At 48.3% G+C, this 115,343-nt stretch carries 86 protein-coding genes, 2 tRNA genes and 1 pseudogene (1 of these 89 running past the window's edge); 50 read left to right on the forward strand and 39 right to left on the reverse strand.

Annotated features, from left to right (window positions below; translation table 11 throughout):
* The first annotated feature begins 57 nt into the window (after positions 1 to 57).
* Together N836_RS68900 and N836_RS78290 are read left to right on the forward strand one after the other, a co-directional pair.
* Positions 58 to 1,187 (forward strand): IS3 family transposase gene (locus tag N836_RS68900; protein WP_152532270.1). Its coding sequence is split into 2 segments (ribosomal slippage): positions 58 to 325 and positions 325 to 1,187, totalling 1,131 coding nucleotides; the frame shifts between segments, so codons are not numbered across the junction.
* Between the two features lie 82 nt (positions 1,188 to 1,269).
* Entirely contained in the window at positions 1,270 to 1,374 is a 105-nt protein-coding gene (locus N836_RS78290) for an Arm DNA-binding domain-containing protein (protein ID WP_152532298.1), read from the forward strand.
* Positions 1,375 to 1,596: 222 nt separating this feature from the next.
* Here N836_RS78290 and N836_RS0139640 read toward each other — a convergent pair.
* Positions 1,597 to 1,998: pseudogene (locus N836_RS0139640) on the reverse strand (transposase); the annotation flags it as partial.
* 313 nt (positions 1,999 to 2,311) lie between these two features.
* Here N836_RS0139640 and N836_RS68905 point away from each other — a divergent pair.
* The 4 genes from N836_RS68905 (at position 2,312) to N836_RS76170 (ending at position 8,912) form a co-directional block, all read left to right on the forward strand.
* The gene (locus N836_RS68905) at positions 2,312 to 5,542 is read left to right on the forward strand and encodes a glycoside hydrolase family 15 protein (protein ID WP_023076378.1); all 3,231 of its coding nucleotides are present in this window, start codon (positions 2,312 to 2,314) and stop codon (positions 5,540 to 5,542) included.
* A gap of 58 nt (positions 5,543 to 5,600) precedes the next feature.
* Positions 5,601 to 7,091 (forward strand): Asp-tRNA(Asn)/Glu-tRNA(Gln) amidotransferase subunit GatB, encoded by a 1,491-nt coding sequence (gene gatB / locus N836_RS68910; protein WP_023076379.1) that lies wholly within the window; start codon positions 5,601 to 5,603, stop codon positions 7,089 to 7,091.
* A 628-nt stretch (positions 7,092 to 7,719) separates the two neighbouring features.
* Positions 7,720 to 8,061 carry a hypothetical protein gene (locus N836_RS68915; protein ID WP_023076381.1) on the forward strand — a complete coding sequence of 114 codons (342 nt, stop codon included), beginning with the start codon at positions 7,720 to 7,722 and terminating at the stop codon, positions 8,059 to 8,061.
* Between the two features lie 647 nt (positions 8,062 to 8,708).
* Positions 8,709 to 8,912: a hypothetical protein gene (locus tag N836_RS76170; protein WP_071789099.1), complete on the forward strand. Its 204-nt coding sequence runs from the start codon at positions 8,709 to 8,711 to the stop codon at positions 8,910 to 8,912.
* Here the strand turns inward: N836_RS76170 and N836_RS68920 are convergent.
* The 3 genes from N836_RS68920 to N836_RS68930 all read right to left on the reverse strand — a co-directional run bounded on the left by N836_RS68920 (position 8,873) and on the right by N836_RS68930 (position 11,699).
* A complete protein-coding gene (locus N836_RS68920) occupies positions 8,873 to 9,325 on the reverse strand; it encodes a response regulator (RefSeq protein ID WP_023076382.1) in 453 nt (150 codons plus the stop codon). The two genes, N836_RS76170 and N836_RS68920, sit on opposite strands and share 40 nt — an antisense overlap.
* A 307-nt stretch (positions 9,326 to 9,632) precedes the next feature.
* Positions 9,633 to 10,805, reverse strand: coding sequence for an LL-diaminopimelate aminotransferase (locus N836_RS68925; RefSeq protein ID WP_023076383.1), 1,173 nt, complete (start codon positions 10,803 to 10,805; stop codon positions 9,633 to 9,635).
* 120 nt (positions 10,806 to 10,925) lie between these two features.
* Positions 10,926 to 11,699: a PspA/IM30 family protein gene (locus N836_RS68930; RefSeq protein ID WP_023076384.1), complete on the reverse strand. Its 774-nt coding sequence runs from the start codon at positions 11,697 to 11,699 to the stop codon at positions 10,926 to 10,928.
* Between the two features lie 435 nt (positions 11,700 to 12,134).
* On the opposite strand from N836_RS68930, the gene N836_RS68935 reads away from it, so the two are divergent.
* From N836_RS68935 to N836_RS68985, 11 genes are all read left to right on the forward strand, one after another.
* Positions 12,135 to 14,489: a sialidase family protein gene (locus tag N836_RS68935; protein WP_023076385.1), complete on the forward strand. Its 2,355-nt coding sequence runs from the start codon at positions 12,135 to 12,137 to the stop codon at positions 14,487 to 14,489.
* A gap of 23 nt (positions 14,490 to 14,512) precedes the next feature.
* On the forward strand, positions 14,513 to 15,013 hold the full coding sequence (locus N836_RS68940) for a cupin domain-containing protein (RefSeq protein ID WP_023076386.1): 501 nt from the start codon (positions 14,513 to 14,515) through the stop codon (positions 15,011 to 15,013).
* A gap of 410 nt (positions 15,014 to 15,423) precedes the next feature.
* Positions 15,424 to 17,649 carry an ATP-binding protein gene (locus tag N836_RS68945; RefSeq protein ID WP_023076387.1) on the forward strand — a complete coding sequence of 742 codons (2,226 nt, stop codon included), beginning with the start codon at positions 15,424 to 15,426 and terminating at the stop codon, positions 17,647 to 17,649.
* Positions 17,646 to 18,026, forward strand: a complete 381-nt coding sequence (locus N836_RS68950) for a response regulator (protein ID WP_031294408.1) — start codon at positions 17,646 to 17,648, stop codon at positions 18,024 to 18,026. The genes N836_RS68945 and N836_RS68950 overlap by 4 nt, the downstream gene beginning before the upstream one ends.
* 9 nt (positions 18,027 to 18,035) lie before the next feature.
* The gene (locus N836_RS68955) at positions 18,036 to 19,952 is read left to right on the forward strand and encodes a response regulator (RefSeq protein WP_023076389.1); all 1,917 of its coding nucleotides are present in this window, start codon (positions 18,036 to 18,038) and stop codon (positions 19,950 to 19,952) included.
* Positions 19,953 to 20,124: 172 nt separating this feature from the next.
* A complete protein-coding gene (locus N836_RS68960) occupies positions 20,125 to 20,880 on the forward strand; it encodes a phycocyanobilin:ferredoxin oxidoreductase (protein WP_023076390.1) in 756 nt (251 codons plus the stop codon).
* Between the two features lie 437 nt (positions 20,881 to 21,317).
* Positions 21,318 to 21,836 carry a phycocyanin subunit beta gene (locus N836_RS68965; protein WP_023076391.1) on the forward strand — a complete coding sequence of 173 codons (519 nt, stop codon included), beginning with the start codon at positions 21,318 to 21,320 and terminating at the stop codon, positions 21,834 to 21,836.
* Positions 21,837 to 21,893: 57 nt separating this feature from the next.
* Complete coding sequence (gene cpcA / locus N836_RS68970) at positions 21,894 to 22,382, forward strand: phycocyanin subunit alpha (RefSeq protein ID WP_023076392.1); 489 nt, start codon at positions 21,894 to 21,896, stop codon at positions 22,380 to 22,382.
* Positions 22,383 to 22,541: 159 nt separating this feature from the next.
* On the forward strand, positions 22,542 to 23,360 hold the full coding sequence (locus N836_RS68975) for a phycobilisome linker polypeptide (protein WP_023076393.1): 819 nt from the start codon (positions 22,542 to 22,544) through the stop codon (positions 23,358 to 23,360).
* An 83-nt stretch (positions 23,361 to 23,443) separates the two neighbouring features.
* Complete coding sequence (locus tag N836_RS68980; protein WP_023076394.1) at positions 23,444 to 24,316, forward strand: phycobilisome linker polypeptide; 873 nt, start codon at positions 23,444 to 23,446, stop codon at positions 24,314 to 24,316.
* Positions 24,317 to 24,368: 52 nt separating this feature from the next.
* A complete protein-coding gene (locus N836_RS68985; RefSeq protein WP_023076395.1) occupies positions 24,369 to 24,635 on the forward strand; it encodes a phycobilisome linker polypeptide in 267 nt (88 codons plus the stop codon).
* A gap of 122 nt (positions 24,636 to 24,757) precedes the next feature.
* Here N836_RS68985 and N836_RS0139645 read toward each other — a convergent pair whose 3' ends face one another.
* Positions 24,758 to 26,671 (reverse strand): DUF2330 domain-containing protein, encoded by a 1,914-nt coding sequence (locus N836_RS0139645; protein ID WP_023076396.1) that lies wholly within the window; start codon positions 26,669 to 26,671, stop codon positions 24,758 to 24,760.
* Positions 26,672 to 26,697: 26 nt separating this feature from the next.
* Positions 26,698 to 27,150, reverse strand: a complete 453-nt coding sequence (locus N836_RS0139650; RefSeq protein ID WP_023076397.1) for a hypothetical protein — start codon at positions 27,148 to 27,150, stop codon at positions 26,698 to 26,700.
* A 317-nt stretch (positions 27,151 to 27,467) separates the two neighbouring features.
* Between N836_RS0139650 and N836_RS73970 the strand changes: the two genes are divergently transcribed.
* The gene (locus N836_RS73970; RefSeq protein WP_023076398.1) at positions 27,468 to 28,709 is read left to right on the forward strand and encodes a peptidoglycan DD-metalloendopeptidase family protein; all 1,242 of its coding nucleotides are present in this window, start codon (positions 27,468 to 27,470) and stop codon (positions 28,707 to 28,709) included.
* 13 nt (positions 28,710 to 28,722) lie between these two features.
* Here N836_RS73970 and N836_RS0139655 read toward each other — a convergent pair whose 3' ends face one another.
* Positions 28,723 to 29,172: a hypothetical protein gene (locus N836_RS0139655; RefSeq protein ID WP_023076399.1), complete on the reverse strand. Its 450-nt coding sequence runs from the start codon at positions 29,170 to 29,172 to the stop codon at positions 28,723 to 28,725.
* A 502-nt stretch (positions 29,173 to 29,674) separates the two neighbouring features.
* On the opposite strand from N836_RS0139655, the gene N836_RS68995 reads away from it, so the two are divergent.
* Positions 29,675 to 29,854, forward strand: coding sequence for a hypothetical protein (locus N836_RS68995; protein ID WP_023076400.1), 180 nt, complete (start codon positions 29,675 to 29,677; stop codon positions 29,852 to 29,854).
* A 291-nt stretch (positions 29,855 to 30,145) separates the two neighbouring features.
* Here N836_RS68995 and N836_RS69000 read toward each other — a convergent pair whose 3' ends face one another.
* The gene (locus tag N836_RS69000; protein ID WP_023076401.1) at positions 30,146 to 31,531 is read right to left on the reverse strand and encodes an MATE family efflux transporter; all 1,386 of its coding nucleotides are present in this window, start codon (positions 31,529 to 31,531) and stop codon (positions 30,146 to 30,148) included.
* A gap of 98 nt (positions 31,532 to 31,629) precedes the next feature.
* Complete coding sequence (locus tag N836_RS69005; protein ID WP_031294418.1) at positions 31,630 to 32,340, reverse strand: SDR family oxidoreductase; 711 nt, start codon at positions 32,338 to 32,340, stop codon at positions 31,630 to 31,632.
* 132 nt (positions 32,341 to 32,472) lie between these two features.
* Between N836_RS69005 and N836_RS69010 the strand changes: the two genes are divergently transcribed.
* Positions 32,473 to 33,369 carry a LysR family transcriptional regulator gene (locus N836_RS69010; RefSeq protein ID WP_023076403.1) on the forward strand — a complete coding sequence of 299 codons (897 nt, stop codon included), beginning with the start codon at positions 32,473 to 32,475 and terminating at the stop codon, positions 33,367 to 33,369.
* A 26-nt stretch (positions 33,370 to 33,395) separates the two neighbouring features.
* Here the strand turns inward: N836_RS69010 and N836_RS69015 are convergent, their stop codons facing one another.
* The gene (locus N836_RS69015; RefSeq protein WP_023076404.1) at positions 33,396 to 34,043 is read right to left on the reverse strand and encodes a TetR/AcrR family transcriptional regulator; all 648 of its coding nucleotides are present in this window, start codon (positions 34,041 to 34,043) and stop codon (positions 33,396 to 33,398) included.
* 184 nt (positions 34,044 to 34,227) lie between these two features.
* Between N836_RS69015 and N836_RS69020 the strand changes: the two genes are divergently transcribed.
* Positions 34,228 to 35,880 (forward strand): phytoene desaturase family protein, encoded by a 1,653-nt coding sequence (locus N836_RS69020; RefSeq protein WP_023076405.1) that lies wholly within the window; start codon positions 34,228 to 34,230, stop codon positions 35,878 to 35,880.
* Positions 35,881 to 35,979: 99 nt separating this feature from the next.
* Here N836_RS69020 and N836_RS69025 read toward each other — a convergent pair whose 3' ends face one another.
* The 5 genes from N836_RS69025 to N836_RS69045 form a co-directional block, all read right to left on the reverse strand.
* On the reverse strand, positions 35,980 to 36,963 hold the full coding sequence (locus N836_RS69025; protein WP_023076406.1) for a sll0787 family AIR synthase-like protein: 984 nt from the start codon (positions 36,961 to 36,963) through the stop codon (positions 35,980 to 35,982).
* 16 nt (positions 36,964 to 36,979) lie between these two features.
* A complete protein-coding gene (locus N836_RS69030; RefSeq protein ID WP_023076407.1) occupies positions 36,980 to 37,492 on the reverse strand; it encodes an MSMEG_0567/Sll0786 family nitrogen starvation N-acetyltransferase in 513 nt (170 codons plus the stop codon).
* Positions 37,493 to 37,681: 189 nt separating this feature from the next.
* Entirely contained in the window at positions 37,682 to 38,764 is a 1,083-nt protein-coding gene (locus N836_RS69035; RefSeq protein WP_023076408.1) for an MSMEG_0568 family radical SAM protein, read from the reverse strand.
* 86 nt (positions 38,765 to 38,850) lie between these two features.
* Positions 38,851 to 39,855, reverse strand: coding sequence for a Nit6803 family nitrilase (locus tag N836_RS69040; protein ID WP_023076409.1), 1,005 nt, complete (start codon positions 39,853 to 39,855; stop codon positions 38,851 to 38,853).
* 114 nt (positions 39,856 to 39,969) lie between these two features.
* Positions 39,970 to 40,452: an MSMEG_0572/Sll0783 family nitrogen starvation response protein gene (locus tag N836_RS69045; protein WP_023076410.1), complete on the reverse strand. Its 483-nt coding sequence runs from the start codon at positions 40,450 to 40,452 to the stop codon at positions 39,970 to 39,972.
* 330 nt (positions 40,453 to 40,782) lie between these two features.
* On the opposite strand from N836_RS69045, the gene N836_RS69050 reads away from it, so the two are divergent.
* Positions 40,783 to 42,072 carry an MSMEG_0569 family flavin-dependent oxidoreductase gene (locus N836_RS69050; protein ID WP_023076411.1) on the forward strand — a complete coding sequence of 430 codons (1,290 nt, stop codon included), beginning with the start codon at positions 40,783 to 40,785 and terminating at the stop codon, positions 42,070 to 42,072.
* Positions 42,073 to 42,147: 75 nt separating this feature from the next.
* The gene (locus tag N836_RS69055; protein WP_023076412.1) at positions 42,148 to 42,741 is read left to right on the forward strand and encodes a TetR/AcrR family transcriptional regulator; all 594 of its coding nucleotides are present in this window, start codon (positions 42,148 to 42,150) and stop codon (positions 42,739 to 42,741) included.
* A 114-nt stretch (positions 42,742 to 42,855) separates the two neighbouring features.
* On the opposite strand, the gene N836_RS69060 is transcribed toward N836_RS69055, so the two are convergent.
* Positions 42,856 to 43,326 carry a nuclear transport factor 2 family protein gene (locus tag N836_RS69060; protein WP_023076413.1) on the reverse strand — a complete coding sequence of 157 codons (471 nt, stop codon included), beginning with the start codon at positions 43,324 to 43,326 and terminating at the stop codon, positions 42,856 to 42,858.
* Between the two features lie 222 nt (positions 43,327 to 43,548).
* Here N836_RS69060 and N836_RS69065 point away from each other — a divergent pair, with 222 nt between their 5' ends.
* The 3 genes from N836_RS69065 to N836_RS69075 all read left to right on the forward strand — a co-directional run bounded on the left by N836_RS69065 (position 43,549) and on the right by N836_RS69075 (position 47,407).
* Positions 43,549 to 44,091: an OsmC family protein gene (locus N836_RS69065; RefSeq protein ID WP_023076414.1), complete on the forward strand. Its 543-nt coding sequence runs from the start codon at positions 43,549 to 43,551 to the stop codon at positions 44,089 to 44,091.
* Positions 44,092 to 44,371: 280 nt separating this feature from the next.
* A complete protein-coding gene (locus N836_RS69070; RefSeq protein WP_023076415.1) occupies positions 44,372 to 45,541 on the forward strand; it encodes an acyl-CoA dehydrogenase family protein in 1,170 nt (389 codons plus the stop codon).
* A gap of 249 nt (positions 45,542 to 45,790) precedes the next feature.
* Positions 45,791 to 47,407, forward strand: a complete 1,617-nt coding sequence (locus tag N836_RS69075) for an ABC transporter substrate-binding protein (RefSeq protein ID WP_031294424.1) — start codon at positions 45,791 to 45,793, stop codon at positions 47,405 to 47,407.
* On the opposite strand, the gene N836_RS69080 is transcribed toward N836_RS69075, so the two are convergent.
* Positions 47,408 to 48,673 (reverse strand): PAS domain-containing sensor histidine kinase, encoded by a 1,266-nt coding sequence (locus N836_RS69080; protein ID WP_023076417.1) that lies wholly within the window; start codon positions 48,671 to 48,673, stop codon positions 47,408 to 47,410.
* Positions 48,674 to 48,895: 222 nt separating this feature from the next.
* Here N836_RS69080 and N836_RS69085 point away from each other — a divergent pair, with 222 nt between their 5' ends.
* The 5 genes from N836_RS69085 (at position 48,896) to cynS (ending at position 53,848) form a co-directional block, all read left to right on the forward strand.
* Entirely contained in the window at positions 48,896 to 49,681 is a 786-nt protein-coding gene (locus N836_RS69085; protein ID WP_031294425.1) for a response regulator transcription factor, read from the forward strand.
* A 249-nt stretch (positions 49,682 to 49,930) separates the two neighbouring features.
* Positions 49,931 to 51,571, forward strand: coding sequence for a CmpA/NrtA family ABC transporter substrate-binding protein (locus N836_RS69090; RefSeq protein WP_023076419.1), 1,641 nt, complete (start codon positions 49,931 to 49,933; stop codon positions 51,569 to 51,571).
* Between the two features lie 36 nt (positions 51,572 to 51,607).
* Complete coding sequence (ntrB, locus tag N836_RS69095; RefSeq protein WP_023076420.1) at positions 51,608 to 52,447, forward strand: nitrate ABC transporter permease; 840 nt, start codon at positions 51,608 to 51,610, stop codon at positions 52,445 to 52,447.
* Complete coding sequence (locus N836_RS69100; protein ID WP_023076421.1) at positions 52,444 to 53,343, forward strand: ABC transporter ATP-binding protein; 900 nt, start codon at positions 52,444 to 52,446, stop codon at positions 53,341 to 53,343. Before ntrB ends, N836_RS69100 begins: the two co-directional genes overlap by 4 nt.
* 61 nt (positions 53,344 to 53,404) lie before the next feature.
* Entirely contained in the window at positions 53,405 to 53,848 is a 444-nt protein-coding gene (gene cynS / locus N836_RS69105; RefSeq protein ID WP_023076422.1) for a cyanase, read from the forward strand.
* Between the two features lie 343 nt (positions 53,849 to 54,191).
* On the opposite strand, the gene N836_RS69110 is transcribed toward cynS, so the two are convergent.
* Positions 54,192 to 54,914, reverse strand: coding sequence for a rhomboid family intramembrane serine protease (locus N836_RS69110; RefSeq protein ID WP_023076423.1), 723 nt, complete (start codon positions 54,912 to 54,914; stop codon positions 54,192 to 54,194).
* A gap of 218 nt (positions 54,915 to 55,132) precedes the next feature.
* Entirely contained in the window at positions 55,133 to 55,543 is a 411-nt protein-coding gene (locus tag N836_RS69115) for a hypothetical protein (protein ID WP_152532293.1), read from the reverse strand.
* A gap of 193 nt (positions 55,544 to 55,736) precedes the next feature.
* On the opposite strand from N836_RS69115, the gene N836_RS69120 reads away from it, so the two are divergent.
* Complete coding sequence (locus N836_RS69120) at positions 55,737 to 56,420, forward strand: methyltransferase family protein (RefSeq protein WP_023076425.1); 684 nt, start codon at positions 55,737 to 55,739, stop codon at positions 56,418 to 56,420.
* Positions 56,421 to 56,433: 13 nt separating this feature from the next.
* Here the strand turns inward: N836_RS69120 and N836_RS69125 are convergent.
* Both N836_RS69125 and N836_RS69130 read right to left on the reverse strand, forming a co-directional pair.
* Positions 56,434 to 56,506, reverse strand: a tRNA-Val gene (locus N836_RS69125).
* 52 nt (positions 56,507 to 56,558) lie between these two features.
* Positions 56,559 to 56,631 (reverse strand) — tRNA-Val (locus tag N836_RS69130).
* A gap of 271 nt (positions 56,632 to 56,902) precedes the next feature.
* On the opposite strand from N836_RS69130, the gene mazG reads away from it, so the two are divergent.
* Positions 56,903 to 57,724, forward strand: coding sequence for a nucleoside triphosphate pyrophosphohydrolase (gene mazG / locus N836_RS69135; protein ID WP_031294429.1), 822 nt, complete (start codon positions 56,903 to 56,905; stop codon positions 57,722 to 57,724).
* A 156-nt stretch (positions 57,725 to 57,880) separates the two neighbouring features.
* Positions 57,881 to 59,197 (forward strand): glutamate-5-semialdehyde dehydrogenase, encoded by a 1,317-nt coding sequence (locus N836_RS69140; protein WP_023076427.1) that lies wholly within the window; start codon positions 57,881 to 57,883, stop codon positions 59,195 to 59,197.
* A 99-nt stretch (positions 59,198 to 59,296) separates the two neighbouring features.
* Here the strand turns inward: N836_RS69140 and N836_RS69145 are convergent, their stop codons facing one another.
* Positions 59,297 to 59,779, reverse strand: a complete 483-nt coding sequence (locus N836_RS69145; protein WP_023076428.1) for a hypothetical protein — start codon at positions 59,777 to 59,779, stop codon at positions 59,297 to 59,299.
* Positions 59,780 to 59,846: 67 nt separating this feature from the next.
* On the opposite strand from N836_RS69145, the gene N836_RS69150 reads away from it, so the two are divergent.
* Complete coding sequence (locus N836_RS69150; RefSeq protein WP_023076429.1) at positions 59,847 to 61,994, forward strand: NAD-binding protein; 2,148 nt, start codon at positions 59,847 to 59,849, stop codon at positions 61,992 to 61,994.
* Positions 61,995 to 62,044: 50 nt separating this feature from the next.
* Here N836_RS69150 and N836_RS69155 read toward each other — a convergent pair whose 3' ends face one another.
* The 5 genes from N836_RS69155 to N836_RS69165 all read right to left on the reverse strand — a co-directional run bounded on the left by N836_RS69155 (position 62,045) and on the right by N836_RS69165 (position 77,325).
* Positions 62,045 to 66,274 (reverse strand): TIR domain-containing protein, encoded by a 4,230-nt coding sequence (locus N836_RS69155; RefSeq protein WP_023076430.1) that lies wholly within the window; start codon positions 66,272 to 66,274, stop codon positions 62,045 to 62,047.
* A gap of 241 nt (positions 66,275 to 66,515) precedes the next feature.
* Positions 66,516 to 70,382 carry a CHAT domain-containing protein gene (locus tag N836_RS73975; protein WP_023076431.1) on the reverse strand — a complete coding sequence of 1,289 codons (3,867 nt, stop codon included), beginning with the start codon at positions 70,380 to 70,382 and terminating at the stop codon, positions 66,516 to 66,518.
* Positions 70,383 to 70,427: 45 nt separating this feature from the next.
* A complete protein-coding gene (locus N836_RS69160) occupies positions 70,428 to 71,513 on the reverse strand; it encodes a tetratricopeptide repeat protein (RefSeq protein WP_023076432.1) in 1,086 nt (361 codons plus the stop codon).
* A gap of 5 nt (positions 71,514 to 71,518) precedes the next feature.
* Complete coding sequence (locus tag N836_RS0139665) at positions 71,519 to 76,009, reverse strand: TIR domain-containing protein (RefSeq protein ID WP_023076433.1); 4,491 nt, start codon at positions 76,007 to 76,009, stop codon at positions 71,519 to 71,521.
* A 122-nt stretch (positions 76,010 to 76,131) separates the two neighbouring features.
* Entirely contained in the window at positions 76,132 to 77,325 is a 1,194-nt protein-coding gene (locus tag N836_RS69165) for a D-Ala-D-Ala carboxypeptidase family metallohydrolase (RefSeq protein WP_031294437.1), read from the reverse strand.
* A 405-nt stretch (positions 77,326 to 77,730) separates the two neighbouring features.
* On the opposite strand from N836_RS69165, the gene N836_RS69170 reads away from it, so the two are divergent.
* The 4 genes from N836_RS69170 (at position 77,731) to rpsU (ending at position 81,180) form a co-directional block, all read left to right on the forward strand.
* A complete protein-coding gene (locus tag N836_RS69170) occupies positions 77,731 to 79,260 on the forward strand; it encodes a DUF4231 domain-containing protein (RefSeq protein WP_023076435.1) in 1,530 nt (509 codons plus the stop codon).
* Between the two features lie 258 nt (positions 79,261 to 79,518).
* A complete protein-coding gene (locus tag N836_RS69175; RefSeq protein WP_023076436.1) occupies positions 79,519 to 80,310 on the forward strand; it encodes a hypothetical protein in 792 nt (263 codons plus the stop codon).
* A gap of 279 nt (positions 80,311 to 80,589) precedes the next feature.
* Positions 80,590 to 80,865: an RNA recognition motif domain-containing protein gene (locus N836_RS69180; protein WP_023076437.1), complete on the forward strand. Its 276-nt coding sequence runs from the start codon at positions 80,590 to 80,592 to the stop codon at positions 80,863 to 80,865.
* A 99-nt stretch (positions 80,866 to 80,964) separates the two neighbouring features.
* Positions 80,965 to 81,180: a 30S ribosomal protein S21 gene (rpsU, locus tag N836_RS69185; RefSeq protein ID WP_023076438.1), complete on the forward strand. Its 216-nt coding sequence runs from the start codon at positions 80,965 to 80,967 to the stop codon at positions 81,178 to 81,180.
* A 256-nt stretch (positions 81,181 to 81,436) separates the two neighbouring features.
* Here the strand turns inward: rpsU and carB are convergent, their stop codons facing one another.
* Together carB and N836_RS69195 are read right to left on the reverse strand one after the other, a co-directional pair.
* Positions 81,437 to 84,688 carry a carbamoyl-phosphate synthase large subunit gene (carB, locus tag N836_RS69190; RefSeq protein ID WP_023076439.1) on the reverse strand — a complete coding sequence of 1,084 codons (3,252 nt, stop codon included), beginning with the start codon at positions 84,686 to 84,688 and terminating at the stop codon, positions 81,437 to 81,439.
* 422 nt (positions 84,689 to 85,110) lie between these two features.
* Positions 85,111 to 85,449, reverse strand: coding sequence for a hypothetical protein (locus N836_RS69195; protein WP_023076440.1), 339 nt, complete (start codon positions 85,447 to 85,449; stop codon positions 85,111 to 85,113).
* A 377-nt stretch (positions 85,450 to 85,826) separates the two neighbouring features.
* Between N836_RS69195 and N836_RS69200 the strand changes: the two genes are divergently transcribed.
* Entirely contained in the window at positions 85,827 to 86,933 is a 1,107-nt protein-coding gene (locus N836_RS69200) for an ABC transporter ATP-binding protein (protein ID WP_023076441.1), read from the forward strand.
* Positions 86,934 to 87,139: 206 nt separating this feature from the next.
* On the opposite strand, the gene N836_RS69205 is transcribed toward N836_RS69200, so the two are convergent.
* Complete coding sequence (locus N836_RS69205) at positions 87,140 to 88,015, reverse strand: shikimate dehydrogenase (RefSeq protein ID WP_081717017.1); 876 nt, start codon at positions 88,013 to 88,015, stop codon at positions 87,140 to 87,142.
* 142 nt (positions 88,016 to 88,157) lie between these two features.
* On the opposite strand from N836_RS69205, the gene trpB reads away from it, so the two are divergent.
* From trpB to N836_RS69245, 8 genes are all read left to right on the forward strand, one after another.
* Complete coding sequence (trpB, locus tag N836_RS69210) at positions 88,158 to 89,414, forward strand: tryptophan synthase subunit beta (protein WP_031294447.1); 1,257 nt, start codon at positions 88,158 to 88,160, stop codon at positions 89,412 to 89,414.
* An 87-nt stretch (positions 89,415 to 89,501) separates the two neighbouring features.
* A complete protein-coding gene (locus N836_RS69215) occupies positions 89,502 to 90,167 on the forward strand; it encodes a ribonuclease H-like domain-containing protein (protein WP_327058734.1) in 666 nt (221 codons plus the stop codon).
* 322 nt (positions 90,168 to 90,489) lie between these two features.
* Entirely contained in the window at positions 90,490 to 91,269 is a 780-nt protein-coding gene (rfbF, locus tag N836_RS69220) for a glucose-1-phosphate cytidylyltransferase (RefSeq protein ID WP_023076445.1), read from the forward strand.
* Between the two features lie 291 nt (positions 91,270 to 91,560).
* Positions 91,561 to 92,673, forward strand: a complete 1,113-nt coding sequence (rfbG, locus tag N836_RS69225; RefSeq protein WP_023076446.1) for a CDP-glucose 4,6-dehydratase — start codon at positions 91,561 to 91,563, stop codon at positions 92,671 to 92,673.
* A gap of 27 nt (positions 92,674 to 92,700) precedes the next feature.
* Complete coding sequence (gene rfbC / locus N836_RS69230) at positions 92,701 to 93,234, forward strand: dTDP-4-dehydrorhamnose 3,5-epimerase (RefSeq protein WP_023076447.1); 534 nt, start codon at positions 92,701 to 92,703, stop codon at positions 93,232 to 93,234.
* A 162-nt stretch (positions 93,235 to 93,396) separates the two neighbouring features.
* Positions 93,397 to 94,695 carry an NAD(P)H-dependent oxidoreductase gene (locus tag N836_RS69235; RefSeq protein ID WP_023076448.1) on the forward strand — a complete coding sequence of 433 codons (1,299 nt, stop codon included), beginning with the start codon at positions 93,397 to 93,399 and terminating at the stop codon, positions 94,693 to 94,695.
* A 455-nt stretch (positions 94,696 to 95,150) separates the two neighbouring features.
* Positions 95,151 to 95,708, forward strand: coding sequence for a dTDP-4-dehydrorhamnose 3,5-epimerase (gene rfbC, locus N836_RS69240; protein ID WP_023076449.1), 558 nt, complete (start codon positions 95,151 to 95,153; stop codon positions 95,706 to 95,708).
* Positions 95,705 to 97,000 (forward strand): NAD(P)H-dependent oxidoreductase, encoded by a 1,296-nt coding sequence (locus tag N836_RS69245; protein WP_023076450.1) that lies wholly within the window; start codon positions 95,705 to 95,707, stop codon positions 96,998 to 97,000. Before rfbC (N836_RS69240) ends, N836_RS69245 begins: the two co-directional genes overlap by 4 nt.
* A gap of 154 nt (positions 97,001 to 97,154) precedes the next feature.
* Here the strand turns inward: N836_RS69245 and N836_RS75480 are convergent, their stop codons facing one another.
* The 5 genes from N836_RS75480 to N836_RS69260 form a co-directional block, all read right to left on the reverse strand.
* Complete coding sequence (locus tag N836_RS75480; RefSeq protein WP_023076451.1) at positions 97,155 to 99,338, reverse strand: response regulator; 2,184 nt, start codon at positions 99,336 to 99,338, stop codon at positions 97,155 to 97,157.
* Between the two features lie 39 nt (positions 99,339 to 99,377).
* Complete coding sequence (locus N836_RS73980) at positions 99,378 to 102,251, reverse strand: response regulator (RefSeq protein ID WP_051394709.1); 2,874 nt, start codon at positions 102,249 to 102,251, stop codon at positions 99,378 to 99,380.
* 570 nt (positions 102,252 to 102,821) lie between these two features.
* A complete protein-coding gene (locus tag N836_RS69250; RefSeq protein ID WP_023076453.1) occupies positions 102,822 to 105,644 on the reverse strand; it encodes a response regulator in 2,823 nt (940 codons plus the stop codon).
* A 454-nt stretch (positions 105,645 to 106,098) separates the two neighbouring features.
* Positions 106,099 to 106,968, reverse strand: coding sequence for a 3-deoxy-7-phosphoheptulonate synthase (aroF, locus tag N836_RS69255; protein ID WP_031294453.1), 870 nt, complete (start codon positions 106,966 to 106,968; stop codon positions 106,099 to 106,101).
* Positions 106,969 to 107,337: 369 nt separating this feature from the next.
* Positions 107,338 to 107,727: a RidA family protein gene (locus tag N836_RS69260; protein ID WP_023076455.1), complete on the reverse strand. Its 390-nt coding sequence runs from the start codon at positions 107,725 to 107,727 to the stop codon at positions 107,338 to 107,340.
* A gap of 172 nt (positions 107,728 to 107,899) precedes the next feature.
* Here N836_RS69260 and N836_RS69265 point away from each other — a divergent pair, with 172 nt between their 5' ends.
* Positions 107,900 to 108,391, forward strand: coding sequence for a HugZ family pyridoxamine 5'-phosphate oxidase (locus N836_RS69265; protein ID WP_023076456.1), 492 nt, complete (start codon positions 107,900 to 107,902; stop codon positions 108,389 to 108,391).
* Here the strand turns inward: N836_RS69265 and N836_RS69270 are convergent.
* Entirely contained in the window at positions 108,388 to 109,008 is a 621-nt protein-coding gene (locus N836_RS69270; protein ID WP_023076457.1) for a TetR/AcrR family transcriptional regulator, read from the reverse strand. The two genes, N836_RS69265 and N836_RS69270, sit on opposite strands and share 4 nt — an antisense overlap.
* A 189-nt stretch (positions 109,009 to 109,197) precedes the next feature.
* Positions 109,198 to 110,358 carry an ATP-dependent 6-phosphofructokinase gene (locus tag N836_RS69275; protein WP_023076458.1) on the reverse strand — a complete coding sequence of 387 codons (1,161 nt, stop codon included), beginning with the start codon at positions 110,356 to 110,358 and terminating at the stop codon, positions 109,198 to 109,200.
* A 511-nt stretch (positions 110,359 to 110,869) separates the two neighbouring features.
* Here N836_RS69275 and N836_RS69280 point away from each other — a divergent pair.
* A complete protein-coding gene (locus N836_RS69280; protein WP_023076459.1) occupies positions 110,870 to 111,679 on the forward strand; it encodes a hypothetical protein in 810 nt (269 codons plus the stop codon).
* A gap of 8 nt (positions 111,680 to 111,687) precedes the next feature.
* Here the strand turns inward: N836_RS69280 and N836_RS69285 are convergent, their stop codons facing one another.
* Both N836_RS69285 and gyrA read right to left on the reverse strand, forming a co-directional pair.
* On the reverse strand, positions 111,688 to 112,935 hold the full coding sequence (locus N836_RS69285) for an ABC transporter ATP-binding protein (RefSeq protein WP_023076460.1): 1,248 nt from the start codon (positions 112,933 to 112,935) through the stop codon (positions 111,688 to 111,690).
* A 41-nt stretch (positions 112,936 to 112,976) separates the two neighbouring features.
* Positions 112,977 to 115,343, reverse strand: the 3' portion of a protein-coding gene (gene gyrA, locus N836_RS69290; protein ID WP_023076461.1) for a DNA gyrase subunit A. The gene runs 135 nt beyond the window's last position; the window shows 2,367 of its 2,502 coding nt (coding positions 136-2,502); the start codon falls outside the window, past its right edge — the gene reads right to left on this strand; the stop codon is at positions 112,977 to 112,979.

The following is a 115,343-nucleotide window of genomic DNA, read 5'->3' on the forward strand; positions in this document are numbered from 1 at the left end:
CCAAAATTAGGACAGGACTGATAGAGCGTAAGCTAGAGTCCAATAGGGGTAAAGAATATGGCGAGTAAACACAGGAACTACAGTAGCGAATTTAAGGCAAAAGTCGTGCTGGAGATCGTCAGTGGCCAACGGAGTGTCAGCGAAGCGAGTCGCGCCCATAAAGTGCATACGTCCGTGATCAATCGTTGGCGCAATGAATTTCTAAACCAGGCGCATTTAGCGTTTGGAGGCAACGGAAGTGGGAATGAATCAGCCGAACGAATCGCAGAATTAGAACGCATGGTGGGTCGGCTAACAATGGAATTAGCGGTAGCAAAAAAAGCTTCGGACTTGTGGAATCTGAGCGGAAACGAGCCATGATTGAGCAGTTGAAAGGAGACTATTGGATCCAGGTAATCTGTGATGTGATTGGCTACAGCCGAAGCCGCTATTACTATCGGACAAAATCAGCAAAACAGACGCAAGAAGAGACCCTGAAAAAAGCGATCATTGATGTGGCGGGGAGATATCCAACCTATGGATATCGACGGATTACTAAACAATTGCAGCGAGAGGGATGGACGGTTAATCACAAACGGATCAGCCGATTAATGAAAGACTTGGGATTCCTTGCCAAACGACGAATACGCCGGAAACGCACGACGAATAGTGTCCATGGCTATAAGCGGTATCCTAATCTAGTCAAAGGACTGGTCGTCGAGCGTCCAGAGCAGATATGGGTTGGCGACATCACCTATATCCGGTTGAGGGATGAGTTTGTTTATTTAGCGGTGTTAATGGATGTGTTTACCCGCAGTATTCGAGGCTGGCACTTGGATAGGACGATGGAGAAACAGTTAACGATAACAGCATTAGAGAAAGGACTGAAGCAGTGTATTCCAGAGATTCATCATTCAGACCAAGGCGTTCAATATGCAGCCAATGCGTATGTTCAGCTATTGGAAGAGAACGAGATAGCGATTAGTATGGCGGGTGTGGGTAAAGCCTATGAGAATGGCTATGCTGAACGACTGATGAGAACCATTAAAGAAGAGGAGGTTGACTTGTCGGACTATCGCAACTTTAATGAAGTGTATGAGAGAATAGAAGAGTTTTTAGACGAGGTGTATATGAAGAAGAGAATTCACTCGTCTTTGGACTATTTAACGCCCAGCGAATTTGAGAAAAAGTGGAGGCAGGAAGCGTAGGATGTCTCAGATTGATACATGTCAGTCTAGACTCGTTATTATCTGATTTTACTGTCCAAAATTAGGGGTTCATTTCACTGACCTGCTAAGGCTGCGGTGGAGCTATCACAGTAAACGCTATTGTTTGTCGTTAGGTTTGCACGATACACAAGCCAATCGTCGAGTGGCGATTCAGAAAGCTCAATAGATTTAGCTGGACATGATCAGCGATAACTTTGATGTCAGTCTGGATAAATCCAAGTCAGAGCCTTTTGAGGAGGAGCTAGAACCTAAGAAAGTGTTGGAGAAAGCTCAAACCTTTCCAGTGGTATTTGAGAAGCATGAGCAACAACGAATAGGTTGCTGTTTGCCATAGATCATCTCCCAGATATAGCGTTGCTCTGTTTTTTGTCTGAGAGTGTATGAGTATATTGTCGCCGACAATACCATTTTCGACTTTGCCCAAATTACCGATGTATTGTCGTTTCATATAATCGGTAGAGGTGCCTTTTCTACGGTCACCCGTTTCATCGATAATCAGTGTAACTTTTCTACCAGCAACAACTTTTGGAATGAGTATTAGTTGCTGCTGAAAGAAGGCTTGGGCAGACCAAGGAGATTCACATAGAAATTGTTGTAATGATTGTGAATTAGACAAACCAACAACTTTAGCGATAACCGGTAAGGGTTTGCGCTTAACCTCTGAAATCAGACCCACATGTAAATGTTTGAAGGCTTCAAAACTCCTGACTTCAGCAAACAGGTCACGATAGGACTTGCAGGAGTCATCGATAAATTTGACAGTAGGTTGAGCAGCTCGGGGTGTCACCATACATGCGGTTTGACCCACTTGAGTCGATAGCAAACCCTATTTTATACCGCCAGAGTCATTAAAGAGCGCTATTTGAATGGGGTATTGAGGGGCCTTGATAGTGCGATAAAACCTTATACCTGCGCCCTGAACTTGTGAACATTACTGAGGGTACCCTAGAGGTTTACGTAGGCTTTAAGCCATCTAGGAATACTGCGGAAGTGTAAGTTAATATAGACATCTTCCTTAAAATTACTTTTAGGTTCTTATCTCTACGGACGTTTTCGACATCCCCTTGCTGTCTGAGGGGGTTATCCATAATTTCTAGTACAGCATGTCTCGTTTCGCCTCCCGCCAAGATCATCTCGATTATTATTATCAGCAGATTCAGACAGTTATTCTGTCGCGTCAAAATCCGGTCACTGGCCTCTTACCTGCGAGTACCGCCATTAATACCCACGGTGACTATACCGATGCCTGGGTGCGGGACAATGTTTATAGCATCATGGCCGTGTGGGGGCTGGCCCTGGCTTATCGAAAAATTGATGAAAACCTGGGGCGTACCTATGAACTGGAGCAAAGCGTCACTAAACTGATGCGCGGTTTGCTGTTTGCCATGATGCAGCAAACCGACAAGGTGGAGGAATTTAAGCGTACCCAAGATCCCTTAGATGCGCTTCATGCTAAGTACGATACCCCCACTGGCAGTACCGTTGTAGGTGATGACGAGTGGGGCCATTTGCAGCTGGATGCCACTTCGGTGTATTTGCTGATGCTGGCGCAGATGACCAGTTCAGGACTGCAGATTATCTACACTCGCGACGAAGTCGACTTTGTTCAAAATTTGGTCTACTACATTGGTCGCGCTTACCGAACGGCTGACTATGGCATTTGGGAGCGGGGCAATAAACTTAACCACGGCAAACCGGAACTTAACGGCAGCTCGGTGGGTATGGCCAAAGCCGCTCTGGAGGCCATGAATGGTTTGAACTTGTTTGGGGTGCGAGGCGGTCATGGGTCTGTGATCCATGTTTTGCCCGATGAGATTGCGCGCACACGGATCACGCTGGAATCTTTGTTGCCCAGGGAGTCGGGGTCTAAGGAAATTGACGCGGCTCTGCTGAGCGTGATTGGTTTTCCTGCCTTTGCTGTTGATGATCCAGACCTGTTGCAAACTACCCACGATGCCATTGTGGAAAAACTACAGGGTCAGTACGGCTGTAAGCGGTTTCTCCGCGATGGCCACCAATCTGTAGTTGAAGATGCTGAGCGGCTGCATTACGAGCCTGGCGAACTTAAGGCTTTTGAACATATTGAATGTGAGTGGCCGCTGTTTTTTTGCTATTTGCTGCTCAATAGCCTGTTTCGTAATCAAGGCGATCAGGCGGCCTTCTACCGAGAGCGCCTGGAGGCGTTGGCGGTGAATAAAGGAGGGCTAGACCTATTGCCGGAGCTTTATTATGTGCCTGCGGCGGTGATTGAAGCTGAGCGTGAAAATCCCCATAGCCAGATTCGTGAGCCCAATGACAACATTCCGTTGGTGTGGGCGCAGAGTCTCTATTACATGGGGCAAATGATTCAGGATGGGTTGATTACTCTGGGGGACATTGATCCTCTGGCTCGTCATCTTAAAGTTGGGCAAAACCGTAAACCGATTGTGCAGGTGTCTCTGCTCTCTGAAGATAGTGATCTGCAGCAGCAACTGGCCAACTACGGTATTGAGACTCAGGTTTTAGAGCAGATCGATCCAGTCCAGGTGCGGACCTCGACCAATCTAGCTGACCTGTATGCCCAGTTTGGCTGCAACAACAAGCTAAATACCACCGGCCGCCCCGATCGTCGTCTGCGCAGTTTGACTACATCCCGCATCTTTCGTATTCAGCGTGAGACTGTTGTCTTTGTCCCTGCTTTCTTAGATCCCAGCCAATTTTATATTACCCTCGACTATCAGTTTCTGGTGGCCCAGATTCGGAGTGAGTTGGCGTATATCCATGAGCATTGGAATGAACCGGGTCGACCTACGGTGACTCTGCTGCTGACTCATCGCATGTTTGAGCTGGGTCACAAGGCGATTAGTGATTCTCCGTTACTTCAGCTGATTTTTGAATTGAAGGATGGCGAATGTAACGGAGTATCGATCAAGGTGGGCTCGTTGTTTCAGCTGATGCTAACGGCGGCTACTGAGCGGATTGAGGATGTGTCGCTACCGCATGTAGAGGAAACTCTGTCGACCTATACGATGCCCATTTCGGCCTATTTACCGCTTTCTGAAAGTAAGACCAAGCCTCTGAATCAGCTTCAGGAGCTAGATCTGGAGCGGGAAACGGATGTTTGGCAGTTGCTCCAGACTCTAAAGGCTTCTGATAATTTGTATGAACAAATTGAGCTGATTAGCAATCTGTGTCGCTTGGAAACGCTTGCTTTTGAAACGGACTGGGGCGCGGAAGCGGGTGAACAGGTGACCCTGGCCAATTTGCTCAATGAGCTTTATACCAAGGCAGGTCGTTTGGAGCTGTGGGCGATTGTGCGGCGGGCAGCGGGTTTGCTGAATAAGATGGCCATCGGTTTGGCGGATGCGGCCACAGAACTGCTGGTGCGTCAGAAGCAGATTGCGGTGGGTAAGGCCTATAGCGAGGCTTCGCTAATTATAGATCCGCTGTCTCCTCAGGAATTGCTGGCTAAGATTAATGCGTTTTGTGGTGAGGATATTCGCGATCGCACCCTCACTCAAGAAATCCTCATCTACCTCAGCGTCCTAATCAACTCAGAACCCGAGCTATTTGACGGACTCCTGACCCTACGAGTCAGCTATTTGATCTTGCTAATCAACAGTGAAATCTGCCGCGAACAGCACTGCACCCAGGACGAAGCCTATGAAATGCTCATGGCCATGAGTCCGTTCGAAATCAAAATGCGACTGCGGCAGGTACTAGCAGGTTACGAAGGACTCGATAACAGTCTGTTCCGTCAAGAGTCTATCCAGTCCCGTAAACCCCAAGCCGTCAACTGGGTAGTCCTGCCCCAAGCAGAAGAAACTGACCCCTCTGAAGAAGACTGGCTCCACCGCCGACAGCGAGAAGGAGGGCTACACCGAGTCCCCGAAGACTTTTATCCACGGGTATGGCGGTTGCTCAAACATTGCAAAGGTATCGTCATTGGCGACAAACTAGAACGTCGTAACCGTCTAGTTAGCGAACTCGTCCTCTCCGACACTACTCCCGAAGAAAAAGACTTTGCCCTGCGCATCGAACACCTATTCAACAAAATTCAGGCACCCGAATACCGCCAGGTCAATGTTGAAGCCCTGATGGAACTCTCAGAGCTATTTGATACCAACCCCGACTTGCAGGTCGACGACTATATTGTGCTTGATGTTCTGGTTGGCCACGCTGTTCGTCTTGCCTGGCTTGATGGCGGTGCCCACCGCGCCCACCGTTATCTCCAAGACAAAGCCAAAGCCTGGCGCTCGTTTTACCAAGACTCCCCCCACCGCTGCGCCAAATACATCGCCAGAGCCATGCAGTTCCTGATTGAGCTGAATGAGGGTGAGGTATTGCCAACATGACCCCAATCCCCCGCCAGCCGCTACAATGGGACACGTTCTATTTCACCCACCGTCTACTATGACCGCTGCGGCACCTGCGAAGACCGAGTACGAAGCCGTCATTGGCTTAGAGATCCACTGCCAGCTCAGCACCAATACTAAAATATTCACCCCCAGCTCGGCAGAGTTTGGAGCCGATCCCAATACCCACATCGACCCCATCACATTGGGCATGCCGGGAGTATTGCCGGTGCTGAACGAAAAGGTATTGACATATGCGGTCAAGACAGGACTGGCCCTCAACTGCCAGATCGCTCCTTACAGTAAGTTTGATCGCAAGCAATACTTCTATCCCGACCTGCCCAAAAATTACCAAATATCGCAATACGACCTACCCATTGCCGAACATGGCTGGATTGAAATCGAGCTAGTCGATAAAAAAAGCGGCAATGTAGAACGTAAGAAAATCGGCATTACCCGTCTGCATATGGAAGAAGATGCCGGCAAGCTGGTTCATGCTGGCAGCGATCGGTTAGCTGGCTCTACCTATTCGCTGGTGGACTACAATCGGGCCGGTGTTCCCTTGGTCGAAATCGTCTCCGAACCCGATCTTCGCACTGGTAAAGAAGCCGCTGAATATGCCCAAGAAGTTCGCCGGATTGTCCGCTATCTGGGTGTGGGTGACGGCAACATGCAAGAAGGCTCCCTGCGCTGCGACGTCAATATTTCCATCCGCCCTAAAGGTCAAGAAGCCTTTGGCACCAAGGTGGAAATCAAAAACATGAACTCCTTTAGCGCTATTCAAAAGGCAATTGATTACGAAATTGAGCGCCAGACTGAAGCGTTAGAAAGCGGTGACGAAGAGATTATCCAAGAAACCCGGCTGTGGGATGAAGGCACCCAGGTGACAAAGAGCATGCGCTCGAAGGAAGGCTCTAGCGATTATCGTTACTTTCCAGAACCTGACTTGCCCCCTATCGAAGTCTCTAAAAAACAGCTTGAAACCTGGAAATCAGAATTACCCGAACTCCCTGCTGATAAGCGCCATCGTTACGAAACAGAATTAGGGCTGTCGGCCTACGACACTCGTGTACTCACTGATGACCGCTCCATTGCTGACTACTTTGAGCATACTATTGCCACCGGAGCCGATGCTAAAACCTCAGCGAACTGGGTCATGGGGGATATTTCCGGTTACCTCAATGCCGAAAAGCTATCCATCAACGACATTGCGCTGACTCCTGAAGGGCTGGGGGAAATGGTTAACTTGATCACGTCGGGGACCATCAGTAACAAAATTGGCAAAGATTTATTGCCCACCCTGCTTAAAGACGGCGGGTCCCCCAAGGCTATTGTCGAAGAAAAAGGGCTGGTGCAAATTTCTGACCCGGCTGCTATTGAAGCCATCATTGACCAAGTCATGGCCGATAATCCAGACGAACTAGCCAAATATCGTGCTGGTAAGAAAAAGCTCCAGGGCTTCTTTGTGGGGCAGGTAATGAAACGCTCCAGTGGACGGGCAGATCCTAAATTAACGAACCAGTTATTGGGCAAAAAGCTAAATGGGTAGACTAGACGGGATGTTGACCGACTACTATCCTGTTGTTGCATCAGGGTAGTACCAGACCTTGCTGGACGGTAGGTCCAGTGCTGTTCCACACACCAGGTTCTAAATCTGTCGGCTTTACATAAACCTCATGATTGTAAAGTTCTAGCAAGATTCCTAAAAAAACTAAATAGGGGGTTACACCCCACATCCCATCCGTGGCATACTATGTTAAGTAGATGCACCCTGATGGTTGGAGAGCTTGTATGCTCTCCTTTTTTTTGGGATTTTTTTGGCAGACGTAGAAAATATGTTTGGGTTGGTACATAGAATGTTGAGTGTCTTGAGCATCTGCCTGCTCCAAAGGACACATTAGTGCGTTACCTCCTCTGTCGGATCGCTACAGAGGTTAACAGAGAACACTTTTAGGGTGATCACTCGGTTAGGATTTAAAGCATGATTAAGAGGATTACGGCGTAAACGTCTGCTTCAGGACGTTGGCTAGCGATACTCAACCATAATTACCGAATTAATATGCTGTATTTTTCTAGCTCTATAGATATCTACCGGGCACAGGAATCTCCTGTGCCTTTTTGGTAACTATGACTAGATGCAGCCATCTGTCTTTTGATATCTCTCGAATACATAGATCATGAGTTACAACTTTGATATTGTCGGGGTTTCACCTGTTTGGAACTTCTTTAAGCATCAACAGTATGTGGAGCAGTCACCTGGCCGCAGCTGCGCCTATCTAGGCAGCTATGAGTGCACCCTGGATGGTTTTATCGAAGCAACCTCGCTGGTGCATAAAAAACCAGACTGGGACTGGGATACGGTAGTCAATGAAATCGTCAACTTTTGGCTAAATGCAGGCGACCATGTCAACCAGTGGAAAAAGGAACTGGCTGCAGCGGAGGAGACTAGCCTGATTGTGGGTCGGGTGGCAAACTTTGAAAATTTGCGATCCGAATTTGAAGGATTGATTGGAGATTGATCGATAAATTATCCCGACCGTTGCTGATCCTTAGGATGATTTCATCTACAAGATATAGGTGAATGGTATTTCTCCAGATCGGTGCATCCTCTAAATCAGCAACGGTTTATCTCGGAGGGTGGGCAACGCCTATCCTCTGACAAAAAATCATTCTGTGCAATGCCGATATCACGATCGATCTTGGTCTGTGGAATCGATAAACATAGCTGGGGGATACGTTTGATTCATCCAAAGGATATCAAGCGCATGGTGTGCGCTTGGGATGGCTAATTAATCCTTAGAAGCAAACTGTAGCAATTTAGTTCAGGTTCTGTTGAAATTTCGCAGTCTCCTCAACTGCTCGATGGTGGGGATGTTTTCCCCGACTTTGTGCTTGATTTGAAGAATATCTTTAGTTGAAAGAGAAGACCAACAGAAAGTGGTTAATGCCTACCCTGCTGTCGCAGATATTTCGGCGTATCTGTGGGAAAATTGGGAATATGCAAATTGTCTTAGCCATCTGAGCCGTTTAGCTTAAGGAGATTATCCGTATAAAGCTAATGCTTTATGTATCAAAAACTACGTGAAATTTCAGGGTATTTTCGCAGTTTTTGTTCAATTAAATTCGAAATTAGCGGAGACTAGAGCTATGTCAACGAATACATGCTATGTCTCTAGATGAATTTGAGCAATATTACCGTGAAGCGATGAGTAATGCGCTCAATCAGCTCCAACGGATAACATTGCTATCATCAAATTTGCAAGACACTGTAGAAGAGATTTCTACTTCTTTGGAACAACTCAACCGCACAACGGAGCAATTTATTAAAGTTCAGCGCCAAAATTCCGATGAATCGGATTCTGAGTCTTGAGCAAGATTGTCTCGGGGAATAGGGGTAGGTGCTCCTTTTAATAAAGAGAGAATCTTACTGTTGAGGGTGGCCGGCAAAATGGGTTTAACCATATAGTCAGTCGCCCCAACAGCGATGGCTCGTTGCCGATCTGCTTGAAATGCATAGCCACTGACTACCAAAATTGGTAAATTACAAAACTGGGGATGATGGCGAATGGTTTGGATAAGGGTGAGACCATCCACCTGTGGGAGCTTAATATCCAGCAATACAATGTGAGGCATAAATTCCTGCATCATCTCAATGCAGTTGTTGCCGTCAGCCAGCGGTAAAACTCGATAACCGCAATGTTCTAAAAAGTCTGCAAATAATACACGATTGCCGTAATCGTCTTCAATCAGTAAAATGCGGCGTTGCTCTGGTGGAAAATTCATAGATGGCTGCAGCGCAGTAGCAAGCTAATCGACATTTACTGGTAGAGGTGACGTTAACACCGATCTTGAATACAGGAAAAGTGTCTTTATAATTCTAGCTAACTTACTCTCCGGCAAGAATGATATGCATGATGGGGGTATTGTAATGTACGTACAAACACAGAACCCTGTGTTTTCTTCGTATAAATAATACCTGTATCTATTGCTAAATTACTGGGTACTGCCAAGAGCTGTCCTTACAGTTGCTCAAGTAACTGCGATGGCGGCCTTAACACCGGTTATTCGGTAATTTACCTATGGATTTAATTTAGTTACGGCTATACATAAACTCGACAATCTGCTGTGCGGCTTGTTTTAGAACTGCAGGAGGTTGTACCAGGGCAAAGCGGACGTATCCTTCGCCAGATTTGCCAAAACCTCTACCCGGTGCCAATGCTATGCCGGTTGCTTCCACTAGTTGCACGCAAAAATCAATGGAGTCGCTCCAGGATGCGGGTAGCTTAGCCCATAGGTACATGGTGGCAGTGGGGCTAGTAACGTGCCAACCATGGTGGTTGAGGGCGGTGACCATGGCATCTCGACGGGCTTTGAAGGTGTCGACGGTGGTGCGGACGCAGTCTTGGGGGCCTTCAAGTGCTGCGATCGCACCTCGCAAAATTCCCTGATACTGATTAAAGTCCACCGTGGCCTTAACCTGACGCAGCGCCAGAATCAGCTCACGATTACCAATGGCATAGGCGATGCGAAACCCACCCATGTTGTAAGCCTTGGAAAAGCTAAAAAACTCGATAGAGCAGGTCTTATTTGCATCGGCCTGCAGCACTGATGGTGCCGGATATCCATCAAAGCAATGGTCAGCGTAGGGAAAGTCGTGGGCCAGGACAAGATTTTGCTCCTGGCAGAAAGCGACGGTCTTAGCAAAAAACTCTGGTGAGGCGATGCCGGTGGTGGGATTGTGGGGATAGCTCAACACCATCAGCCTGGCCTGGGCCAACACCGCTGTTGGGATATCGGTCAAGACGGGTAAAAATCCGTTTTCTGCCAATAGCGGCATGGCATAAATCTGTCCGTTAGCCAGATGAATACCCCCGGTATGGGAGGGATAGCACGGGTCAGTGAGCAATGCAAAATCCCCAGGATTCAAAATTGCTAACGGTAAATGGGCTGTGCCTTCCTGAGAACCAATCAGGGGCAGCACCTCGGTTTCTGGATCAACTGCTACACCAAACTTTTGGGTATACCAGCGAGCTGCGGCTTGTCGAAAAGCGCGGGTACTTTCAAATAGGTTATAGCCGTGGGTGGCCGGGTCGCGCAGTGCCGTTGCGATCGCATCTAACACATGGCCCGGTGTTGGTAAATCTGATGACCCCAGGGATAAATCTACGATTGGCTTACCGGCTGCTCGTGCTCGTCCCTTGGCTCGATCCATGTCGGCAAAAACGTTGGTCTGCAAAGGGGTAAGACGATCGGCAAAGCGCATGGGGCAGCAGGACGGTGGGTAGTGGGGGATTTGTTTGAGATACTCGGTACCTCAATCCATCCTATTTTAAACCCATTACATGGTGAGCCTGCTAAGACCTATTGTTCGGTGGGACCTATCCTACAGGTTGTCTAGTTCCTGTTTGAGTGCTTCTAATTCTGCATCGACGGCTTTATTGGTGGGAGCATCAACCGGCTGGGCATCAGCGGGCGGCAATGCTTCCTGGTTAACTGAACCTCCTGATAGCTGGGCTTTCATCGCAGCGAGTTCAGAATCGACATCACCACCGGCTTCAAGGCTGACAAACTGGCTTTCGAGATCTGCACCCGCTAGCTCTGCGGCTGCCTGCCCCCGAGCTTCCAGTTCTAGAATTTTTTCCTCCATGCGCTCAAAGGCACCAACAGAGCTGCTGGTGCTGAGGGTACCCACGGTTTTTTGTAGCTTTTCGTTGGCCTTAGCCGCACTGGCACGGGCCTTGAGCATGTTTTTCTTGGTCTTGTATTCAGAAATCTTGCTCTCTAGACCAATCAGGTTACGCTTGAGGGTCTCGACTGAAGCAGTCTGCTGTTCGAGCTGAGTTTTTAAGGCCGTTGCTGTTTCGGCATGGCTTTTTTTACGAACCAGGGCTTCACGAGCCAGGTTTTCATCCCCTTTCTGTAATGCTAGCTGTGCCCGCTGAGTCCACATGTTAGCTTCGGACTGGGCCTTTTCCTGCTGCTGCTCTACCTTTTTCTTGCTCGCGATCGCACCCGCCACCGCTTGGCGCATTTGCACTAGATCCTCTTGCATATCCATGATGCTTTGCTCAAGAATCTTTTCTGGATCTTCGGCTTTGCTGACAGCATCGTTGACATTGGCGCGGATAAGTCGGCTAACGCGATCAAATAACCCCATTGGTCTTCCTTGTCCTTGATAAGTTTCTATCTGGGTGTTTGTGGGGCTTGAGATCAACTAGCCCCGTTGCAGCACCTAACGGCACCTCGCGCTTTAGTTTTAGCACACGTTGCCGTCCCACAGAGGTGTGGATAAGCGCCTGGATATATCTTCTAGGTTGTCTAAAGAAATGATAATTACATTAGATCCGCTAAAAAAATTTAGACTTGCGGGTGTGGATGATGGCATTTCCCAGCTCTAAAGATAGATATAGTTAAGTACTTATGAATTATTTTTGATGAATGCTTGGGCATATTAAGCCTGCATCTTTAATAGGTACTCATAATCACACGGTAGCTTTTCGTCTAAGCTTGTGGAAAATCAGGGTGACTTATCTGCATAAGCACTGAGCCGCCCCCTTTGAAATATCTGCCATTTATAGTTTCCATTAAAAAAATGTACGTCCTTAAATATGGTTCTAAGGTTGGACTATCCAAGCTATTGGTAGCGGTCGTTAATCTGATTAGACGTCAGCTGGGCTGGGTGGCTTTGGGGTTATTACTAACGGTAGTTTGGTCATTTCAACCGGCCTATGCCCATCGTCCCCACGATGTGGTTACTCAGATTAAACTCTCGCCTAACTATAGTCAGGACCAGACTGCCTACACGATTGTACGGGGTAACTTGTTAAAGTCCGTGGATCAAGGCGAACGTTGGAAACGCCTTGTGCAGGGGTTAGACACTCTAGCGCCGTTGTCTACCCTCACAATCGACCAGACCGAAGGACAGTTACTGGCACTGGGCACCCATGGGGATGGCATTTTCTTATCAGATGATCAAGGTGAAAGCTGGCGTCAGTCTAATCAAGGGCTGGATACCTTAGATATTGGCCTGATATATAGTCTGCCGAGTAATTCTCAAGTGCTGTTGGCAGCAGGTGCCGAGGGGGGCGTCTTTCAAAGTGTTGATCGTGGCCAAACCTGGAATTCAGTTGTGGATGCCAGCCAGCTGTTGTTAACCCTGAATGAAGTTAGTGGTACAGTGTGGGGTGGTGATGACAGGGGCCAGTTGTTGCGCTCCAACGACAGCGGTCAAAGTTGGCAAAGAGTCCTCACTGTGGCGGATGATCCGATCAGTACGATTGCTGCCAATGACAATGTGCTCTATGTAGGCACCGATTCTAAGGGAGTTTATCGAGTTGATCCGACAACTCTTGAGATAATTGACATCAACCAAGGGTTAGAGGATTTGCGCATTCAGGACGTCAAGATTCTACCGGGTGATTCTAGAGGGGTAATTCTCTCTAGCTGGGATAGAGGTATTTCGATCTCTCTGGATACTGGTGAAACCTGGACGGATTACCCTAATGGTCTCATCAAAGACAAGCAAGCGGATGAATTTGAAACCCATCACTTTTCTGAAATTGCGGTGTCGGACAATTTTGTCGAGGATGAGACTGTCTTTTTAGGCGGGTTTAACGGTCTTTATAAGTCGAACCAGGGGGGGCAACGATGGCGTGAGATTAGCACGCTGGACGAAGGTGTCGTGGCGGCGATGGATGTGTCGCCTAATTATGCTGAGGATGGCACTCTGGCTCTGACCACCTACGTTGGCAAGATTATGACGAGTAACGACCAGGGTAAAACTTGGGAGTTGACTATGAATGGTGTGGAAGTGCCTCGATTAAACGGTAGCTTTAAGCAGACTTATCAAGATCCGCGACGGTTTTTTGACATTGCTTTTTCTCCTGACTACGGCACTGATAAAACATTGTTTACTACAGGGCTATGGACTAAGTTTGTCCGGTCGACCAACGGGGCTAGATCCTGGTCAGTCCATAGTTTGAGCAAGGAAGCTCGGGGACTAACATTGCTGCTATCGCCTGAATTTTCGACTGACAAGACGATGTATGTGAGCAATCAGGCTGGGCTTTTGTTTCGGTCGACCAATGGTGGCAGAACTTTAGAGGAGATTGCTAATTTGCCCTGGGAACGGGGTAACGATAGTCCCTCCATGGCGATCTCTCCTAGTTTTACAGAAGATCGCACCTTGTATACGGTGGCTGAAACTGGGGTATATCGGTCTACAGATGCTGGTGAAACTTGGCAGGCGACGACGGCAGCGACCCCAATTGCGGCGGCAGGGAACTTACACATTGAGATTTCTCCCAACTATCCTCAGGATAAAACGCTGTTTGTCAGCAGCTACGATGGCTTATTTAAGACCACAGATTCCGGTGAGAGCTGGCAGTCTGTGGCGATCGCAGATGTTGCCCCTGAGCGTACCTTTCTAGAAGGGGTGGCCGTATCCCCCAACTATGGTCAGGATGGCACGGTGATGGTTAGCCTCCGGGGTAAAGGGCTTTATAGAAGTGTGGATGGCGGCGACTCTTTTACACCTATTGGTGATGCCAGTCTGGCCTTCTCTCGGATGTACAATGTCCCCTGTGCTGGACGTCCTATCCAGTTTTCACCCAACTATGCTGAGGACAATACAATTTTTGGCTTTGGTACTGCCCATACCGATGTTTATCGCTCCACCGATGGTGGGGAAACCTGGGAGACTTTAACCACGCCCGATATTGAGCCTCCCACTGAGCTGAGTACGCTGACAACCGTTGCGATCGCAGCTGAACTGTACCGTGGTAGAATCCTCAAAACTTTACTGGCAGTGGGGGTAGCGATTGTCGCCTATTTTGTGGTCGGTCTGTTGCCGTTGAGAAAAATCATCAAACTCAACCGACGCTTACTTCAATTTGGTACCGCCATGGCCAGTTTTGCAGTTGCTTTAGTCGTGTTGCTTAAAATTTAAACTAGCATAGGCAGGTCTTCTCTATGGGTAATCCAGCGGGCCAGCAAAATCCCCTCGTCAAGGCATCCGAGATTAATGCCATGGACGAAATTGAGTTTCACCATCCACTCAATCCCAACTCAGAAATCCACATACGCCCTCTGGCCAATGCTGTGGGCTTTGATCGGATTGGCCTATCGCTAGTACGTATGCCTCCAGGTAAGGAGTCTTTTGTGTACCATGCCCATCACAATGAAGAAGAGTGGCTTTATATTCTCTCAGGGCGTGGGATGGCTGAGATTGGGGACAGGGAAGTTGAGGTAGGGCCAGGAGATTTTATGGGATTTGGTCTCCCTCAGGCACCCCACCATCTTCGCAATCCATTTAGCGAAGACCTGGTTTATCTGATGGGTGGAGAGCAGCTCAGCTTTGACATTGCTGTTTTTCCGCGACTTAATAAACGGATAATACAGGACGGTGAGACTGCTTATATTGTTGACGATGCCTCTCTCCAGGGCCTGGGCACCCTTCAGGAAACCGAGTAATCATAAGCGCAATTCATTAATTGTCTTGCACCTGGCAATGAAGCTTCAAATCGCCTTGGACTCAAAATCAAAAGGCTAACTGGACCAAAACCCGCTGCAGGGGTTAAGAGATAGCTGAAAATGCTCTGTGTCCAGGGGCTTACAGCAACTTGTCCTTTCAGCGAACAGCCCTCAATTAGCGGTGGGTTTTTGAACTCGGCACAGGCTGGAGCCTCATGGTCTACTCAAAGTGGCTGTCATCACCCCCGTTGAGATTCTAAGAGATTTCTTAAGGGATTGAGAGCCAGCCAGCAGCTTGTTATGCACTTCCTTAAAACAGCTGCTCAAAATTTAAAGAAAAAAAACAATCTATTAACACTTCTACTTATCCCCCATAGAGTGAGGAGATAACGTGATGCAATCTATCCCTAATGGCATCTGATGATAGAACGAGTAAACTGACGTTCTGGGACGAGGTAGTAGATCCCCACCCCCTAACTATCTCCAGTCAGACGCTGCTGCCTAAGGTTTTAGCCAAATTGGTCGCCCAGCCTGAATCAAGCTGCATTTTAGCGATGCATCGTGGTCGGGTGAGCGGTATTGCTACCCGTCAGGACTTAATGCAAGCCATTGTGCAACGGTCGACCTGGACTAAACTGCGACTCTCAAAGGTGATGAGTCGTCCGGTGATCACTGTTTCAAGGTCTGAGCTATCAACGGTTGCATCCCTTGTAGAACAATTTGAGCGACATCAGATCAGTCACCTGCCAGTTTTGGATGAGCGTAAGACCCTGATTGGCGTGATTGTACAAAAGCGGCTGCTGCTGCTTTCCAATTTACAAAGTGCGGAATTTCAGCTGAATCGGCAGCATCAGCGAGCACAGCTCTTTGCCGAAATCACCCTCAAAATTCGTCAGTCATTACAGCTTAAAGAAATCCTGCAGACTACGGTGGAAGAAGTCCAGAAGCTTCTGGATGCTGATCGGGTTTTGATTTATCGGGTATTGCCTGATAGTACGGGCATTACTATTAGCGAAGCTGTTAAAGAAGCCTATCCTTCGGTTTTAGGGGTTGCCTTCCCTGAAGAAGTCTTTCCAGAAGAGTATCAACGCCTGTACGCCCGAGGACGGGTACAAGCCATTGCCGATGTTCATGCCCCTAACTCCGGCCTTGCGGAATGTCTGGTGGACTTTATTCAACAGTGGGGCATTCAATCTAAGCTGATTGTGCCGATTGTGCATCCCTTGCCATCAAAACAGTCCATCCGCCACAAATCGATTCAAAATCATCTGTGGGGGTTACTGATTGCCCATCAGTGTGAAAGTCCACGGCAGTGGACAGACTTTGAGTTAGAACTGATGCAGCAGTTAGCTGATCAGATTAGCATTGCCCTGTCCCAAGGCCAGACCCTGGAATATTTAGAAGACCGGGTCAAACTGCGTACGGTAGAATTAACCCAAGCCAACATCGCTCTGCAACAGGAAATTCAGGAGCGTAAACAGGTGGAGATGGCACTACGCCAAAGTGAAGAACAAATTCGCCTAATTACCAATAACTTACCAGTGTTGATCGCCTATGTCGATCGACAGCAGTGCTATTGTTTTAACAATCAAGCCTATGAATACTGGTTGGGACAAGCTCCCAAAGAGCTGCACGGGCAATCTATTCAAGCGGTCACACCGGCCAACTACTATAAACAGATTCGGCCCCACATTGAAGCTGCTCTTCAAGGGCACCAGGTCACCTATGAGAGTGAACTCACCTTCAAAGATGGACGGTGTCATTCAGTGAGTGTGAGCTATATTCCCCACTTGGATGTGGTCGCTACAGGAGAAACAAAAATCAACGGTTTTTTTGCCCTCACTAGCGATATCAGTGAGCGTAAAGCGATAGAACGCATGAAAGATGAGTTTATTGCTGTTGTCAGCCATGAACTAAGAACGCCGCTAACATCACTACATGGATCGTTAAAACTGATTGCAACCGGTCGTTTGGGGCATTTGTCTGAAGCGGGCCAACAAATGTTGGCGGTGGCTGATGAAAGTACGGACAGACTAGTGCGTTTAGTTAACAATGTGCTGGATCTGCAGCGTATAGAGGCGGGTGAAGTGACAATGGATGCATGTACATGTAATGCGGCTGACCTGGTCGAACAAGCCGCTGAAGCTATGCAGCCCATGGCGCAAGAATACGATATTGAGATCTGCCGACAGCTTAACCCGCTTTCAATTTGGGCAGATCCAGACTATATCGTGCAAACTTTAACCAATTTGATTGGTAATGCTATTAAGTTTTCATCTCCTAGCAAAACCATTACTTTAAAGGTTGAATCTTGTTCAAACTTGCAACAACGGTCTAATTTGTCGGATGGCTTGACCGATACCGACTTGTCTATACCAATGTCAGCCCTCTTTTGTGTGCAAGACAACGGCCAGGGGATTCCTCTCGATAAACTAGGTAGTATCTTTGAACGATTTCAGCAGGTGGACTCTTCTGATTCTCGTAAAAAGGGAGGTACAGGTCTGGGTTTAACAATCTGTCGCAAAATTATTGAACAACACGGCGGTAGAATTTGGGCAGAGAGCCAGGTAGGGATCGGTAGTTGTTTTTATTTTACTGTCCCCCTTTCCCATGAGCAGGTATTAACACCAACATGATGTCTAAACTAATACTGCTGATCGACGATGAAGAGCCTATTCAAAAGGTGGTTAGGCTGAGTTTACAAATGGAAGCCAATTGGCAAATTATTTGTGCATCTTCCGGATTAGAAGGCTTACATCAAGCTGAAGCACAGCAGCCTGATGCTATATTGCTGGATGTGATGATGCCTGAAATTGATGGCATTAGTACGTTTGAGAGATTACGTGACAATCTTGAAACCCAGGCTATTCCAGTTATTTTGTTGACTGCTAAAACTGGTACAGCAGAAAAGCGTCTGTTTCAGAAAATTGGGGTGACTGGAGTGATTACCAAACCGTTTAACCCGCTAACGTTGGCCAGTCAGATGGCTCGATTACTGGAATGGCAGCTTTAGGGTAGGGCGATGAAAGTTTTATTGGTGGACGATGATGCTGCATTGGCGGAGGTGTTAACTCAGCAGTTAGCCATCCAAAACTATGTTGTTGATCGGGTGGCTGATGGTGAAACTGGTTGGTCCTATGCATCTACCTTTGATTATGACCTGATTGTATTGGACTGGATGTTGCCACGGCTGAGCGGTCTGCAGCTCTGTCAGCGGCTGCGAGATGAGGGCTATGGGGTACCCATCTTGTTGCTGACGGCGAAGGATCAACAAACTGACAAAATTCAAGGTCTTGAAGCGGGTGCCGATGATTATCTTGTCAAGCCAGTGGATGTGGCTGAGCTGTTGGTGCGGATTCGGGTATTGCTACGTCGTGCGCCGGCTGAGGCACAACCGATCTTGGTCTGGGGTGATCTCTGCCTTGATCCGGTCAGTTGTGAGGTGACCTATCAGGGCAATCCAGTTTCTCTAACGGCTAAGGAGTATGCTTTACTGGAACTCTTTTTGCGCCATAGTCACCAAGTGTTTAGCCCACCGGCTCTATTGGATCAAATTTGGTCGTCCGATGACTTTCCTAGTGAGGCTACTGTGCGATCGCACATTCGCGGACTGCGACAAAAACTCAAGACAGCAGGGGTTACCGTAGACGTGATTGAGACTGTGCGTGGCTTGGGCTATCGTCTTAGCTCACCAGGACTCACCCCACCTCTCCAATCCTCCCAGGCGCTCTCCATTGAACGACAGGCCAGATATCTAGAGGGGCTGACTCAAACCTGGCAGGCCCATAGGGGTGAGAGCGTCGATCGATGGAATTTTTTAGTTCACCTGTCCCATACCCTGACAGAACATACCATCAGTGAGCAACAACGCTTGCAAGCCAAACAGATCGCCCACAAGCTAGCAGGTACCCTGGGCGTTTTTGGCTTGATGGAGGGATCGCGTCTAGCCCGCCAAATTGAACAGTTGTTAGAATCAGTATCGACAACATTGTCACTGACCCAAATCAGTCAGTTTCAGACATTGGTTACCACCCTGGGCCATGCCTTAGATGCCCCACCACAGTTAGTCTCCTGGTCAGACAACGCTCCCCTTTTGCCAAAAATTTTAATTGTAGATATCCACGCGGCCCCCTATATTCAACAGCTTATGGCTTTAGCCATCGCCCAGGGCCTAGGCGTAGATGTTGTCGCTTCAACCGAGATGGCCGCTCAAATTTTATCCTTGCACGATGCAGTTCCGTCCTCCCTAGATACAGAGCCATTGCTCCCAGACATTGTTTTAATCAATCTGGTGGGCGATCAAACCAACCCCGTCTTAACCGAAACCAGTGTCCAACTGTTATTGGGATTCATCAATCTCCTCAGCCATCATTGCCCCCAGCTGCCCATCGTATTAATGACACCCCAGGCAGACTTTGGCAATCGCCTGGACCTAATTCGGCGAGGTGTGGCCATGGTGTTGGAATATCCCATGAGTCCGGCAGAGGTGTTAGAAGCAATCGACCAGGTCACACACCTAAGATACCGCCATAGCAAAATTATGCTGGTGGACGATGATAGCCACCATTTGCAACACATCGTCAATCTGCTACAGCCCTGGCAGTTGCAGATTACTCCCCTGGTCAATTCACAACGCTTTTGGTCTCTTTTTACTCAGATTCTGCCCGATGTCATTATTCTAGACATTGAAATGCCTGGTATTAATGGCTTTGAACTCTGCAAAGTTATTCGCAGCCATCCTCAATGGCAACACTTGCCAATTATTTTTTTAAGCATCCATGCCGATCAGGACCATCGTGCCCGAGCGTTTGCCATTGGTGCCGATGACTACATGACAAAGCCAATTCAAGGACAAGATTTAGTGGTTCGAATTTTTAATCGTTTAAAACGTTATCACGCCTGGTGTAGCCAGGAAAAAACATTAATGGCTTTGGAATAGGGAAAATCAGCTCTGCACGGAGCCTGCACAGGGATGCGACATGGTTAAGACTATGACTTTGCCATATTCATGAATACCCCTCTAGTTTTTAGACCTCTCAATGTGCGTTATTAACTACATGAGAGACCATTTGTGATTGTGCATAGGATTCCACAATGATTGAAATACAACCATGGATCAAGTTCGTTACCAATCTCTATGTCAACATCAACATCCTCTCATCTCTCAACTAGCCAAAACGATTGAATCGACCTGGAACAGCGAGTTTGTACTCTATCCCTACAAAATACCAACCGATTTAGGCTACGTAGAAGGGAGTCTAGAAGGTGAGAAGCTGATGATCGAAAATCGCTGTTATCAAACAGCACAGTTTCGTAAAATCCACTTGGAACTGGCCAAGGTCGGCAAACATTTGGATATTCTGCATTGTGTCATGTTTCCACGCCCCAACTTTCCCCTACCTATTTTTGGGGTTGATCTAGTGGCAGGACGTGGACAAATTAGTGCCGCGATTGTTGATTTATCACCTATTTCATCCAATAAACAGCTGCCGATTCAGTACCAGCAAGCGTTACAAAAAATTCCCCAAGCACACTTCTCCCAGCCTCGCGCCTTGCCAGCATGGGGAGATATTTTTTCCGATTTTTGCCTGTTTGTGTGTCCAACCAACCCGCTGGAAGAAACGACATTTCTGACTCAAGTCAGGCATTTTCTGTCACTACATTGCCAGTTAAGTAATCAAACAAACCCTGTTCAATCCATTGAGCCATCAATTGTTGCTGGGCAGCGCTATTATTGCTTACAACAGCAAAAGAATGATAAAACCAGACGAATCTTAGAACGAGCCTTTGGTACAGACTGGGCAGAAAGATATCTGCAAACTATGTTGTTTGACTATGCAGATACCTCTATAGTCGCCATAACGTAACAAAATGCAAACAAACTTGTCGACTTTACAGACAATTGATAGTGCTTAAAAGGCTCGATTTCAAAAGGTTTAGCTGATTGTAAAGATTCAGATACAAAGATATGCACAGTATCTGCACAATCAAATTGATTAAATCAACTTGGTTCAAAAGTCAGAGTCTTGATCACGATCAAGGCTCTTTTCCCTCAATACTCATTGGTTCTTTTAGGGCCATACAGCATGGTATTTAAGGGGGATTTTTTATATCGATAGGTCTGTCTGTTAGCAATGTATGACTTGCTTTTGAGGGTGATGCTCTCCTCTCTCACATGCTAAGAAACCTGACTTAAGGCGTTTGAATCATGCTTTGTTGTGACTGTCTTATCGATAAAACCTGTGGCTCGGATTCGATGCTGCAAAGACTTGTACATACTTGTTTAGAGTAGGAGATTTTTTCCGTGTTCGATGCTTTTACAAAGGTCATTTCCCAAGCTGATGCCCGAGGAGAATTTGTTGGTGATTCTCAAATTAGCGCACTCAATCAACTCGTGATAGAAGGCAGCAAGCGCATGGATGTGGTGAACCGTTTAACGGGGAATGCCAATGCTATTGTTACCAATGCGGCACGGTCCTTATTCAAAGAACAGCCTCAGCTGATTGCCCCTGGTGGTAATGCTTATACCCATCGACGGATGGCGGCTTGTTTGCGTGATATGGATATTATCTTGCGCTATGTTACCTATGCGATTTTTACAGGTGATGTCAGCATACTTGACGATCGTTGCTTGAATGGCCTCCGTGAGACCTATCTGGCGCTGGGCGTACCTGGTGCTTCTATGTCAGAGGCAATCAACAAAATGAAAGCAGCTGCTCTTGCGATCGCGAATGACAGAACAGGCATCACTCCTGGTGACTGCAGCTCCTTGATGGCCGAACTCAGCGGCTACTTTGATCGAGCAGCCAATGCCGTTGGCTAATCTGATAAACGAAGCTTCTTGACCATGTTTTAGCAACTTACAGAGAGATTTAACACCATGAAAACTCCCATGACAGAGGCTGTGGCCACCGCTGATTCCCAAGGCCGTTTTCTCAGCAGCGTTGAGCTACAGATCGCCTTTGGTCGATTCCGTCAGGCCCAGGCAGGGTTGGCGGCTGCTCAAAGCTTAACCCAAAATGCAGATGGTCTGATCAATGGAGCTGCCCAGGCCGTATACCAAAAGTTCCCCTACACCACTCAAATGCAGGGTAATAACTATGCGTCTACCCCAGAAGGCAAGGCCAAGTGCTCCCGTGATATTGGCTACTATCTGCGAATGGTGACCTATTGCCTGATTGCCGGGGGGACAGGACCTATGGACGATTATTTGATTGCTGGCGTTACCGAAATCAACAAGGCCTTTGAACTCTCGCCCAGTTGGTATGTGGAAGCCCTCAACTACATCAAAGCTAACCATGGACTCACCGGAGATTCTGCCGTTGAAGCCAACTCTTACCTGGACTATGCCATCAATTCCTTGAGTTAACGGTTAACAAATAACCGATACCGTTTTAGCGTTCGGTCGTTAAGACGGTATGGGATACCCCCGATGCCAGCCAAGCGTCATCGTTAGGTAGGCATCGGACTCCCTATAGCCCACTACTCCTTACTCAATCACCATTAACGCTAGTTTTGGGAACCCATTATGACCAGTGCAGCATCAGCCAGCCCCCTGGGATTTGAACCCTTTGCCCAAGTCACGCCAACTGAGCTTAGATCTAATCCTACGGCAACCGATCTTGAAGCTGTGATTCAGGCGACCTATCGGCAGCTATTTGGCAATGACTACATCATGCGCTCAGAACGTCTGATCAGCGCCGAATCTCTTCTCAAGCAGGGGCATATTACTGTACGAGATTTTGTCCGAGCGTTGGCCCTTTCAGAACTCTATAAGCAAAAGTTCTTTTGCAATAATCCCCAAGTACGTTTTATTGAACTTAATTTTAAGCACCTGCTGGGACGGGCTCCCTACGACCAGGCAGAGATTTCTGAACATGTGGATCTCTACGTTCAGCAAGGGTATGAGGCTGAAATTAATAGCTATCTTGATACCGCTGAATATCGAGAAAACTTTGGTCAACAGATCGTTCCATATTATCGCGGGTTCACTACCCAGAGAAATCAGAAAACCGTTGGTTTTGTCAGAATGTTTCAGCTGTACCGGGGCTATGCCAGTAGCGATCGCGCCCGAGTCAATAACAAAAAAGGCTGTCTCACAACGGATCTGGCACTGAATACAGCAACGCCCCTAAGGACGGCCAGTTTTGGTAAAGAACTACAGGGAGCTACTGGTGGTAAGCGTGAGAAACTCTATCGGATTCGAGTGGCTCAATCTGCCAGCGGCCGTACCCCCCAAATTCGCCGCAGCGTACAGGAATATGTAGTTAGCTATGAACAACTCTCCCCGACGTTGCAACGTCTCAACCAAAGGGGCAGCCGGATTGTCAACATTACATCCGCTTAATGGGCTTAAGCATGTCCGCCTCCCCTTAAGACGATAATTTCCCGATTAAAATAACCGATTCCATCTTTTAAGGAGATTACACTGTGGCGATTACAGTAGCAGCCAGTCGTCTGGGTACAAAACCATTTGCTGAACAAAGCCCCATTGAGCTATGGCCTGGGGCCTCCTCTGAGGATGCTAAAGTTGCCATCAATGCCGTCTATCGACACGTTTTGGGCAATGATTACTTGATGCAGTCAGAGCGTCTGGTTACCTTAGAATCACTACTCACTAGTGGTGCTTTATCCGTGCGCGATTTTGTTCGAGCTGTGGCTAAATCAGAGGTATACAAAACCAAGTTTTTGTATCCTAATTTTCAAACCCGCGTGATTGAACTCAACTTTAAACATCTGTTGGGTCGGGCTCCATATAGTGAAGCAGAAATTATTGAACATCTTGATCGGTATGAGAATCAAGGATTTGAGGCCGATATAGACTCCTATATTGATACAGTAGAGTATGAAAGCGCCTTTGGCGATACAGTTGTTCCCTATTATCGCAGCTTTAATACTCAGACTGGTCAGAGCATTGCTGGATTCACCCGCATGTTTAGCCTCTATCGCGGCTATGCCAACAGCGATCGTTCACAGCTGGCCGGTAAAAAATCTCGCTTAGCTGCAGAATTAGCCTTAGGCACCACATTTGCGGTCAATGTTCCGTCAGGCACAGATAATACGGTTCGCACCTATCTCCCCGCTGAAAAAAGCAATACGCCCACCCGCGTTTTTGGGCGACGACAATCCACTAAACTACGTGGCACCCTCTATCGCATTGAGGTGGCAGGTATGTACTTGCCAGGGTATCCCCGTGTTCGTCGCAGCAGCCGGGCCTATGTTGTCCCCTACGAAGCACTGTCCAAAACATTGCAGCGCATTAACAAAACCGGCGGACGTGTTGCCAGCATTACTCGGGCATGAGTCCCACTACGTTTTCTTCCCGATGATGACCGTTATTTAAAGGTGACAAACAATGTTAGGACAGTATGCAACTAGCACAGCCTCTAGCTTAGATAATCGTATGTTTGTATATGAGTTAACGGGGTTGAGTGAGAACGAAGTAACCGTCAGTCATTGTTCTCCCATTCGGACCAGCCATACTCAGCTGATTCAGGTGCCTTTTCATCGCATGGGTGAAGAAATGCGGCGAATTACTCTGTTGGGTGGCAAAATTGTTGATATTCGACTGCTTGGTAGCCCGCAAGCAACATCCTCTGCGGACACCTCCCCAGAGGATTAAATGTCATCTGGCACGATGGCGCAGGACAGAAGCCTGAAGCAGAAGCCTGAAGGAAGCAAGTTTAAAGGCTTGAAATTGTTGTCCTCACTAACTCTGCTCCTGTTATACAGATGCTGGGGCACCTAGCCGCCAACGTAGGGTTTTAATAACTCAACTAAGTCTTCGTTCTCCAATTCCTGGGCCGTATCCCATACTAAATTGAGGGTGGAGGGGGTCACTCCGGCCTCTAGCAGCTGTTTAACTGTGGTTAGATCGCTGTACCCGATGGCCCACAGTAATAGGGGCTGCCCTCGCCAACTGACATTGGTATGGGCACCATTGGCGATCAGTAGCTGAACAATCTCTGGTTGGTCATTTGCGATCGCACTCACCAATGGTGTCATCTCCCACCACTGATTACCCACAATATTCACATTAGCCCCTTGCTCAATCAACAATTTGACCTGAGCCACATCATCATTGCTAATCGCTTGCTGTAGTTTGGTTTGACCCTCAGCATCCAATGCATTCAAGCGGCGATCGGTCGCTATCTGTTGACGAATCTCGCCTATATCCCAACCTGTCAGCGTTGCCAGATTTTCAGCAGATCGAGCCATCCTTTGGCGATACCACCAGCGGGACATACAAACTGCAGACCCGATCGGGCGTCTCATCACATATCGAGCCTGAAAGTCTACCCCCGCCCACTGGGGAAATGAACGTCCAGCAATTTCAGGTTTCTCCATCAGTTGTTCAGGAGTAATCTCCTGAAATTCTAAATCCTCTGGAAATGTGTTTTGGTTGTAGCGCACATGCAACCGAGTGATCAGCGTTTCTGGCGATTCATTGCTCCACCAGGCTCCCATCGCCTTGAGGTCATCCAAGGTCGGTATGGATTCCGCCTCTACGGTACACGGGTCACACTTGATATTTTCTCCAAATGTACGCGTTGCATATTCTAGAAAAACAGCCTGGTCATGGCGCTCATAACTACGTTGAAATACGCTGTTATAGAATGCTCCAAAGCCAGTCTGTACAAACGCTGGGATCTCAGAACCAGAGGGCCACAGCGAGCCAGATTCTGTATCTGTGGGTACAGGTACGGTTTGATAATTGGTGGTTTCAGCATAGGCACCGGGGGACAAAATATGAATAATCAAGTCTTGATCACCCGTTGCATTTAATGTGCCTAGACGAATGGGCAGCATAAATTGATCGGTCTCATAGTCCAACACAATGGGCTTTAAGGCCTGCCCCCTGGACGGTTGAAACTCTGCTAAATTTACCCGCACTACTAAGAATTTCATCCCCGCATCAACGTAGGATTGCAGCAGGCTGGCCGCTTCTGGGACCACCTGATACTCATTTTGTTGCAGCCAGGTGATCAACTGATTCGATTGTTCAGCGCTCAAAATCACAACATCATAGTCTCCGACGGTAAACTGGTCTTCCACAGTTACCGTCGGGATGGATGCGGCCGGGGAGCGATTAGGCTCTGTGTTAGTGGTGGCCTGATGGAGAAATGACGGCAGGGCGCTCACCGCCAGCAGAGTTAGCAGCAACAGAACAACCGCTAGTGCCAGTTTATTGCTTGTTGGCCAGAGCCAGGCCACCAGAAAAAATGCGGCAATTGGAATGGCTAAAAACCCGACAATTCGATACCACTCGTATTCCTGTTGACAGGGGCGATCAAAGTATTGGGTCAGTCGCGGCGCTGTAAACGCACTCATTTTTTCCAGCAGTGCGCCATCACCAATCCTTACTTGGTCCCGCCTGAGCACCACAGGGACTGGCACAATCCGAGCAAAATCCTTGACATCTCCCTGAAAATCATTGGCCATGGTTACGACATGGCGATTGTCGCTGTGGGCAATAATCACCTGTGAGGCCGTGTTGCCCAGATTGGCATTTGTCTTCGCTACAAACAAACCACGAAACGCTTGCATGGGCATTGCGATCGCAACCCATAAAAAAGCTGCCGCCCCAGCGATTGCTAAGAGCTTTAACCAACGGACACGCGCTGCTGCGATCAAGCGTGGGGGCTGTGACGATGTCATCTCGTTGCTTCCCTGATGCAACTGGACTAATTTTCGTAGTAAGTATGGGTTTCTAACTCACATACATTGATGCCATATTTCTCTAGCTTGTCTCCATCTGCGAAAACAGCCAGAAAATCATAGATACAGCCGCGATGGCCCGCCAAGGTAATAATTGTCCAGTCACCATTCGCCTGAACTATCTTGCCCGCCAGGATATCTGCTTCCCAATCTGTCGCCGTTTGGGGAGAGGCATAAAACTCCAACATGTCCACCGATGTGTCGTTGGTGAGAGTAAAGGCATAGTCAACGCTAGGAACATCGCTTGTACTTTTGGCGACAGACTTAGAAGGACCCGCCAGCGATGGCGTCTCACCTTGCCAACCAGAGACGGTATGGGCTGCCACTCCAGGCGTGGCCGATAGACCCAGTAGCATTGCGATCGCATACGCTAATACCCGTGAATTAGCCACGAACTGGGAAAAATAAATCAGGCTCATCGTAGTTCATCTGCCTTAACACCATAGTCTATGACACCTACAGAACTGACACACAGAGAACACTGTTTGTGTTGATAACCTATCCTTATATCTGGCCTTTAGTAACAAACAGCAGAGCAAGTCAAACCACAACCATTCATAAGTTATAACTATTGCCGCATTTAAAGTCATCTCATTTATGATGCTTATCTCGGTTTATTGCTACTCTGTTATGTGTATTTACACACCTAAGTTAAGCGCTAAACTCTCAAACCCAATGGGTATGCGGGTCGACTACTAAAAGTTAAAAGGCATACTACTCAATTATTGATTCCGCTATGACTGCTGCTGACAACAAGCTAATTCAGACGACTCGAAAATCTTTACTTCAAGGGTCGCGATTGCTAACCCTGAGCCTGTTCGCCATGGTGGGCGGATTGAGTGCTGGGGCTGTTATGGCACAGACTGAAGCAGGAGCAATTGACTTAGTTATACCTGAATCCACACCTGAGGCTCCAGCGGCCCAATCATTGCCTGTTGCGCCTGAGGTGATTGTGCCTGTTACCCCTAGTAACGTTGTACCCAGCGCCATTGAGTCCTCACCAGCTGGGCCTGATGCTGTTGACTATGGCACTGTGTTTATTGAGCAAAATCAGCCGTCTGCACCCACTCTGGAGACGCTGCTCGAAGACAGTCAGCCCGCCGATCAAACCCCTGCGGTGGAATTGATTTCTCCGGCTGATTACAGCACAGGTTTAATTGATCCGACGGACTACGGTGTTGGGGCAACACTGCCAGAGGTGGTGATTTCAGAACGCTCTAGCGGCTGTGAGTTTGCTGTTCAAACGGATAATCAACTGGCCAATGCTGCCTGTAGACAGGTGAACCTATTAGCAAGTGCGATCGCAGGCAATCAATCACAAAGTGCCATTAGCGTACCCACCATTAACATTCCAGGGCTACAGATGCCTGGCGCAACCACTGCCGCCAGTCGAGACTATTACAACAGAGCCGCACAGCCCGTGGTTCAACTACAGCTGGGCGAGAAGTTTATCTTTCCCCTGACCACCCCTGCCACAATATCATCCCTATTTGGCTGGCGCATACATCCAATTTTTGGTGTGCGGCGATTCCATTCTGGTACCGATATTGCCGCTCCCCTCGGCACTTCTGTGATCGCCACCCAGGCCGGTCGCGTTAGCCTATCCGAATATTTAGGCGGCTACGGTCTAACAGTAATCCTCCGCCACAATGACAACACCTTGGAAAGCCGCTACGCTCACCTATCGCGTCTGCTGGTCCAGCCAGGTGAATGGGTTGAACAAGGCGAGGTGATTGGCTTAGTTGGTAGCACCGGCAATTCCACCGGCCCCCACCTGCACTTTGAACTCCGGCAGCTGACCAGCAGCGGTTGGATTGTCCTCAACCCAGACTCGCTGCTAAAGCAGACCTTAGGCAGCCTGGCACAAGTCTTGGGCAACTCTTTAGTCGCTTTCACACCGTCTACAGTTGTAGCTCCCGGTAGTGGGGATGCGTTGACCGATTTACCATTTCGACCAGCACAGCCCCACGCTAACTAGGCGTAACTATAGGCTAGAACACAAAGACGTTACCGTTTTCCTCAACGGTCAGATTGCTAACATCTTCATCTAGCGCATTGGTTGGCCGAATGATAACGTCTAGTACTCCAGTGGCTTCATCAACCGCCAGTGTGGCCTGTAGTAAACCGGTCCCTGCCTGCCGATCCTTCGGAATATCCTGATAAAAGAATGTCAGTGTGGTTGGAGCATTAAGCTGCTGCAGGGTAACATCTGCCGTAGTCATGAGACTGCGCGGCTGAGTATCCCCTAGGGCTTCATAGGTTATCGGGGCTGATGTTTGATTGACCAGACGAATCGTAACGCCCGTTTGCGCAACTGGCACCGTGGCCATTGGGATACCCAAAGATGGCGCTTGCGCAAACAAAGGCGCTTGCGCAGTTGCCAATACTGATAGCGTTGCTAAAACAGAGAGTGAAAGGGGCGTCCACCGCTTAGTTTTCATAGATTTTTTAGACAATGTAGTTGATAGGTCAGTAATTTCTACCTTAAAAAAAATTGTATTGGGCTTTTCAAGCTTTGTGACACATATCTGCCAAGACCATCCAGTCCTCGACATGAATGCCATAGTCTACGATTGATCCTAATCGCCAGGGCTGCTCAGTCACGTCCAGAAATTATTCTCTATCAAAGAAGCCCAGGGCGTAGACTTGAACGTGGGTGGATCAGCTGTCCAAGCATGACCGAGATATCTAAAATCTTTTCAATCAAAGTCTGAGATAGGCATAAATTTTGCTGTAAAAAGACTGAGTTGTTTCGTGATGCAGCCTACGGCCAGGCTAGTTTTATGAGAAGAGTCTCAGCCAACTTATGTAATTCTGTCATTCACTTCTAATCAAGGATTAAATCTACGACCGTGATGTCTGGATATGGTAGGTGACATAAGAGAGAAGACAACTGTTTTCTCTTATCGTTGATAACAGTCTAGATTCTTTGAGGTATTCACCATGACAGAAGAAACTAAGAACATTCAATCAGATGAGCAAATTTCGGATGAGCAGCTAACAGAGGTTTCTGGTGGCAACAGTTTGCACCAGACTCGTTTGGAGCATTTGGATAATCAAACTAAGAGTGTCAAAGACATTCAGCAGGCACGCTTAGAGCACCTGGATAATCAAACTAAGTAGGCATCGAGACAAACGGATTTTATAAAATTCTTAATTGTCTCGTTATGAGCTAATGCCAGGGCGCACCGATGTGCGCCCTTTGAGACTTAGGCTAATGATTGATATCCTGAACTGGATTTAATGAATACCCTACGCCATCATCCGAACGTTCTTGGGCTGATTGTGGTTACGTGGATGCGATCGCACAGTTGGTAAATAGCGACTATCCAAATGCAATTAAACGAGGGTGGGCGTATGGTGCAAAAATCCTGGATGGATCTACCCAATCGATTTCCCCGCATCGCATTCTTCTTATGCAGAGAATAGGCGCTTGCGGCGACCGATGAGCTGGTAGAGTCGCCAGCTAAAGAGGAGAGCAACGGCTGCGATCGCAACCGACTGCCCGATCCATAATCCCCGACTGCCCATATCAAGGGAAAAGCCTAGACCATAGCCAACTGATAAGCCTACACCCCAAAAGCCCAATACATTCAGCGCCATTGGTACTCGGGTATCTTGCACCCCCTGCAGGGCACCGTATACTGCCTTTTGCAACCCATCTAACACCATCGTGATCGAAGCAATCGTTAGTAGCGGCATTGCTAGAGCAACAATGTCTGCATTTTCAGGACTGTTGATATCCAAATAGATACCAATTAGCTGTTTGGGAAACAACAGAAACGCGAGTGACCCTACCAGCATCGAGACCGTCGTCAGTCCCATACTTACCCAGGTCGCCTGTTGCATGCCGGCCAAATCTTGCTTGCCAAACCATTGACCGACGCGTACTGTGGTTGCAAAAGAAATGCCTAGCGGCACCATAAATACAACAACAATAGTTTGCAGCACGACCTGATGGGCTGCCAACGCATCAGTCCCTAATCGGCCCATCAACAGCATGATGGTTAGAAAGAACCCCGATTCCAGACCCGAAAAGATGCCAATGGGCACACCAACCCAGGCCAGTTGCTTGAGCATGGTCAGTTTGGGCCAGTGTAAACGCTGGAGAATCCGATAGCCGCGCATAGCAGGATGAAACCGCACATATAGCGCTAGAGCCAGAGCCATTCCCCACCAGGTGAGCGTGGTTGCTAGGGCTAACCCAGATAGTCCCATGGCGGGTAGACCCAGTTTGCCAAACCCCAAAATATAGTTGCCAACAATGTTAAACAGGGTGCCCACTACGATGATCACCATAATTGGCTTAGCCTGAGAAAGGGCAGATACGGTGGAACGCAGCACCGTAAACCCAGCCATGGGTAAAAAGCTCCAGAGAATAATATCTAGATAGGTGTCAGTCAGTTCAACAACACCAGGATTTTGGCCCATTCGAAGCATCCAGCTATTGAGTTGTCCAGTGAAGAGCATGGCAGGAATGGCCACCAGTAACGCTAGCCAGAGTCCCTGGCGGGCTACCTGTTGAATCCGGCTTTTTTGTCCGGCTCCAAAAGCTTCAGCTACCAGCGGGCTCACCCCCATAATTACTCCGGTGAAAGCAGTCATGACCGCAATGTAGATAATGGCGGCTAGTCCACCAGCGGCTAGTACCTCCGGTCCCATGCGACCCATCATAATAGTGTCGGCAAATCCGGTAGCTGACTGCGCCACCTGGGCACTGATCAGGGGAACGGCTAATTTAAAGAACTCATGCACTTCGGTACGTAGAGCACTCTGACGAAATGTTATGGGGAAGGTCATGGTAAAAAGCGTTTCAATATAATCACTGTAAAGAATTTGAATGGCTATCGGTATCGATGGTTTGCCACGGATCTATCAATGCTGTAGGACCAAATGGATTAAATCGCCCCGGAATAGGCTTCATCAACTTTGAGGGTGGTGCCTGAAATAAATTTGGCATCGTCTGAGAGCAGAAAAGTGACAGCTTTGGCCAGCTCTTGATAGGTGGCAGGACGGCCCCACATCAGATCGTCTGGTACAGTCCATCCTTCTAGTTCGGTGATGTCATCGGCAACAAAATAGGGGGCAATGGCGTTGATGCGGATGAGATCGCACCGATATCGTTTGGCATACAGCTTGACAAAGCCTGCCATTGCCGCTCGCAAGGTGCCACTAAACGGCGTGCTCAATGATGGCTCTTGAGAATCGCTGGCAGAAATCATCACCATCGCCCCGCCACCCTGCTGTTGCATCGGTTTAGTTACCAATCGAACTAAGCGGACAACACTGAGAAACAACATTTCAAAGTTGTCAAGCCACATCTGGTCAGAAATATCGAGCAAATCAGGTCGGGGTGGATCGCCAAAACTCATGACTACGCCGTCAATGCGGCCCCATTTATCCAAGGTGTTTGTCACCAGGGTGGCCAAATCAGTTGCACTTGCTAGAGAACCCTGTAAGGCAATCCCCTGGAGCGACTGTGCTAAATCTGAAACAGAGGCCGAACGGGCTAGAAGAGACACCTTGTATCCCCGAGCTGCCAGTTCTTTAGCACAACCGGCACCAATGCCGCGGCTGGCTGCCGTCACAATTACAACTTTGTCATTCATCGTTGTTGCACCTCCCATCCCCTTAGTTGCTCACAACTTTGAGTTTGATACTGCCATGATCTCAGCCTAATCTGTGCTTTTCTAGAAGATAAGACCCTATATGGGCACATCACCTATGCCTATCAGGAATCAATGCTGAATTTTTTCAATCAACTACCCGAGCTAATTGCCTTTGTGGAAAGTGTGGAAGAGGGCAGCTTTAGTGCAGCTGCTCGGTCTTTGGGAACGACCCCTTCGGCTATTAGTAAACGTGTTGCCAAATTAGAAGATCGGCTCAGCATACGGCTCCTGCAGCGCACGACACGGTCCCTGAGTCTGACAGCTGAAGGAACAATTTACTACGAACGTGTAGCACGACTGCTGCAGGAATTAGATGATGCTAACGACAGCATCATTTCAGGAGGGAGCCCCCGAGGTAAACTGACCATCAGCACATCCCTGGACTTTGGTCAACGGTTTCTAGTCAAGCGGCTGCCGATCTTTCTCGCCCAGTATCCAGAAATCGAGGTGAATTTGCAGTTAACTGAGCGAATAGTTGATCTAGTCACCGAAGGGATTGATGTGGCGATTCGACTGGGGGATTTAAAAGACTCCAGCCTGATCCGCAGACACCTGGGGGCCGCTGAGTTTGTATTGTGTGCCTCTCCTGAGTATCTTGAGACCCACGGTCAGCCAGCGACACCAGCTGATTTGGTCAATCATAATTGCATGCGTTACAACTTTGATGGTCAGCCCTTATCCTGGGAATTTCTGATTGATGGTAGCTGGCAAACAATCCCAATTCGTGGCTCGTTTAATTCCGACAGTGGTGAAGCGCTAAAAAATGCCGTGCTCAATGGTCTGGGCTTTGCTCGATTGTTGAGTTTTCATGTGCAAGAGGAGTTGGATAATCATCAGCTGGTTTCACTATTCGCTGATCAAATGCCTCCTGGATTAATGACTCAGGCGGTGTTTACCCATCGTCGTAATTTGTCACCACGGGTTCAGGCTTTTCTTGAGTTTTTGAGTGTTCATTGCACTGTCTTCTAACACTGCTTTAAAGAGTAGAGCGCAGATTACCCAAAGCTCTCGTTCAATGGGTCCAACTCACCAGTCTGTAGCCCCTCCGTTAACGACTGGGTGGCTAATTCTGCAAAGGCAACGATGGAGGCTTCATCCATCAAAGGCAGCTGATGTTCAATCACCAGCATCGCTAAACCGTGTACTAATGACCAGGCTACCCACGCTAGCTGCTGTGGATCGCCTGGTTTTACTTTGCCAGCCGTCTGTCCGGCAACAATGGCGTCTACCAATACCAAAAATGCTTCCTCTCCGGCCTTATTCAATTCAGCACAGGAGGCTTCCCCTGGCTGAAAGGCACTAAACATGACTCGGTAGTAGGAGGGATGTGCGATCGCAAACTTCACATAGCCCACCCCACTGGCCTGCAGACTATGCAAAGGGTCATCGGCCGATGCCATCCCTGCCCGTAAAAAAGCTGTCAGCATCCGAAATCCTTTTTCTGCCAGTGCCGCTAACAGCGCATCCTTATCGGCAAAGTGACGATAGGGCGCTGCATTCGAGACTCCTACCCGACGAGCTACTTCCCGTAGCGATAGCGTCCGGCCATCTTTTTTTTCGTTAATCAGTGTTAAAGCACCTTCAATCAATGCCTGACGTAGATCGCCATGGTGATAGGAGGCTTCACGGTCAGACTTTGCCATTAATAGGGGATTTCATAGAAGGCTTAAAAAGATTTTAGCATTGAATGTTGACGCCGATAACATTTGGAGTTAAGTTTATGTTGTCAGCGTTAACATTCCCTTTGTCAGGGGGGTAAACGACTTATCGCTTCAAGCAAGCCATTTATTTCAAAGTTCGCGATCGCACCGACCGTTGGAGGTCACCATGAAAACACAACGCAAAGACTATGACCTAATCTTGATCGGTTCTGGTATCGGTGCCTTAACCGTTGCTAGCTTGATGGCCCAGTTGCGCAACAAACGTGTACTAATTCTGGAGCGTCACTTTGTTGCCGGTGGGTTTACCCATACATTTCAGCGTAAAGGTTTCCACTGGGACCCAGGACTGCACTATGTAGGGCAAATGGAAGCGGGTTCTAGCGTCCGTCATCTGTTTGATCTGGTCACCAACCAACAAGTACTGTGGCAAAAGATGCCAGAACCCTTTGAAAAGTTTGTCTATCCAGGCTTAAGTTTTGACCTTTATGGCGATCCTCAGCGGTTTCAAGCTGATTTAATCGAACGCTTTCCAGATGAATCCCAGGCCATTCGTCAGTACTTTAAGGATCTTTCCAAGGCAGCTGCAGCATTGTTCCTGGATGCAGCAAGAAACAACAGTGCTTTTCTGTTTAAAGTTGTAGGTGCAGTTGCAAAACTTTGGCATGGCACCAGTTTAGATCTGACAACCCAGGACTATTTAGATCAACACTTTCAATCTCCTGAACTGAAAGCGTTGTTAGTCTCACAGTGGTTAGACCACGGACTGCCACCGGCAGACAGTCCCTTTGCCCTCCATGCCACCATTGTTAGCCACTATCTAGATGGAGGCTATTACTCTGTAGGCGGATCTGGCACCATTGCCAAAAGTGTACAGCAGGTAGTGGAAGCTAAAGGCGGTCAAGTCTTGGTGAGCCGAGAAGTGACTGAAATTCTGCTCGATGATGGCCAGGCTGCTGGGGTACGGGTGCGTAATTTGCAGGCTAAAGAAGAGACCTTTGAAGACTATTATGCCCCTGTAGTAGTTTCCAACGCGGGTGCTTATAACACTTACCTTAAGTTTATTCCAGATAGCTATCCCATCCCATTCCGAGAATCTCTGCAACAGTTTGTAGACACTCACCCACCCACCACGGGTGTGTCTGTATTCATTGGTTTCAAAGATGATCCACGGCAGCTGGGCTTCAAAGGTGAAAACCACTGGATTTACAACACTTTTGATCACCAGGATGTAGAACGACAAAAAAGTCGCTGGGTTTATGCGGGCAAGCCACTTCAGATCTACCTGTCATTTCCATCCCTAAAAAATCCCCATGCTAAAAAACATACAGCTGAATTGAACGTGGCTGCTGATTACAATAGCTTTGTTTTCTGGCGCGATCAGGCGTGGCTACATCGCGACAAAGATTACAGCGCTCTCAAGCAGCGTATTCAAAACGTTTTGCTGGAGATGGTTGAAGAACACTATCCAGGTTTCTCAGATTTAGTGGACTACTGCGAAGTCTCCACCCCTCTGACCAATGAACATTTCACAGCGCATCCTAAAGGTGGGATATATGGATTACCCATGTATGCAGAACGATTTGCAGCTAAGAATCGGGGCTGGACTAAAATCAAAACACCAGTGCCAGGTCTATATATGACTGGCAGTGATGTTTATGTCATGGGTATTGTTGGTGCGATGATGGGAGCAGTTTTGACGACAAGTCACTTGCCTGACGGGGTGTCTATACCTCAGGTATTTTCGACTGCAGCCAAGGCTCAAGATAGTGGGAAGCAAGACTTGTCAAAGTCATCTCATGCAGTACGCTTAGCAGGTTGAAGTAATCGATCTGGCACCCGGTGAAGCGGCATCGGGTGCAAGCATATTATGGTGAGATGGGACGTTTTGTTGAAGCAAAATGCCAAAAGTGGTCTTTAGCTACCCATACTGCCCAAATCCAGTTAATGGATGGGTCGCATCCCAAAACAGCGCTTGTTCTCCTGCCTGTTGCAAGATCACTTGAGACCCTGCTGTTATCTTGCCAACAGCCTTACAGGTGACTCCATAGGGTTGAAACAGCTTTTTTACCTGCGCAAGATGTTCAGGAGGTACACTGAAAATAAAGCCGAAACTGGGAAAACTCGTGAGCCATTTTTCCCAAGTAACCTCAGGTGGATGAGGTACTAAATCTAGGCTCAAGGTAGCCCCCACGCCGGATGCTTCAGCCAGCATAAGTAGGGTGCCGACCAGGCCTCCCATGCTGATATCCTTGCCTGCGGTGCATAACCCAATGTTGGCAAGCTGGGGTAGTAAGCCTATTTGTTGTTGCAACATCATCGGTTCAGCCGTTGTTGCCGCATTCCAAAATGGATAGTCTCCATAGTAGCTCCCTGCCATATTCACAACCATGACCAAATCATCACCGGGCTGGGCGTCAAAACTGGTAATCAGCTGCTGGGCTCGACCCAAGATGGCAACGGCAAGGCCATCGTAGGGGCTATGACAGTTGGTATGGCCGCCAACAATCGGTACATTATAAGCACGAGCCGCTGCCTGCATTCCTTGCCATAAGGGAGTATTAGAAGTAACCGATTGACTCCAAAGCGTATCAACTACGGCGATGGGAGTTCCTCCCATGGAGGCGATATCGGAAATGTTGACCATAATGGCACACCAGCCAGCAAACCAGGGATCTTGAGTCACCAGCTGGGGCCAAAGTCCTTCTGCTGCTAGTAGGAGATAGCCATCACCATCAGGAATGGCCGCACAGTCATCTCCCAGGCGAATAGATTCTCCTGAGGCAGTTTGAACGTATTGTCCAATGGCTGTGGCAGCGGTTTGAATGTCTTGTTTGTTGAGGATGCTGACAGATTTCTGGAGAGTATTGACGAGGTCAGATAGGTGATTGTTTTTTGGGTTCACTACTGCATGTCTGTTCCTAAGCAACCTGTTCAATGGGCAATGCCGGACGAGGTTGATCCGTTGCTGGATAATGCTCTAAGTCAGCTTCCATTAAATGGTGAGGGTGGCCCAGAATTTCAATCTCTTCCAGGCTGTGCCAGTGCAGACGGGTGAAGAAACGAACGTTTTGCAGTTGGACGGTGGCCAAGAAGCGATCGCAACCCCAGGTATTCGCCGTGGTCACTGCTTTTTGAATCAACCCTTTACCAATGCGGCCCACCCGGCGAAAGTCTGGATGTACCCCCAAGCGTCCACCGTACCAAAGGCGAGGCTGTTCTTCATAAATGCGTACAACCCCAACCACCTGGTCAGGCTGGTCAGGCGTATGGGCAATGGCCACAATTGGGTACGACGTACTGTCGATGGAATCACGGTCATGGCCCTGAAATAATCCCTGTTCCTCACAGAAAATCTGTTGCCGCAGATTGAAATACTCAGCAACATCAGGTTTAGACAGAGCAAGCTGAAAACTATAAGTACGTTTTTTCATATCTTAGGACCCAAAATCAAATGCAAAACATCAAGCTAGAATCGATACCCCATCCCCTCCTGGGAGGGGCTTCGGGGTGGGTTGACCGTTAGCGCTAGTGATTGAGACCCACCCCGTCGGGGGCACCCCTCCTGGGAGGGGATTGAATTGAATACCTAAATGAAACTCTGTAATGAAACTCTGTTTCTCTTAACTCTCAAACAAAGACAGTGCTGAGCAGGCTCCACACTTAGCGCAACCCGCTTTCATCTCACTGGACAACAAATTTGCCTGCTTAAGCATCTGGCCAATGCCCTGATACAGGTCATACATAAACTCACTGCTGGGGGGCTGATGCTCCGCTAACGGTGTTCCGCCAATGGGTACAAAGGGAACCACAAACGGATATACACCAATATCAATCAGTCGCTGACTGACGTCCAGTAATGTCTCTTTGCTATCCCCCAGCCCTGCTAATAAATAGGTGCTGACCTGGCCATGACCAAAGATATTGATTGCTGCTTCAAAGGCCTTAAAGTAGTAAGAGACAGGTACTTTGGCTTTACCTGGCATAATCCTGGCGCGTACCTCAGGATCAGCCGCTTCTAGATGCATACCTAAACTGTCGATACCTGCAGTCCGCATCCGCTCAAACCAGGCAAAATCATTGGGCGGTTCGCATTGAGCCTGAATCGGAAGATTCACGCGGGCACGAATAGCCTGGGCGCATTCGGTTAAATAAGCAGCACCACGATCGGTCGTATTCGGTGTACCTGTGGTCATAATCATATTCTCCACCCCGTCCAAACGGACAGCGGCTTCGGCCACCTCTGCCAGTTGCTCTGGTGTTTTTTTGGCAATGGTGCGATCGGCTGCTAACGATTCACCAATGGCGCAAAACTGACAGGCTGTTTTGCGATTCTCGTAACGAATGCAGGTTTGGAGAACTGTTGTGGCCAACACATTGCGGCTATGGAGCAGGGCAATCTTCCAGTAGGGAATGCCATCGGCGGTTTGAAGATCATAAAACCGAGGTTTTTCTGGAAAATCTAACTCGGTAATCACTTGATCACCTTTGGTGAGAACAGAGTGGCCTGCCTCATAATCAATACTATAGGGTGACTGGGCGGCTCCATCGGTGTAGACCGGTACCATAAATGTGGTATCACCCAGGGTGACTGCCTTATGATCCGATGGACCGGCTCCCCCCTTGCGACCTGACGCACCAACGGTATCGGTGACCAAGTTAAGGCCCTTGGTCTGAAGCTCGGTAATCACCTGCTGTGGGTTCATGGTCTGGAAAAAAGAGTATCTAAATTAAGTGATCTAAGCTGTGTGGATAGGCCTTACCTATCCTCCATCATCCTATGTTTCCTTGGCTACTCAGGTAAAGCGTCTGGGGTGGCTATTGCTTCTGGTGCAGTATAGGAAACAGTTTCAGCTGAAGCAGTGTTTTCTGAAGAAATAACAGAATAAGCGGATTTATTGACTGAAAGTTGCAATAAATCAGGACGGGAATAATGGCCAACTGAGTCCATCATACGTTTACGTTTGGTGATCAAGGAGAAATCTAGGGTTGCGATCGCAATTCCTTCCCCTTCCCGAATTGGTTCACACAGCGGCACCCCTTCCGGGCTAATAATCGTGGTATAACAGCCACCGCGCAACACCTTCTCCAACCCCTCACTCGGAGCAATCTCACTCACCTGGTCAGGCGTCAACCAACCCGTAGCATTAACCACAAAACATCCAGACTCCAGCGCATGGTGGCGCAGCGTCACCTCGGTCTGGTCTGCAAAAATCTCCCCAACCATGGACCCAGGAAACTGAGCACAGTGAATCTGCTCGTGCTCAGCCATCAGGCTATATCGCGCCAATGGATTGTAATGCTCCCAGCAAGCCAGGGCTCCTACCCGACCCACCGCCGTATCACATACCTTGAACCCGGAACCATCCCCCTGGCCCCAAACCATCCGCTCGTGGTAAGTGGGCGTAACTTTTCGCCGCTTCAGCAAACATGAACCGTCCGCATCAAAAATCAGCTGAGTATTATACAGCGACCCTTTATCCCGCTCATTTACACCCAAAACAACAACCATGCCATGGTTCCGTGCCGCCCGACTAACCGCTTCAGTCACCGGCCCAGGAACTTCCACCGCTTCCTCGTAGAGCTTCATATGCTCTTTGCCCATCAGTACAGGGGGCAAAACAAATGAGAAGTAAGGATAGTAGGGGACAAAAGTTTCTGGAAAGACAATCAGCTCAGCACCTTCAACAGCTGCATCATCAATGGCTTTCAAGACCTTTTCCAACGTACCTTCGCAGCTGTGCAATACAGGTGAAATCTGTACGGCAGCTGCCCTTACGGTTCGAGAATAGTCCATAGATACTTTCTCCCCCATATGGTTGCTAAAATTCTGTCAAAACTAAAATTGGGAAGAGTGAGTTTTCTGAACAATCACTAGAGTTGCAATTATTCCTCACCCCTCTCCTAATTCTTACATTGTCCAGGTATCAAGAACAAATGCACCTTCCTTACGATGCAGCAAAATAATGTCTAAAACATCCAATGGATTAATCGGTGTAATCCCAGGAATCAGAGAAGGTTCACCGTGACCGTATAACGCCTGCAGGGCAAACCGACAAGCATAGACTTTGCCGCCTTCTTCCATCACCTTGACCAGCTGATTATTCATCGCTAAGTGACCGGGAAACGCCTCATCCCCAATCTTTGGAAAGCCACGCTGGACACCTAGAGTAACACCAGGACCATACAGTAAAACTGATGTTTCAAATCCCTTACGAATAAGACGAGTTGCCTGCAATAAGTTAACTAAACCAATAGAGCCTTCAAAGGCAACAGTATGAAATGCCACCAGGGCTTTTTCACCAGGTTCCGCTTGAACATCGGGAAATACTTTCTCTTCGTAATCAACGAAAAAATCACCCGCCTTATGAGCTGGGGTCGTTACTTCAGGCATCTAACGCCGCTCCCAATATGAATTTGTCAGCAGCTTAAAAGGTCTCAGCACTGATTCTCGTATCTGTTGTTACAAATTGGATAAGCCTGACAAATGAGACAGCCAAACCAATTTAATTCCCATGAGATATATTTCAAAAGGACAGTTACCTGTTAAAAAGTGCAGGTTCATAGGTATCAATATAGCCTTCCGTGAGCCTTCAGACAATTGCCTGTATCTGAAGCCTGCCCATAAGCCGAGATTTCAGTGTTTGGTAGCGACTGCTACAGGTGATTATAGGTCTGATTTCTATGGTTGAACTGTCATCCATTGTTTTCTGGGATTGAGTCCATGCGGGCACTTACGAGTTCACATTTCCCCGTCGCTATTGTCGGTGGAGGTCAAGCGGGCCTATCCATCAGCTACTGTCTAAAGCAGCGGGGCATTGATCACATCATTTTTGAAAAGAATCAAATCGCCCACTCTTGGCGCTCAAAGCGATGGGATTCATTCTGTCTGGTAACCCCTAACTGGCAATGTATGCTGCCGGGCTATCCCTACTCTGGCCATGATCCAGATGGCTTTATGCAACGGGATGAAATTGTTCAATATATTGAAGACTACGCCAAATCTTTTAAGCCTCTGATTAAAGAGGGGGTTACCGTTTCAAAAATAAGTAAGCCGGAAAACGTATTTGAAATCGAGACGTCTATTGGCCACTATATTGCTGATCAGGTTGTCGTCGCGACGGGTGGCTATCACACCCCGAAAATTCCTAGAATGTCTGAACGGCTGCCGTCCAGCATCACTCAGCTGCATTCTTCGGAATATAAGAATCCTGAGTCGTTGCCAGAGGGAGCTGTATTGGTGGTGGGTACAGGCCAGTCAGGCTGCCAGATCGCGGAAGATTTACATCTGGCGGGCAGACAGGTACACCTCTGTGTCGGTGGTGCGCCCCGTGCCCCTCGAAGATATCGGAATAAGGATGTGGTGGACTGGCTTGACCAGATGGGCTACTACGATTTGGCCATTGATGACCATCCTCAGAAAGCCTCTGTTCGCGTTAAAACCAATCACTACGTTACTGGTCGCGACGGTGGTCGAGAGATCGATCTAAGACGATTTGCCCTGGAGGGGATGCGTCTCCATGGCAAACTCAACCATATTGATGGGGCTCAGCTGGAATTTAATGATGATCTCAAGCACAATCTGGATCAGGCTGATGCTGTTGCTGAGAGCATTAAACAGACTATTGATAGCTACATTGAAAAGAACCATCTAGATGCGCCGTTAGACCCTCCATATCAAGCCGTTTGGCAGCCAGAAACTAGTCTACTTTCTTTGGATTTAGCCGCTGCGAACATCTCAGCGGTAATCTGGTCCACGGGTTACCACACGGATTTTAGCTGGATCGATATTCCGGTATTTGACGGCAAAGGCTACCCTGGCCACGAGCGTGGGGTCACTGCTAACCAGGGTCTGTATTTTCTAGGATTGCCCTGGCTGTATACCTGGGGCTCAGGCCGGTTTTCGGGAATTGCTCGTGATGCTAACTATCTGGCTGATTGTATTGCTCTACAGAATAGAGTCCTACCGCGACAGCTGAGTCGCAATGTCAATCAAGTAGCCCTGGGATCATAGTCTGTTGTTACTGGTTACCATTTTGACCATGGAGTAGAAAGATATACTATGTAGACTTGTCATCTTAAAGCTGTTATGGCTAACCTCAAACGCACCCGTGAGGACATTTTGAAGTCGGTGGTTACTACGGTTCATCGTCAGGGGCTAACGGCAACGGGGTTAAGCAAGTTATTTGAGGTTAGCGGTGCCTCTTCAGGTAGCTTTTATAACTATTTTCAGTCTAAGCATGAGTTAGGGCATGCTCTGATCGACTTTGAATGGGCACAGCTGCAGGCCCATGTCTTAGAGCCTGCTTTTTCTCACAGTCAAGACCCTATCGAGCAGATTCTTTGGATGTTGGACCGTTTAGAGGAAAAACAGCTGAGGGAACCTAAGTGTGGCGGTTGCCTGCTGGGTAATTTGATCGTTGACCTGGTAGAGCAAGAACCCTCATTTCGCGATCATTTGATGCAGGTATTTAGTAAGTGGGAGGGTGCGATCGCACAAACACTGCGTCAGGCCAAACCCCAGCTCAAGACTGACATTGATCTAGACCATTTAGCCGAACAAATCATTACCGCCATCGAAGGAGCGATGCTGATGGGCAAACTGCATCGCAGTGACATCCGCCTCCGGCGAGGTTTTAACCTGGCTCGACAGACCTTAAAGAGTGCTCTGATTGTCTACTGAGGATAAGAAAACGTAGGGCGATTCAATGCGGTATTGATGCCTTATACCGATACTTAATCCCTTCCGAGGAGGGGATTAAGCGTAAGAGATTTTTGTCTGGTCAGTCCAATTGCACTACTCTGGAGAATCAATTAATCCTGGATGATCCTCTGGACGAGGCCCTGGTGCAGGCCAGAAAAACCGACGTTCTGCTTCAGCAATTGGCTTATCATTAATGCTGGCCTCTCGCCGTCGCATTAAGCCATCTTCGTCAAATTCCCAATTCTCATTGCCATAGGCGCGATACCACTGACCGGCATCATCATGCCATTCGTACTGAAAGCGCACTGCAATCCGATTCTCACCAAACGCCCACATTTCCTTAGTTAACCGATAGTCCAGTTCCTTATCCCACTTGCGGCTCAAAAACTCTCGGATTGCATCTCGTCCCTGAAAAATCTCAGCCCGATTACGCCAGTGGCTATTTTCTGAGTAAGCCATGGAAACCCGCTGTGGATCTCTACTGTTCCAGGCATCTTCTGCCATACGAACTTTTTTAACAGCAATCTCATAGGTAAATGGGGGGACCAGTTTCGAAGCTGACATGGGCAAGAATCCTGATTAATCAGTCAAATGGTGAATTCGGAGTTCATTCTCCTTATATATACCCCTCAGTGTTGCCAGTTAGATGGGACGAACTTTTGGAAAACTAGGATTTTCTTGAGGGTCTCAGTGTTGTTTATTTTTACCAATTAATAACATTGACCTTTCACCTCCCAGAAGTTTCTTGTATCTTAAATAGAGTGATCATTCTACTTGGATAGAACCATGGCCGAAGCAACTACCGTGACCGCCGAGGTAAAAGCACCGCTTACTCCCATTCCTCAAGACGGTCTAACAGATTTAGCCGCTAAGAATAAGGCCAACCCTGCCGATAAAACCCTGAAGGTTAAAACTGTCTGCACAGGCAAGTTTCGCAGTCTTAACTATGCCCGTGACCTGGACGCGTTTGCCATTGATGAGCCTCCTGTTCTTTTGGGAGATAATACCGCACCTAACCCATCTGAGATTGTATTGGGAGCCCTGGGTTCCTGTTTGGTGGTGGGCATTCAGGCCAATGCAGCTGCAAAAGGCGTTACTTTAACTAAGCTAGAAATCTCCCTAGAAGGCGATATCAACATTGTTAGCACCTGGGGGACTGGAGAATTAGCAAAGCCTCAGGCTGGGTTTACTGACGTCCGCGTTAAGGTAGACATCGACGGTGATGCTGACCGGGCAGTACTAGAGGAAATGGTGGCCCATGCGAATACCTGGTCACCGGTGTCTGCGACATTAAGCAATCCTATGCCGGTATCGGTTTCAACGGTTTAGTTGGCACTGTTGGATTAAATTTATCTAAAGTCGGAGTTTCTCATGCTAGAAACTCCGGAAACTTCTCTTTAACCTTTTCGTCTCTGGTTTAGGGCATTTCTTGCCTGCATTCGTTTGGGTAATGTCAGCTCTGGCAACCACTACAATATTTTTGGAATCGCTAGATCTCTATTAGGTTTTCCATCTTAGTTTTCAATCTTCAAACATCTAACCCAGCGATCATCACGTCCCGCTTTATCAGCCCAACTCAATACATCGGCCTTATATACAGAGCATCGCCATGCAAACCATTTCAAAATCATCGAGTCATAAGGCATCTTTGGAAACCTTAGATTCAGATCCGGCTATTGCTAACCTACGCACTGTAATTAATCAAGTACTGACACCTAAGGTGCAAGACATTGATCTCAAAGGAGAGTATCCGGAGCAGATTATGCATCAGCTAGGTGCTACCAATGCCTTTGCCCATGCAGTATCCACAGGCTACCAGGGGTCGGGTAAAGGATTGAGAACAGCTATTCAAAGCATTGAAGAAATCTCTAAAGACTGTCTTTCGACCGGATTTATTGCCTGGTGTCAGGTGGCCTGCACCTGGTACTTAGAAAACACTCAGAACACGACGCTGAAAGCAGAGATGCTGCCTAAAGTCGCTACTGGTCAGGTGCTAGCTGGTACTGGGTTATCAAACCCCATGAAGCATTTTGCCGATATTGAGAAAATTGCCCTGACGGCGACGCGTGTAGACGGTGGCTACATCATCAACGGCCTGCTGCCCTGGGTATCTAATTTGGGGCCTGGCCACTATTTTGGGATTGCTGCCAAACTGGCTGATTCGGAAGACTACATGATGGCGATTGTTTCCGATGCGCTAGAGGGGATGTCACTGCGGCTTAATGCTCACTTTATTGCCCTAGAAGGGACAGGCACCTATAGCTGTGTATTTCGCGATACCTTTGTGCCAGATGAGTGGGTTTTGGCGTCTCCCTGTGAGGAGTATGTCGCCTGCATTCGCCCTGGATTTATTTTGACCCAGATGGGGATGGGGTTAGGATTAGCCGATAGCTGTATTGAGCTGATGCGTCGGTCTAATAAGCGTCTGGGGCATGTGAATTGCTATTTAGATGATCAAGTTGAAGACCTGGCTGATGATTTGCACATGGCTCGGTTGCACACCTACAGCCTGGCTGATCAGCTGAATGAATGTACAGGTCTGGCTGATCCACAACTGAATCGCGAGATTATTCAAGCCCGAGTAACCGGTGCAGAACTCTCGTTACGATCTGCTCAAGCGGCCATGCTGCATGCAGGAGCCAGGGCCTATGTGCATGGTAGTCCGGCAGAGCGTAAGTTGCGGGAGGCTTATTTTGTGGCAATTGTGACTCCCGCTCTCAAGCATCTGAAGAAGATGTTGGCTGATATGAAGCAGCAACCAGCTTTATCGGTTGCCTAACAGTCTCGTCTCAAATTGGGAGGGTGGGAATTGCTTACCCTCCTGCAGGCTGCTTGACTGGAGCGGACATTCCGGTTCAGGAAATATAACCCTTGAGTGCACTGCCTAGCAGAGCTTGTACTCAGTGGGCACTGAGGGTTGTAACGAAAATTTAAGTCTGAAAAACGGTATCCGTTAATACGAAAATAAGATAGATTAACCGTTCTAATTAGGTATGATCAGGCATTAGTTCTACCAAAAAAAATTAATATGAAATCGGTCACCGATCAGTTCCGTCAGTGGGATAGTCTTTCTTGCCAATATGGTGAGATTAGTACTATTCCGCCACGCTGCTTTGTTTGCGGAAGTTATCATTCTACTCAGGACCACTGGCGTTTGATGGCTGAGTCGGAGATGCCCCAAGAACCGGCTGATCTGATCGATGATCTGGCTAAAATGCGGCTTTATAAGCCAGAGGCCATTGAGACTGCTGATGCTATTAGTCAGGCAGAGCTACGAAAGGCTCTGTTTGTGAGTAAGGTGGGCAAGGGCAGCCCCAAGCGAGAGCGGCTGGTTCGGGATTTAATTGACCTGGCAGGCGGTTTGGATCAGGCGTTTGGTGCAGCCTTTGGGCCTAAGGCTGGAGAGTTTTTTAGTGATGCTCAGCGCATCAGTCAGGTAACTCGGCGTAAGTTTTTACAGAACATTGCTGTAGGGGCAGCTTTAGTTACTTTGGCTAACTGTGCCGATTCAGCCGAGGTCGCTGATGATCCTCAAGGGTCTGTTGCTAGTGCTCCTGCTGGCTCGTTGGAGAAAACGAGTCTGAAGCTAGCGTTTTTGCCGATTACCTGTGCGACCCCGATTATTATGTCGCAGCCCCTGGGTTTCTATGAGAAGCATGGTCTCGATGTGGAGCTGATGAAATATGCTAGCTGGTCGGTGGTCAGGGATGCTGCGATCGCAGGTGAACTGGACGCCTACCACATGCTGGCTCCCATGCCCATTGCCATGTCCCTTGGCTTGGGGTCCACCCCCTTCTCAGTGAAGCTAGCCAGCATTGAGAACAACAACGGCCAGGGTATTGCCGTTGCCAACAAACACCTGGGCAATATCAACGGTCCCGCTGACTTTAAGGGCATGACCATCGGCATTCCCTATGACTATTCCAATCACAACCTGCTGTTGCGTTACTACCTGGCCACTGGCGGGTTGGATCCAGACAACGATGTCAAGCTGTTGATTTTGCCCCCGCCAGATGCGATCGCAAAAATGGCCACTGGTCAAATCGATGCCTTTATCCTGCCCGACAACTTTACCCAGCGAGTGGTGCAGGATGACATTGGTTTCATTCATCTCTTAACCAAAGACCTGTGGGAAGGGCATCCCTGCTGTGCCTTTGTAGCTGCTCAGAATTGGATTGATGAACACCCCAACACATTCCGCGCCCTCAACAAGGCCATTATTGACGGGGCTACCTATGCCAACAATCCAGCCAACCGTAAGGAAATTGCAGCGGCTATTGCCCCTCGTGAATATCTGAACCAGCCCTTACCAGTGCTAGAAGCTGTCATGACCGGTCAGTTTGAAGATGGTCAGGGCAACACCTTTGACATTCCCGATCGGATTTACTTTGACCCCTACCCTTGGAAGAGTTTTGCCAGCTGGATTACTACACAGCTCGTACGCTGGGATTACACTTCGGCGGATAAGATTGCCGACGGTGGTCGAGAGTTCTTCTTGACAGATCTAGCGCGGGAACTCGCCTTAGAACTGGGTGTGGATTCACCAGAGGAAATCTCACGGATCGAAAAGATGAAGTTTGGCGATTTTGACCCAGATAAGGCCGATGAGTACTTGAAAGAGCAGGTTGATAAGTTTGGTGTTTAATTAACCTAGATGACCGATCTCGGAGTCTCTCCTAGGAGAGACTCCGAGATCGGCGTGGGTCTCAATAACTGGCAACGACAACGGCAAGATCACCTTAAACGTTGTCCCCTTGCCCAGCTGACTTTTTACCTGAATATCTCCCTGCTGGAAATCAACAAACTGTTTGACAATACTTAGACCTAATCCAGTACCTGGAATGTTGCTGACATTCTTGCCTCGGTGAAACGGTTCAAATAGATGGGGATAATCTTCCGGCGGAATTCCTAAACCGTTGTCTTTGACTACAAATACTGCCTGTTCCTTATGGCGGAATAGAGACAGATAAACAGATCTGCCATCAAGGGTGTAGCGAACAGCATTAGACAGAATATTGGTCAAAATTGAACGCAAAAGCGTTTGATCCAATTTGGCAATCAAAGGTTTGTGTCTGCCAGTGAATTCCAGCTGCCCCGTTTGTGAGGGCAGTTCTGTCAGCAGATTACGACAAAAGTCGACAAGATTTAGGGGCTCAGGATTGAGGCATAAGCGCTTGGCTTCCAACTTGCCAAGCACTAAAATATCGTCGATCATCTGAGTCATGCGCTCAACATTCTCTTTAATATTCAGAAGATATTGATTTTTCTGTGACTGCGATAATTGTTCGTCATATCGATTTAAAGAGGAGACTGACAGCGCAATATTATTCATTGGATTGCGAAACTCATGGCATACCATGGAGACAAATCTGGACTTGAGGTCACTCAACTCCCGCAATCGCTCATTGGCTGCATAGAGCTCGGCTGTCCGCTTTTTGACTTTGAGTTCTAAATCTTCGTTGGTCTGTTGCAAAACCGTCTCAGCCCACTTGCGTTGGCTGATATCGCGAAAGGTCACCACCGCCCCAATCAGTTCGCCATGTTCATTGCGCATGGGCGTACTAATGTATTCCACTGGGAAACAGGTACCATCCTTACGCCAAAAGACTTCATCGGTAACCCGTTGCACATGCCCTTGTTGGAAGACCCCATAGATCGGACAACATTCTCTGGGATAGGGACTGCCATCAGCATGGGAATGATGTAGGACTCGATGCATTGACTGACCGATCAAATCCTCCATCTCCCAATCGATCATGGCAGCGGCCGCTGGATTTACAAAGGTAACATTGCCCTGCAGGTCTAACCCATATACCCCCTCTCCCACGGCATTGAGAATTAGCTGATGTTGACGGCGTAGAGCTTCAAGTTCGTCATGTTCTGAAAGGCTAGCGGCATCACGTGGTTCCATAAAGCTGTTTAAGACTGTAGTGCACTACACTACGACTGGTTCCTAAAACCCTTAAACCTGTTAGTTAAGCATACAAAATGCTCTCAGCAGAGAGTAGGTCATTGCTGATTTATTGGAGCCATCGATCTAAAATGATTGGTTAGAGCTGGTCAGATTTGTTTTTTCTGGAGGTCAGCAACGGCAAGAGTATTGTCTTAATTTCCATCTTAGATGGTAGGGGCCATGGTGAAAACGATTCTGGTCATTGAAGATGAGGCCCAAACAAGAGAAATTTTTCTCCGCTGTTTGAAATTTGAAAAGTTCAAAGGTATTGGCGCAGAAAATGGGTCTACTGGCGTTAGATTAGCGACAAAACATCGTCCTGATCTGGTGGTTTGCGACATTATGATGCCAGACATGAATGGCTATGAGGTGTTGACCTCCCTCAGAAGAAACGATGTGACGGCTGCAATTCCATTGATCTTTTTGACAGCCAAGGTGACAATGGCAGACCTCCGACAGGGTATGACTTTGGGGGCCGATGACTATTTGACAAAACCCTGTACGGTAGAGACTTTTTTGGATGCGATCGCATCTCGACTAAAACGCCAGGACGAGCTTAAACGTGGGCTGCGGCAGACGTCTGCCCCGCTGCTTTCGACTCTACCCCCACAAAAAAGCATGCCTGTCAAAACAATTTTCCCCGACTGCCCTCGCCTAGCGGCGGTCTTTGAATTTATCGAAGCCCATTACCAACAGCCCATTAACCTGACTGACGTGGCCCAGGCTGTTGGATATTCTCCCGCCTATCTAACCAATCTATCCCAAAGCCATACAGGACGCACGGTAAAAGCGTGGATTATTGAACGGCGAATGGTTCAGGCCCGTCAATTGTTGACCAGCACGCCCGAATCCATCAAGCATATTGCCGAGTCCATCGGCTACACCGATGCTGGTTACTTTACTCGACAGTTTCGCAAACTACATGGTGTCACACCACAGGTTTGGCGGAGCCACCCCAATTCGTAACAATTGCAACAAAACAACGCTAAAAATACCTAACAGACTTAAAAAGTCCTAGTTTTTCAAAAAATAATCCAATGTAATCCATAGAAGGGATTGGTATAAATTTTACTATCAAACCCCTACAATCAGCTTAGTTCGTGTCCAAGGGTAGGGCTCTATTGTAAAGGACATTACAAGTTTTCGCTTGGATGCCGTTTAACTTACTTGGATAACCAATAGTCTCAGTCAACGCTAGTTAAGGTGAGTAATCCTATGGTTTTAACCTCCGCACACACTGATCAAAGGTGGAACAATCTAAATTGCGATCGCGGCAATCTCACCGATTTTCAGACGGCCTGCATCATCTGTGGTGGAGCTCACCTGACCCAGTCCCATTGGGAATTCTTACAAACCATGCCCCAGGACCCAGTGGAGATGGTGGATGACCTGATGAAGATGGGGCTGTATAAGGATCAACAGCTGCGAGCTGCCGATAATGTCAACGCCTACGAACTTCGCAAGACTCTGTTGCTCAAAGCAGCGGGCAAAGGTGATCCAAAGCGTGAAAAATTGGTACTGGCCCTGGCAAGACAAGCGGGCGGGATTGAAAATGCGTTTGCAGCGGCCTTTGGCCCCCAAGCCGGACTGTTCTTTACCGATGCCATTCGCAACAGCCAATTTACTCGTCGAGAGTTTCTTAAGAACTTAGCCATTGGTGCGGCACTAGTGACCCTCAGCAACTGTGGCCCTAATTCCCAGCAAGCGGCATTAGAAGAAGATGCCGCCGCTCCGGTGGATGTTTCTAACCTGGAGAAAACGGATCTCAAGATTGGTTTTATTCCCATTACCTGTGCTACGCCCATTATTATGTCCGAGCCCTTGGGCTTCTACTCCAAGTATGGGTTTAATGCCGAGGTTGTCAAAATGCCCAGTTGGGGTGCCGTACGAGACTCTGCCATTGCTGGAGAATTGGACGCCTATCATATGCTTGCGCCGATGCCAATTGCCATGACCCTGGGCCTAGGGTCTGCATCCTTTGGTGTCAAACTTGCTAGTATTGAAAATATTAATGGACAGGCCATTACAGTTGCCGAGCGCTATAAAGGGCAGGTCAACGGTCCAGCGGACTTTAAGGGCTTTACCATCGGCGTTCCGTTCCCCTATTCCATGCATAATCTGTTGCTGCGCTATTATCTAGCAACTGGGGGTATCGACCCCGATGTGGACGTTAAGATTCGCCCCGTACCGCCACCGGATAGCATTGCCCAGTTGATTGCTGGAGATATTGATGCTTACTTAATGCCCGATCCCTTTAATCAGCGTGCCGTCTTTGAAGGGGCTGGGTTTATCTTTAAGCTGACTAAAGACCTATGGCCAGGTCATCCCTGCTGCGCATTTGCCGCTAGCGATCAGTGGATTGATGCCAATCCTAATACCTTTAGAGCGCTGAATAAGTCCATCATTGAAGCCGCTGGCTATGCTAGTGACCCGGCGAATCGTCCTGAAATTGCTAAGGCAATCTCCGAGAGAGCATTTCTTAATCAGCCAGTTGAGGTGGTTGAGGCTGTGCTGACCGGTAACTTTGAGGATGGTCAGGGTAACACCCTGAGTGTGCCGGATCGAATTGACTTTGATCCATATCCTTGGCAGAGTTTTGCCAACTGGATTTCTTCGCAACTGGTGCGTTGGGATTTACAAGGAGATGGTAAAGCTACTCAGGTTATTACCAGCGAAACCTATAATCAGATCGGGAAAGATATTTTCTTAACTGATTTAGCTAGAGAGTTAGCTCAGGAGGTGGGGCTTAACCCACCGGAGGATATTTACCGCACTGAAACCCTTGAATTCGATACCTTTGACCCTGCTGATCCAGCAGCTTATGTCAAAGAGCAAATTGATAAAAATGGTGTTTAAGTTCAGCGGTCAGATCTTGAAGGAGGTGCAGATTACATGGCCTTAAGTAAGCCAGCTTTAAATAAAATTAATAGCGTTGACAGTAGGTCACCATGGCTTAATGAGAATGTCAAGGCGTTGGGCCTATTTGTTATTTCGCTCATTCTTTTCTTAGTGTTTTGGGAAGTTGGTGCCAACCTAGAGTTGTTTGCTAAAGGGATGCCCACCGCTTCTAAAACGCTGCAAGAGCTATGGTGGTGGACTACTCATCCCTTTTTTGATAATGGCCCCAACGATTTAGGCATTGGGTGGAATTTATTAATTAGTTTGCGACGTGTGGCAATTGGTTACATTTTAGCCTCTGCGATCGCAGTTCCCCTGGGCATTCTCATTGGGATTTCACCCATTGCCTATAAAGCCTTTAACCCTTATGTACAGCTCCTAAAACCAGTCTCGCCGCTAGCCTGGTTACCTTTAGGACTCTACATATTTCGAGATTCCGAAAAAACGGGCGTCTTTATCATTTTGATCTCCAGTATCTGGCCAACGCTGATTAATACAGCCTTTGGTGTTGCCAATGTAAGTCCAGAGTATCTAGATGTCTCCAAAACATTAGGAGCATCAAGGTTGCGGACCATCTTTAAGGTGATTATTCCAGCTGCTTTACCCAATATTGTCTCCGGTTTACGGATCAGTATGGGCATCGCCTGGCTGGTGATTGTGGCGGCTGAAATGCTTTTGGGGACTGGGTTAGGCTACTTTATCTGGAATGAATGGAATAATCTCTATATTCCGAATATTTTAGTTGCGATTTTCATCATCGGTCTGGTTGGGCTCATCTTAGACAGTATGTTTGGTGCCCTCGAAAAATTTGTTGCGTTTGGGCGTAAAGCATGAGCATTGCTTCCGTCAATTATTCCAATAATGGTGCCGTATCTCCTGAACCTGAATTTCCTTCGGCCCAGCTTTCCATTCGGAATGTTACCAAGGTGTTTGCAGGCAAACGGGATATCTTCAGTAGGTTGTCAGGTAAGACAAGCCGAGATTTTGTCGCCATTGAAGACATCAGTTTAGATATAGAACCGAATACATTTGTCTCTATCATTGGTCCTTCGGGCTGTGGTAAGTCGACATTGCTCAATATGGTGGCCGGGCTATCCCCCGTTACTGGGGGTGAAATATTGCTGAATGGTCACCCCATTCAAGGTCCTGGTCCCGATCGAGGCATGGTTTTTCAGAACTATGCTCTGATGCCCTGGATGACCGTTGAAGAGAATATTCGGTTTGCGGTTGAAACCGTTTTTCCCAAGCTGTCACCCAAGCAAATGACTCGTGCCATTAAAGAGCAGATTCAGTTAGTGGGGCTAGAAGGGGCTGAGAAAAAGCATCCCCATGAACTTTCAGGAGGTATGCGGCAAAGGGTCGGCATTGCTCGTGCTTTAGCGATTAATCCTCAGATTTTACTGATGGATGAGCCCTTTGGAGCCCTGGATGCTTTAACTCGTGGCTTCCTACAGAGCGAAGTTGAGCGCATTTGGGAACAACACCGGAAGACCGTCATCATGATCACCCACAGTATTGAGGAAGCCTTATTACTGTCGGATCGCATTGTGATGATGACTCGCGGGCCAGCTGCTCGCATTGACGAGATCCTCGAAGTCCCCTTCCCGCGACCTCGCGATCGAGAAACCATCGATCAGCATCCGGCCTACCACGATCTTAAGGCCGAAATGGAACACCATCTGTTCCGTGAAACCCGTGCTGTTGAAGAGTCTCGTATCCAGGTTAAATAAATTAGAGCTGCGTTAAGCGTTATTCCTGTTTAAGTTTTGCAATCAAGAGGTGATTTTTGCGATGGCCATTTCTGAAATCTCTGCCAAGTTTCTTGCAGCAAAGAAAGCCAAAGGGTTATCATTTGCCGATTTGGAAGCCAAGCTAGGCTATGACGAAGTCTGGATTGCATCAGTACTGTATCGTCAGGCTAGTGCTTCAGAAGAAGAAGCCACCAAAATTGTTGAAGCTCTGGGCATGGGAGCAGAATATGTTGAGTATCTGACTGAGTGTCCTGTAAAAGGTGGTTTAGACCCGCTTGTGCCCACCGACCCCCTGATTTATCGCTTCTACGAAATCATGCAGGTTTACGGTATGCCTGTAAAAGCTGTCGTCCATGAGAAATTTGGCGATGGTATCATGAGTGCGATTGACTTCTCCATTGATGTAGAAAAGGAAGAAGATCCCAAGGGCGATCGAGTCAAGGTGATCATGTGTGGCAAATTCTTACCTTACAAGAAATGGTAGGAGACACACTAGTACTCTGTGGCGTAAGTTTGCCCACTATCAAATGTGGTTGAGTGGATGGGGGGATTAAGTTGAGGCTTTACTGCTTACAACAACTCTGTAAGGATTTTCTCGTTATCTTTTGTCATTACTCTAGTGGGCATCTAATCTCTCTCTAGGGCTTACTTTCAAAAATTGCATCGGCGCTTCTACCTGGACTAGAAGCGTCATTTTTTTGTTTTTACTAATCCAGCAACAACCGATAAAAAATTAGTTAGGCCAACTTGGAAATCTTAAACTTTGCTACTTCAAGTATCCTCCTCATTTCTCCGGCTTCATTTCTCCGTCCTGCCCTATGCGTAAATCACAGTGGCTGAGTTTCTTCTTCGGACTGGTCAAATAATCCCAGGGCTGGGCCTAAGATAGCCCCAAATACGAAGCCTCCTGCATGGGCCCAGTAAGCAATGCCGCCATCCGCCATGCCGACATTCGTTGGTACGCTAAGGCTAGCTAATCCATAGGCCGCCTGCTGCATAAACCAGATGCCTAAATAAAATAAAGCTGGAACTCTTAAGGGTAAGAAAAAGAATCCCAAAGGTACAATTGTCAGGATGCGTACCGTGGGAAATTTGAAAATGTAGGCTCCCATCACACCTGCGATCGCACCACTGGCTCCCAGAGAAGGCACCTCAGAAAACATCCCAAAGTACCACTGCGCCAACGCCGCCAGCGCACCGCAAGTAAGGTACAAAATCAGAAACCGAATCCGCCCAAGCTGTTCCTCAACATTATTACCAAAAATCCACAGGTACAGCATGTTGCCCGCCAGGTGCAGGAAACCCGCGTGAATAAATTGACTCGTGAATAGAGTTAGCCATTCATGGATATCGAACGGGATTGTCTGGCTACCCAGAAAGCTTTCCGTCAGCTGCTCTGGCACCACGGCCCATGTACGAAAAAACACCGTCAGCGCCATGGGCGACGGTAGCGTCAGTTCATAGAGAAAAACTGAAATATTGAGAATGATTAGCCCGTAAGTAATATAGGGCGTAATCTGGACTGGATTTTCGTCACGAATAGGGACCACGCTGCACCAAGAAACTCGCTTGTTTACAAGATATCAGGAAGCTACGTATTAAAATCTAAGCGTTATAAGCAGGCCGCCATCGGTATATTGCTCGTCTAACCTAAGAAAGTTAGAGATTAGGTTCCTGCCGAGGATCAACAATACCTCCTCTAGGAGGAAGCCGTGCTTCTCCTTGAAACGGAAGCACGGCTTGCTTCCAACACAAATTCAATCAACAACTACAGGTTAGTCTCTTTCGCTGACGGCAGTTTTTCATCGGCCCAATTGAAACCCCGCACAACCCACTGCCCGACTGCAATAGCTGACAAACCTAGCGCTGTTAGTTTGAGTAACAAAATAATCAACCCACCAAATGTGTTGACCAAGGTCACCAGACCAATAGATAAAACCGCCAGGGCAGCTGCCAACAACAAGTGTACAGGCTGAGTGTTACGTAGAAGTTGCCAAATAGCCTGGGTTTTATCAGTCGCCACTGGCTGATATTGAGTCCACAGGGTCAGAGCCTGATCCATAGTTTGGGTAGCCAAATGATTAACCCTTTGTTCCAGGGCAATGCCCTTGGTCTCAGCAGCCTCAGTTGCAGAAACATTAAGGCTAGTCATACTAGATGTAGGTTTTGCTAAAGTCATAGGTAAGTACTCCTTAAATACGCTGTTGAGGATGAAGTGAGGGGCAAGAACCGCTGATAGCCGAGTCTCCGTGAGATAGTTAAGCCCTCAGCGCTCAGATTAATTGAGTACTAGTGTACTATAGCAACTAAGATAGGCAATAGTCACTTAATAAAATCGAATACGTTCAGCCTGTCCCCATGGAGATGCCCCTATGCTGATGCTTAAAGGCTTACTCGGCGTACTATCCCAGCTAGCATTGCTGACAGCCCTACTTTTAATTCCGGCTGGTACATGGCAGTGGCCGCGGGCGCTACAGTTTTTAGCAGGGTATGGCATTGTGTTGTTGATTGCCACAGTGTTACTGGCCATGTTTGCCCCCGCCAGCCTGGAAGCGCGCCTCGAACTGCCCGCTGCTAAAAGTCAGCCGGTGGCAGATCGGGTCGTGACAGCACTAATTGTTTTAATGGCCTTTGCCTGGTTTGTATTTATTCCGATTGATGTCTTTTATCTACAGCTCTTGCCCGTTCCTGAGCCGTTTATCTCAGGTTTAGGAGCCCTGATTGGCTTAGCCGGGTATGGGATTTTGATACTGGCGATATTTCAAAACGAGTTTGCAGTACCGATTGTCAGAGATCAGTCTGAGAGAGGACAAGTTTTGATCGACACTGGGCTTTATGGTCTCATCCGCCATCCGTTTTATTTAGGCTTTTTACTCTTTTTTGTTGGCATTGGGTTATGGCTTGAGAGCTATGCCAGCGTACTGATGCTGTCGATCTTGTTAGTGCTTTTGGCAGCACGCATTTTTATAGAAGAGAAAACACTAAGCAAATCACTGCCTGGCTACGCTGACTATGTAGCCAAGGTAAAATACCGTTTGCTTCCTTTTGTTTGGTAGTTGTTGAACTGTATGGACGGTACTGGGCTCGAACCAGTGACATCCTGCTTGTAAGGCAGGCGCTCTACCAACTGAGCTAACCGTCCAAGAAAGTCTGAAAATAACAGACCTAAAAATACTTACTTTGTACAGTAAGTATGGACGGTACTGGGCTCGAACCAGTGACATCCTGCTTGTAAGGCAGGCGCTCTACCAACTGAGCTAACCGTCCACGGACTGCGCGTTTGCACAGAAGTAAATACTAACAGATGACAGTAACTAAAAGCGACTTTTTTTCAAAGAAATTGTAATTGCGGTGACAGCGGTCAAAAGCAATCTTTACGATTGCTGATTTATGGGATGAGCCGATCTCTCGCCACTGCTATTTGAAAGTCCTTGACAGTCAAAGCTATCCCGAGGAGGAGCAATGCCCAATCTTTTTTTAACGAAGCTGTAATTCATTCGTATTATTGAATCCGAATATGCTTGCCACCTTGTCACCCATGACCCCAAATCTACAATCCAAAACTTTAGAAGCACTACAGCATTTGATTGACGTTGTGGCCCAGCTGCGTGATCCCGCAGGGGGCTGCCCCTGGGATCTGGCTCAGACGCCTGAGAGTCTAACTCCCTATGTGCTCGAAGAAGCCTATGAGGTAGTCGATGCCATTCAGCAGGGGGATCGTGAGCACATTGCTGAGGAACTCGGTGACCTGTTACTGCAGGTGGTGCTGCAGTCGCAGATTTTTAGTGAAACGGATACGTTTGACCTCGGCGATGTAGCCCAGGGAATTGCTGAAAAACTCATCCGGCGGCATCCCCATGTATTTGGCGATGATCAAGCAGCCACACCAGAGGAAGTTCATGTTAATTGGGAAGCCATTAAGGCGACAGAAAAGGGAGCCCAGGGCGATGTCACCCTCACCGCTAAGCTGGCTCGCTATGGTCGTACGTTGCCACCGATGACCGCTACTATGAAAATCTCTAAAAAAGCTGCCAAGGCTGGATTTGAGTGGGAAACGCTAGATGGTGTGTGGGAAAAAGTAGAGGAAGAGCTGGGGGAATTTCGCCATGCTCTAGACCATGAAAGTGCTGAAAATCAAGCCGCTGAGTTTGGTGATGTGTTGTTTAGTTTGATGCAGGTGGCCCGCTGGTGTGATATCGACCCAGTGGCGGCTTTGCAAGGGACTAATCGTCGCTTTGTGCAACGGTTTGGGCTATTGGAGCAGGCGGCGGAGAAACCCTTGGACGATCACAGTATTGAGGAGCTGGAGGCGCTTTGGCAGCGGGCAAAGCGAGTGATTGCGCGGGAGGAAAAGAGTTGAGAGGGCAGGGAGCGTGAAGAGACGTTGCAGGCAACGTCTGTACATTTCAAAGGTGTCTAATTAGTCTTAGGCCTTGGTGTACTTTTGGCTGCTAAGTGTGCTGGAGGCTTTATCCTAGATAAACTAGACCAGTAGAACACCCATTCCACGGAACCCATGTCTGTATCTTCGGTTGCTGCTGTTGAGAATTCTTTGGTTGCGATCGCAGCCAAAACTCGTCAAGCGGCCCGCACCCTTGCTAGCCTTTCAACCCAGCAAAAAAACGAGGCGATTGAGGCCATTGCTCAGGCGTTAGAAGCCGCTGCACCGGACATTACTGCGGCCAATGAAGCAGACCTCAAGGCCGCATTAGACGATAACCTGGCTAAACCCCTCTATGGCCGATTAAAGCTAGATGCGATCAAGCTCAAGGCCGCAATTCAAGGGGTGCGGGATGTGGCCAAGCTCCCGGACCCGGCTGGAGCCGTACAGATTCATCGGGAACTGGATGATGGGCTGGTATTAAAGCGCATTGCCTGTCCCCTGGGTGTCCTGGGTATCATCTTCGAGTCTCGCCCCGATGCGGTTATGCAGATTTCCACATTGGCTGTTAAATCGGGGAATGGGGTCATTCTGAAGGGTGGCAAGGAGGCGGTGCGTTCTTGTCAGGCCTTGGTGAAGGCAATTCGTCAGGGGCTGACCAATGCAGGGGTGGATGCCAATGCGGTGCAGCTGCTGACTACGCGGGAAGAAACCCGAGCCCTGCTGGAGTTAGATGGCTATGTGGATCTGATTATTCCACGCGGGTCAAATGCTTTTGTTCGGTTTGTGCAGGAAAATACTCGGATTCCAGTGTTGGGTCACGCTGACGGTATCTGTCATCTATATGTCGACGTGGCGGCTGATTTAGCCAAGACAGCCAAAATTGCAGTGGATGCCAAGGTGGGGTACCCATCAGCCTGCAATGCGATTGAAACCCTGCTGGTGCATAAAGAGATTGCTGCCCAGGCGCTGCCGGTATTAGCTAAAGCACTGCAGCAAGCAGGGGTAAAACTGCTGGGTGATGACGCTACCCGCCAGGTGCTAAAAGATGTGCAAGCGGCGACGGAGAGTGACTGGTCCACGGAATACAGCGATTTAATTTTGGCCATTCGAGTGGTCGATTCAGTGGATGCGGCGATTGACCACATTAATACCTATGGGTCACGGCATACGGATGCGATCGCAACTGAAGATCAGACCACCGCTGACCAGTTTATGGCCCAGGTAGATGCGGCTGGCGTCTATCACAACTGTTCCACCCGATTTGCCGACGGGTTCCGCTATGGCTTTGGGGCCGAGGTGGGCATTAGCACCCAAAAAATGCCGCCCCGTGGACCAGTTGGTCTAGAAGGGCTAGTGACTTACAAATATCAGGTCGTCGGCGATGGCCACATTGTCGCCACCTACTCGGGCGAAAATGCCAAAGCCTTTACCCATCGCGATCTGATATAGGGAAACAGCGTTCTCAAAGTCTCCCAAACTTGGGGGACTTTGAGGGCCTGCACATCTTCGTTTTTCCGTCTTTTGTTATCTATGGGCTAGATCTATGGGCTAGCCCACGGGTAGCTGCTCCAACAAGGCTGCCAATATCTCCTGAATCCGTTGGTGGGAATAGGCCACCTCTGGATGGGGCTCAGCTCCAGGTTTCTGAAAATAGGGCCGTTCGCCGTTCATCTGACCCCATTCCACGGCCACCTGACGGGCAAATTCGTACAGTACCTGAGGCTGCTGCACAATATCTGTCATTAGCGATCGCAAAGCCAGCAGTGGCTCATCAAGATATTTACCTACTCGTACATCTGTCTTGATCCACCGTTTAAGACAGGGCTGCAGCGCCCCGTTGGTATCATCCAAGTGGCGATCAATAAATCCATTAATTACTGCTAGCGCCCGCAGGGGCCGGGGCACCATCGCCTGGCTACCCTTGAGAAATGAGCCCCCTTCACGACCAATGGCCTCACTCAAACTAAACTTACGCCCCGCCCGAATGTCGCGTTGCAAGTCTGGCGGCAGAGGATTTTCAGATGATGGCATTGAGCAGCGCTAGGATATCTAAAGCTACTGTATCAGAACCCCGTTGATATCCCCTTGGTGGCTGATAATGGCGGATACATACATTGGACAATCTATGCCCGGTGATAACGGCGAACTGAATCCTAGAACCTATATCCCCGATTTGCCGTCTTCAGCCGGGGTGCATCAAGACCATTTTATTGTGTGCGGTCTGGGCAGCTTAGGTCAGCAGATTATTCTCAATTTAACGAAGTTTAGTTTTGATTCGTTTGAGGTGCAAATTGCTGGCATTGATCGACATCCGATCAATGAATGGGAGGTAGAAGACCTGCCCAGTATGCTCAATCAATCCCCCATCATTGGCGACTGTCGTCGTGACCATATTCTGCAACAGGCGGGTCTTGAGAAGTGTCGAGCGGTACTGATTGTTACCAGTGATGAAAGTATCAATGTGCAAACAGCGATCGCAGTACGGCGGCTAAACCCGAAGGTACACCTTGTCGTGCGGTCGTCTCGTCAAGGCTTAAATCAGTTACTCAGTCGGCAGCTGGGTCGATTTGTGGCCTTGGATGCCAACGAGCTACCTGCCATGACCTTTGCCCTGGCAGGTCTGGAGGATAATACCCTGAGTGTCTTCAATATCGGCACGTTTCAGTTTCGGGTGGTCGAACGACAGATTACTGCCAGAGATCCTCAATATTGCAATATGCCGGTGCATCGTCTGCACCGACAGCAGATGCGGCTGCTCAATCTCAAACCCTTTAGCAACCCTCATCAGCCCATCGGCTGGGCCACCACGGCCTCATCTATGTTTCACCGCTGGCAGCCCCATGTGCGGGTGCAGGCTGGGGATACGGTGGCCTACGTGGAGGTGCAAACCCTCACCCCCAGTCAGATTGAGCATCTACCTAAACGCTCCGATCCCTGGTATAAACTCCGTCAGGGAATTCGGGATGTGCTGGATGGTGAATGGCGGCGGCGGCTGTGGACCTTTTGGCGCAGTGCTGATCAGCAGTCGTTACGGCGCATGATTGCGATCGCGTTTTCTACCGGCTTTGTGCTTTGGATTACCGGCACCATTCTGCTGTATCTAAATATCCCTACCATCAGCTTTACTAAAGCGATTGTGCTAGGGGCCATTCTTATCCTTGGCGGCTATGGTGATGTTTTTGGTGGTTTTGAAGACAGTGGTGCCCAAGGCTGGGTGCTAATTGCCTGTTTGATTATTGCGATTACCAGTCTGCTGATGGTGATTGGTGTCCTGGGTCTGCTGGCGGACCAGCTCCTCAGCTCACGATTTGAATTTTTGCAGCGGCGGCCCAAAGTACCTAAAAAAGACCATGTCATCGTGGTGGGTCTGGGGCGAGTGGGCAAACGCGTTACCCGGATTTTGCACGACCTGCGGCAGCCACTAGTGGCCATTACCCATCATTTAGACAGTCCGGCCCTGCGTAACCAAATTCCCCTGTTAGAAGGCCCGATGTTGCAGCAGCTACAAGAGGCCAATCTCTCCACGGCGCGTAGTGTCATTGCCGTCACCGACGATCCAGTGCTCAACTTAGAGGTGGCGCTGCTGGCCGCAGAAGCATTGGCCAGTGAAAATCGTCCGTTTACCCCAGTAATTCGTACACTGAGTCAACTCTTTAGTGACAATATCAAATCCTTTTTGCCCCAGGCCCGTTCGTTTTCAGTCTATGCTCTATCCGCAGAAGCCTTTGCCGGGGCTGCCTTTGGCGAAAATATTTTAGGGCTCTTTCGACTCAATCATCAGACGATTCTGATTACGGAATACACCATTGAATATGGCGACACCTTAAACAATAAACCCCTGGCAGAAATTGCCTATGGCTATGGTGTGGTTCCCATTCTGTTGCGTCAGTCTCAGCCTAACCGCCAATATCAAGACTATCCCATGCCGTCGGATGACCTGCGGGTTCATCTCAGGGACAAACTGTATGTCCTTTCGTCGATCAATGGATTGCGCCGTATTGAACGAGGAGAAATGACCTCGCCACGTCAGTGGCTGTTGGAGGTCGATCCTCCCCTCAATCCCAATATGCTTGCGGAAGCCTGTACACTCTTAGCCAAGCTATCCAATGTAGAACTAAAACGCTGCCACCAGCTGATGGCAACCCTGCCCAACACCTTGCAACTGGCCCTCTATGACTACCAAGCTTATCGCCTGATGCAAGAGCTACAACGCTGTGTGCCGATCCGTCTATCGCCCCTCCGTTAGGACTCTCTCTGATAGAGACAGCCATCCACCTATGTCCCAGCCTGACGGCACTACAACACCTTGCTACAGTAGGTTTGAATCTCTTCAGCAGTCTGATCGTGAGTTTGCAAATAGTTCTCTAACCACTCGCAGCTTTGGTTTAATAACCGCTCCAACAACTGGGTCTGACCGCCGCTAATATCTAAATCCAAATCCCATAACAACAATCGATCATCTTCTCCCACAGTGGCGATCAGCTTTTTATCTCGGCTCATGGTGAGATTTGTTACCCGATCTTGATGACCTCGCAGGGTGGTCAACAGATTTCCAGTTGATGCCGACCACAGCTTTACTGTATGGTCATAGCTGCCGGTGGCAATCAAGTCATCCCCATGGCTAAATCGAATCGATACCACACCGTCCTGATGACCCTCTAAAGTTTTAAGCAATTTCCCCTCCGCGCTCCAAAGCTTAGCGGTACCATCGGCACTGGCTGTGGCCAGGGTGTTACCATCAGCACTGTAAACAACGTCGTGCACCCATCCTTGATGGCCTTCTAATTTCTGGGGTGATTGTCCTTCTAAATTATCCCTGGCAACAATTTTATTGTCGGGGTCGTACATGATTTGGTAGACCTCTCCCTGCTGTTGGGCTGCTGCCGTTGCCAGCTTCCCGTCCAGGTTCCACAGGCTTACAAAGTGTTCCCAACCAGACGTAGCGAGGGTCTTGCCATCAAGACTAAAGGAGAGGCTCAATACATCCTTGGGTAAATCTACAATTTTGGTGAGCAAGGTACCGTCTCGTCGCCAGATGCGAACGGTGCGATCGGCAGCTCCCGTTGCAATCAGCTGACCATCGGTACTAAAGGCCACAGCGTAGACCGGTCCTTTGTGATCTGCCAAGGTGGTCACTAACTTACCGGTACGATCCCACAGTTTTACCGTATAGTCCGAACTTGCTGATGCCAGTATCTCTCCATCTGGGCTATAGCTCAAATTCCAGATCACCGAGTCGTGACCAGGCAATACCTTTAAGGATTTCCCGTCTCGATCCCACAAGCGAATCTTGTTATCAGCGCCCGCAGATGCAATCACCTGATCATCGGGAGAAAAAACAACGCTATAAACATTGGCCTGGTGGTCCCTGAGGGAGGTAATCAGCGGGCGGTCTAGCTCCCAAAGACGGATAGTGCGATCGCCACCAGCCGAAATCAGCAAGCCCTCTTGGTTGAAATGCACCCGATGGATCTGGGCGCTGTGGCCAAAGACAGTGGAAATAGGTTCTCCGGCTAAGGTCCAGGTTCTGACCGTTTTATCCCAGCTGCCAGAAGCCAAAAACTGACCGTCTGGGCTAAAGCTCACATCGTATACCAATGCATTATGGCCGCGAATGTCTCGAATAAACTGTCCCTTTGTATTCCAGAGACGAATGGTTTCATCCCAACTAGCTGATGCCACCATGGAACTATCGGGACTAAAGGCCAGCCCCTTGACCTGGGCATTGTGCCCCCGCAACGTGTGTAACAGTTTGCCATCAGGAGTATACAGGCGAATGGTGCGGTCATCGGCTCCTGAAGCTAACATCTTGCCATCAGGGCTAAATTCCACTGTACGCACAGCGGCAATGTGGGGAGTCAATGTCTTGATGGGAGTCCCATTTTGCTGCCATAGCCGCACAGTCTTATCTTCACTGGCTGATGCTAGTTTTTGCCCATCTGGTGCAAATGCCAAGGATGTTACTGGGCCTGTATGGCCTGCCAGGGTGGTTAGCAGGTTTTGCTGTTCTCCCAATTGCCAAATTTGAATCTGGCTATTTTCTAGCCCAATGGCCAAGCGCTTACCATTCGGGCTAAAGGCCACGCTGAGCACCTGAGTATCCTCAACTTGCAAAGAAGCTATTGAGGTCCCGTCTACGCTCCAAATGCGAGCGGTGCCATCGGCACTGGCCGAGGCAATCATCTGACCATCGGTGCTAACAGCAGTGTCCCAAATGATGCCCTCATGGCCATTTAAATGGTTGCGCTCGCGTACCCAGAAGATTGCCTGTTGCAAGGTGGTCACCACCTGGGCGTTATCTGAATCATCTCGTTCATTATTTTTGATGGCAATCCCGGCTCGCATCGCTTCTAAGAGCGCTTCAAAGGGTTGCTGAGAGGCGAATAGAGCAGCAGAGGTTTCTGTCTGGGCTAGGATGGTCTGAGACTCGGCTCTGGCGTGTTCTTCCTGAGCAATCCCTTTTTGGATCTGGGCGACCTTTCGTTGGTTATTGGCTTCTATACGTTTTTGATTAGCAAAAATGCCGAGTGCGATCGCAATCAAAGAAACAACACTAATCACCCCCATGCCAATCTGCTGTAGCCGAATGGCCGATCGCTGTCGGCGAATTTCCTCAGCTGCAGATGCGGTTACAAAATCCTGCTGTAGTCTGGTGGGCTGAGGCGTTTTTCCTTCGGCTTCCAACAGCCAAGTTTCAGTCTCTCGGCGGGCTTTGCCCCGCAACAATAAACTTTCATCCCGTTCCTGCTGGTCCCACTCCAGAGCCTGCACCAGCAACCGAGTGTGAAACCGCACATAGGTTGGATCACTCTCTAAAGCCCGCAACAGCGCACTCAGGTTAGTCTTAAAGGTGTTCTTTTTACTGTTGAAGTTAATCCACTGTACAGATGCCAGGGCCGGATGCAGCTCTTTAGTATTGATCGGCTGATACAACACCGTTAACATACGTTTGTTTAGACTCTGGGCATATTCAACTTCTTCAGCACAGTAGGGAGACTGGATTGAGCGTGGAGAGATCACAAACAGAAAGTTGTCGGCTCCTTCAATACCATTGAAAATTTCTGCTTTGTAATCAGCCGCGCCTGCCACAATACTCTCTTGATCAAACCAGGTGGTTTTACCATGGATCTGGAGTTCTTCATTGAGCTGACGCACAAAGTCGGCATCGGATCTGGAGTAAGAAATAAAGACGTCAATAGACTGATTAGGAGGCTGCTGTAAACTCTCTTTAATGAAGTCTTCATGCAGCGATAGGGGTTTATGCTTGCGATGTTTGCGGGCTATCCTGAGCCAGGTTTCTGCATGGTTGAGGCTATGGTCTCGCAACAACAAACTAGAATTTTGTTCATTGTGCTGCCACTTCAGAGCCTTGACCAGCAAATTCTTATGCTGTTGATAGTAATCACTGTCCTCTCGCAATTGCTTAACGAGCTTGGCCACATCCTGACGATAGGCGCTGCCATCGACATCATTTTTATTGACAAAGTTAATAAATTGAATCGCTCGTAGATCGTCAGACATTGTGTCTAGGTCTACGGGGCGCATCAAAAGGGGAATAACCTTTTTATTTAACTGCCGTGCATAGTCCAGCTCTTGCTGGCAATATTTAGAGGCTAAGGAATCGGGGGAAATCAGGTAGACCATATAGCTGGCCTCTTCAATCCCCTTATTAATTGCCGTCTGAAAGTCGGCCCCCACGCCAATATCGGTACGGTTAATCCAGGTCGTAAAGCCTGCTCGCATCAGGGACATGCGGAGCCGATCCATTAGCTGCCGATCCTTCTCAGAATAAGAGAGAAAGACATCGGTCATCAGACCGTTGGCATTTTTGATACTTTGGCAGATATATTCGCAGTGGAGGGCTGTGGGTTCACAAGGAGCTTGTTCCAGGCTAAATTCTTGCTTGAGCCAACCTTCAGCCTGTCGACGATTTTGTCCAATTAATAAATATTTAGACTGTCTTTGATGACGCTGCCAGGCTAAGGCGTGAGACAGCAACAGCGTATGCTGCTGGACATAGTCCTGCTGGCGCTCAAAGATATCGAGCAGACCCTTGAATGATATTTGGAAATCATCAATCCCTTCTCGGAAGTACACCCAGTTAATTTTGCTGATGATTGGGTGCATGTTAGAGAAGCTGGAATGCAGTCCCTTGGCCCGATAGTCCTGCCAATCGGCCTCGGTACCATTGGGGTTCCGTGTCTGCCAGGTATCCCGGTCAATGCTCTCCACATGGAGGAGGGGAATGATGCGTTTCCCCAAACGGAGGGCGTGTTCAATTTCTAACCGACAGTAGGGTGAATTGATTGAATGGGGAGCGATTACAAATAAAAAGTTCTGGCTCCGCTCAATGCCATCATCAATTTGATTTTGATAATCTACCCCCAGGGGAATATCATCAAAATCGAACCAGACGTCCAGACCTTGCTCAATAAGGCAACTATTTAACTTGCTGGCAAATGCTTTGCTATCGGCTCTACCGTAGGAAATAAATGCATCCTGTAAAGCAAATGTGGCTGATGACATGGAACTTCAAAATTCATTTCAAGTTTCACCAGGTCAGCTCATGGGGTAGATGTGCTGATGTGTGATGACCGTAATTTGCCCCTAGGCAGGTGTGTTTTTTTACATTATTAGCGTGTTTGTAAGTAAATCAAACATTGTTTGGCTAATCTCTAACTTGAATTAACACAGATAAAGCAATGGCATTCCTCCTACGTGCTCAATGACTGAATGGAGGCTTTCACCCCTCGTATATACACGCACATTACCAGGGGCTACCCACTAGACTGAACGCCGCCCAATAGTAAGGATGACTAAAATTTTGCTGGCCCGCAATAGCTAATTCAGCAGGTAGCTTTTGGACACCACCCAATCCTTGGAGCTGATCGCCATCAACCGTGATATCGCCTCGAATCATGGCCAACTGCGCCTGGCGTAGGGCTTCTGCTTTGATAATCGGCTGATTTTCCTGTAGCTGTCGATACAGCTCAATCATTAAACCTGCTGAGGCTTCGTCACTGACACTCCAGAGACTGGCGATGGAGGTTTTGGCTCCAGCCAGCACAGCAAAACCGGCAAAGCCTAGCTCAGCTGAACGATTTCCTAGGGCTGTTTGACAGGCGCTGAGGGTGAGCAGTTCCACTGAGGGGCGATTTAAACCCAGATTACGGAGCTGATCCAAGCTGAGGCGTTCGTTGTGCAGGTATAGAGAAGACTTGGATAAATCTCCAACATTAAACTCGCCATGGGTGGCTAGGTGAATGATGCCATAGGGGTTTTGCTGACGTTCCTGTTTGAGCTGATTACTGTTAAAGGCGTTGTCTCGTAATACTTTGCTAGTCCATGTAGATGCGATCGCATCCAGCTCAACCGGCACACCGGGCAACGTCGCCTGATCGGCAAACGTCGACGTCCCGGCCACCAGAGCGCTTGTATTTCTAATATCTTGATACGTTAAATCAGTCAGGCTCAAGCTGGGCATTAACCCGATGTTGTAATTCTGGATAATAAAGTTTTTCCCGTCATGTAGAGCAGCCAGGGGCAGAGAACGCAGTCCAGCATCGGTCACAAAACTAATCGTGTCGATATCGTGTTGATCTAAGTGAGGTTGCAACGGTGCAATTAGCCACTGATAAAGTGCTTGAGCCGCAATGAGATAGCTCGTATCCTCTTGAACAGCACGGCTGGGTGTGGATACCTGACGTCGTAACCGCTGGGCCATAGTCAGAATCTCTTGCCGTGTTACCCCTAAAGGTACAAAGACGGGGTCACCTGTGGCGGTAATCAGCAGTAGTTCAAGCGGAGCTGATGGTTTGGGATCGGTGAGCACATTGCCTGCCTCATCCTCAACGCCGTCAAGACCAAAGACTGCATAAATCAGCGCCGGTTTTTTACCTGTTTTCTGCTGCACTGCCAACAGCTGACTTTGGGCGCTGGTTAAATCGACTGTTGCCGTCGACAGGTCTGCCTCCAGCTGTAGATAGTCATTAAACTCTGTGGTTAGTCGATCTTCAAGTTCCGAAAAACGCTGATTCAGTGAGGCAAGGCCTGGTCGAGCTGCAACAACCGGCAGATCTTCAGATACCGCCACCGTATCCACCGTTGGATCAAGGTCATCTGTGGAGTCACTAGATTCATTGCGAATACAATCACAATCAGTCTCCTCCAGAATTTCTCTCACCTCTTCAAAGATATCTTCCGGCTCTTCCGGGGTTTCCGGCTCTTCGGGCTCTTCCGATCCCTCTGAGGTGATAATGTCAATATTGCCGACGGTTAACCCCCCCTTAAATGATGCTTCTAAGGTAATCTCACTCAGGGTTAGAGTCCCTGTGATCAGATCTCCCGCCGTCCCATTTTCCGAGGCACCTCCAATCACAAAGGGCGTATCCGTACTGCCGCCATCGTGAAAGATGCTAATGTTGCCGTTAACGTCGCCACCCTGGGTGATAATCGTATTAGACGACGGTAACACTGTGCCAATACCCAATACCAGACCTGCAAAGGCGTTGATAGTAACATCTCCGCCGCTACCGAATAGGCTACTGGCATCGATCGAGGAAAAAACAATATCGTCTTGAGCAATCAGGCCAACATCACCGGCCGGCCCAGCCAGGCTACTAAACATTGAGATACTGGTATCGATCTCACCCGCCGTAATGGATGAGACTTGTGACTCGATCAGAACATCACCGCCGACACTGTCAGAACTGGTGCTGATAGTATCAACAGAAATAGCATCTTGCGCTTTAAGCACCACATCGCCACCGGCTGGAATCTCTGGTGGAGCCCCACCGATCGCGGTTAGCCGCGCTAGAGACGTCTGTATCGGTGCAGAGATATCAATGGCACCTTGAGGAGCCAGAAGCGTTACATCTCCAGAGGAGGTACTTAAGTTGCCACTAACGGCGATGTCTCCCTGTTGCGATTCAATGGTCAACGCCCCGGCACCCGTATTAATATTGCCAGTGACCGTAATTTGCTCATTGGCTTGCAGTGTCAGCTCTAAATTGTCGAGGCTAGGCAACAAGGAGACTACTGGGATTTCCGGCTCGGTGATGATAATAGTATCTTGGCTATCGGCAATATCAGCCAGAATCTGGATCTCACCTTCAGCCACAAAGCTTAGACTGCTGTCATCGGCTAAATGGTAATCCAGCGGCACCTCTAAAATAATGTTGCCATCCCCTGGGGTATCTCCCGTGGTGCGTACTTCAACATTGCCCCCCTCCGCAAGAGCATTTTCAATTAGATCCACCCCTAATCGGGCGTCGGTCGCTAGTATGCCGACGTCAAAGGGATTAATCGGGCTAACATTGGTGGCATCAGTACCCGCCACAATGCGAATATTAGCGGGGTCTAAGAGCCATAGACCGCCCGTACCATTTGCAGCTGTGACATCTGGTGTAGTGCGGATATCTAACAGCCCCAGACTACTAGTCTCAATCAAGCCGCCATTACCACCATTCGCCCCACCCTGGCTTGATAGCTCACCCTCGGTTCTCAATAGCTCAGTGCCCCAGGCTATGATGGTGCCGCCATCTCCCAGATCTTGGGCATCCGCTCGTATCACGGAGGGCTGATCAATTACCGTGGTTGCTGCTAGAGGTACGGTGCCAGCACCCAGCTGATCCCCTCCGACTAATATGGTGCCACCCCCTGTCTCTCCAGAGGCATCCAATGATGCACCGACAAGGGCAACTTGATCGCCTAGAATACCGATGCCGCCGCCATCGACAGATAGCTGCCCGCTGATGATGGTTGTGCTGCCATCTCCAGGAATTTCCAACGCAGAGCCGGACAAACTGACTGTGCCATCTGGATTAACCGTGATGTCGGTAGCCATGCCCTGGGCACTTGCTCCGGTGAGTAAGGCCGGAACGGTTGAGGCTGTAAATCCAGAGTCTGGTGGGGCGATATCGGTTACGGCTTCAAGCTCTAAGCTTAGTAATGAACCGGTTTGACTGAGGCGGACGCGATTTTCTCCAGGAACTGCCATCACCAAAATGTCGCCATTGGGAGCCGATAGTTGGCCAGTGTTGATCACCTGTCCTCCCAGTAGCGTTAAGGACTGGCCTGACTCAACCGCTAGATTGCCTGCATTAACGACGGCACTGGCTGTTTGATTGCCAAACACGTAGCCCGTGGGAGTTCCACTTAAGATATTAAAATTGTTGTTGGCGCTCAGGATATCAAATAGCTCAGTCCCAAAGGTCAGTCCCGTCGCTGTGGAGGCTGAGAATGCTCCCCCCAAGTTGAGTTGGGCATTCTCTCCAAAGAGAACACCGGCTGGATTAACTAGATAGAGATTGGCACTGCCGTCTACTGCCAATAAACCGTCGATAATAGAAGCATTGCCACCGATGACGCGACCAATAATGTTTTCGGCAGTAATCGGGTTGCTAAACAGGGCTGTTTCCTGGGTGAGTAAGCCAAACTGCTCAAAGCTATGGAAAAGAACAGTGCTGTCTGCGGATGGATTACCGCCATCAATTTGGTAGGTATTGCCAGTTTGCTGAATGGTGGTTGCCTGGTCTGCTGCGGTAATGGATTGTGCTTGGGCGGCTGTGGCCAGACCTGGCCCTAGCAAGGTGACTAAGCAGAAAACACAGTGGCGCTTGAGCAGACAGAACATAATTGAAGGCAGATAAGGGAAAAATATAGAGGAGCAGAATACCGACTATTCAGAGATAGTGTCGGACTCAATTTGTCGAGATAAACGAGAATCAATAATTTCAATCCGTCGGTCCAACCTGGCGATTTCTGTTTCTTCTTGTAGCTGCATGTAGGCCCCACGAGCCTGGCGTAGCTGTTGCAGGGCCTCGTCGAATAATCCCATGGTGGCGTAGACATCTGCGAGGTTGACTCGTGTTGTCGCTTCACTCAGGAGATCGTTGTTGGCGGTGGCCAGGGTCAATGCTTGCCCATAGGCTTCAATGGCTAGCTGATTGAGTCCGCTTTGACTGTAGGTATCTCCCAGAGCGGTGTAAACCAAATCGGAGGCGTTGGGGTTATCTACCAATGCCTGTAAAATAGCCAAGGCATCGGCATACATTTCTTCTAAAAAGAAAACCCCCGCTTGGGCCAGGACGATCTCCTCCATCAAGTCAGCTGAGGTGAGATTTGCTGCAATCGCAGGGGTGACATCCTGTAGTTGCGATCGCAACACCGGATAATCTTCTTCGAACAACAGCTGGAACCCTGACTCGTAGTAACCATCATCCAAGTTAGACGAGATGTCAGTATCGGTGACAACCTCGATGGAATAGTAATGTCCTGCTTCCAGGGCTATCTGAGTCGGAAACGGCAGCTGATTGGTATTTTCCACGGTGGTTTCCCACAGGGCCAGATCTAGCTGGTCGCGCTCAAATGTCCAACGCCAGAGCCGGACGGTGTAGCTATTAACCTCTGCTATCGGGTTCCAAGAAATTGTGTAGGGCTGTTCTAGGCCAGGTTCTCGAATCCAGGTATTACGGGGGGAAATTACATAGGGTATGGAGGCGTCATTGCCCCCAACGATACGTCCGGTGCGTTTGCCCCCGGCGCGGGTATTAGACGCTTGGCCTCGCCGTCGGGCACAGGCCTGCCAAAAAAAACAAGCGGCCTCTGCGACCGGTGGGTTTAACATCGGTGCCACCACACCGATGCCCAAAACCAGAGTTAACCCCAGGGCACAAGAACGTCGAGGATAGGTGGGCAAGAGGGGCTGCAGCGCTTTCAATAGCTGCGGCGGTCGTGGCCAGAGTCGTGTTAAAGATTGAAACATGGTAGTCACCCTTTACGTAAGCGATAGGTCATATAGCCCACTGCACTGCCGGTAATCCCCCAGCCGATCAGGGTAGGAACCCACGGTACCCAAACAACCGGACCCACCATGAAACCATAGCAAGCCAGGGTTAATAAGCTGATTGAGCCGACACTGGCTAATAACAACGGCCCCAGCCTGACAAATCGCCAAAAGACCACCCCGCCCACCCCGCACCAGACTAAAATCCACACGGCTTCTCCCATAAAGGGCCACCAGCTGATCAGGGGGCGATCTTCTAAAACAGCATTGATCAGCTGACTGGTCATTTGACCATGGAGATATACGCCCGGGATGGAATCGCCATAGGGGGTATTAAAGTCGTCGGAGTTGCGATCGCTAAAGTCCGTGTAGCCAATCAGGATGATGCGATCGCGAATAAGTTCGGGCTCTACCTCGTTTTGAATCACCGCATCCAGAGAAACCTGCGGGGCAAAGTCCTTGAGTCGAGCCCCCTCTGTCTGGGACCCCGGAACCTTATAGGTACGGAAATTTAGTAGGGTTTGGTACCCGATCAGGTCACTCCATCCTATCCCGCCAGTACTACCACTGTAGGCCGTACCATTTCCGTAGAGCGCAGGAGGCTCGACCCCCCCTAAATCAATTGTGTCAATAAACGTTTCACCGTCTATTTCGCCATAGTTAACCTCGTAGTCAATGTTTTCAGCCTCTAAATACTTTTGGGCCAACAGCAAGCTAAAGGATGCCTCAGACACACAGCTACCCTGAGCTGCTGCTGACGGATCTAGATAAAGATAATGGCGGCGTACAGTTTTACCACCGTCGATCAAAAAGTTAGCAAACCCGACACGGGGAACTGGAATTTCATTGCCAATCTCAGCGGCTGGATCAATGGCGGTCTCACAAATGCCTACCAAATTCTCTGTCTCGGCTAATCCTTGTGTTAATGCCCCCTCAGATGGAAAGTCACGGAAAAAATCTAGACCGATCAGCCGAGCCCCATGACCGTTAAGCACGTCAAGCGCTTCCCGCAGAGCCTGGTCGGGAATGGTCCCAATGCCGGGTTCGTAGCGATTGGCAATGATTTGTTCCCGTAACCACCGACCGCTGGCGCTATCGACTTTAACAATTAGCAGACGTTCATCCTGGTCAACATTATTGGGGCGCAGCCGCAAAAGCTGATCATAGGCGTGGGTTTCTAAGGGCTGCAGACCACCAAATAGCCGAACTACAGAAACAGCGATGGCAGTCACAGCCGTGGCCAGAGCCACAGAGCGGACTTTGATTTTTTTAAATGGCAGTGCCTGGCTGGCCTTGATATAGGCTTTTTGTAATGCTGTTACCGGCGGTGTTTTATTCGCGGCTTGCTGAAGCCAGCGTTCTGATTCCGCTAGATCCTTGCCCCGTAGTAAAAAGCTATCATCCCGCTGAGATATATCCCATTCAGAGGCTTTGACTAAAAGTCGGGTGTGCGATCGCACATGGTATGGTTCGCTTTCTAACGTCCGAAACAACTCCCCAAAGTTCACCAAAAAGTCGCCATCATGCCGCCGAAAATCACTCCAGGGCAGAGATTCAATCCCTTCTGGCAGACTGGATTTAATCACATCCCGATAGATCACCGGCAAAATCCGCTTATGTTGTGAATGGGCGTAGGCCAGCTGGTTTAAACAGGGCTGGCAGCGCACAGAACTCGGTGACATGACAAACAAAACCGTTTCAGTATTGTCGATCAGCTGATGAGTATCCTCCAGTCGATCCGTTTCCCCAGCTGATCCTTCAGGCGATAGCCAGGCGCTTTTGCCCTGAACTAATAGGGTTTCATTGAGTCGCTGAGAGAAATCAAAGTCATCAATGTGATGAATAAAAAACACCCCTAAGGTTTGATCGGGAGATTGTTTTTGGCTGGCATCTAAAAACGCCAGCTGTAGTGATAAAGCCCCATGTAGGGTACGACTCTCAGCTGTTGTAGCCCAGGCCAGATAGGTGTCTTGCATCTGACGCTGTAACAACAGGCTGGGGTTATGGCGTTGTCGTTCCCATTTGAGCGCGCGCACCAACAGTCGTTTATGCTGATTATGATACGGAGCATCTCGCCGGATTGTCCGTAGTAGCTCCGCCATATCTTTCTCTAAATCTACCGACGCCTGGTTGTCGGCCAGATTAATAAATTGAATTTTACGAATGGTTTCTGGAATCAAATTCAGATTGACATCTTCCACCACCATGGGAATCACTCGTTTGTTGAGATCTAATGCCTGGTGAATTTCCTCCTGACAGTAGTCTGATGCCAGAGAGTCTTGAGAGATCAAATAGACAACATTGTCAGCTTCTTCTATGCCCCGCCGGATAGCCGTTTCAAAGTCTTCACCCATACGAATATCTACCGTATTAGTCCAGACCGTAACCCCAGCCTGGAGCAAGTGATAGCGCACAATCTCTTTAGTAGTTAAATCTTCTTCGGCATAGGAGATAAAGACCTGGGTCATACCGCCATCAGCGGCCTTAATACTCTCAGTAATAAATTCTGCCTGTACAAGACTGGGAATACAAGGTGGTTGCTCATTTAAAAACTCTTGCATCAGCCAAGCTTGAGCCCTTAATCGCTCTTCTCCCATCAGCAGATAAGAGGCTTGATTTTGGCGTCTTTCCCAGGTCAGAGCACTAATTAAAAGTTCGGTATGCTGATGTACGTAGTCTTCGTGATGACGACACAAACTTATCAGTTTGTTAATTGCCTCGGTCAAATCATCTAGGCCTTCACGGGCATTGAGCCAATTAATTTTACTGATGCCGGGGTGCAGATTGGGGAAGCTAGAATGCCTGCCCGCAGCTCTGTAGTTCTGCCACTGCTCATCATTACCGTTAGGATTTCTTGTTTTCCATGTAGAATAATCAATCTCTTCCACATGTAAAATCGGAATAATTCGCTTGTTATGCTTCAGCGCCAGGGCAATTTCTTTAGCACAATAGGGGGAGTTAACTGAGTGGGGAGCAATTATAAAAATAAAATTGTGGCTTTTTTCAATCCCGTCGTTGATCTGTTCCTGGAAGTCTACACCCAGGGGAATATCGTTTTGATCAAACCATACTTGAAACCCTCTATTGTTTAACTGCTGGCACAGATCGCTAGCGAAAACTTTGCTGTCAACGCGACCATAGGAGATAAAGACATCGTAAAACTGATTAACTCCCTGGCTAGCTTGGATATAGGCGATGTGTAAATCGGTGGGCGTACTTCCAGCTGGGGCCGGTTCTGATAGCCAAGCCTGTGCTTGAGTAAAGTCCCCAGACCGGAGCAGAAACTTGCGATCGCGTCTCTGTTGTTCCCAAGCCAGTGCCTTCACCAACAGGCGTTTATGCTGCTCCACATAGTCTGCTGACAGTCTCAGTGTACGGATCAGCTCATCCACTGCCCGATTGAAGTGAATATCAGACGCTAGAGAAGAAAAATCAATAAACTGCAGCATCTGCAGATGAGTTGGCAATGTGGCCACATCCATCGACTGTACCAACAGCGGAATGATCCGTTTGTGATAACGACGAGCGTAGGCAAGCTCCTGCTGACAATATTTTGAAGCTAAAGAATTTGGCGAGAGTAATAAAACAATATTGTCAGCTTTTTCGATGCCCCGATTAATCGCTACCTGAAAGTCTTCAGCTGTGGGAATATCCACGGTGTTAATCCAAGCCGTGAAACCCTCACGCATCAGGCGCTTGCGAATCTTTTCCTGAATTTCCATATCCTCTTCGCTGTAGGATATGAAAATCTGAGTCATCTGGTCATTGGCAGCCTTGAGACTTTCTGTAATAAATTCACAGTGTAAATCCGTCGGTATGCAGGGCGGTTGCGCATCCTTGAAGCGTTTGTTTAACCATGCCTCTGCCTGAGCTAGGGCCTCTGTATCAGTTAATAAATAGTTAGCCTGACGTTGGTGCTGCTGCCAGCTTAAAGCATTCTGCAGTAGCTGAGTATGCTGACGTACGTAGGCTTGCTGACGGGTCAAAATTGCTTGTAAACCGGCTATCCCCGTCTCAAAATCGTCAATTCCTTCCCGAAAGTACACCCAATTAATCTTGCTAATCTCAGGGTGCATATTGGGAAAGCTACTATGCACTCCTTTTTCCTTAAGCGCATACCAGCCGCTGATATTGGCATCAGGGTTGCGCTGTTGCCAAGTTTCATAGGTAATCTCTTCAACATGCAACAGGGGAATAATACGTTTGTTACAGGCTAACGCCAGCTCGATTTCTTGCGCACAGTAGGGGGAGTTAACCGAATGGGGAGAAATAATGAAGAGAAAATTATCCGCCTTTTCAATCCCGTCATTAATTTGATTTTGATAGTCCACTCCCAGGGGAATATCATCAAAGTCAAACCAAACCGCTAACCCTGCTTTAATCAGATAATCGTTGATTTGCCTGGCAAACTGACGACTATCTGCTCTGCCATAAGAAATAAAGACATCTTGCAGAGAAGACGAGGATAATGTCATGAGATTTTCAGTATCAGCGTGAAAGTACTCTGCGGTTGAGGGGTGTGTCAATCCCCAAAGCGATACGTTACCAGTTTAGGCTGAGATTAAGTCTATACTCAGTTCCGCAGATTAGAAACAGATTAAAACCCGTAGTCCCAACGTGCTCGATATCCCCGCGCATCAATGTGGGTAAACACGGAGGCACTGGCCAGGCCGCCGCGATCGCGCCACCAGGGTTCTAGCTTACGGTTTACTTCCGGTGGAGAAATTCCTTGCACCACAAAATCAACAGCATCCCCCGAGAGATGACGAGAACGAGTCGCTCCACCTGCTTTACGGTTTGAGGTTGGATCTCGATACCAGGAATTAACCGTAATCGGACGTCCTCCCAGATAGTCCCTTACTTCTTCCATCGCTTCAGCGATTTTGAGGATGCCATTGACCACATTCTCATCGACTGGAATACGGTTGCCATTTTTAGTGGCTTCGGCCCAGCTAAAGTGACCGTTAGTCAGAATAGGATCGCCCAGGTAGACTGTACCGAGTTTAGGGACGGTAATGGGGCGACCGCGATCTCGATCGGCGATCTTAGTTTCAGGCTCAACCGGAGGGTCTTGCGGTTTGTTATTCGGCTCAGTCCCTTCCAGCTGAATATGCTGGGCAAATACATACCAATCAACCCGATCGTTTTGCCCCATTAAGACGCCATCTGGAATCTGAATCTTGACATGATTTGTCTTGTCTGGCTCATCATTCAGCAACTGTAGTCGGGTGCCTGCACTGACCAATATTTTGTCACTTTCTGGTAGTTTGAAGCCTTGCTCTGGGCTTACCTTAAATAGGGTGTCCGCCAATACCAACATCTCGGTAGACCCTTGGGCATCCCCCACATCGATTAGCTGCTGAGCCTGAAGATAGTGAATAATAGCTGCAGCACCGATGCGAGCTGTTTTGTCTGTGACTACGTTGGTACCACCCCAGACAAAAGTAGAGTCCTTACCTGCGCCGCCACGAAACCCATTCCACAGATCAAAGCCCCATAAAAATGCCCCCAGGGTGCGAGTCTTAGCCTGATGAAATTTTTTGGCAATCAGAGTGTCGGTGACCTGACGTTCAAACTGAGCAGGCTCGCGAAAGTTCCATTCGCTATAGTGCAAAATTCCAGCAAACCACCAGGGCATACCTGTGGCTTTTTCAACGGCTTCGTAGTGCGATCTCAACTGCACCATACGCCCTACAATCCCTCTGACCGTAGGCTCCACATCTGACTGAAGTGCGCAATGCTCAAACGCTGACCTATACTCTGTCTCCAATTTTTTTAGAGTCAAATCCATAGAGTTAGTAGATGAAACAACAGAGATAGATAGCTCTTAAGAGAAACTAGGCAAAAACCACAGAATATACTGAAAGTAAGCGGCAAAAAGATATCAGTACTCTTCTTCCTAAAAAGAACTCCTACAATCCCATTAAACCCTACATTTCAAAACCATCAGGCGCGGTTGATAGGCATCATTGCGATTCAACAAACGGGTAACATTTATAAAAACTTCATGGCATCTCAAATAATCGAATTTATACTTTAGCGATGGTGTCCTAATAAAACAAACAAGATAAATTGTTCGTAAGTTAATTTTTATAAATTAAAGCGTTAATCCCTGAAGCGAAAGCGTGTATTTTTCTAGGCAGAATCCCTTTGCCAAAAAGCTTGCCCTTAACCCGCATCTAGTCAAAATATTAAGATGGCCAAAAAAAATAGTTACAGCGACTATCTCAAGCAAACCTTAGGTGGCTTGATTGACAAGCTGGACATCTCGGATTTGCGTAAGGAGTTTCTCAAAAATCGCTGGCTAGACCAGGTTATGTGGCTGGAAGGACGAGCCACTAAGGAACGTAACCAACACTTTAGACTCCGGATGATCACCATCATCGGGGGTGTTCTGGTCCCAGCCATGGTGGGTTTCAGAAGTCCAGACAATCAGAGACTTGAGCGCACAATTGCCTATCTTGCCTTTGGCGTTAGTCAAGCAGTTGCTATCTCCGCCGCAGTGGAAGAGTTTTTTGGGCATGGTGACAAATATCGTAACTATCGCAGTACAGCCGAAAGCATGAAAATCGAGGGCTGGCAATATATGCAACTGGCTGGCCCCTATCGCAAATTCAAAGCTCACTCAGCTGCCTATAAAGCATTTGCCCAGCGAGTAGAGTCCTTTATTCAGAAAGATGTAGAAGGGTTTGTTGCTCGTTTAGAAGAGAAACAAGAAGACGACAAACGGGATGCTGATGAGGCGGCCAATAACGCTGAAAAAGCACTAATGCGTCTTAATCAGGAGTTAGAAGAACGCGCCCAGCAATTGGAGATAGAAAAAGCTCGATTGGCTGAGCAACAGGCTAGCAGACCACCCCAAGCAATAGACAGTAGCGGTTATTCAGGGACTTTGCTGGACATTCAGATGCCCCCCTCTCCAGAAGGAGAAACCATTGAAACAGACAGTCCGGCTGAACCCCTGACTCAAATACAGTCCCTGATGTCGACCGCCGCCACACCTAGTCGCCGTCAGGCATCCAAGAAAAACATTCGGGTAACTAGCAATTTACCCCCCTTGGGTCAACATGCACTGGAATGGCAAGAAACCGTTGACTTTCAGGCTCTCAAAACAATTTTGACCGAGCAAAATAGCGTTTTAGATGGTGAAGCCAACGGTGGCTCTGGCGGCGGTGTGGCCGTTGCTGCCGAATCTCAGCTCACCACACCGGATGAGGTGTCCCAGATTTTGGAATGTCCGTTAGAAGACTGCAAAGTCTATTTGCCTGGCATCCTCGCCGCGATGAAAAAATATGACATCTTAGACAATAAGGTGCTCATTGGCATCCTCGCCACCATTCGTATTGAGACAGGTGGGTTTAAACCTGTCCATGAATGGGGCGGAGAGAGCTATTGGAAACGTTATGAAGAGCGAGCCGATTTGGGGAACGTCAACCCTGGAGATGGCATCAAGTACCACGGTCGTGGTTATATCCAGCTAACCGGTCGGGCCAACTACAGCACCTATGGCAAAAAACTGGGAGTAGATCTTGAAGGGAACCCAGATCTGGCCATGGACCCTGAAATATCAGCTCTGGTTTTAGCTTGTTACTTTGAAGAACGTGGCGTAGCCGATGCTGCTCGTGAGGGTGACTGGCGACGAGTACGAAAGTTGGTTAACGGCGGCTATCATGGCTGGGATGTTTTCTCAAAATATGTTGAGCGAGCTCGAGCTCGCTTGGCATAAGTTTTACGTCATCTAAGGTTAACGTTCTTAAATTGCTACAGACTTACCAAATTGATTGACTAACAGTAGGATATCTGCATCATGTGCACAACCGCTTCAGGCTCTGTGTGATTTTGCGTATATTCTTTACGTACATGCCTTAAAACCAGATCCTGATACCGATAAACTTTTATGGTTCTGCAGGATAGGGGTATTTTGAGGGTGTAATTGGGTTAGACGCACAGATCATCTGGCCGCTTTTGTTAAGAGATATACAAAATGCCCAAAACTTCAGTGGACAAACTCGTTGAACATACGTTTTCCAATGGGCAGATTGCCAAAATCCTTAAGGTGGCCGCTGGTACTGACTATGAACAAGCACTATCACTAGCGGGCTTGCAGGGGCCTACGCCAACTCTGCTAGTGATAGGTGGAGCCAGTCACATGAGTGATGAAAGCCAAACTAAGCTGCTGCAATTTTTTAATGGCACGTTGGCAACCCTGTCTGCAAGGGTGGGTCTTACTGTTTTAGATGGTGGTACTGATGCAGGTGTCATCCATATGATGGGACAAGCACGTCACCATGTAGACGGTCAGTTTAATTTGGTCGGCGTTGCTCCATTGAGCCGGGTCATTTTTCCCATCGGTAGTCCGCCGCCCCAGACTGCTAATGATCAAATGTATCCTCCGGTCGAGTTAGAGCCTCATCACACCCACTTTTTTCTAGTTCCAGGCGAAGACTGGGGTAGCGAATCACGTTGGCTCGCAAGATTTTCTTCGGTTTTAGCCGGGCATTTTCCTTCCATGACTATCCTTATTAATGGTGGTCAGGTTTCCCTGAAAGATTTAAGGCTTAACCTGGAGCTGGGTAGGCAAGTGACTATCATCGCTGGCAGCGGTCGTTTAGCCGATGCCATTGCAGGGACCATTAGCGGGCTCACCCCGTCCGACGATGAAACTATTCAAAACCTGGTTGATGTTTACTACCCTAGCCAGCTATCAGTTTTCGATATCTTATCCAGCCCATTAGATGACCTAAAGGCTCAGTTAGATTTGTATTTTGATTGCTAATAAATAGGTTATAAGGATGTCTGGCAGCTATCGCTTAACCCTGACTGTGACTGATTTTTCCGGGCTCTCAAAAGGTAGTGGAATCAATAATTAAGAATTAAAATCAGCCATTAACAAGGTATGCTAGAGTTCTATGGCAATATGTTGCTACTCTGGCAACACTCGGTTTTCGGTACGATACGCTCACGGTTCAACTCGACCAGTTCAATTAGACTTCGATTTGATTACTAGAGGGGTCTCCCGTATAACTCGTTGCATATTTACCCTAGGAGATTCTCTATGTCCATTTATGTTGGAAACCTGTCCTACGATGCCACTCGTGACGACATTGATGCTGTCTTTGCTGAGTATGGAAAAGTCCAGCGTGTTCATCTACCCACCGATCGTGAAACCGGTCGTCCTCGTGGCTTTGCCTTTGTAGAAATGTCTTCAGAAGACGAAGAAACAGCTGCAATTGAGGCCCTAGATGGCGCAGAGTGGATGGGCAGAGACCTGCGAGTTAACAAGGCGCGCCCTCGTGAACAGCGCGGTGGCGGCGGTGGCGGTCGTTTCTAAGCCAAAATCTGTCTAATCCGGGTTATGTGTTGTACACTCGACCCTGTTCTATCATGGGGCAGTTGGTCTGCCCCATTTTTGTCGTTAAAGGAGAATACTATGGCCCAGGTTATCCTTGGGGATGATGAAGGTATTGAATCAGCGCTGCGACGATTTAAGCGTAAGGTTGTACAGGCGGGCATTTTTTCGGATATGAAAAAGCATCGCTATTTTGAGACACCGGCTGAGAAGCTAAAGCGTAAGGCGATCGCAAAGCATCGTCAGAAGCGTTGGAGTCGTAATCGCAGTAACCGCAATAACAGTAATAGAGACTAGGTCGTAAAGGGCTACGTTTCAATCTAATCAATATCTGTTGACAAAAAGTCGATATCGGGTCTGTTTGAGTTCGAACAGGCCGATATCGGCTTTTTAGTTTTGGACTTATGTAGCAGGCAAGGAGTTGGTTAGGCAGGATAATTTAGAACCTTGAAACTTTGCTACTTCAGGCATCTTCTTGATTCTCTCACTCTTTTGCCGTGGTGTCCTTGACTATAGTTCTAGCGTCCTGCCGTTGTTAGTAGCAGCGGATACTTCACACCAAATAATCCTGCAATGCTTTAACCGCTAAAGTCTCCTTTTGTAAGGAACGAATAGCTTCGATCGTGGCCCGAGCCCCTGACAGGGTAGTAATTGTAGGAATCTTATAGTCAAGGGCCGTGCGGCGAATCATCCGATCATCTTCCTGGGCGGTAGCACCTGTTGGTGTATTGATAATCAGCTGAATTTCCTTGTTTTTGATGGCATCAAGCACATGGGGTCGTCCTTCATGCACCTTGTAGACGAGCCCCACATTTAAACCGTGAGTCTGTAATACCCGTCGGGTGCCCGCTGTGGCAATGAGTTGAAATCCCAGTTCGGCTAGTTCTTTGGCGATGGGGACGACGGCTTCTTTTTCCCGATCATTCATGGAAATGAAGGTGGTGCCTGTCAGGGGTAGCTCCTGGCTAGCGGCTAGTTCAGCTTTTGCAAAGGAGCGGCCAAAGTCTATATCGATGCCCATGACTTCACCTGTGGAGCGCATTTCTGGCCCCAGAAGGGTGTCGGTACCGGGAAACTTGCTGAAGGGTAAAACCGCTTCTTTTACCGAAATGTGAGTGGGGATCACTTCTGAGGTGATGCCCACATCTGCCAGGGTTTGCCCAGCCATAATTAATACAGCGGCCTTGGCCAGAGGAATCCCGGTAGCTTTAGAGACAAAGGGAACTGTTCGAGAGGCTCGAGGATTGGCTTCTAAGATATAAACTTTGTCATCTTTGACCGCAAACTGGATATTCATTAACCCCACCACTTCCAGTGTCTTGGCTAGCTTGACGGTCCAGTCGCGAATCACACTCAGGGCTTGCTTGCTGAGGGTCATGGTCGGTAGGGAACAAGCAGAGTCTCCAGAATGAATTCCCGCTTGTTCAATGTGTTCCATGATGCCCCCGATCACCACCTGACCAGTGCGATCGCAAATGGCGTCCACATCCACCTCAATCGCATTTTCTAAAAATCGATCGATCAAAATTGGATGATCGGGAGCTACTTGCACAGCCGTCGTCATGTAATGCTTAAGATCTTGATCGGAATAGACCACTTCCATGGCCCGACCACCCAACACATAGCTCGGGCGTACCACCACTGGATAGCTGATTTTTTGCGCAATTTCCAAGGCTTCCTGATAGCTACGAGCAATCCCGTTAGCTGGCTGTGTGATCTCTAAATCCCAAAGAATGTGTTCAAACCGTTCTCGATCTTCAGCGGTGTCAATGGAGTCAGGAGACGTACCCCAGATCTTAGTTTTAATCGGATTGCCGTTGACCTCAGGGTCGCTGACCAGATAGGCCTGTAGCGGCACCGCCAGCTTGAGTGGGGTTTGTCCACCAAATTGGATAATGACCCCTTCTGGATTTTCCGCCTCAATAATGTTGAGCACATCTTCCTTGGTGAGGGGTTCAAAGTAGAGGCGGTCGCTGGTGTCGTAGTCGGTGGATACCGTTTCTGGGTTGGAGTTGACCATGATGGTCTCAAAATCATTGGCCTGCAGTGCATAGGAGGCATGACAACAACAGTAGTCAAACTCAATGCCCTGGCCGATGCGATTGGGGCCGCCCCCTAAAATCATGACCTTACGTCGCTCTGACGGTTTAATCTCCGTCTCAGCTTCGTAGGTGGAATAGTAATAGGGTGTATAAGCTTCAAACTCGGCTGCACAGGTGTCAACAGTCTTGTAGACCGGGATCACCCCTAGTTCTTTACGCCGTGCCCTTACCCGATCCTCATCGGTCTTGGTGGCATAGGCAATTTGGTGATCGCTAAAGCCCTGTTGTTTCACTGCCATCATTTGTTCGGCTGTGATCTTGTCTAAGGCAGTGCGCTTTAACCATTTTTCAGTGACCAGCAGGTCTTGCAGTTTGTCGATAAACCAGGGATCAATCCCCGTTAGTTCGTAAATATCCTGGGGGCTGAGACCGAGTTGTAGAGCATGGCGCAGGGAGAAAACCCGGTCTGGATTGGGCGATCGCAAGCTGGAGCGCACTTTAGAAATGGTCGGTAGGTTTTCGTTGCGATCGCAGCCCCAGCCAGCCCGACCGGTTTCCAAGGAACGCAGAGCCTTCTGAAAGGATTCCTGGAAGGTCCGACCAATGGCCATGGCCTCCCCCACCGACTTCATCTGAGTCGTTAGCAGTGGCGCACTCCCCGGAAACTTTTCAAAGGCGAACCGAGGAATCTTTGTCACCACATAGTCAATTGTGGGTTCAAAGCTGGCGGGCGTTTTTTGGGTGATATCGTTAGAAATCTCGCTGAGTGTGTATCCCACCGCCAGTTTTGCCGCAAACTTAGCAATGGGAAATCCAGTCGCTTTAGAGGCCAGAGCAGAGCTGCGAGATACCCGTGGGTTCATCTCAATGACAATTACTTCTCCGGTATCCGGGTTGACCGCAAACTGAATATTAGAACCACCCGTTTCCACCCCAATTTCACGAATGATTTTGATAGAAGCATCCCGTAGCCGTTGATATTCCTTATCAGTCAGCGTTTGAGCTGGGGCTACAGTAATCGAATCCCCGGTGTGAATACCCATGGGATCAAGATTTTCAATCGAGCAGATAATGACTACGTTATCGGCTAGATCGCGCATTACCTCCAGCTCGTATTCTTTCCAGCCCAATAGCGATTTCTCAATTAAAATCTGTGAGACTGGGCTCGCATCCAAGCCAGACTTAGCAATTGTTTCAAATTCTTCTTGGTTGTAGGCAATGCCGCCACCAGTGCCGCCCAGGGTAAAGGCAGGGCGAATAATTAAAGGATAGCTGCCAATATCTTGGGCAATAACCTGAGCCTCATCCATGGTTTCTGCCAAGCCAGACGGACAGATACCCACGCCAATCCGCTCCATGGCCTCCTTAAACAGGCGACGGTCTTCTGCCATCTCAATGGCATTGAGCTTAGCGCCAATCAACTCGACATCATGCTTGGCTAAGACACCCTCTTTAGCCAGACTCACCGCCAGATTTAGTGCGGTCTGCCCTCCCATCGTCGGCAGTAGCGCATCCGGTTTTTCCTGCTCAATTACCCGAGTGACTAATTCTGGGGTCAGGGGTTCAATGTAGGTCCGATCCGCTGTTTCTGGATCGGTCATGATCGTGGCCGGATTGGAGTTAATTAGCACCACCTCATACCCCTCTTCCCGCAAAGCTTTACAAGCTTGCGTGCCGGAATAGTCAAACTCACAAGCCTGACCAATGACAATCGGACCGGAACCAATTAACAAAATTTTGCTGAGGTCGTTTCGGCGAGGCATAGGCGGGCGTTGAAAAAATCAAGGGTCTATTCGGGGCTCCTGATAGGCAGAACCCGAATCAACAAATCCAGATTATTGTAGGGCTTTCTTTCACCCCCTAAGCGGACATTTTTTGAGGAGTTTGTAATCAGCTTGGGATCAGTCAATATTTACGCGGGGCTATGTGCACTGGCTGTACGGGCTAAGAATTCCTGAATTTGGAGCGTATTTAACCGATATTGTTACGAGGATTGCTCTGGGCTTGTACCAAAATACAGACACTTAAGCAGGCTATTTTGTCTTGAATGATCCCTAAACACATATCTACAGGTGTAAGAAATTAACAGTCGCTGCTCACATAAAAAGACAGGATTGGTGAGTTGCATGTCGAACCCACCAATCCTGTCAATCAACTAGCTGAGACTAGGGGCAGCTATCAGCAATTAGCCTTCGCCGCCTTCGCCACCTTCGCCACCTTCACCGCCTTCGTCGCTTTCGCCGGTGACTGCCTCTTTGGTATCTTCGACAGCACCCTCAACGGTTTCTTTAACTTCACCTGCTGTGTCCCCAGCGGCATCCACGGCCTCGCCTGCAGCATCAACAGCCTCGCCTGCGGCATCGACAGCTGCATCACCGGCAGTATCTACAGCTTCACCAGCGGCATCCACGGCCTCACCCGCAGCATCAGTGGCGTCGTTGACCGCATCGGTAGTACCACCACAAGCAGCTACTGCCGCTGCCACACCCAGACTCAAAAATAATTGAATTGCACGAATCTTCATTTTGCTATCTCCGTTTTGATTGGGATGGTCAAACCATCAGGAAATCATTTTGCCTACAAACGACATCTTTCCTTCCTTTGATAAAAAAAACTGTTGTAATCGCTGGGTTTGAATAAGTCAGCTATGGCTAAGGATGGAGGAAGGAAGAAGGAGAGATGAAGAAAATATCTGAAATAGTCAAGTTTTAAGGCTCTAAATCGTCTTAGCTAACCCGTCATCGGCTATATCAAATGAATTTCAAGTATACGAACGCCGTTACGTAAATCGGTCATTAATGCAGCAATGGGTAGTTGTGGCTATATGATTACCGTAGGTGTTATTGCTCTCTAGTCTCAATAACTGCCCTCTACTAATACGCTTTGATTGCACCAACCCCTATGCCTACGGCCTCCCAGGTTTCTGATTCAACATCAACGGTTTTAGCAACGGTATTACAGCTCCATCAAGTCACTAAGCAATACCATCAGCAGACCGTACCTGCTATCGATCAGGTTAGCCTTCAACTGCACCAGGGTGAGCTGCTAGCTCTGTTGGGCCCGTCGGGCTGTGGTAAAACTACCTTGTTGAGAACCATTGCAGGTTTTGAGACCCCTGAAAGAGGATGGATTGAATTGGCTCAGCAGCCAGTGTGTGGTCAGGGTGCCACTGTTCCTCCTGAGCGTCGTGATGTTGGTATTGTTTTCCAGGATTACGCTCTGTTTCCCCATCTGTGTGTGTTTGACAATGTTTCCTTTGGTCTTAAGCATCTCAGTCGTCATCGGCGATTGTCCAACAATCAAATTCAAACCTCAGTCAAAGAGGCGATTCATTTAGTAGGGCTAGCGGGGTTTGAGCGACGCTATCCCCATGAGTTGTCTGGGGGCCAGCAACAGCGGGTTGCCCTGGCACGGGCGCTAGCGCCACGTCCTTCGTTGGTCTTGCTAGATGAGCCTTTCAGTAATCTGGATGTGCAGGTGCGGCTCTATTTGCGTCAGGAAGTTCGTAGCATTTTAAAGGGAGTAGGGGCTTCCGGCATCTTTGTTACCCACGATCAGCAAGAGGCCCTGGCGATCGCGGATACGGTTGCAGTCATGCGAGCGGGCCGTATCGAACAATTGGGTAGCCCTGAAGAGATTTATGAGCAGCCTGCGTCTAAATTTATTGCTGATTTTGTAACCCAGGCTAACTTTATTCAAGCCCATCGGTCGGCTGAGGGATGGCAAACGATCTTGGGGTTAGTGGATGACTCGATGGTGCAGCCAACTGATCAGGGATCAGGTAGCTTAATGCTGCGTCAAGAAGAGCTGCATCTCGAATCGGTAGATACTAACGAAACAGCATTGGTGATTTGCGATCGCGAATTCCTGGGTCGTGAGTATAAATACACCATCGTTCACCCCACCGAAGGGAAGCTGCAAGCACGAACCCCCGCTCGTTTCGATGTGGGCCAGTCTGTGAAAATTATGATCAAGCCTCACCCTGCGAGCTTGCGCGTGTTTATCTAGACACCGATCAATCAATACACACTAAAGATAGAAAGACTCACAACTAATCCCGAAGAGAAAGCCACGTCGCTAACATGAGCGACAGAAGTCAATAGTTGTTATATCCCAGTCAAAGTCTCACGCCGAAGTCCAGCCCTGGCATGCTGGAGACTATCTGACTATCAACAACTCTCAACAATTCAGCACTAACAACAATATTGCTCACATTAGCTAGCATGAGCCAACAATGCCTGGCGCATCACATCAACCGGGGGTGTTTGCTGTATCCAGATTTCTAAGGCGGCAGCTCCCTGTTGCACCAACATTTCTAAGCCATCAAAGGTCACCAATCCAGCGGCTTGCGCCAGACACAGTAGTTGAGTGGGACGTGGTGTGTAGATCAAGTCATAAACAATAGTTTGCTGCGCCAGTAAATCAAGTTGTGAGGCTTGCAAGGGAGTCGCCTCAATGTTGGGAGCCATGCCAATAGGGGTTGTGTTTACCACTAGGCCTACCCCTGGTAGCAGTTGGTCCAATGCGTGCCAGGGATGAACCGACACACTCGGTTGTAACGAGGACATCTGCCAACTTTGGGCAAATGCGTCTAGTTTGTCAATGTTGCGACCCACCACCAAAATTTCTGGACATCCCAGCTGATGGCAAGCTGCGACCACCGCACGGGCAGCCCCACCATTTCCCAGAATCAGGGCGGGTGAATTCGTCCAATCTTGTCCCAGGGCCTGTAATGGTGCCACAAAACCAGCGGCGTCTGTGTTGGTGCCGCACCAGCCTCGCTCACTCCACCACACGGTGTTAACCGCTCCAATAGCCTGGGCTACTGCCGAAACCTCCCTCAGCAATGGCATGATGGCTTGCTTGTGGGGGATGGTGATGTTAAACCCTTGTAAACCTATGGCTGCAAAGCCATCAATAGCCGTTTTAAGCTGCTCTGGCGCAATGGGAAATGGTAAGTAGACATAGTCGATGCCCAGGGTTGCGATCGCAGCATTGTGCATAATTGGCGACATTGAATGCTTGACCGGATCACCAATCACCCCCAGCAGCCGAGTTGTGCCTTTAATCGTCAACGGTTTGATAACCACAGGTTTATGTTGTGAAAAGATGCGTAGCGCTCCCAATTACTTATAATGAAACCTGCTACCTGGCAAGACATCTGAACCTTTCGGACGTTTTCACCAGAGCAATGTCTGCTCACCAACCACCAGATTTACACCCGCAACTGCCGTGACTGTCACTCCGCTTTCTTCCTCCGTTTCACCTCAACTGACTGCAGCTGAGGTGCGCCCCGATAAGCTAGGCCGCTTTGGCCGCTTTGGTGGCAAGTATGTACCCGAAACCTTAATGCCTGCCCTGACGGAGCTGGAAGAGGCTTTTTATACCTATCGCAATGAGTCTGAATTTCAAGCAGAGCTAAATGGATTGCTCAAGGATTACGTGGGACGAGCTAATCCGCTTTATTTTGCTGAACGGCTCACCGATTATTACGCTCGACCGGACGGCAGCGGTCCCCAAATCTACCTCAAGCGCGAAGATTTAAACCACACTGGGGCTCATAAAATTAATAACGCCCTTGGTCAGGTGCTGCTGGCCAAACGCATGGGCAAAAAGCGAATTATTGCTGAAACGGGTGCCGGTCAGCATGGTGTAGCAACGGCAACCGTTTGTGCTCGCTTTGGCATTGACTGTGTGATTTACATGGGTGTTCATGACATGGAGCGTCAGGCTCTGAATGTATTTCGCATGCGGCTAATGGGGGCTACGGTCCAGCCGGTGAGCTCGGGTACAGGCACCCTTAAAGATGCCACTTCTGAAGCCATTCGTGACTGGGTAACTAATGTAGAGAGCACCCACTATATTTTGGGGTCAGTGGCTGGTCCCCATCCCTACCCAATGATTGTGCGAGAATTCCATGCTGTTATTGGTCAAGAAACTCGCGCCCAGTGTCAGAAGAAATGGAGTGGTCTGCCCGATATTCTAATGGCCTGCGTTGGCGGCGGCTCTAATGCCATGGGGCTATTCCATGAATTTATCGATGAGCCCTCTGTCCGCATGATTGGCATCGAAGCGTCAGGTGAAGGGGTAAGCACTGGCAAGCATGCGGCTACGCTCACCGCTGGGCGCGTGGGTGTACTGCATGGAGCCATGAGCTTTTTACTGCAAGATAGCGATGGCCAGGTGATTGAACCCCATTCCATCAGCGCCGGTCTTGACTACCCTGGTGTGGGACCTGAGCACAGCTACTTGAAGGAAATTGGTCGCGCAGAATATTACGGTGTAACCGATCAAGAAGCCCTGGATGCCTTTCAGCTGTTATCCCAACGCGAGGGTATTATTCCAGCCCTAGAAACGGCTCACGCCTTTGCCTATCTAGAGAAATTATGTCCTCAGTTAGAGGGTAGCCCTAAAATTGTGATCAACTGTTCCGGGCGTGGTGATAAGGACGTACAAACCGTAGCCAAAGTGCTGAAGTTTGATAGCTGATTAGGGTATGGGGCAGTGGTAGCTAAGCGTGGCCTTGTGCTTGAGCACACGGTCCTTACTTGATTCTATTACTGCCGTAGTCCACCTTTGCCAACTCTAATATTGATGTCACCAGAGGAAGTTCTGAACTTGGAAAACTTTGAGGTTTGCGATCGCGACATTCCCGCTTCTTTGCTGGAGCGCTACTTAGCTACCACCGCCATCGCCATTGATACCGAAACCATGGGGCTTAACCCGCTGCGTGATCGTCTTTGCTTAGTGCAACTTTGCGATACGGCTGGCTACACCTCAGCGATCCGTATTGAACGGGGACAGACCAGCGCTCCCAATCTGCAGCAGCTGCTTGAAACCCCCAGTATCGCAAAAATCTTTCATTTTGCCCGGTTTGACCTTGCCACTCTCCAGCATCACCTGACTATTGAGGTTAACCCCGTATTCTGTACCAAAATTGCCAGTAAACTGGCCCGCACCTACAGCCCTAGACACGGTTTGAAGGAGTTGGTGAAGGAAATCGTTGGTGTTGAGTTAGATAAAACCGCCCAAAGCTCTGATTGGGGGAATGTATACGAACTAACGGATGAACAGTTAGCCTATGCGGCTAACGATGTTCGCTACCTGCATGAGCTATCAAAACACCTGACACTGATGCTGCAGCGAGAAGGCCGCTGGCATATAGCTGAAGCCTGTTTTCAATGTTTACCCACCTTTATCCAGCTAGATTTACAGCAGTATCAAAATATTTTTGAACATTAACTGTAGCCAACTCTAGTTTGCTGGGCCGACCCACCTGGAAGCACCAGACTCTAATTTCTGGTGGCTAAAACGCATATTGGCCATCGCATAATTACTGTCGTAAATCGAGCGAGGCAGCCATACCCCTTGAATTTCCTAAACATTCCGGAATGTTTAGGAAATTTGCGGTGAAGTATAAAGTATGGCGGAGGTTTTTCTATCACTCCTTTATGGAGGATCTCTCCTATGTAGAGTTTCTTTAAAGAAGCTCGTCTGTCAATGGTGTTTGCTATGTCAGTGCGCCATTAATGTCATCAAAGGTGTTCGTTAATTTATTACTTATATGAAAGCTGTCATCCTCGCTGGTGGTTTGGGTACTCGCCTAAGTGAAGAAACTGCAATTAAGCCAAAGCCCATGGTAGAAATTGGCGGCAAGCCAATTCTTTGGCATATTATGAAGATCTATTCCCACCACGGCATCAATGATTTTATTGTTTGCTGTGGCTATAAGGGCTACGTCATCAAAGAATATTTTGCTAACTATTTTCTTCACATGTCAGATGTTACGTTTGACATGCGCTTTAACCAGATGAACGTTCATGCTGGTAAAGCAGAGCCCTGGCGTGTAACCTTGGTAGACACAGGCGATGCCACCATGACCGGCGGTCGTCTGAAGCGGGTTAGAGAGCATATTGGCAATGAAACTTTCTGTTTCACCTACGGTGACGGTGTTTCTAATGTGAATATTACTGAGCTGATTGAGTACCACAAACAACAGGAAACCAGTGCTACGCTCACAGCAGTACAACCGCCAGGACGATTTGGCGCAATTATTCTAGAAGAAGGTCAGACTCAGATTAAAAGCTTCCGTGAAAAGCCTGAAGGTGACGGGGCTTGGATTAATGGTGGTTATTTTGTGCTAGAGCCTGAAGTTATCGACTACATCGATGCTGACGAAACTGTTTGGGAACAGCAACCTTTAATGAAACTTGCCAATAAAGGTGAGCTGTCAGCCTATAGACATGATGGTTTTTGGCAGCCTATGGATACTTTACGAGATAAAAACCGTCTAGAAACTCTGTGGCAACAAAAGCAAGCACCTTGGAAAGTTTGGGCATCCTGATTTTCTCAGGAACGGGGCTAGCTCCCATCCATCTTACTGCTTCTACTCAGTCATTTCTAAATGAGTTGCTGATCCTGCTGGGATGCTGGTGCAAACGCTTTATTGTTGTTGTGTCTTAGTAGATTTGAACCGGTATGTTGACCCTACCTCAAGCCATGAATGCTCAAAATTCTTGGGGTAGGGGCATCGGTTTGATATTCAGATATGGATATTGAGTATCTAGCTTGGATGTTGGGGAACACTCGGAATTTACTACAACTCACATCAGATAAATATTAACTGGATCAATTTATGAGTTCTCAATTTTGGCACAGCAAGCGTGTTCTTATTACCGGACACACTGGCTTTAAGGGCAGTTGGTTATCCTTATGGTTGCAGCAGTTAGGGGCTAGCGTTGTGGGCTACTCCCTTGAGCCACCTACTGAGCCTAATTTGTTTACTGTGGCCAATCTTGCCCAAGGAATGAACTCCATCCAGGGAGATATTCGTGATTTGGCTAAACTCCAGGCTGTCATGAATGAGTACCGGCCTGAAGTGGTGCTTCACTTAGCGGCCCAGCCCCTGGTGCGTTATTCCTATAAGAACCCGATCGAGACCTATGCCACCAATGTGATGGGGACTGCCCATGTGTTGGAGGCTATTCGTACCACTGGTGGTGTGCGAGCAGCGGTTATGATTACCACTGACAAGTGTTATGAAAACAATGAGTGGGTTTGGGGATATCGAGAACAGGATCGTCTGGGCGGTCATGATCCCTATTCCAATAGTAAGGCCTGTGCTGAACTTGTAACAGCGGCCTATCGTAATTCCTATTTTTCAAAGGATAATGTTGCGATCGCATCTGCTCGAGCAGGCAATGTGATTGGTGGTGGTGATTGGGCTCTAGATCGCTTAATTCCTGATATGGTTCGAGCCTTTAGCGCCGATCAGCCTGTGCTGATTCGTAACCTCAATGCCATTCGTCCCTGGCAGCATGTGCTAGAACCGATTTCAGGCTATTTAAGCCTGGCAGAACACCTTTGGAACGATGGTGCAACCTACGCCGATGGCTGGAACTTTGGCCCCAACGATGAAGATGCCAAACCAGTTTCCTGGATTGTTGAAAAGCTAAGCAATCTGTGGGGTGACAATGCCCGTTGGCAGCTTGATGGCGGTGTTCATCCCCACGAAGCAACCTACTTAAAACTAGACTGCTCAAAAGCTAAGCAAACATTAGGTTGGGCACCACAGCTAACGCTAGCCACAGCGCTAGAGTGGACCGTGGAAGTCTATAAAGCCCATCTACAGGGTGATGACATTCAGGCACTGATGGGCCAGCAGATCGAGCGGTTCCAACAACTATCTCAGGGTGATAACACTTCTACCAGTCAGTCTCCAACAGAAAGCGTGCTTTCTCCGGTTTGACCCTGCTATCAACCTATCCCTGAGTCTATGATCAAATTTGTTAAAACCCCTTTAGAGGGGGCGTTTGTGGTGGAATTACCTCGGTATGGGGATCACCGTGGTTTTTTCTCTCGCTTTTTCTGTGCTGAGACATTTAAAGCGCAGGGGCTCGCCCACTCCATGGTTCAATGCAATATCTCCCGCTGTAGTTACCGTGGCACTCTACGGGGACTACACTATCAAACAGCTCCTGCTCCAGAGGCCAAATTCATTCGCTGTACTCGCGGTGAGATTTGTGATGTGTTGGTTGATATGCGTCCCGAATCGCCAACCTATCTAAAGCACTACACGATTCAGCTAAGTGCTGATGCCAATCAGGCCATGTACATTCCAGAAATGTGCGCCCATGGCTATCAAGCCTTGCAGGATGATACGGAGGTGATGTATCTCACCTCTAATGTCTACAATGCTCAGTATGAGAAAGGGCTGCGCTATGACGATCCGCAGATCGGGATTCAGTTACCGATGGCCGTCACCGAGATTTCTGACAAGGACAAAAGCTGGCCTGATGTTTTGCCCTAGTTAAACTCCGTAGCAAAGAGAGTTTTAACAGATACGCCGATCTGTTATTGAGTCGACTGGCTATCTTCATAGCTCAATTAGGGGGAAGTCCATAGCTCTTTGTCGGTCAGTAGATCAGTAAATTTGTTGTTTATTTATTTCATTCGCTGAGGCACATATATAATGCTTATTGTTGATACCGCCCTAAAAGCTAGAGAAGAAGAGAAGTGCCCCGTTCGTGTGGGTATGATTGGCGCAGGTGCCATGGCTCGGGGCATTGCCATGCAAATTATTCAATCGACACCTGGTATGCGGCTGAGTGCGATCGCAAACCGCACAGTTGCATCAGCACAGCGTGCTTACGAAGAATCTGGTCAGCAGGACAGCACAGTTGTTGACTCTCTAGCCGACTTAGAAACAGCTATCTCCAAGCAGCATCCTGCCATTGTTCAGGATCCGCTGCTGCTAGCCCAGTCAGAATCCATTGACGTCATTGTTGAAGCAACAGGCACGATCGAGTTTGCACTTCAATCCGTCTTTGCCGCCATTCGACATGGCAAACACGTTGTTCTAATGAACGCTGAATTAGATAGCACAGTTGGCCCTATCCTCAAGGTATACGCTGATCGCGCGGGCGTCATCTTAACTGCCTGTGATGGTGACCAGCCAGGGGTGGAGATGAATCTCTACCGGTTTGTTAAAAGTATTGGTCTTACCCCCCTTGTCTGCGGCAGCATGAAAGGGATGCTAGATCATTACCGCACCCCCAGTACCCAAGCTAAATTTGCTAAGCAATGGGACCAGGGCGTTCATATGGTCACCAGCTTTGCCGATGGCACCAAAGTCTCATTTGAACAAGCAATTGTTGCCAATGGTACTGGGATGACTATCGCCCAGCGTGGCATGTTGGGGTACGAACACCGAGACCATATCGACAACATGACCGATATGTATGATGTCGACCAACTCAAGGAACTAGGTGGCATCGTAGAATATGCCATTGGTGCTACCCCAGGCCCTGGTGTATATGTGTTTGCCACCCAAGAAAACCCCATACATCAGCGCTATCTTGACCTGTATAAGCTAGGCAAAGGACCTCTCTACAGCTTTTATACGCCGTATCACCTCTGTTATTTTGAGGTTCCTATGTCTATTGCTCGCGTCGCCCTATTCAATGATGTGATCTTAGCCCCTGACGGTGCACCTAAAGTAGATGTTATCACCACCGCCAAGAAAGATCTTGCTGCCGGGGAGACCTTAGATGGCATTGGTGGGTATACCTGCTATGGTCAATGTGAAAAAGCCGATATAACCTACCAACAACAGCTACTGCCCATGGGTCTCAGTGAGGGTTGTACCCTAAAACGCCCTGTGTCTAAAGATACTGTCATTACCTACGATGACATTGTGCTACCCAAAGATCGACTATGCGATCAGCTGCGGGCCGAGCAAAATACTTACTTTGCTTCTGCCTTTAAGTAAGCACGGTAGCTTAATTCTTTATAAATTCCAGTTAAGTCACTTGAAACATTAGTTTCTGCTCTAAAGCCTCCAAAAATGGGGGCTTTTAGTTTATTTTCCCCAAAATCATTGAATAGCAGGGACCTCGATCTGTGGCAGCTGAGTCTGTCTATTTAAATAACTACCAATTTGTCATCGAACTATTGATGTTGTACAACCAGTGACAGCTTTTAATCGTAGCCATACAAACTGAGTCAGATATGTCTTGTCGCTTCAATCTTTCCATATCAGCTCTCTCAGACTCTCGGTATGACTGCAACTGAGTTAATAATGGCTCTCCATGATAAAGTCGCGCTAACTTTAGTAATGTTGCATGGTACAAATGGCTAAGAACGCTTTCCACATTGGAAAAAGCTCTTGGACTAATAGAACCATATTGTTATGTTTCTAATATCTGTTAGCAGATTTCATCATCTATGATCTTTAACGACACCTCGATTCAAGGGGTCTATGTTATTGACCTCGAGCAACTTCAGGATGACCGAGGATTCTTTGCCCGTACATTCTGCAAGCAAGAGTTTGAAGAACGTGGCTTACAACCTGTCGTTGCCCAGTGCAGCCTTTCCTTTAATTATAAAAAGGGCACCCTGCGCGGAATACATTTCCAAATACCCCCTGTCACCGAAGCTAAGCTAGTCCGTTGCACCCAGGGAGCGATTTACGACGTCATTGTTGATTTGCGAGCAGGCTCTCCAACCTATCTATCCTATCTGGCTACAGAGCTGACGGCGGAAAACCGTAAGCTTCTATATGTTCCTGAAATGTTTGCCCATGGCTTTCAAACATTAACGGATAATACTGAGGTAGCTTACCAGATCACCGAATTTTACACTCCTGGCTATGCGCGAGGACTGCGTTATAACGATCCCAAATTGGCCATTGACTGGCCATTACCAGTCACCACCATTTCCAACAAAGATACCAACTGGCCTTTGCTATCTGACCAACCAGTTTCCTTAGGAACGTCATTATGATTATTGTAGACACAGCCCTCAAAGCTCGCGCTGAAGCAGGCGCTCCCGTACGTGTAGGCATGATTGGTGCTGGCTTTATGGGGCGGGGCATCGCCAACCAAATTATTAATTCCGTACCTGGTATGGAATTAGTCGCCATTTACAATCGCCACTTGGATGGGGCTAGGAGAGCTTATCAAGAAGCAGGTGTAGAGACTATCCAGACAGTGAGCACCCTAGCAAAACTAGAGGATGCTATCACCAAGGGCAAACCAGCAGTAACTGAAGATGCTTCGCTACTGTGCAAAACAGAAAATATTGACGCACTCGTAGAAGTCACTGGCACTATCGAATTTGGTGCCCAGATTGTGATGGAAGCCATCAACAATCAAAAGCATGTCATTCTCATGAATGCAGAGCTCGACGGTACTGTGGGTCCCCTACTTAAAGTCTATGCCGACCGGGCGGGCGTAATATTATCTAACTGTGATGGTGATCAACCCGGTCTAGAAGTTAACCTCTACCGTTATGTTAAGAGCATTGGGTTTACTCCCTTACTATGTGGCAATGTTAAGGGGTTGCAGGACCGCTATCGCAATCCGACTACCCAAAAAAGCTTTGCGGCAAAATGGAAACAGGCTGCCCATATGGTCACCAGTTTTGCTGACGGTACCAAAATCTCCTATGAACAGGCAATTGTTGCCAATGCAACCGGAATGCAAGTAGCTCGGCGTGGCATGTTGGGCTACGAGTTTAGTGGTCATGTTGATGATATGACCCACCTCTACGATGTAGAACAGCTCAAGTCCCTTGGGGGAATTGTTGATTATGTTGTTGGTGCTCAGCCTGCCGCTAGTGTCTTTATCTATGCGACCAACGATGACCCCAAACATCATCACTATTTGAAATACTACAAACGTGGAGAAGGTCCTCTATACAGCTTCTATACTCCTTATCACATTTGCCATTTTGAAGTCCCTTTATCCTTAGCTCGTGCTGTTCTCTTTAACGATGCGGTCATGGCTCCCCTGGGTAAACCTAGGGTGGATGTTGTTGCTTCCGCTAAAACAGATCTTAAAGAAGGCGAAACTTTGGATGGTATTGGCTACTACATGACCTACGGTCAATGCGAAAATGCTGATGTAGCTCTAGCACAAAAACTATTACCTATGGGCCTTGCAGAAGGTTGTAAACTTAAACGATCAATTGCTGAAGATGCTGTAATTACTTACGATGATGTGATTCTGCCAGAAGGGCGATTCTGTGACAGGCTTCGCTTTGAACAAGACGCATATTTTGCTACAGCTGTGTAGCTTTTTCAATATCAGCAAGGAGAGGGGCGGCTAGGACAAATGAGAGCCTTGAGACTTGACTAATTCAAGCATCTGCTTCATTCCTCCGCCCTCATGCTTCTGTCCTTAGATATATAAGTGTTCAAGCGTTCTAGTATCGGGGCAGAAGCCACATTTAGCCAGGCTCTGCTAAGTAGGGTTGTAGGTGTGGGCGCAATGCGGCACGAGCCGCCATGGCATGTTCAAATCGTTTACCTTGGTTCTGTTGAATCAATTTATCAAACCACTCTCCTATCGGTTCTCCAACAGAAGCGAATTGACGCCACGGTAAGTCACCACTAACGGTGGGAAGCGTAAGCCGATCGATCGATTGCCCTGTCAAAGCCTGTAGACCAATTAGACCGAGGGCATACACATCGCTGCTCATGGCCGGTCGGCCAATGCGCTGTTCTAGGGGCTGATAGTCTCGCTGCATTAACAGCTGCTTACGATATTCAGCAGACTGCTGACTAACGCCGATCATCACTCGTTTACCTAGACCACTATCGACAAGCACCATGGATTGGCCTGAGTTTTCTCGACCATGGGTTTGAATAAAGGAGTCATCCCTTAAGCCGGCGTGTACCTGATTGTGTCGATGAAATATGCCAACTTGTTCCAGTAGTCGATCCATCAGTAACAGTACTGATTCTAGTTGCCAGGGTGTTTGCAACTTAGCTTGTAACAACTGTTCCTGATTAAACGTTTCGCCTAACCCGTGGATAATGTAAAACGTGTTGTCTACTTGTCCGTAGGTATATCCTGGGAATAAGGAGCGTAAGGCTTCAAACTTTTCTGTTTCTTTTTCCATGACCTGCTTTAAAAGCTCGGCCGTATCTGGGGAATAGGCTTTGAGTGTCTGCAGTAATACTAGAGAATCTGTTTGTTTATCTAGGGCTATAGAAATGGGCCCTAAGGGTTCTTGACGCAGAAAATATTGGACCTGATAGCGCTGGGCTGCAAATCGAGAGAACGTTGTTTTAGGAACTAGTGAAATATTAGCGACTGCTGACTGTGTGCCAGCTTTGGGAGAATTGGCAGCCTTGACTGTTTGAGACGTAGTTTCAGCGGGTTGGTCTAGCTGGTTAGAGTTAACGGGCTCAACCGGCTGTTGTGTTGCTTTTACGATCGCTAGTTGAGTTTCGACACGGGCCAAGGTGACGGCAAAATCGATAGGTTTTGTGATGTAATCATTTGCGCCTAGTTCAAAGGCCTTAACCATATCATCACTTTGAGCTTTTGCCGTTACCATCAATACAGGCAGCTGATTACGGGAATAGGTTTGCCGGATACGTTTTAGGGTCTCGATACCATCGATGCCTGGCATCATGATATCTAGCAATACCAGAGCCACATTTTTGTTGTGTTGAATGTAGTCTAAGGCTGCTTCGCCGCTATCTACAACCACTGACTGATAGCCACGGCGATTAAGACGTCGACTCAGCATGTCACGATTATCTTCGTTATCGTCAACGACAAGGATGGGCAAACCGCTGAATATATTGTTGGGTTTGTCAGGGGATGGCGTTGACGAGTTGTCTGCTGGTGCTGTGCTGGCAGCAGGTGTTACCGGAGGAACGACCGAAACGTCCGAACTAATCGGGGTGACGGGGGCAATGGGGGGCACTGAGACATCTGCAGTAATCGGGGTGAATTGCTCAGAACTCACTGATGTGTCGGCAGGATCAGCGGTAATTGGAGTTACTGAACCTAGCGGAGTCCCTGGGGCATTCGAGGTATCTGTGGTGATCGGAGTATCAGAGTCTAGTGGGGTGACGAAAGCCGCAGGTGATGTGAGCGGTGTGACTGGCACAGTTGGGACTATTGGAGAGATGGGAGCTACCGAAGCTGCAGGTGGAGTAATTGGGGTAACTGATGAAATTGGAATGACTGGTGCAGCTTTTGTTTCGGAAACGGTGGTGGTTTTTGAGCTATCGGTCGAAGTGGCCAATTGATCTTTGGCCAAGAAGGCTTTGATCTTGCTTAGTAGTCTCTTGAGATCAATTGGTTTGGTGTCATAGTCATCACAACCTGCAGCCAATGCCTGGTCGCGATCGCCACGCATGGCATGGGCAGTCAGTGCAATAATGGGCACCTGCTGTGTATGGGGTTGGGCCTTTAATCGCCTTGTTGCTTCCCAGCCGTCGATCACTGGCAAACTCATGTCCATAAGAATTAGATCAAATGGCTGAGCAGATGCGATCGCAATCGCTTCAGCACCATCTACAGCGACAGCCAAATCATATCCACGACGACGAAGACGTCGACTTAGCATGTCACGATTTAGCTCGTTATCTTCAACCAATAAGATTCTTGCCATAATCCCCTCAATTAACCTCAGCCTACAATTACTACCGGGTTAATCAGATGTACTAGACACTGGATCAGTGCTAGTAACTGAATCTGTTGTACTAGGCGTTGAAACCGCCTTGGTCGAAACCATCGCCTGCAGCTCACTTATAAGCTCTTGACGATTGAGATCCGCCTTTTGATACACCCGAGCTACCCCTTCCAACTGTTGCTGATCGCTAACAGTCAGAGCCTTTGCTGTTACCACAATCACAGGTATATCCTGCCAATCAGAGTTTTGGCGTAGCATTTGAATAAACTCAAACCCATCCATTTCAGGCATCATTAGATCCAACACAATTAAGTTGGGTAAATGATTATCCAGATACTGCAACGCTTCACGCCCATTGGAAGCTAGTTCCACAGTCCAATCTTGCCGTTGTAAAAAACGTCCCATAATCTCGCGCGCATTCACATCATCTTCTACCACCAAAATAGTGGGAGAAACCTGATTGGCGAGATGAGTTTCTAAAACACTCAGCAGACGCTTGCGATCAATTGGCTTAGTTAGATAATCAGCTGCCCCTAGGCTATGCCCCATCGGACGATCATCTACGATCGACAACAAAATAACAGGAATTTCGGAAACGACAGGCATTTCTTTTAGCTGTCTTAGTACTGACCATCCATCCATTTGCGGCATCATTACATCCAGCGTGATGGCATCAGGCAGTAATTCACCTGCCAGGGCGAGACCTTGTTCACCACTCGCAGCACAGACCACATCATAGCCAGCCTCATCTAAAGAACGCCGCAAAATCTCCCGAGCATCGTCATCGTCATCAATAACTAAAACTGTTTGTTTCGTAGACTGTTGTGTCAGCACATTGTGAGCTAAAACGACTTCGCCTTCAGACGACGATAGGGTCGGCGCAAAAAATGGTTTACCTTTGGGATTCGTCGGCTGCACTACTTGCGGAATCACTAATGAAAAAGTAGTTCCCTGCCCATAGAGACTTTCTACAGAAATATCTCCTCCCATCATGTTGATAAACTGTTTAGTAATCGCCAGCCCTAGACCTGTACCACCATACTTACGAGTAGTAGACGCATCTGCTTGGGTAAAGGCATCAAAAATCTTTTCGACTTGATCATCCTTCATGCCAATCCCCGTATCGCTGACGATGAAGCGGAACCAGTCTCCGGCATACACTGAGCTATCAACCGCAGGAATTTGCTCAACCGTTAGAGTAATATTGCCATTCTCGGTAAATTTACAAGCATTACTCAGTAAATTAAACAAGCTTTGTCTTAGCTTAGTTTGATCTGCATGTAATTCACTAATATCATCCGAACAGAAAATCGACAGATGATTGTTGTTTTTGTGGGCAACCGGAATGATTGTTCCAGAGATCTCTTCCACCATCTCTGTGATAGAGAAATCTTCAAGAAATAGCTCCATGCGCCCTGCCTCAATCTTAGACAGGTCTAGAACTGAATTAATTAGCCCTAACAAATGTTTGCCTGCACCTTGAATCTTTTGGAGATCAGGTACAAAACTATCCTCCCCGACATCAGCCGCTTCTTCCTCTAGCATTTCGCTGTAACCAATAATGGCATTAAGAGGTGTCCGTAGCTCGTGGCTCATATTGGCCAAAAATTCGCTCTTAGAGCGATTGGCATCTTCTGCTTTTACCCGTGCTTCCTCTGCCTCTTCCATGGCTTTCATCAGCTTGGTAGTGCGATCTTGTACACGACTATCGAGATCGCGATTTAGCTCCATCAACTGTTCTTCAGCCTGTTTGCGCTCAGTCACATCCTGTAGAAACAGTGATAAGCCATCGCGGCCAGGATACCCCCTCACCTGCAACCAGCGTTGAGTCGGGGCATAATAAGTTTCAAAGCTAACCACCGTCTGTTCGGCCATCGCACGACGATACTGCTGTTCGTAACGAGTTCCCAGGGATTCAGGAAAAATCTTCCAGAAATCCTGTTCTAAAAGTCCCTGAATACTGCGTTTGAGTACCTCAGCAGCCTGGGCATTTACATAAGTCACCTTCCAGCTTCGATCAACGGCAACAAATGCATCAGTAATATTTTCCAACACACTGGTGGTACGCTGGGTAGACTGCCGCAACCGTGCAACCAGACCATAGGCGATTATTCCAATCAGCGCTAATGCGATGATGTAGGCTACATTTCTATAAATGGCAACTTGTCTGAAGGCTATCCGACTCGATTCATCAAAAGTACTCTCCAACTCACTAATATTCGTAGTGAGCGGTAAATTGACGACCTGGTCTAACAGGGCATCGGCAAAAGGCTTGTTCTCCAGCACAGTTTGAGTCAGCTGTGCCACCTGTGCTACGTCTTCTGCACTAGAAAACTCACCTGCATTGAGTTTAGACTTAACTGTATTTAATTCTGCCTCGATTGTGGTCACCAACTGTTCATCAGTGGCCATGATGTAGATTAAAACGTCGTCAATTAATCGTTCAAGATCTGCATCACTTGTCTCTTTTAAGCGGTTGACTAAATCAGGTAACTGGATGAGCGCATTTTGTAATTCTGCGTTCGTTGTCTGAAATTGATTGACCAGCTCAGTTTTTTCCTCTAAAAGCTGAGCATCACGACTAATCAGATTCTGTAGCTTTGCTTGATCCTCTTTGGCTATAAAACTAGGAATTTTTTGTGCAAGCTCTTGCTGAATGGATAGCTCTTGGGCTAGCGCTTCTTCCAGTGGCTCATCATTTCTTAGGAGCGTGTAGCGTTCTTTTAGTAATGCTAGCTCGACGTCTGCATCGCTTTCAACCTGGCTAGCGATTAAATTTGCGTATTCTTGGTATTTACTAACATTAACAGCTTTGCCTTTAACCCCCAAAAATATGAGGAGGAGAAAAGCTATAGTTACTCCTGCTCCTTTAGATAGAGAGTCTCGATTCACTAGAATAACCTCCTAAAAATTTTATCTATATAAGGAGAACAGTCGTTGATTTGAACCACAAGCCCGTTGCAATACGTAAATATAAATGAAAAGGTTAAATATTGTCAGAGACTATACCCATGAAAAATAGCGATAGGCTTCATCTCGATAAAAATATGAGAAATATGAATGTGCTTAATGAATAATCACTCATTTCTCTATTATGGAAATAAGGAGTTAGTACATTTCCTACAAAAAACTGATGCCCTAGTTTGTTTTTAACAAATAAAGAATTGATTTACTGGATATCTATACTTAAAATATCAAGGCTTTAATAATCGAATAGTCGCACTCCCTCACTATTTGATTAGGATAAATACTAGTTTCTGCCTAATTTGGCTGGTACCCCATACTGATGACAGAAAAACTTCTTTATAAAGATGCTTGAGAAGTGCAATAGGTTCCGGAAAATACACGTTTATAGTTAAGGACATTATATCTATTGTTACTGCCCATAGTGTTAACATCACGCATGTCAAAAATAACTTCCCATAGTTCGAACAGCTACCTGTAAAAGCTAGAAAGTAAGGTTTACCGGGCTACAGGGGTACCGTTGACTTTGGAATAAACAAGAGTTTGTACTTCATTTAGCAAATCCTGTCGATTAAAATCAGCTTTTTGATACACCCGAATAACACCGTCCAAACGCTTCTGATCCTTAGCTGTTAGTGTCTTAGCAGTTACAATAATGATAGGGATGTTGCTCCAATCAGGACTTTGACGCAGGATCTGGACAAATTCAAAGCCATCCATACCGGGCATCATCAGGTCTAGCACAATTAAGTCAGGTACAGTAGTTTTGAGATACTCTAGGGCTTGCTGTCCGTTAGCTGCAAGGACGACGGTCCAATCGTGCTGCTGTAAGAAACGCCCCATGATTTCTCTGGCATTGGCATCGTCCTCAACCACTAAAATTCTCGGGTTTGTTTGCTCAGGGAGTTGAGTGTCTAAAAGCTCAAGCAGATGCAGGTGATCGATAGGCTTCAGCATATAGTCAGTTACCCCTAGCTGATAGGCGCGATCGCGATCATCGGTCATTGACAGTAAAATCACAGGCACTTGAGATACTGTCGGTAGTGCCTTGAGTTTTTGTAAAACGCCCCAGCTATCCTGATCGGGTAGCATCATGTCCAGAATAATGGCATCAGGAAGCAGCTCATCGGCTAGTACAAGCCCCTGTTGGCCATCAACAGCACACACAACGTTGTAACCAGCATCGGTCAGCCAGCTGTGTATGCTTTCACAAGCATCTGTATCATTATCAATCAAGAGGATTGTTTTTTCTGAAGTGCGACCTGATATTTCGTGGACTGTCGAGATTGACTTCCGCTCAATGAGGCGGACCGGTGGGGCAAAGAAGGTTTCATCTGAGGGTCGATCTAGTTGAACAGCTTGGGGGATAGTCAGCGTAAATGTCGTGCCTTCGCCATAGACGCTGTCGACGGTGACATCACCTCCCATCATGGAAATAAACTGTTTTGTGATGGTCAGGCCTAAACCAGTACCCCCATACTTTCTTGTTGTTGATGTATCTGCTTGGGTGAATGCCTGAAAAACTTTTCCCATTTGTTCAGATGTCATCCCAATTCCAGTATCGGTGACTGTAAATTGCAGATAATTTTCCTGATGCCCTTGAAGGCTACTCATCATCGTTGGCTGAACCGCCAGGGTGATTGTGCCATTTTCAGTAAATTTACAGGCATTGCTCAACAGATTAATCAGACTCTGTCGGAGTTTAACTTGGTCTGCATGGAGAGACTCTATATGATCCGGACAGATTAAAGACAGCTGATTATTATTTTTCTGAGCCAGAGGTTGAATGGTGCCGATAATTTCATTCAATAGGGTCTTGATACAGATATCTTCTAAGAAGAGTTCCATACGACCTGCTTCAATTTTGGACAAGTCGAGTACTGAGTTGATCAGTCCTAGCAGATGTTTGCCTGCACCTTGAATTTTTTGTAAATCAGGGACAAAGTCATCTTCACCCAGGCTGGTGAAATCTTCTTCTAACATTTCGCTGTAGCCAATAATCGCATTGAGAGGTGTACGTAGTTCGTGGCTCATGTTAGCCAGAAACTCACTTTTAGACCGATTGGCATCTTCTGCCTTCACCCTTGCTGTTTCCGCTTCTTCCATAGCATCCGCCAGCTGGGTTGTGCGGTCTTTAACCCGACTATCGAGATCGCGATTCAGTTCGAGCAGTTGTTCTTCAGCTTGTTTGCGCTCTGTAAAGTCCTGTAAAAAGATAGACAAACCATCAAGACCTGGGTAGCCACGTACCATTAGCCAACGTTCAGTGGGCTCATAATAGGTTTCAAAACTGACGACTTCTAAGTTAGTGGCTACAGCTTGGCGGTATTGTTCTGTAAAGCGTTTGCCAAGTGATTCGGGTAGAACCTTCCAAAAATCTTGCCCTAACAGTCCTGGAAGATCACATTTAAGAATATCAGCCGCCTGAGCATTAACATAGGTGATTGACCAGGTGCGATCTACGGCAATAAACGCATCGGTGATGCTTTCTAATACTCGAATTGTTTTCTGGCTAGATTGCTGTAGGCGATTGATGACCCAAAAGGCTACCATGCCAGAACTAGCAAATGCCAATATGTAAATTAGATTACGATATAAAGTAATGCGTGCCTGCGTAGTTTGCTGAATATTATCAAACTGTTGTTCCAGGGCGCGAATATTATTGGTCAGTGGCAAATCAAAAACTTGAGTAATGAGCGCATCTGCAGCTGGTTTATTCTCTAAAACTAGCTGCACTACTTGAGCGAGTTGGCGCTGTGTCGCTGCATTGGTATCAAGTTTGCCGCTAACGCGGTTCAGCTTTACTTTGATGTCATCAACGAGCTTTGTGTCACTGGTGACGGCATAGAGAGATAGATCATCAAGTAGGGCTTCAATCTCCAGCCGCAGACTACCACTTAAGCCATTGAGCAAATTGGTTTCCTGTGCTAATGCTGTTCTTACCTCAGCATGATGTGTTTCGAGTTGTTCAATTAGTTGATGTTTCTCGGCTAATAGTTCAGCGTTAAATGCTAATTGTTTTTGTAAACTGCTGATATCTCTTTCTGATAGGGAAATAGGAATTTGTGCCGTCAGCTGAGCCTGTACCTTTTCAGCTTCTAGCAAAGCTGTGTTTAGGGTTTGGCCATTTTGTGAAATGGTATAGCGGATATTTTGTAACGCGAGTTGGGTGTCGGCTACATCAACAAGCTGATCTGAAATTAACGCGCTGTAACTTCGATACTGATCAAAATCGACAGTAACACTTTTGAGACCTAAGATAGTTAGGACTGAGAGTGTAGCGACAGCAGGTATACCCTTTAAGAAGTGCTTTCGTCTCACCTCAGATTTCTCCTAAAAATCCAAATAAAATGTTCTGACTTATTTTTGAGATCTGAATGCGCAACGCGAATCATGCTGACGGCCGTTCTGCTTTAATCTGTACGGTGACAGTTAGATTCTGGATATCAAGAGAGTATGGATCCATATCTCTCATCTCTTGACTAATATTTATGTATTATTAATTGATAATGACCTCAGTATCTGAATAGTTGTACTATCAAAAAGTTAGACGTCAGAATACCTTGTAAAAAAAGCACATCCCGATGGAACTTTAACAGTTAACCAAACTATGACTCGTGGGGAGTTCAGCATTTTAACCGAGAGTAAATCCGTAGCTATGAACAGTCTAAAGTTTGGCGATCGCATCCTGATAAGTTTTAGATATTACAGACAGTAGGCGATCAGGCATTGTTCCAGGGGATGTGCATTGGGGGGGTACGATCTCTCGGATAGGCTAGGACACCAGATTTAAGGAATGGTGTGGTCTAACGTTGCGACCGACAGCCTCCGCTATGGGAATTAAGCTGTCTATGAGCGCGGCCATCGCTTCAAGGCTAATGGTCTGACGAGCATCGCTCACTGATTTATCAGGATCTGGATGGCACTCGATGATGAGACCGTCGGCTCCAGCTGCGATCGCAGCCCGAGCCAATGGTGCAACCAATTCTCGCTTACCTGAGGCATGGCTGGGATCAACCAGGACAGGTAGATGAGTAATTTGCTTAAGGGCCACCACAGCGCCAATATCAAGTACGTTGCGGGTGTAACTATCAAAGCTCCGAATCCCACGCTCGCAAAGAATAACATTGGGATTGCCATGGCTAGCAATATATTCTGCTGCCATTACAAACTCGCTCACTGTTGCCGCTAAGCCTCGCTTGAGCAAAATAGGCTGATTTACCTCACCCAGGGCCTTGAGTAAATCAAAGTTTTGCATATTACGGCTGCCGACCTGGAGAACATCGGCATGGGGAACCAACTTTTCAATTTGATGGATCGCCATGACTTCAGTGATCACCGGCAAGGCGTAGCGTTGGCGGATGGCAGAGAGAATATCTAAGCCAACCTCTCCGAGGCCTTGAAATGCGTAGGGTGAGGTGCGAGGTTTGTAAATGCCACCACGTACGCCCTGGATCGGGAGTTTGGCCTGGGCAATAGCTTCCATCTGGGCCATGCTCTCGATCGAACAGGGGCCGCCGATAATAAACAGGTCTTTGCCACCCACAGTACGATTGGCTCCGTACGGTCCAGTCAGGTCAGGCGCGATCTCAATTTCACTAATGTGTTCCGTATGACCCTTGGCAACAAGTTTGGCGTCCTTCATGGTTTTAGGAAGTAGTAGTAACAGCAAAAAAACAAAAAGCCCGTAGCCTTGGTGGGCTCCGGGCAAGTCAATACAGCAAAGCAATCGCTACCTACCCGGTGGTGGCGTAAAAAAGAAAAAGGTAAATTGCCAGCTGTAATGCATCATGGTAGTTAAAACAAAACCGGGAATTGGGGAATAAAACAAAACCGCAGAGTGTAAGCTCTGCGGTTCACCAGCGGCCCATGCTAACGCTAGGGTTCATCGCTGGTGAACCTGACTAAACCAAAAGTAGAAAAACTGGTACGGCATGGGTTAAAAGTTTGTGAGCTAATACTGCTCGAATACTTGTACGTTAACGCGCCAAGTTTAAACCGTCAACTATTCTAATTAAACAACTGCGATACACTCAATTTCCACCAAGACATCTTTGGGCAATCGGGCTACCTCAACACAGGCTCTAGCCGGAGCTGTTGCTTCATCAAAGTAGGTGGCATAGACACCGTTCATGGTGCCAAAGTCATTCATATCCTTTAAGAACACAGATGTTTTAACCACATCAGCCATGGTGGCTCCAGCTGCCGTCAACACAGCCGTGAGATTATCTAGACACTGCTTAGTCTGGGCCGCCACATCCCCTTCACCCACCAAGGTGCCACTGGCCGGATCGAGGGCTACCTGCCCTGAGGCAAACACCATTTCCCCGGTGGCCACAATCGCTTGATTGTAAGGACCCACGGGAGCAGGAGCTTGATCAGTTTGAATAATTCGACGAGCCATAGCCTCACCTTAGATAACTAGCCTGAGTATTTTACCCGAAGGGTACAAACTCCATGGAGCCATTCGAAACAGCACCAGTCCTCACTAGTCTGAGGGCCAACAGTCTGAGAGCTAATACTATGGGTGGTACGCTAAAGCACGCACGATAAAACCTGCTTTTCTAAGTAAAACCATGGCTGACTTAAACCGTGTTACTGAGCTTTACCAGGAATTCCCTGATAACTTTCGCAGTATTATCTTGAGCACCGTTAGTGCCGATGGGATTCCCCAAGCCAGCTATGCCCCGTTTTTGATCGACCCGGATAAAACCTTATACATATACGTCAGTGGGTTATCCACCCACACTACAAACCTTAAACAAACCAGTCGGGCCAGCATTCTTTTTATTGAAGACGAAGCCAAAGCCAATGAGATTTTTGCTCGACGTCGACTTACCTATGATTGCACAGCCAATGCTTTACCCCGCGACACCCCGCAGTGGCAGCAGCTGATTGATCGGTTTGAGCAGCGGTTTGGTCAAGTGATCGGGTTAATGAAAGGACTGCCGGATTTTCAAGTTTTTCAACTACAGCCCCAATCAGGGCAGTTTGTCATCGGGTTTGGTGCTGCGTATCGAGTGGATACTGACGATTTAAATCGTTTACTGCCCAGACGTCAGAGTTAAGCCTCAGGATTGGCTAACACTCCATTGAGAAAAATATCGGCCAAGGTCTCTGCCAACTCTTTCATGTCCTGAGGAGAGTTGGCTTCATCAGCCAGTGTCACCTGGCTAAACCCGGCAATGGTGAACATGCCTAGAAAGATCCGTGCAACCACTCTGGGGTTCATGGGACGATAGGTACCTCGATCCATAGCGGTTTGAAAAAATGCTTCAGCCACGTCGGTCATTTTGGCAATAACTTCAGCCTGTACCCGCTCTCGGAGTTCTGGATGAAACTGTGCTTCCATAAAACAGACCCGCAGCATGTCGGTGTTAGCCGACAGATTTAACATACGTTTACGCATGACCTTGGCAATGGCCTTGTAGTTGGCCATTTCACTCAGTTCAGTGAGTAAGTCAGTGAGTAATTCTACCCATCCACGAGTGGCAACCTCAATTAAAATTGCCTTTTTATTTTCAAAATGTCGAAATAGCGTTCCTTCTGCCACACCTGCCGCCTGAGCTAGATCGCGAGTGGTGGTACCCCCGTAACCATGACGGGCAAAAAGCCGCTGGGCTGCCCCGAGAATTTTCTCTTGAGTATCATCTTGGGACAGCGTCGACGGTTTAGCAAATTGCATACAATAATGCACCATCAAGTGCGGCTGGGTAGAAACGGATATTGCTGATCGCGTAGCAATCAATAGTCACCAATGATAGCCATAGGGGGATTGCCTATGCCTTGGGGTTATTGTCTATCGTGAGCTGCGCGATCATCTCTTTGGTTAACAGAAGCTTACATTTGGGCAATGGTTGTACACTGCAAATGTCTAAGCTGGCAGGCTGACAATGGGCGTCTTACAGCGAATATGGCTATCGACTTCATAGTAAGCAGTATCACCCAGGCAAATCCCCATGCCCCGGGCGGTTTTTACCAGTGTATCTTGAGGATTGACTGCTCGGTATTCAGCAATCGCTTCGGTAATGGGCACATGCACTACCTGGCGATTTTTCCAGCTCACCATATGGTCATACTTTTTGGCGGCAATCAGGTCTACTGCTTCTACACCAAAGGCGGTGGCCAGTACCCGATCTAGTGGTGAAGGGGTTCCCCCTCGCTGCACATGCCCCAGCGCAGTCACTCGCGTCTCTGCGCCGATGGTTTCGGTAATTTGTTCTGCCAGGTATTCACCGATGCCCCCCAGCCGACACTGTCCCAGGCGATTGGTTTGGGTGACCTTTTCCCCTGCCTCAGTACAGACTGCTTCCGCGACAATAATAGTGGCGAAATTGCGTTTTAACCCTTTGATTGTTTGGCAAATTTTGTCGATGGTGTAGGGAATCTCAGGAATGAGAACAATATCGGCCCCACCGGCAATGCCGGCATTCAGGGCAATATGGCCGGCATCACGTCCCATGACCTCTAGAATCATTACTCGAGAATGGCTGGCGGCTGTAAAGTGCAAGCGATCTAAGGCCTCGGTGGCAATATTGACGGCGGTGTCAAACCCGATGGAGCGCTCTGTGGAGCCCAAGTCGTTATCAATGGTTTTGGGAATACCCACCAGGTTTAGCCCGCCTTGCTGGGCTAGGCGGCGTAGGATAGCCATGCTGCCGTCACCGCCAATGCCAATCAGGGCATCCAGACCTAACAGATGATAGCCATCAATGATGTCCTGGGAGCGATCGCACGTAGTGCCATCAGATAATGGAAAATCAAACGGATTTCCTTTGTTGGTGGTACCCAGTACAGTTCCCCCGGCCAACAGTAAATTGTGGGTGCTAGATACATCAAACTCTACATATTCAGGTGGACGGGCCATGAGGCCATGGGTGGCACGAGAAATTCCTAATACCTCCCAGCCATAGCTGTCGGCTCGATGAACAACAGCTCGCAGGGCAGCATTGAGCCCGGCACAGTCGCCACCACTTGTAAGTAGACCAATTCTTTTAGTGTCCTGATGCTGTCCCATGATATTCACGTTAGCCATCAAAGTTGCGATTTTAAAAACCTACAGCGTTTGCGCTGTCATGACGTGGAACAAACTAATATTCTGAAAAATTATTGATAGGAAGATAAAAACCGCAACATTGTTTGTATAGGTTCGTTGCAGTTTTTATGACTATATCAAGGGAGCAAGGAGTCTTGATGTTCTAAACAACAAACAAGACGACGAAACTGTTGAGACAAACCACAAACTACGGTGAAACTACTGATGACATGCCCAGGGTTTATGGGTAATTGATTGACCTTTATTAGAGCTTGTTAATCCACCATCAACCCAGCTTAATAAAGCTAAAGCAACAATATTGTTTTAGTAAATGCCCGCCTCTCAATCCGACGTTTATGGTTTGGGAAGATATAGTCGGCGTAACAGCAAAGCAACGATACACGCATCCAAAAGGACGTGTTGATTTGTACGGATATTGGGTCATCTTCCGGTTAGGTTAACTAACCCTTGTTAAGAACAATAAGGTTAAGTTTTTTTTCTTTGCAATACGATGGCACAGGCCATTCTAAAGACTGTTTTTGGAGCACTGGCGACATCTATAGCTGTTGTTAGCACAACAGCTCAAATGGCAAGTGCTCAGGGATTTACCGGTAGCTTTGCCGTTGACCAGTGGGATCTGTTTAATAGTCGCCCAGCGTTCACTGGGATAGACAATTCACGGATTGGTATTGAGGGGACTGATGATGGTAGCATTCGCCCTGTTCTGGATGGGGGAACTCCTTTAGCTCCTTTTAATGGGTCGGTTGATTTCACCGATGCACCAGACTCGCTGACCTTGTTGGGTAGCGATCAAGCTAGTATCCTCAACGAGTTTGGGCATACCTGTGGTACGGCCCCGAGTAGTGTTCTGTTTGTTTGTGACTTGAGCATTACTACGTTGTTTATCACAGTGTCCGAACCAACATACATCTCGTTTAGTTGGGACTATAGTACTCCTGATCTGCCAATCTTTGACCCCTTTGGCTTCGTGGTGAGTGATTTTTCCCCCACTGATTCACGTGCTAACGGTGTTTTTAAGACTCTGAGCGATCCAGCAGGGGGCGCTACGCAATCAGGCTCAGTGGGGATGTTTGACCTGATGGTTAAGGCGAATCAAGTCTTTGGCCTACAAATCGGGACAGACAATCGCAACGGTCGTGCTCAGGTGACGATTAGGGATTTTCAGGCTAGACCCATCATTTCAGAGCCTGATGAGGTTGATCCGACTCCCGTACCAGAACCGACATCCGGAGTTGCGATCGCAGTGCTAGCGGGGCTTGGTCTTAGTTTAAACGCTAAGTCTCGTTCAGGAAAACAATAAATAGTTTTCTAAGCCTCAACGCCCAGGACACTGGGGGCCTTGACAATTGTTTCTCCAGTGTCTGAATCAAACAAATGAATATGCTCTACTCGAATGCCTAAGGTGAGCTGATCGTCGGGGCGAGGAGGATTGTCAATCATTCCGTCGAGACGTACCAGCAGCATAGGGTCATCGGATAAGCCTGCAGGAGAGCTAGGTGCGTTCAAGCCGACAGTCAGGTAGGTTTCACTCCCTAAGGCTTCGACGCGCTGTACTGTGACCTCCAAATGCTTAGGAGCTGGCACTGTTAGCCGTAGATGTTCGGGCCGAATTCCCAAGGTTAATGAGCGATCATGATAAGGCGATAAAATCGGCTCCCAATGGCTGGGTAGGGTTACCCGAAAAGCGGGGTGGACTAGCGTCAGCGGAGCCTGCACCTGAACTGTGAGAAAGTTCATGGGGGGTGAACCGATAAACGCCGCCACAAATTGATTTACAGGAGCCCGGTAAAGTTCTAAAGGGGCCGCAATTTGCTGAATCACCCCCTGATGCATTACCGCAATCCGGTCACCCATGGTCATGGCTTCCACTTGATCGTGGGTGACATAGATGGTTGTAGTGCCCAACTGACGCTGCAGCGCTACAATCTGAGCCCGCGTTTCAGTGCGCAGTTTCGCATCCAAATTCGACAGGGGTTCATCCATCAAAAACACCTGCGGATTCCGGGCCATGGCCCGACCCAGTGCAACTCGCTGTTTTTGACCGCCCGAAAGCTGTCGGGGTAGCCGTTTGAGTAGGGGCGTAATTTGTAAGATTTCGGCGATGGTTTTGACCCGTTTTGAGATCGCCTGTTCCCGTTCTGGCCAGTAGTGAAACCCTGGCGGCAGTAGCCGAGTTATACCAAACAATGCTTGCTGCCAGCGGGTGATTGGGGGCAAGTTGCTGGCCGTGCGTCGCAGGCCAAAGGCCAGGTTGTCGTAGACGCTCAGGTGCGGATAGAGGGCATAGCTTTGAAAAACCATGGCCACATCTCGCTGTTTGGGGGGAAGGTCGTTTACCCGCTGTTTGCCAATGGTAATCGTACCGCCTGTGACACTTTCTAATCCGGCCATCAGCCGCAACAGGGTACTCTTGCCGCAACCAGATGGTCCCACAAGCACCATGAACTCACCGTCTTCAACATTCAGATGGATGCGCTTAAGCACCGTTGCTGGTTTAGCATCTGAGGATTGACGCGGAAATGTTTTGTAAACGTTGTCGATAACAACCTCAGCCACGTTTGGTTCCTAGTTGGGTATCAGGACAATAGGGCGTAGCTCTAGTCAGCAACGCGATCTACAGATACCAGAATATCGGTAATGGTTTCACCACGGGCAGGGGTAAAGATGCGATCGCACGGTTGACTCCGCCCTTGCAGGGCCACCCGATCTATTCTCAGACGGGCCGCCCGATCTTGACTAGTCAGCACCGTAAAGTCCGCCGTCTCTGGCACCTTTACCAACGTAGTCAGACGATCGCCCGTTTGACTAAACTTAAAGGACTGAGAGCCGATGCCCCCTCGGCTACTGCGATTGATAGCCGCCACCTGCATCCGTTTGGCATAGCCTTTAATCGACATCAGCAACATTTTGCTATTGTTCTGAATCGGCAGACAGCCCACTACAGATTCTCCCTTAATGACTCGAATTGCCTGGGTTCCCTGGGAATTACGACTGGTGTCCGGTAACTGCTCACGCTCAATGGCAAACCGTAACAACCGCCCGCTGGACGAAGCCAGCATCAGGTCCTGCTCTAACTCCGCCACCACCGCATAGGCCAGGTGATCCTCGGGTTTGATTTTAATCGCCACTAACCCCCGCCCTGTAATCGACTCAAACTCTGTCAGCGGCAACCGCTTAATTTTCCCTTGGGCAGTCACCAAAATCACCTGCCGCTCCATCACTTCATCCGTTAGCAAGATTGGCGGCAAAATCGACTCTGGATCATTGCCAATGGCATCAGGGAGTAAATTGACTAGCGGCTGTCCCTTTGACTGCCGCTGTGCCAGAGGCACATCGTTAACAGAGAGACTGTAGGCTTTGCCATCACGAGAAAACACCAATAAATTATGGGTTGTCCAGGCAAATTCAGTTTGGGTAGTGACATCATCCAGTTCTGTCAGTTTGGATGGCAGTTTCTCCTGTTTTCCTTGTCGGCGTTGGTAGGTGCGTGGGGATAGGCGTCTGGCATATCCTTTGCGGGTAAACTCAACGACAGTTTCTTCTTCTTGAGCCTCAGCTTCGAGACTCGCCAACATTTCTTTTTCTTCGGCCCGTTCGCTGGCTGTCTGTAGTCGAGTACGTCGTTCGTCGCCAAAGGTTTTCTTGAGTTTTCTCAGCTCTTTTTTGAGCGCTTTGAGCCGTTCTTTTCGATCCGATAGCAGCAGTTCTAAAGTTTCTTTCTGGGTCGATAGCTCATCAAACTCGTTGAGCAAATTTTCTTGTTCCAACCCGACTAACCGTCGTAGGGGCATGGCCAAAATTGCGTCTGCCTGACGGTCGCTTAATTCAAACCGTTCGCTAATTTCCAGCTTGGCCGATGAGCCATCCGGCGCAGCTCGTAAAATTTCAATCACTTCATCGATACTGTCAAGGGCGGTCAATAGGCCCTCTACGATGTGCAATCGCCGATCGGTTTTTTCGAGTTCATTGGTGTATTGCCGCACCAAGGTCTCTTCACGGAAATCCAGAAAGGCTTGCAACATATGGCGCAGCGGCATCTGTACTGGCTGTCCTCCATCCAGTGCCAGCATGATGGCTCCAAAGTTGCTCTGTAGCGGCGTCATTTTGTAAAGGGCAGTCAAAATGCTGTGGGGCTGCACTTCTCGCTTTAACTCGATGACGACCCGCATGCCATCGCGATCGCTTTCATCACGAATATCAGCAATCCCATCGAGCCTACCCTGGTTTACCAGATTGGCCACTTTTTCGATCCAGCCCGCCTTATTGACCTGATAGGGCAACTCTGTAACCACAATGGCATTGCGACGCTGTCGACCCTTGCCCGGTTGAATTTCTTCAAACCCAGCAATCCCCCGTACAGGAATACTGCCACGACCAGTCCGATAAGCATCATGAATGCCTTTTGTATCAGTAATCTCACCACCAGTAGGAAAATCTGGCCCAGGAATTAATTTAAACAGCGCCTCATCTGAAAGATTGGGTCGATCAATAATTGCAATCAAACCATCGACGACTTCACCTAGGTTATGGGGTGGGATATTCGTGGCCATCCCTACCGCAATACCAGAACTGCCGTTTAGCAATAGATTCGGCAGCTGAGATGGCAGTACGATGGGCTCTTGTTGGGAGCTGTCGAAGTTATCAATAAAATCAACGGTGGCTTCACTGATTTCCCCCAACAACGCGGTATGGCTGACAGGGGCCAACCGTGTTTCCGTATAGCGCATAGCTGCCGGAGGATCATTATCAACTGAACCAAAGTTGCCATGGCCATCCAGCAGCGGGTAGCGGCTGGAAAAATCCTGCACCATGCGCACCAATGCATCGTAAACAGCCTGGTCTCCGTGGGGGTGATATTTACCCAGCACATCCCCCACCACACGGGCACATTTTCGGAAGGGGCGATCGGGCGTCAACCCCAGTTCATGCATAGCATACAGAATTCGTCGATGCACTGGCTTAAG

This window comes from Leptolyngbya sp. Heron Island J, assembly GCF_000482245.1.
Lineage (GTDB): Bacteria > Cyanobacteriota > Cyanobacteriia > Phormidesmidales > Phormidesmidaceae > Leptothoe.

Excerpts from the sequence above, each read along its gene's own strand:
- N836_RS68905 (WP_023076378.1), top strand. The coding sequence starts at position 2,312 with ATGTCTCGTTTCGCCTCCCGCCAAGATCATCTCGATTATTATTATCAG.
- gatB (WP_023076379.1), top strand. The coding sequence starts at position 5,601 with ATGACCGCTGCGGCACCTGCGAAGACCGAGTACGAAGCCGTCATTGGC.
- N836_RS68915 (WP_023076381.1), top strand. The coding sequence starts at position 7,720 with ATGAGTTACAACTTTGATATTGTCGGGGTTTCACCTGTTTGGAACTTC.
- N836_RS76170 (WP_071789099.1), top strand. The coding sequence starts at position 8,709 with ATGTCTCTAGATGAATTTGAGCAATATTACCGTGAAGCGATGAGTAAT.
- N836_RS68920 (WP_023076382.1), bottom strand. The coding sequence starts at position 9,325 with ATGAATTTTCCACCAGAGCAACGCCGCATTTTACTGATTGAAGACGAT.
- N836_RS68925 (WP_023076383.1), bottom strand. The coding sequence starts at position 10,805 with ATGCGCTTTGCCGATCGTCTTACCCCTTTGCAGACCAACGTTTTTGCC.
- N836_RS68930 (WP_023076384.1), bottom strand. The coding sequence starts at position 11,699 with ATGGGGTTATTTGATCGCGTTAGCCGACTTATCCGCGCCAATGTCAAC.
- N836_RS68935 (WP_023076385.1), top strand. The coding sequence starts at position 12,135 with ATGTACGTCCTTAAATATGGTTCTAAGGTTGGACTATCCAAGCTATTG.
- N836_RS68940 (WP_023076386.1), top strand. The coding sequence starts at position 14,513 with ATGGGTAATCCAGCGGGCCAGCAAAATCCCCTCGTCAAGGCATCCGAG.
- N836_RS68945 (WP_023076387.1), top strand. The coding sequence starts at position 15,424 with ATGGCATCTGATGATAGAACGAGTAAACTGACGTTCTGGGACGAGGTA.
- N836_RS68950 (WP_031294408.1), top strand. The coding sequence starts at position 17,646 with ATGATGTCTAAACTAATACTGCTGATCGACGATGAAGAGCCTATTCAA.
- N836_RS68955 (WP_023076389.1), top strand. The coding sequence starts at position 18,036 with ATGAAAGTTTTATTGGTGGACGATGATGCTGCATTGGCGGAGGTGTTA.
- N836_RS68960 (WP_023076390.1), top strand. The coding sequence starts at position 20,125 with ATGGATCAAGTTCGTTACCAATCTCTATGTCAACATCAACATCCTCTC.
- cpcA (WP_023076392.1), top strand. The coding sequence starts at position 21,894 with ATGAAAACTCCCATGACAGAGGCTGTGGCCACCGCTGATTCCCAAGGC.
- N836_RS68975 (WP_023076393.1), top strand. The coding sequence starts at position 22,542 with ATGACCAGTGCAGCATCAGCCAGCCCCCTGGGATTTGAACCCTTTGCC.
- N836_RS68985 (WP_023076395.1), top strand. The coding sequence starts at position 24,369 with ATGTTAGGACAGTATGCAACTAGCACAGCCTCTAGCTTAGATAATCGT.
- N836_RS0139645 (WP_023076396.1), bottom strand. The coding sequence starts at position 26,671 with ATGACATCGTCACAGCCCCCACGCTTGATCGCAGCAGCGCGTGTCCGT.
- N836_RS0139650 (WP_023076397.1), bottom strand. The coding sequence starts at position 27,150 with ATGAGCCTGATTTATTTTTCCCAGTTCGTGGCTAATTCACGGGTATTA.
- N836_RS73970 (WP_023076398.1), top strand. The coding sequence starts at position 27,468 with ATGACTGCTGCTGACAACAAGCTAATTCAGACGACTCGAAAATCTTTA.
- N836_RS0139655 (WP_023076399.1), bottom strand. The coding sequence starts at position 29,172 with ATGAAAACTAAGCGGTGGACGCCCCTTTCACTCTCTGTTTTAGCAACG.
- N836_RS68995 (WP_023076400.1), top strand. The coding sequence starts at position 29,675 with ATGACAGAAGAAACTAAGAACATTCAATCAGATGAGCAAATTTCGGAT.
- N836_RS69000 (WP_023076401.1), bottom strand. The coding sequence starts at position 31,531 with ATGACCTTCCCCATAACATTTCGTCAGAGTGCTCTACGTACCGAAGTG.
- N836_RS69005 (WP_031294418.1), bottom strand. The coding sequence starts at position 32,340 with ATGAATGACAAAGTTGTAATTGTGACGGCAGCCAGCCGCGGCATTGGT.
- N836_RS69010 (WP_023076403.1), top strand. The coding sequence starts at position 32,473 with ATGCTGAATTTTTTCAATCAACTACCCGAGCTAATTGCCTTTGTGGAA.
- N836_RS69015 (WP_023076404.1), bottom strand. The coding sequence starts at position 34,043 with ATGGCAAAGTCTGACCGTGAAGCCTCCTATCACCATGGCGATCTACGT.
- N836_RS69020 (WP_023076405.1), top strand. The coding sequence starts at position 34,228 with ATGAAAACACAACGCAAAGACTATGACCTAATCTTGATCGGTTCTGGT.
- N836_RS69030 (WP_023076407.1), bottom strand. The coding sequence starts at position 37,492 with ATGAAAAAACGTACTTATAGTTTTCAGCTTGCTCTGTCTAAACCTGAT.
- N836_RS69035 (WP_023076408.1), bottom strand. The coding sequence starts at position 38,764 with ATGAACCCACAGCAGGTGATTACCGAGCTTCAGACCAAGGGCCTTAAC.
- N836_RS69040 (WP_023076409.1), bottom strand. The coding sequence starts at position 39,855 with ATGGACTATTCTCGAACCGTAAGGGCAGCTGCCGTACAGATTTCACCT.
- N836_RS69045 (WP_023076410.1), bottom strand. The coding sequence starts at position 40,452 with ATGCCTGAAGTAACGACCCCAGCTCATAAGGCGGGTGATTTTTTCGTT.
- N836_RS69050 (WP_023076411.1), top strand. The coding sequence starts at position 40,783 with ATGCGGGCACTTACGAGTTCACATTTCCCCGTCGCTATTGTCGGTGGA.
- N836_RS69055 (WP_023076412.1), top strand. The coding sequence starts at position 42,148 with ATGGCTAACCTCAAACGCACCCGTGAGGACATTTTGAAGTCGGTGGTT.
- N836_RS69060 (WP_023076413.1), bottom strand. The coding sequence starts at position 43,326 with ATGTCAGCTTCGAAACTGGTCCCCCCATTTACCTATGAGATTGCTGTT.
- N836_RS69065 (WP_023076414.1), top strand. The coding sequence starts at position 43,549 with ATGGCCGAAGCAACTACCGTGACCGCCGAGGTAAAAGCACCGCTTACT.
- N836_RS69070 (WP_023076415.1), top strand. The coding sequence starts at position 44,372 with ATGCAAACCATTTCAAAATCATCGAGTCATAAGGCATCTTTGGAAACC.
- N836_RS69075 (WP_031294424.1), top strand. The coding sequence starts at position 45,791 with ATGAAATCGGTCACCGATCAGTTCCGTCAGTGGGATAGTCTTTCTTGC.
- N836_RS69080 (WP_023076417.1), bottom strand. The coding sequence starts at position 48,673 with ATGGAACCACGTGATGCCGCTAGCCTTTCAGAACATGACGAACTTGAA.
- N836_RS69085 (WP_031294425.1), top strand. The coding sequence starts at position 48,896 with ATGGTGAAAACGATTCTGGTCATTGAAGATGAGGCCCAAACAAGAGAA.
- N836_RS69090 (WP_023076419.1), top strand. The coding sequence starts at position 49,931 with ATGGTTTTAACCTCCGCACACACTGATCAAAGGTGGAACAATCTAAAT.
- ntrB (WP_023076420.1), top strand. The coding sequence starts at position 51,608 with ATGGCCTTAAGTAAGCCAGCTTTAAATAAAATTAATAGCGTTGACAGT.
- N836_RS69100 (WP_023076421.1), top strand. The coding sequence starts at position 52,444 with ATGAGCATTGCTTCCGTCAATTATTCCAATAATGGTGCCGTATCTCCT.
- cynS (WP_023076422.1), top strand. The coding sequence starts at position 53,405 with ATGGCCATTTCTGAAATCTCTGCCAAGTTTCTTGCAGCAAAGAAAGCC.
- N836_RS69115 (WP_152532293.1), bottom strand. The coding sequence starts at position 55,543 with ATGACTTTAGCAAAACCTACATCTAGTATGACTAGCCTTAATGTTTCT.
- N836_RS69120 (WP_023076425.1), top strand. The coding sequence starts at position 55,737 with ATGCTGATGCTTAAAGGCTTACTCGGCGTACTATCCCAGCTAGCATTG.
- mazG (WP_031294429.1), top strand. The coding sequence starts at position 56,903 with ATGACCCCAAATCTACAATCCAAAACTTTAGAAGCACTACAGCATTTG.
- N836_RS69140 (WP_023076427.1), top strand. The coding sequence starts at position 57,881 with ATGTCTGTATCTTCGGTTGCTGCTGTTGAGAATTCTTTGGTTGCGATC.
- N836_RS69145 (WP_023076428.1), bottom strand. The coding sequence starts at position 59,779 with ATGCCATCATCTGAAAATCCTCTGCCGCCAGACTTGCAACGCGACATT.
- N836_RS69150 (WP_023076429.1), top strand. The coding sequence starts at position 59,847 with ATGGCGGATACATACATTGGACAATCTATGCCCGGTGATAACGGCGAA.
- N836_RS69155 (WP_023076430.1), bottom strand. The coding sequence starts at position 66,274 with ATGTCATCAGCCACATTTGCTTTACAGGATGCATTTATTTCCTACGGT.
- N836_RS73975 (WP_023076431.1), bottom strand. The coding sequence starts at position 70,382 with ATGTTCTGTCTGCTCAAGCGCCACTGTGTTTTCTGCTTAGTCACCTTG.
- N836_RS69160 (WP_023076432.1), bottom strand. The coding sequence starts at position 71,513 with ATGTTTCAATCTTTAACACGACTCTGGCCACGACCGCCGCAGCTATTG.
- N836_RS0139665 (WP_023076433.1), bottom strand. The coding sequence starts at position 76,009 with ATGACATTATCCTCGTCTTCTCTGCAAGATGTCTTTATTTCTTATGGC.
- N836_RS69165 (WP_031294437.1), bottom strand. The coding sequence starts at position 77,325 with ATGGATTTGACTCTAAAAAAATTGGAGACAGAGTATAGGTCAGCGTTT.
- N836_RS69170 (WP_023076435.1), top strand. The coding sequence starts at position 77,731 with ATGGCCAAAAAAAATAGTTACAGCGACTATCTCAAGCAAACCTTAGGT.
- N836_RS69175 (WP_023076436.1), top strand. The coding sequence starts at position 79,519 with ATGCCCAAAACTTCAGTGGACAAACTCGTTGAACATACGTTTTCCAAT.
- N836_RS69180 (WP_023076437.1), top strand. The coding sequence starts at position 80,590 with ATGTCCATTTATGTTGGAAACCTGTCCTACGATGCCACTCGTGACGAC.
- rpsU (WP_023076438.1), top strand. The coding sequence starts at position 80,965 with ATGGCCCAGGTTATCCTTGGGGATGATGAAGGTATTGAATCAGCGCTG.
- carB (WP_023076439.1), bottom strand. The coding sequence starts at position 84,688 with ATGCCTCGCCGAAACGACCTCAGCAAAATTTTGTTAATTGGTTCCGGT.
- N836_RS69195 (WP_023076440.1), bottom strand. The coding sequence starts at position 85,449 with ATGAAGATTCGTGCAATTCAATTATTTTTGAGTCTGGGTGTGGCAGCG.
- N836_RS69200 (WP_023076441.1), top strand. The coding sequence starts at position 85,827 with ATGCCTACGGCCTCCCAGGTTTCTGATTCAACATCAACGGTTTTAGCA.
- rfbF (WP_023076445.1), top strand. The coding sequence starts at position 90,490 with ATGAAAGCTGTCATCCTCGCTGGTGGTTTGGGTACTCGCCTAAGTGAA.
- rfbG (WP_023076446.1), top strand. The coding sequence starts at position 91,561 with ATGAGTTCTCAATTTTGGCACAGCAAGCGTGTTCTTATTACCGGACAC.
- rfbC (WP_023076447.1), top strand. The coding sequence starts at position 92,701 with ATGATCAAATTTGTTAAAACCCCTTTAGAGGGGGCGTTTGTGGTGGAA.
- N836_RS69235 (WP_023076448.1), top strand. The coding sequence starts at position 93,397 with ATGCTTATTGTTGATACCGCCCTAAAAGCTAGAGAAGAAGAGAAGTGC.
- rfbC (WP_023076449.1), top strand. The coding sequence starts at position 95,151 with ATGATCTTTAACGACACCTCGATTCAAGGGGTCTATGTTATTGACCTC.
- N836_RS69245 (WP_023076450.1), top strand. The coding sequence starts at position 95,705 with ATGATTATTGTAGACACAGCCCTCAAAGCTCGCGCTGAAGCAGGCGCT.
- N836_RS75480 (WP_023076451.1), bottom strand. The coding sequence starts at position 99,338 with ATGGCAAGAATCTTATTGGTTGAAGATAACGAGCTAAATCGTGACATG.
- aroF (WP_031294453.1), bottom strand. The coding sequence starts at position 106,968 with ATGAAGGACGCCAAACTTGTTGCCAAGGGTCATACGGAACACATTAGT.
- N836_RS69260 (WP_023076455.1), bottom strand. The coding sequence starts at position 107,727 with ATGGCTCGTCGAATTATTCAAACTGATCAAGCTCCTGCTCCCGTGGGT.
- N836_RS69265 (WP_023076456.1), top strand. The coding sequence starts at position 107,900 with ATGGCTGACTTAAACCGTGTTACTGAGCTTTACCAGGAATTCCCTGAT.
- N836_RS69270 (WP_023076457.1), bottom strand. The coding sequence starts at position 109,008 with ATGCAATTTGCTAAACCGTCGACGCTGTCCCAAGATGATACTCAAGAG.
- N836_RS69275 (WP_023076458.1), bottom strand. The coding sequence starts at position 110,358 with ATGGCTAACGTGAATATCATGGGACAGCATCAGGACACTAAAAGAATT.
- N836_RS69280 (WP_023076459.1), top strand. The coding sequence starts at position 110,870 with ATGGCACAGGCCATTCTAAAGACTGTTTTTGGAGCACTGGCGACATCT.